Here is a 114281-nt window from a genome sequence, read left to right on the forward strand (position 1 = left end):
GAGGTCGTTGCCGCCGGCGGTGATGGTGACGAGCTCGGCGTCGGCGGGCAGGCCGTCGATCTGGGGCGGGATGCTCACGCCGTTCCAGGTGGTCTGGGGCGTGTCGAGGATCGCCCCGGTGGTGGCGCCGGAGACGGTGAGGTCGGTGAGGCGGGCGCCGAGTCGCTCGGCGAGCAGGTGCGCGTAGTTCGCGCCCGAGCGCATGGCGGCGACGTCCTCGACGGGCGGGACGCCGGGGCCGGCGGCGTAGGAGGAGCCGAGGACTGCGACGGAGGACGGTGCGCTCATGCCGGTCATCCTGGCACTGTCCGGAGCCGCCCTGCCGCGAGCGCGTCGGTGCCCCCGGCCGGACTCGAACCGGCAACCTGCGGATTAGAAGGCCGATGCTCTATCCATTGAGCTACGGAGGCGCGCCCCAGCCGCCTCGGGCGTCGGGAGCGCGCCAAGACTACGGCACGTGGGAGTTGTCCCCATCCTGTGACCGGGGCGCGCGGGGTGGTGGCCGGTCGGGCGCCGGTAGGGTGACATGAAGCACCCCACGAGATCGACTCGGCCTCGGCCGTGTCCCCTCCCGGAAGGACCCCCGTGCCCCGACCTCCCTCGTCGTCCGGTCACTGTCCGCCCACTCCCCTGCTGAGCCGCGCACCTTCACTGCGCCGTTCACGGTGGGGCGCACGCCCGACTGCGACGTGCAGGTGGTCCACCCGCTCGTCTCGCGCCGGCACCTGCTCGTGACGCCGGGGCCGCAGGGCTGGCTGGTCAAGTGCCAGGGGCGCAACGGGATGCTCGTCAACGGCCGGGCGACGCGCTCGGCGCTCATCACGGAGGGCACCCGGGTCCAGCTCGGCGACGCCTCAGGTCCGGGGCTCGCACTCATGCCGGTTATGACGACGACGGCGCCCGACCCCCAGCCAGGCGGCACGCAGCCGGGCGGCGAGCAGCGCCAGGCGGCCGGTCCGCAGGCGCCCCAGGCTCATCGCCCGGCGGCCTACGGCACCACGCCCGGTGCCCCGAGCGCGCCAGCCGCCGGGTACGGAGGCGCCCCGTCCTCGGCCACCGCATCCGAAGCACCGTCGAGCGCGTCCGCAGCAGCGCCGTCGGTCCCCTCCGCGGCCCAGCCGCACGCCTCCGCCGTGGCCCGTGCGACGCCGTCGGCTCCTGCTTCCTACGGCAGCGGCCCCACCTCGGCACCGTCGAGCGCGTCCGCAGCAGCGCCGTCGGCCCCCTCCGCACCCGTCCCGGCTCAGTCCGCATCCGTCCCGGCCACCCAGCAGGTCCCGCTGGCGGCCGCGAGCGCGGAGTCCGCGCGCCCCCTGCTCGCGGAGTCGGCGCCGTCGGCCTCCACCGGCGGCTTCCCAGCCGGCGCCCGCCGCACCGTCCGCTCCGTGCGCATCACCGCCTCGGGCACGATCGGCCGCCATCCGGACAACGCCCTCGTCCTCGCCGACCCGCTCGTGTCGGGCCGCCACGCCCGCGTCGACCTCACCGCGCAGGGCATCCGCGTCACCGACCTGCGCTCCACGAACGGCATGTACGTCGCCGGCCGGAAGGTTCAGGACGTCCTCGTCACCGAGCCGACCGTCATCGGCATGGGGTCCACCTTCGTCTCGATCCGCCCGGACGGCCTGTGCGAGGTCCAGGTGGCCGACGCCGGCGGAGAGCTCGTGGGCCGCGACCTCACCTTCTCCGTGAACAACGGCCGGCTGCGCCTGCTCGACGGCATCTCCTTCTCGTTGCCCGGGCACGAGCTGCTCGCCGTCGTCGGCCCCTCGGGCGCCGGCAAGTCCACCCTTCTCAAGGCGCTCACGGGCGAGCAGAAGGCGCAGGAGGGGCAGGTTCTCTTCAACGGCCTCGACGTCTACGAGAACTACCCGGTCATGCGCAACAAGATCGGCGTGGTCCCCCAGAACGACGTCGTCCACTCCGCCCTCACGGTCCGCCAGACCCTCGAGTACGCCGCCGAGCTGCGCTTCGCCAAGGACGTCACCGCCGCAGAGCGCCGCGAGCGCATCGACCAGGTCCTCGAGGACCTCGACCTCGCCGACCACGTCGACAAGCGCGTCAAGAAGCTCTCCGGCGGTCAGCGCAAGCGCGTCTCCACCGCGATCGAGCTGCTGACCAGCCCGTCCCTGCTGTTCCTCGACGAGCCGACGTCGGGCCTGGACCCCCAGCTCGACCGCGACGTCATGGACCTGCTCGCCACCCTCGCCCACGGCACCCGCCCCGGCGACACCGGCCGCACCGTCATGGTGGTCACCCACAACGAGAACCACATCGACCGGGCGGACAAGGTCCTCATCCTCGCCGCCGGCGGCAAGCCCGTGTACTACGGGGCGCCGTCGCAGGTCCTCCCCTCCTTCAAGGAGCGCCTCAGCGAGCTCGCGGCCGCGGGGCGCGTCAAGCACGTCGCCGAGCGCGGCGGCTTCGCGGACCCGCCGGCCATCGAGGGCTTCGCGGACGTGTACGCCCTCATCCGCAACCACACCGAGGAGCTGCGCGCCCACCTCGAGGCCACGGTCCCGTCCACGCGCCGCGGCAACGGGCAGAAGGTGCGCACGAGCCGGCCGGTGACGGAGAAGCAGGAGCCGAAGCAGTCGGCGCTGCGGCAGGTCTCCACGCTCGTGCGCCGTCACCTGCGGATCGCGGCGGCCGACCCGTCCTACCTGGCCTTCATGCTCGTGCTGCCGCTCATCATGGGCGTGCTCACGAAGGCGATCGAGGGGCCCGACGGCTTCTCCGCGCCACCCGTCCAGGTCATCCAGCCGGGCGAGGTGCCGAGGCTGCCCTAGATGCAGGCCCTCGAGCTGCTCGTCATCCTCATCACCGGCGCCGCGTTCTCCGGCATGGCGGCGACGATCCGCGAGCTCGTCGGCGAGCGCGACGTCTTCCTGCGCGAGAAGGCGGTGGGGTTGCGAGACGGCGCCTACCTCGTCGCCAAGACCGTGGTGCTGGCGCTCATCGTGACGGTGCAGACGGCGCTCATGGTGGGCGTGGCGCTGCTCCTCAACCCGGGGCCGGACGACGCCCTGTGGGCCGGGTTTGGCGGGCTCGAGCTGGCGCTGTGCTGCTGGGCGGTGGCCTTCGTGTCCGGGCTGCTGGGCCTGGCGGTGAGCGCCTTCGTGTCGAGCTCCGAGCAGGTGATGCCGGTGCTCGTCGTCATCATCATGGCGCAGCTGGTGCTGGCCGGCGGCGTCATCCCGATCGAGGGGCGGCCGGGCTTCGAGCAGCTCTCCTGGCTGCTGCCGGCGCGCTGGGGCTACGCGATGGCGAGCGCGACGGTCGACATGAACACGATCCTCCCGGACCGCGCCGACGGCCTGTGGGACCACACGACCAGCCAGTGGTGGTTCGACGCCACGATGCTCGCCGCCATCGGCGTCGTGTGCTTCGGAGCGTGCTGGGTGGGTCTCGCCCGCCGCGGCCACCGCTGAGCGGGCCCCGCCGGACCGGGAGCTCCGCTCCGCGTCCCGCGCGCACCCGCCCCTTCCGCGTCCAGCACCCCCATCGCGCACCCATCACGCACCCATCCCACAAAGGCAGACATCCTCGGCGAACTGTGACGGCGACGGCGTCACAGTTTGCCGAGGATGTCTGCCTCTGAGCCGTGTACGCCACGCACGCACCGGCCGCTCCCGGCGCTGCGCACCGTGACCAGGGTCAGCGCCGCACGCACCTACCTGCCAGGCTCCACAGGGCCCGCCGTGAGCCCTCCGCCCTCAGTCGGCCCGTGCCAGCGCTCGTCCCCCGCCGCCTCCCGGCAGGCTCAGCGCATGGAGACCTCATCCGTTCCCCTCCTCGCGCAGTCCGGACGCGCACCCTACCTCGACGACGTTCCCACCCGCCCGGACCGCGAGCCCGGCTGGCAGCGAGTCGCTCATGGCGTCCACGCGCGAGCGGACGAGTGGACGGCTGCGAACGGACGGAGTCGCCACCGAGCACTCATTGCGGAGGCGGCAGCGCAGTACGGCGATGACCTCGTCCTCGTGGGTGCCTCCGCGGCGGTCCACCTGGGGCTGCCCGTTCTCGGCCCGATCCCGAGGCTCGTGCAGTGCCTGGGCACTCATGGTCAGCGACGACGGACCACGCTCGTCGAGAGGCGCCGCACGACTGCGACCCCGCCGATAGTCGAGGTGAACGGCGTGCTCACGACGGCGCCGTCGACGACGGGGCTCGACCTCGCTCGCTGGAGCACGCTCGTGGCCGGTGTCGCCGCGCTCGACAAGGTCCTCCACGAGAACACCGCGACCACTGACGACGTCACCGCGGCTCTCGCGGCGCTGCCAACCGGAGCGGTCGGCGCGCGGCGGGCGAGGGAGGCCGCGCACCTCGCGGACGCCCGCGCGGAGTCACCCGGAGAGTCCCTCTCGCGGGTGCGCATGTGGCAGGCGGGACTGCCGGAGCCGGACCTGCAGCGCACCGTCATCGTGGAGGGGCGGCGGTACCGCCTGGACTTCCTGTGGCACGGCGTCCGCGTCTGCGGGGAGTTCGACGGCCGCGTCAAGTACACGCGTGACGCCTTCGGGGTGGATCCGCAGGACGCGGTGTGGAGCGAGCGCCTGCGCGAGCAGGCCCTGCGCCGGGGCGGGCTCGCCGTCGCCCGGTGGACCTGGGACGAGGCGTGGTACCGCGACGGCGCTGCGATGCTGGCCGAGCTCGCCCGCCACGGCATCCGCCCGAACGGCCGCCGGTGGTAGCACGCCGCGCCGGCCCACCGCCACCAGCCGGCCCACTGATGCCGCTGGGAACGTACGTCACCGCCAAAGACAGACATCCTCGGCAAACTGCGACGCCGTCGCCGCCACAGTTTGCCGAGGATGTCTGCCTTTGTGCTGGGGGGCCGGACCAGCGCGTCCGCTCCCTCGCCCACCGCCCCCTCGCCCACCGCCCCCTCGCCCACCGCCCCCTCGCTCACCGGGCCCTCGCCCGCCCCGGCGCTAGACTCCCCACCGTGAGTCGACAGATGAGTACCTCAGATCCCCTGGTGTGGATCGACTGCGAGATGACCGGCCTGGACCTGAGCGCGGACGCGCTCATCGAGGTCGCCGTGGTCGTGACCGACTACGAGCTCAAGCCGCTGGGCGAGGGCATCGACGTCCTCATCAAGCCGCCGGCCGCCGCCCTGGACCAGATGAACGACTTCGTGCGCAAGATGCACACCACCTCCGGCCTGCTCGACGAGCTCGAGGAGGGCCTCACGATGGAGGAGGCGCAGCGCCAGGTCCTGGACTACGTGAAGTCGCTCGTCCCGGAGGCCCGCACGGCGCAGCTCGCCGGCAACTCGGTGGGCACGGACAAGACCTTCCTCGCGCGCGACATGCCGGAGCTCATCGAGTACCTACACTACCGGATCGTCGACGTCTCCTCGATCAAGGAGCTGGCGAAGCGCTGGTACCCGCGCACCTACTTCCAGTCGCCGGAGAAGCACGGCGGCCACCGCGCGCTGGCGGACATCCTCGAGTCGATCGACGAGCTGCGCTACTACCGCGGCGTCCTCTTCCCGCAGGGCGAGGGCCCGACGAGCGAGGACTGCAAGGCCGTGGCGGAGGACGTCGTCGCTCACCCGACCGCGGACCTCATCTGAGCTGCGCCCGGGGTCCCGGGCACCATCCGACGACGCCGGCCGCCGCCTTCTCGCGGTGGCCGGCGTTGTCGCGTCCGACGGCGCTCAGCGGTTGCCGCCCACTCTCGACGGCGGCCGCCGGTTCTCACTCATTGGCGGCGACGCCCCAGGCCCCGCCCACGCCCCCGAGCCGTGGCCGCATCCTTCGCCCGCCGCCTCCCCTCCCCGTACCTCCCCTGGCACAGGGCCCGCACCCCACGTGACGCAGTGCACGGGCGCCGGTTTGGCCCAGCCGGGCGCGACCCGATAAAGTACCGACTCGTTGCGGCACGTCCGCAGCGATGGTGGCTGTAGCTCAGTTGGCAGAGCGCTTGGTTGTGGTCCAGGAGGTCGCGGGTTCAAGCCCCGTTAGCCACCCCATCCGATTCCGGCTCCGGCACTTCGCCGGGGCCGGTTCTCGTTTCGCGGCACCGACGCCGTTCCATCCCCACAGCTCAGAGGTGATCCATGGATCGTCGAGACTTCATGCTCGTGCTCGCCGCCGGCACGGTGGCGGCAACCGCCTCCTGCTCGTCCTCGTCCCGGGCGCCCGAGGCCTCGTCCGGAGGCTCCGGCGCCGCCTCGTCGACGCCGTCCGCCTCGGCGAGTCCGACGCCGACGCCGACGCCGAGCCCCACCCCGTCGCGCAGCGCCCTGTGGTTGCAGGACGGCCCTCCCCCGCTGCCCGGCCCGCAGGAGCTGTCGGGCGTGATCACGGGTCTGCCGGAGGCGGTCGGGAACACGGTGGCGCTGACGATCGACGACGGGGCCGACTCCTCGGTGGTCGACGCGTACCTGGACTTCGCGAAGGAGTCGGGGGTGCGCCTCACCTTCTTCGTGACCTCCTCGTACCCGGGGTGGACGGACTGCAAGGCGAAGATGATGCCGCTGGTGGAGTCCGGGCAGGTGCAGCTGGGGAACCACACGGTGACGCACGCGGGGCTGACGCAGATCAGCGAGTCGGAGATCATCTCGGAGGTGTCCGGCTGCGAGACCTTCCTGCGGGACACCTGCGGCGTGACGGGAGCGCCCTTCGTGCGTCCGCCGTACGGGTACCGGAGCTCGTGGACGGACTCGGTGTGCGCGAAGCTCGGGTACACGTCGCCGACGCTGTGGTACGGCTCGTTCGGTGACTCGGGGCTGCTGACGGAGGACGTGCTGCTGGACCAGGCCCGTCAGTGGCTCCTGGCGCAGCACGTCGTCATCGGGCACGCGAACTTCCCGACGGTGACGCACCTGTACGGCCAGATCATCGACATCCTGCGCGAGCGCTCGTTGCTCACCGCGACGCTCGACGACGTCTTCTTCGGCCCGGGTCACGACCGGCACGTCTGAGCAGGGACTGCGGGCTCGGGTCTCGCGGCGCCCGGTGCGAGCGCTGGGGCGGGCCGCCTCCGAGTCGTCCGTGCAGGCGCTCCGTGCGGCTGCGCCGACGCCCCGACGACGCCGTCAGCACGAGGAGCACGCATGAGCCGGCGGGGCACGCCTCCCGTCGTGCGGCTGCGCTGCTCGCCGGCCCGCGCCGCCGCCGAGCGCAGCGCCTCCGTCGAGCCGCCCCGGCCGACCCCGCCGAGGACGTCTCCGGCATGTGGTGGTCGGCGCCGTCACGATTCCTGCCGACGACGACGCGCCGTCTCACCGGAGGCTATCCCGTCGGCGTGTGGTGGTGCGAGGAGGACGGGTACGGCCCGCTGCGCGCCACCACCACCGCTACCGCCAGGGCCGCGCGCCCCGTCAGCCCACCCAGCCGCGCTGCGCGATGACCTCGAGCACGAGGTCGACCGCGGGCCCGTAGGGCGGCGCGCCGGCGGTGCACACGGAGACGACGCGCTTCTGCGCGCGCACGGGTCGCGTCCGCACGCCCGGGTGCGTGAAGGCCTCGAGCGCCATCCTGGGCAGGAGCCCCACCCCGCCGCGGGCGGCGACGAGCGCCTGGACGGCGACGTAGTCGTCGCTGGCGTAGCCGACGACGGGCTCGAAGCCGGCGTCCGCGCAGGCGCTCGTGAGGTGGGCGCGGCAGCGCTCGCAGCCCGTCACCCAGGTCGCGTCCCGCCAGGGTCCGAGGTCGGCGACCTCGTCGGCACCGTCGGCGACCTCGTCGGCACCGCCGCCGACGGCGCCCGCCCCAGCCTGGGCGTCCCCGCCCCCGGTGCCGGCGCGTGCCGCTGCGGGCTCGATGAGGTGGAGGAGGTCGTCGCCGAGGTCCAGGCGCCGGACCGCGTCGTCGTCGGAGCCCTCGGGGTAGGAGAAGGTGAGGGCGAGGTCGACGTCGCCGCGTCGCAGCATCTGCAGCGCCTCGGGCGGCTCGGCGTCGACGACCTGGAGCTCGAGGCCGGGCGCCCGCTCGGCGAGGGCGGCGAGGACGGCGGGCACGACGACGGCGACGGCGGAGGGGAAGGCGGCGAGGCGGACGACGCCGGAGGCGAGGTCGGTCATCGACTGGAGCTCGCGCTCGACGCGGTCGAGGGAGGCGAGGAGCGCCCGTCCCTGGTCGGCGAGGTAGCGGCCCTCGTGGGTGAGGCGGAGGCGGCGGCCGACGTGCGTGACGAGGACGGCGCCGGTCTCGGACTGGAGCCGTTGGAGGTGGTGGGTGGCGGTGGCCTGGGCGTATCCGAGTCCGTCGGCGGCGCCGGCGAGCGTTCCCTCCTCGTCGAGCGCCACGAGGACGCGGAGGCGGTTGACGTCGATCACGCACCCACACTACGACATCATCGATTGGTTTGCTCGAATCTTTCGTCTGGACCGATCGATCCGGGCTCGTCACGATGGAGCCATGACAGCCATCGCCGCCCCCGCACGCAGCACGTCCGCCGCCCCCTCCGACGCCGCCGCCACTCCGCGCCACGTCGAGCGCGGCATCGAGCACGACCTGCCGGTCTCCTTCGACGGCGTCCTGCGTGCCGCGACGGCGCTCTCCGGCGTCCTGCCGGCGACGCCGAGCTGGCGCTACCCGCTCCTCGACGAGATGGCCGGCTGCGAGGTGGTCGTCAAGCAGGAGAACGTCCAGCCGACCGGCGCGTTCAAGGTGCGCGGCGGCATGGCGCTCGTCGCCGGGATGGTCGAGCGCCTGGGCAGCGGGCTCCCCGAGGGTCTCGTGACGGCGTCGACGGGTAACCACGCCCAGTCGATCGCCTACGCGGCGCGGGCGCACGGGCTGGGCGCCGTCATCGTCATGCCGTCGTGCGCTCCGGAGGTCAAGCGACGGGCGGTCGAGGCGCTGGGCGCACGGGTGGTCATCGAGGACGGGACCGTGACGGACGCCGTGCGGGCGGCCCGCGAGCGCGCGGCCGGCGCCGGCTGGTACTTCGTGAGCCCCTGCGAGGAGCCGGACATCATCCACGGGCACGCCACGGTGTACCTGGAGCTGCTGCGCGAGCACCCGGACCTCGAGGCGGTGTACGTGCCGGTCGGCTCGGGCTCGGGCGCGGCGGGCGCGTGCCTCGTGCGCGACGCGATCGCGCCGTCCTGCCGGATCATCGGGGTCCAGTCGGCTCAGGCGCCGGCGGCCTGGCGGGCCTGGCGGGAGGGGCGTCCGGTGGAGGACGTGTGCACGACGCGCGCCTCGGGCCTGGCGGTGGCGGCGTCCTCCGGTCTCCCCCAGCGCGTCATGCGCGGCGCCCTGGACGACTTCATCCTCGTCGATGACGACGCGATCGACGACGCGCGCCGCCTCCTGGCGTCTTGCGCGCACACGCTCGCGGAGGGTGCGGGCGCCGCCTCGCTGGCGGGTCTGCTCGCGGACGGGGATCGTCCGCGCCGGTGCGCCGTCGTGGTGTCGGGCGGTGTCGCCGACGCCGCGGAGCTGGCGGACCTGGGTGCGCCGTCCCGTCGCTGAGCCGGACGACGCGCAGCCGGCGCGTCCCGCTTACCGCGGCTCCACGCCCGCCCGGATGAGCCCCACCACGTGCCCGTCGGTCAGCGCCTCCCAGGAGGCCTCGATGATGTCGGTGCCCACGCCCACGGTGGACCAGGTGCGCTCGCCGTCGGTGATGTCGACGAGGACGCGCACGATGGCCTGGGTGCCGCGCTCGGAGTCGAGGATGCGCACCTTGAAGTCGGTGAGCTCGAAGCCGCGGATCTCGGGGTAGGTCTCGGCGAGCGCGTCGCACAGGGCGTGGTCGAGGGCGTTGACGGGGCCGTTGCCCTCGCCGAGGACGGCGTGGCGCCGCCCGCCGACCCACATGCGCACGGTGGCCTCGGACTCGGACTCGGTGGCGCCGTCGATGGGGAGGAGCTCCTCCCCCGGCGCGGGCCGCGCCGCCACGGAGGCGCGCCAGGACTCGACGCGGAAGTACTCGGGCAGGTCGCCGCGGGCCTGGCGCAGCAGCAGCTCGAAGCTCCCGTCGGCGGCGTCGTAGGCGTAGCCGCGGGCCTCGTGCTCCTTGACGGCGGTGGTGACGCGGCCGAGGAGCTCGGAGTCACCGTCGGTGTCAATGCCGAGCTCGCGTGCCTTGAGCTCGATGGAGGCGCGCCCGGCCATCTCGGAGACGAGCATGCTCATGGTGTTGCCGACGCGCGCGGGGTCGATGTGCTGGTAGAGGTCGGGGTCGACCTTGATGGCGCTGGCGTGGAGGCCGGCCTTGTGGGCGAAGGCCTTGGCGCCGACGTAGGGCTCGCGGCCCGACGGTGCTCGGTTGGCGATCTCGCCGACGCGGCGGGAGACGCGGCTGAGCTCGGCCAGCCTCCGGGCCCGCCCGTCGTCGTCGCCGGGCAGGGCGGTCCAGCCGGTCTTGGTCTCGAGGTTGGCGACGAGGGTGAGGAGGTTGGCGTTGCCGGTGCGCTCGCCGAAGCCGTTGACGCAGCCCTGGACCTGGCGGGCGCCGGCGTCGACGGCGGCGAGGGCGCCGGCGACGGCGAGCCCGGAGTCGTCGTGGGTGTGGATGCCGATCGCGCACGCCTCGCAGCCGGCCTCGTCGAGGGCGGCTCGCAGGGACCGGACGGCGTCGGCGATGCCGCCGGGGAGGGTGCCGCCGTTGGTGTCGCAGGGGATGACGGCGGTGGCGCCGGCGCGGGCGGCCTCGAGGGCGACGTCGACGCCGTAGCCCGGGTCGTGCGCGAGGCCGCCGAAGTAGTGCTCGAGGTCGACCATGACCTCGCGTCCGGCCGCGGTGAGCACCTCGACGGTGTCGCGCACCATACGGAGGTTCTCCTCGCGGGTGGTGCGCAGGGCGCGCTCGACGTGGACGGGGTCGGACTTGGCGACGACCGTGACGACGGGGGCGCCGGAGTCGATGAGGCCGCGGACCTGGGCGTCCTCGGCGGCGGGGGCTCCGGCGCGGCAGGTGGAGCCGAAGGCGACGAGCCTGGCGACCTGAAGGTCGAGCTCGGTGCGGGCGCGCTCGAAGAGCTCGGTGTCCTTGGGGATGGCGCCCGGCCAGCCGGCCTCGATGTAGGCGACGCCGAGCTCGTCGAGGAGGCGGGCGACGGCGAGCTTGTCGTCGACGGTGAAGGAGACGGACTGCTGCTGGGCGCCGTCGCGCAGGGTGGTGTCGTAGACGGCGACGGCGGGCCGCGTGCTGCCCGCCGGGCTGCTCGTCGGCTCGTTCGGCCGACTGCTGGTGTGTGCCATCTCCGGGGCCTCCTCGTGCTCCCGCGCGGGCGGGGTCCCGGCGGCCGCGTCAGTGTGCCACGGGGCGCGCGGGTGGCGCGGTGGCGCCCGGTGCGTGATCGGCCGCACCGGTGAGGACCTCGTGTGCGGGCGCCCCGACGCTCCGCGCAGGCCCGTCTGCGTGGGTCAGACCAGGCGGTACATCCAGTCGTACGGGTCCTCGTAGCGGCCGTACTGGATGCCGGTGAGGCGGTCGTGGATCTGGTGGGTGACCTCCTGGCCGGAGATCGTCACGTCGAAGCCCTCGCCCTTGAGGTGGCCGAGGGGGACGACCACGGCGGCGGTGCCGCAGGCGAAGACCTCGGTCACCTTGCCGGACTCGATGTCCGCGAGCAGGCCCTCGAGGCTGATGGTGTCCTCGACGACCTTGCGGCCCTCGTCCTGGAGGAGGCGGATGATCGCGGAGCGGGTGTTGCCCTCGAGGATCGTGCCGGTCAGGTGCGGGGTGCGCACGGTGCCGTCGGCGTCGACGACCATGATGTTCATGCCGCCGAGCTCCTCGAGGTTCTTCTCGGTGACGTCGTCGAGGAAGCAGACCTGGTCGCAGCCCTGCTCGGCCGCCTGCTGCTGGGGCAGGAGGCTGGAGGCGTAGTTGCCGCCCGTCTTGGCGAAGCCGGTGCCGCCGCGGCCGGCGCGGTGGAAGTCCTGGGCCACCCAGATGCTGATGGGCTGGAGGCCGTGGGTGAAGTAGGCGCCGGACGGGGAGGCGATGACGTAGTAGTCGACGACGCCGCCGGCGTGCACGCCGAGGAAGGCCTCGGAGGCGAACATGTAGGGGCGCAGGTAGAGGGACTCGCCGTCGCCGGAGGGGACCCACTCCTGGTCGGCGCGCACGAGGTCGACGAGGGAGGCGATGAAGTCCTCCTCGGGGAGCTCGGGCAGCGCCAGGCGCCGGGCGGAGACGTTGAGGCGCGCGGCGTTGTAGCGAGGACGGAAGGTCCAGATGGAGCCGTCGGCGTGACGGTAGGCCTTGATGCCCTCGAAGACCTCCTGGCCGTAGTGGAGGACGGCGGCCGCCGGGGACAGGGAGATGTCGCCGAAGGCGACGGTCTCCTGGCTCCCCCAGCCCTCGCCGCGGGTCCAGCGGGCGTGGGTCATGTGGTCCGAGAAGACCTTGCCGAAGTGGAGGTCGGTGAGCGCCTGGGCGCGCTCGGCCTCAGTGGCGGGGTGCGCGTTGGGCACGAGCGGGAAGCGACCGGCGAGCTCGTCCGCGGCGGGGACGGGGACGGCGGCGGCCTTGGCCAGCGGGGTGACGAGCGAGTCGGGGGTGGAGGCGGCGTCAGACATGACCTCAGGCTACTGCGAGGCCCACCGACCGGACGGACAAGGCTCACATAGCGACCCAGACTCGACACGCTAGTGTGTTACTTGTGCCCCGCACACCCCATGCACGCCAGACGTCTAGCGCTGCCACACGCGCTCACAAGCGCGCCGCCCCCGCCGTCGCGGCGACACTGATCGTTCTGAGCGCCGCCGCATGCGGCATCGTCGGGAGCGGAACCAGCAAGGCCACGAAGGCGGCCCCCACCACGTCCGGCACCCCAGTCACGGTGTCGCTGGAGCTCCCCACTGCCGCCTCCGGCACGACACAGCCCTCGCCCAGCACGATCACGTTCGGGGCCCCGGTCATCGCCGGCTACGGCCGCCCGTCGTCCACGGCGACGGAGGCAACGGACGGAACCACCGCTGAGGCGACGTCCGCCGACGAGGAGACTACTGACGCGACGTGGAGCTCCCGGACGACGCGCTGCCCCTCACCGCCTAGGTGTCCTCGAGCTCGGCTCTGCTCGTGTCGGGAGCGGATGACCGCCAGCTGTCACGCGCTGCAGCCGAAGCTGCGCTCGACAGCTACGACGATGACGCCAGCACCGGCTCGAGCGAGGCGACGATCGGGACGTCCACGCCCTACGCGGGTATCAGCACCGCCTTCACCGCGAGCCTCGACGGGCAGGACGCTGACGGACGCTCCTTCACCCGCGTCTGGGGAGCGGACGGAGCGTCGCTCAAGGCCACGGAGATCTGTCCGGCCGGCGCCTTCGACGAGGCCGCCTGGAGCCTCGCGCTTGAGGGGACCGAGGTCAGCGGAGTCTCCACGACCTCCACGTGGCCTGGCGGAGAGCCCACCCCCTCGCCGGAGGCCTCTGAGGGCTCGACCGCGTCCTGAGGAGTCGGTCCCGCCCTGGCTCCCTCAGTACTGGGACAGGGGGGTCGCCGTCGGCGTAGGCGTCGCCGAGGGTCCGGCGACCGCAGCCTCATAGGTGGCCACGAGCGCCTCATAGCTGCTCAGCGCGACCTCGATGGCGTCCACGTACTCGCCCTCCAGCGCGGTCTCCACGACGTCGTGGTCGATCGTCAGCTGGTCCCCGGCCCAGGCGGCCAGGAAGGGCCGGATCTCGTCGGCACGGCGATCGAGGCCGTCGAGCGTCGAGGCCCTCTCGACGCGCACCTCGTTGAGGAGCTGCGCCGGCGCTGCCGAGGCGATGGCGGGCGCCTGTTCCGCGATGTTCTCCACAGCACCCGCGACACCCGCACTAGCGGAGTCGCTCGCCGCCGTCGCCGCTGCCGCGATGAAGTCCTCCGGAGCCGCCGTCGTCGTCGACTCCGCAGCCCCGTTTTCGCACGCTGCGAGGGACGCGAGGACGAGCAGTCCGGTCCCAGACAAGGTGAGTGATCTGAGCATCATACGCATGCCAGCAATTTAGTGGCACTGCCCCGGCATGGGAACGCGGGCCGGGTGCGAGATCCCTCTCGCCCCGGCCCGCGCCGTGAGTCGTGCGGGGACGCCGCGGCGTCCGCCCGTCTCAGTCGCGACGGAAGAGGTCGCGCGTGTAGACCTTGTCAGAGACGTCGGTGAGCTCGTCGTTCCAGCGGTTGGCGACGATGAGGTCGCAGCGCGCCTTGAACTCGGAGAGCTCGTGGATGACGGGCCAGCCGTAGAACTCGTCGACCTCGAGGGTCGGCTCGTAGATGACGACCGGGATGCCCTTGGCCTTGAGGCGCTCCATGACGCCCTGGATCGAGGACTCGCGGAAGTTGTCGGAGCCCGTCTTCATGGTGAGACGGTGGATGCCGACCACGGGGTGGGCGGTGCCGCCGTAGACGAGCTCGACGACGCGGTGGAGGATCTCCTCGGCGATGAAGTCCTTGCGGACGTCGTTGGCCTCGACGATGGCGCCGATGAGGCTCTGGGGGACGTCCTGGTAGTTCGCGAGGAGCTGCTTGGTGTCCTTGGGCAGGCAGTAGCCGCCGTAGCCGAAGGACGGGTTGTTGTAGTGAGAGGAGATGCGGGGGTCGAGGCCGACGCCCTTGATGATCGAGGTGGCGTCCAGCCCGCGGGTGCCGGCGTAGGTGTCGAGCTCGTTGAAGAAGGAGACGCGCAGGGCCAGGTAGGTGTTGGCGAAGAGCTTGACGGCCTCGGCCTCGGTGGAGCGCATGATGAGAACGGGGACGTCCTCGGCGCGGGCGCCCTCGACGAGGAGCTCGGCGAAGGTCCGGGCGGAGGCGGCCAGGGACTCCTGGTCCGCGGCGTTGGCGGGCACGCCCACGATGATGCGGCTCGGGTAGAAGTTGTCGTGGAGGGCGCTGCCCTCGCGGAGGAACTCCGGGGAGAAGAGGATGCGGGCGCCCGGGAAGCGCTCGGTGACCTCGGACGCGTAGCCGACCGGGACGGTCGACTTGATGATGATGGTCGCCTCGGGACGGGCCGCGAAGGCCGCCTCGACGACGCTCTCGACGAGCGAGGTGTCGAAGTAGTTCGTCGCCGGGTCGTAGTTCGTGGGCGTCGCGACGAGGACGAACTCGGCGCCGTCGTAGGCCTGCGCCGGGTCGGTCGTGGCCGTGAGGTCGAGCGAGCCGGAGGCGAGCTGCTCGGAGATGTCCGCGTCGACGATCGGCGAGGTGCCGCCGTTGATGAGCTCCACCTTGCGGGCGTTGACGTCCAGCGCGTGGACCTCGTTGTGCTGAGCCAGCAGCACGGCCAGCGACAGGCCGACGTAACCGGTGCCGGCGACGGCGATCTTCATCCGGGTTCCTCTCAGTGCTCTCACACGGACCGTTGCACCCTACAGCAGGACGCCGCCGCCGAACCCGCCTCAGGACAGCAGTGCGGAGACGATCGCGTCACCGATCTCGCGCGTGGAGCGCACGAGCGGGCTGCCGGCCCGGTTGGCCTCGGCGCGCGCGGCCATGTCGGCGTCGACGGCGGCCTCGACGCGGGCGGCGGCCTCGGGCTGCCCGATGTGATCCAGGAGCATGGCGACGGCGGAGATGGTGGCCGTCGGGTCGGCCTTGCCCTGGCCCGCGATGTCGGGGGCGGAGCCGTGGACGGGCTCGAACATGGAGGGGAACTCGCCGACGGGGTTGAGGTTGCCGGAGGCGGCCAGGCCGATGCCGCCGGTGACGGCGCCGGCCTCGTCGGTGAGGATGTCGCCGAAGAGGTTGTCGGTGACGATGACGTCGAAGCGGGCCGGGTCGGTCACCATGTAGATGGTGGCGGCGTCGACGTGGCTGTAGTGGACGGCGACCTCGGGGAACTCCTCCCCCACGGCCTCAACGGTGCGGCGCCACAGGTGGCCGGCGTTGACGAGGACGTTGTGCTTGTGGACGAGGGTGAGGTGCTTCTTGCGGGCCTGGGCCTTCTCGAAGGCGTAGCGGACGACGCGCTCGACGCCGAAGGCGGTGTTGACGCTGACCTCGGTGGCGATCTCGTGCGGGGTGCCGACGCGCACCGCGCCGCCGTTGCCGCAGTAGAGGCCCTCGGTGCCCTCGCGGACGACGACGAAGTCGATGTCGCCGGGGCTCGCGAGCGGCGTGGGGACGCCCGGGTAGTACTTCGAGGGCCGCAGGTTGACGTAGTGGTCCAGGGCGAAGCGCAGGCGCAGGAGGAGGCCGCGCTCGAGGGTGCCGGAGGGGACGGAGGGGTCGCCGACGGCGCCGAGGAGGATGACGTCCTGCGCCTTGATGGCCTCGAGGTCCTCGTCGGTGAGGGTCTCGCCGGTGCGGTGCCAGCGGTCGGCGCCGAGGTCGAAGGTCGTGGGCTCGATGGTGACGTCGGTGCCGGCGAGGGCGGCGTCGAGGACCTTGAGACCCTCGGGCACGACCTCCTTGCCGATGCCGTCGCCGGGGATCACTGCGAGCTTGATGGTCTTCTGGGAGGACTCAGTCATGGGACCAGGCTACGCAGAGCGGCCACCATCCGAGACCCGGGGTCCGGATGGTGGCCGCTTGCGAGGGCGCGCCGTGGGGCGCCGCGATCGGTGACGGTGCGTCAGCGATCAGCGGGCGACGGAGCCCTCCTCGTAGTCCTTGTCGACGTCGGAGCGCCAGGCGAACATGGAGCGGACCTCGTGGCCGACCTTCTCGATCGGGTGGGCCTCGCCCTCGGCGCGGAGCTTCTTGAACTCCGGGGCGCCGGCGGCCTGGTCGTCCATGAAGCGCTTGGCGAAGGTGCCGTCCTGGATGTCCTTGAGGACGGCCTTCATGTTCTCCTTGACGTCGGGCGTGATGACGCGCGGGCCGGAGACGTAGTCGCCGTACTCGGCGGTGTCGGAGCAGGACCAGCGCTGCTTGGAGATGCCGCCCTCGTTGATGAGGTCGACGATGAGCTTCATCTCGTGGCAGACCTCGAAGTAGGCCATCTCAGGCTGGTAGCCGGCCTCGGTGAGGACCTCGAAGCCGTACTGGATGAGCTTGGACAGGCCACCGCAGAGGACGTCCTGCTCACCGAAGAGGTCGGTCTCGGTCTCCTCGCGGAAGGAGGTCTTGAAGGCGCAGGCGCGGGTGCCGCCGATGCCCTTGGCGTAGGACAGGACGAGCGGCCAGGCGTTGCCGGTCGCGTCCTGCTCGACGCACACGAGGACCGGGACGCCGCGGCCGGCCTCGAACTCGCGGCGCACGGTGTGGCCGGGGCCCTTGGGGGCGACCATGATGACGTCGATGTCCTTGGACGGCTTGATGTAGCCGTAGTGGATGTTGAAGCCGTGGGCGAAGAGGAGGGCCGAGCCGGGCTTGATGTTGGGCTCGATCTCCTCGGCGTACAGCGTGGCCTGGACCTGGTCGGGGGCGAGGACGGTGATGACGTCCGCCCAGGCGACGGCCTCGGCGATGGGCTTGACGGTGAGCCCGGCCTCCTCGGCCTTGGCGACGGACTTGGAGCCCTCGCGCAGGCCGACGACGACCTCGACGCCCGAGTCGCGCAGGTTGAGCGCGTGGGCGTGGCCCTGCGAGCCGTAGCCGATGACGGCGACCTTCTTGCCCTGGATGACGGACAGGTCGGCGTCGTCGTCGTAGAACTTCTCAGCTGCCATGGTGAACTTCACTTCTCCTTGAGTTGGTCGGTGATGGATCGGGGGCCGCGCGTGATGGCGACGGCGCCGGACTGGACGATCTCCTTGACCCCGTAGGGCTCGAGGGCCTCGAGCAGCGCCTTGACCTTGTTCTCCGAGCCGACGGTCTCGATGACCACCGACGTCGGGGCGACGTCGACCACGTGCGCGCGGAAGAGGTCGACGATCTGGAGGACGGCCGTGCGGTTGGTGTCGTCGGCACGGACCTTGATGAGGTAGAGCTCGCGACCGACGGAGGTCTCCGGGTCGAGCTCGACGATCTTGAGCACGTTGACCAGCTTGTTGAGCTGCTTGGTCACCTGCTCCATCGCCTGACCCTCGGCGTCCGCGATGACCGTGATGCGCGAGACGTCCTCGTGCTCCGTCGGGCCGACGGCCAGCGAGTGGATGTTGAAGCCGCGGCGCGTGAAGAGCGCCGACACGCGCGTGAGGACGCCGGGCTTGTTCTCGACCAGGACGGACAGCGTGTGCTTCTCGCTCACGGTCTCACTCCTCTTCCCACTGGGGGCTCATGCCCCGCGCGTACTGGATCTCGTCGTTGGACACGCCGGCGGCCACCATGGGCCAGACCTGGGAGTCCGCGGAGCAGATGAAGTCGATGACGACCGGGCGGTCGTTGATGGCGTTGGCCTGCGCGATGACGTCGTCGACGTCCTCGAGGCGCTCGCAGCGCAGCCCGACGGCCCCGTAGGCCTCGGCCAGCTGGACGAAGTCGGGCACCCGCTGCGTCCCCGCACCGGTGTGGAGGTCCGTGTTGGAGTAGCGCTGCCCGTAGAAGAGCGTCTGCCACTGGCGGACCATGCCGAGCGAGGAGTTGTTGATGATCGCGACCTTGATCGGGATCTCGTTGAGGGTGCAGGTGGCCAGCTCCTGGTTGGTCATCTGGAAGCAGCCGTCGCCGTCGATGAGCCAGACCGGGCGGTCCGGCGCGCCGACCTTGGCGCCCATGGCGGCGGGCACGCCGTAGCCCATGGTGCCGGCGCCCGCGGAGGTGAGCCAGGTGTGCGGCTCGTGGAAGGACAGGTAGTGGGCGGCCCACATCTGGTGCTGGCCGACGCCGGTGACCCAGATCGTGTCCTCGCTCGCGCCCTTGTCGAGGTGCGTGAGCACCTCCTGGGGCTGGAGGAGGCCGTCGTCGGTGTCGGTCCACGACGTCGGGTAGGTGATGCGGATGTGCTCGACCTCGGTGAGCCACTGGTCGATGTCGGCGCGCTCCTCCTCGGCGAACTGGCGCTCGCAGGCCTTGGTGAGGGCGGGGACGACGTCCTTGAGGTCGCCGACGATCGGGACGTCCGCGGTGCGGATCTTGGAGATCTCGGCGGGGTCGACGTCGACGTGGATGACCGTGGCGCGGCGGGCGAAGGTGTCCGGCTTGCCGGTGACGCGGTCGTCGAAGCGGGCGCCGAGGCAGACGATGACGTCCGCGCGCTGGAGGGCGCCGACGGCGGCGACGGTCCCGTGCATCCCGGGCATGCCGAGGTTGAGCGGGTGGCCGCTCGGCAGGACGTCGAGCGCGGTGAGCGTCGTCGTGAAGGGGGCGCCGATGAGCTCGACGAGGGCGAGGAGGTCCTCCTGGGGGACGTCGGCGCGGTCGAGGCCACCGCCCAGGTAGAGGACGGGGCGCTCGGCGGAGGCGATGACCTCGGCGGCCTGGGCGAGCTTGCGCTGGTTGGGGCGGCCGGGCAGGGCGTAGCCGGGGAGCTCGAGGGCGCCGGCGGGCACGTACTCGATCTCCGTGGTCTGGGCGTCCTTGGTGACGTCGATGAGGACGGGGCCCGGGCGGCCGGTGGCGGCGATGCGGAAGGCCTCGGCGACGCGGGTCGGGATCTCCTCCGCCTTGGTCACGAGGAAGGAGTGCTTGACGAAGGGCATCGTCGCGCCGACGATGTCCGCCTCCTGGAAGGCGTCGGTGCCGATGGCGGCGGAGCCGACCTGACCGGTGATGGCGACCATGGGCACGGAGTCCATGTGGGCGTCGCCGATGGCGGTGATGAGGTTCGTGGCGCCGGGGCCCGAGGTGGCGACGCAGACGCCGACGCGCCCCGTGGCCATGGCGTAGCCCTCGGCCGCGTGACCGGCGCCCTGCTCGTGGCGGACGAGGACGTGGCGGATCCGGGAGCTCGAGAGCAGCGGGTCGTAGAACGGCAGGATGGCGCCTCCGGGCATGCCGAAGATGTCGGTGACGCCGATGTCCTCGAGCGCTCGCACGAGGGCCTGGGCGCCTGTCATCACCTGCCGGTCCTGGGTCGTGGAGGCGTCGGAGCGTTCCATCGATGCCCTCCTGTCCGTGTGGGTGGACCGACTCCGTGTCGGTGATGGGAACGTTACGCACATGTGTCACTAGGAGGGCCGTTGTCTCGCATCGTGGAATCACGGCTCAGTCCCCGAGATGGGAGGGCGTGCTCCACCCCGGACCGAAGTCCGCCCTTCGTGCACCTTACGGACGGCACAATTCTGCGGGAAACCAGCAGACTCACCCGCCCCGCAGCGTCGCGGGGCGCACGAAAGGCCGGGCAACGTCGTCGTGGTCATCGCACTCCTCTCCCACCTCGCGGAGAACGCCGTCCTCACCCTCTTCCTGCTCATCGGCATCGGGATGCTCGTCGGGCACGTCAAGGCGAAGGGGGTGAGCCTGGGCGCCGCCGCGGTCCTCTTCACGGGGATCCTGCTCGCGGCCTTCGCCGCCTCCAAGGGCGTCGTCATCGAGATCCCCGCCCCCATGGGCACGCTGGGCCTGGCGATCTTCACCTTCGCCATCGGCATCCAGTCCGGGCCGAACTTCTTCCACGTCATCAGGACCGCCGTCGGCCCGCTCGCCGTCATGCTCGTCGCCTTCATCGCCGCGGCGGCCACCGGCTACGGCGTCGGCAGCGCCCTGGGTCTGAGCCCCGCGATGATCGCCGGCGCCTACGCCGGTGCGCTGACGAACACGCCGTCGCTGGCAGCCGCGGGCAACGCCGCCACACTCGCCGGGAACGCCGACGGCGCCGCGATCGCCACCGTCGGCTACGCCGTCGCCTACCTCTACGGCGTCATCGGGATGCTCGTCTTCTGCCTCCTGGCGCTGCGCTACCGCCGCTCGGACCGGGACGCCCCCTCGCCGCTCGTCAACCGGACCGTGCGAGTCGAGCGCGCCGACTCCCCCATGCTCGGCGACCTCCTGGAGACGATCCCCGGCGAGCTGCGCTTCTCGCGCCTGCGCCGCGGCGAGACCGGGCCGATCACGAGGCCCAGCCGTGAGGACCGCCTCTACAAGGGCGACCTCGTCACCGTCGTCGGCACGCAGGACGCCGTCGGGCACGTGATCACGGCACTCGGCCACTCCTCGTCGCACTCCCTCATCGAGGACCGCCGCTACCTCGACTTCCGACGCATCACGGTCTCGGACCCCAAGCTCGCGGGCCGCACCATCTCCGACATCGACGTCGACCACAAGTTCGGCGCCACCATCTCCCGCGTGCGCCGCGGCGACGTTGACATGGTCGGCACGCCCGACCTCGTCCTCCAGCAGGGCGACCGCGTGCGCGTCGTCGCCCCGACCGGCCGCATCAGCGAGATCTCAAGGTTCTTCGGCGACTCGGCCCGCGGCCTGGCCTCGATCAACCCGATCGCGCTGGGCCTCGGCATGGCGCTCGGCATCGTCATCGGCGAGTGGAAGTTCCTCACACCGACCGGCTCGACCTTCTCCATCGGCTCGGCGGCCGGCACGCTCCTCATCGGGCTCCTCTTCGGCCGGATCGGGCGCATCCGCGGATTCGTCACGGCGCTGCCCTACACGGCGACGGCCGTGCTCTCCGAGTTCGGACTCCTCATGTTCCTCGCGCAGGCGGGCACGAAGGCCGGCGGCCAGATCGCCCACGCCTTCACGGGCGGCGACTGGTGGAAGATCCTCATCACCGGCTTCGTCATCACGACGATCGTGGGGCTCGCCCTCTACGCCTCGATGCGCTGGGGCTTCCACATGGGCGGCACGCGCCTGGCGGGCCTCATCGGCGGCGCGCAGACCCAGCCGGCGGTCCTGGCCTTCGCCAACGAGCGCACCGGATCGGACCCGCGCGTGGCCCTGGGCTACGCAATGGTCTACCCCGTGGCGATGATCGTGAAGATCTTCATCGCGCAGTTCCTCGGCGGGCTCTGAGGGACGCCCCTCCCCCGGCTGGACACGACATGACGACGGCGCCGCGGCCCTGGTGAGGGCCGCGGCGCCGTCGTGGTCGCGCGGCTGGGCGTCAGTGCTGCGTCACTCGTCGAGCTCGATGCCGTCCTCGACGATGACCTGCGGGGTCGCCGTGTTCCGGGCAGCGTCGGGCGTCGGGCCGCCCACCTCGTCCTCCGGCAGGATGACACGCACGGAGGTGGGGGTGTCGTGCCGCCAGTTGTGATCCGTGAGGATGCGGGCGAGCGCCAGGCCGACGCCGATCGCGGTGATGACGAAGAAGACCTCGGCGAGGTTCGACGCCGCCGAGCCGACGGCCACGTTCGCGTCCACGGTCGTGTTGTTGAGCGCGGAGACCGCCCGGTAGAAGGGCACGCCGGGAATCATGATGACGACGGCGGGCACGGACAGCGCCACTCGCGACAGGCTCGCCCGGTTGACGAAGAGCTGCGCGAGGAGGCCGATGGTGACGGCCGCGATGCCGACCGCCATCTGCCAGGGGACATTGAAGCAGTCGATGAGCAGGAGGCGCCCCGTGTTGGCCAGCGCGCCGACGATGGCGGCGAGCACGCAGGCCCGCGTGCCGGCATTGAAGAGCATGGCGAAGCCGTAGGCGGCGATGAAGGAGCAGAAGCAGCGCAGGAGGTTGAGGACCCAGCCGGTCGGGTAGGCGGTCGTCGTGGCGTCCACCTGCCAGTTGAAGACGTAGGTGACGCTCCACACCGCGACGCCCGCGGCCGCCATGGTCACCACGACGTAGGCGCCCCGGGAGATCGCGGAGGAGAAGTCCTGGCGCGCGAGGTCGAGCATGGACGTCACCATGGGAAACCCGGGGATGAGGAAGAGGATCGCGGAGATGATCCCTCCCTGGTGGTTCCCGGTGACGAGGCCGCCAGCGCTCAGGCCCGCCACGACGGCCATGTACACCGAGGAGGCGACGACGCCGCAGACGAGCCAGGTGAAGAAGTGCTGGTACTTCCGCTCGAGCATCTGGCGCCGCACCCACTGACCGATGAAGGCCGCGAGGAGCACGGTGAGGCACTCGACCCAGCCGCCCTTGTTGAGGAAGCAGAATCCCGCGCACGCGACGCCGGAGGCGGCGGCGTTGAGGAAGTCCCCGTAGAGCGTGCGCATGTGGTCGATCTCGTCGAGCTTCTCGTTGAGGTGCTCGACGGTCTCGTGAGCGTGGAGGTCGTGGACGATGCGGCGGAGCGCCTCGAGCTTGTCGACGTTGACGCCCACTCCCCTCACCTCGCAGGCCTCCGTGCGGAATCGGTCTCCGACGTAGGAGGAGGCGACGATCTCCGTCATCGTCACGGTGGCCTCATGGCGGTCGAGGCCGACGGCGGATGCCGCTCGGGCCATCGAGGACTTGATGCGGTAGGAACCAGCGCCGGCGGCGAGCATCATGCTTCCCAGCCGTAAGACGACGGCCGACTGGAGCATGAGCCGGTCCGCGTCCAGCGCCGGATCCGGGTCGTGCGAATCGAAGGGCTCAACGGAATGACTCACTGCGCCATCGTCCCTGCTCGATACGGCTCCGTACAGGCCTGAGGACCTAGGCCGAGAGGCGTGTCGCGTTCCGAGCACGAAAAGGGCCGCCGGCAGGACCGCCCTTGCGGGGCGGCCCTGCCGGCGGCCTCTTCACGTGTGTGCTCGGCGGTGTCCTACTCTCCCACACCCTAGCGAGTGCAGTACCATCGGCGCTGGGAGTCTTAGCTTCCGGGTTCGGAATGGGACCGGGCGTGAACCCTCCCGCTATGACCACCGAGACGACCAAACAGGCAACACACGGTCGTCGGAAAAACCACTATCCAACATGTCACACAACCCCGCCAGGTGAGGCTCGAGCCGTGACCGGCCGGCCCCCCCCTGTTGTTGTTCGGGGTTGGTGGGTTGGTCGTGAACCGCACAGTGGACGCAAGCGCAAAAGATCATTTCATCCCCCTGCCACGAACGTGGCCGGGGGGCGCGTGTTGTTTGTGTCGGCCAATTAGTACCGGTCAGCTCCAACCCTTGCAGGTCTTCCACACCCGGCCTATCAACCCAGTAGTCTACTGGGGGCCTACCACAACCCCGAAGGGTCGTGTGGAGACCTCATCTTGAAGATGGTTTCCCGCTTAGATGCTTTCAGCGGTTACCCATTCCGAACGTAGCCAACCAGCCATGCCCCGGGCGGGACAACTGGCACACCAGAGGTTCGTCCGTCCCGGTCCTCTCGTACTAGGGACAGGCCTTCTCAAGTCTCCTGCGCGCGCAGAGGATAGGGACCGAACTGTCTCACGACGTTCTAAACCCAGCTCGCGTACCGCTTTAATGGGCGAACAGCCCAACCCTTGGGACCTGCTCCAGCCCCAGGATGCGACGAGCCGACATCGAGGTGCCAAACCATGCCGTCGATATGGACTCTTGGGCAGGATCAGCCTGTTATCCCCGGGGTACCTTTTATCCGTTGAGCGACGACCCACCCACTCGGGATCGCCGGATCACTAGTTCCTACTTTCGTACCTGCTCGACCTGTCGGTCTCGCAGTCAAGCTCCCTTGTGCACTTGCACTCAACACCTGGTTGCCGACCAGGCTGAGGGAACCTTTGAGCGCCTCCGTTACACTTTAGGAGGCAACCGCCCCAGTTAAACTACCCACCAGGCACTGTCCCTGACCCGGATCACGGGCCGAGGTTCAGGCGCACGCCATAACCAGAGTGGTATTTCAACGACGACTCCACAACCACTGGCGTGGCCGCTTCACAGTCTCCCACCTATCCTGCACAAGTCATGGCGGGCGCCAATACCAAGCTATAGTAAAGGTCCCGGGGTCTTTCCGTCCTTCTGCGCGTAACGAGCATCTTTACTCGTAATGCAATTTCGCCGAGTTCATGGTGGAGACAGCGGAGAAGTCGTTACGCCATTCGTGCAGGTCGGAACTTACCCGACAAGGAATTTCGCTACCTTAGGATGGTTATAGTTACCACCGCCGTTTACTGGGGCTTAAATTCACCGCTTCACCCGAAAGGGGTTGACGGTTCCTCTTAACCTTCCAGCACCGGGCAGGCGTCAGTCCGTATACATCGCCTTGCGGCTTCGCACGGACCTGTGTTTTTAGTAAACAGTCGCTTCTCCCTGGTCTCTGCGACCCTCACCCCTAGCCCGCAAGGAGCTTCAAGGCTTGGGCCCCCCTTCTCCCGAAGTTACGGGGGCATTTTGCCGAGTTCCTTCACCATGATTATCTCGTGCGCCTAGGCATACTCTGCCCGACCACCTGTGTCGGTTTAGGGTACGGGCGGCTGGCACCATCGCGTCGAGGCTTTTCTCGGCACCCCAGGATCACCCTACTTCCCCACCCAAATGGGCGGGTCACCATCACGTCTGACCCTCATGCTGCCCGGATTTGCCTAGGCAGCGGGCTGCTCGCTTGAACGGGCCAAGCCATTAGGCCCGCGGAGGCTACCACTGTGCGTCACCCCTGTTAATACGCTTGCCTACCTGCACGGAGGGTCCCCAGACCAACAACCACCACGACACGGACCACCGAAGTGATCACATGACGCGTTCGTGGCCATCGGCGTGGGTTAGCACCCGCGCGTCAGCATGGGCGGTGCTTCGCCGGTACGGGAATATCAACCCGTCGTCCATCGACTACGCCTGTCGGCCTCGCCTTAGGTCCCGACTCACCCAGGGCGGACTAGCCTGGCCCTGGAACCCTTGGTCATTCGGCGCTAGGGTTTCTCACCCTAGTGTCGCTACTCATGCCTGCATTCTCACTCCCGCACCATCCACCCCTGGATCACTCCGAGGCTTCACCCGGTGCAGGACGCTCCCCTACCACCCGCAACCCCTGCCACGTCCATCAAGGGACAGGAGAGTACACGCTGCGGATCCGCGGCTTCGGCGGTGTGCTTGAGCCCCGCTACATTGTCGGCGCACGATCACTTGACCAGTGAGCTATTACGCACTCTTTCAAGGGTGGCTGCTTCTAAGCCAACCTCCTGGTTGTCTGCGCGACCGCACATCCTTTCCCACTTAGCACACGCTTAGGGGCCTTAGCCGGCGATCTGGGCTGTTTCCCTCTTGACCACGGAGCTTATCCCCCGCAGTCTCACTGCCCCGCTGTAACCCGAACGGCATTCGGAGTTTGGTTGACGTCACTAACCCTGTGGGGCCGATCAGCCACCCAGTAGCTCTACCTCCGCCGGGGACCACGGGACGCTGCACCTAAATGCATTTCGGGGAGAACCAGCTATCACGGAGTTTGATTGGCCTTTCACCCCTACCCACAGCTCATCCCCTCCATTTTCAACTGAAGTGGGTTCGGTCCTCCACACGCTCTTACACGTGCTTCAACCTGGCCATGGGTAGATCACCCCGCTTCGGGTCTAGACCGTGCCACTAAAACGCCCTTTAGGACTCGCTTTCGCTACGACTCCCCCCAACGGGTTAACCTCGCGACACAGCACTAACTCGCAGGCTCATTCTTCAATAGGCACGCCATCAGCCCAGCAGGCCTCTGACGGCTTGTAAGCGCCCGGTTTCAGGTACTATTTCACTCCCCTCCCGGGGTACTTTTCACCATTCCCTCACGGTACTATCCGCTATCGGTCATCAGGAAGTATTCAGGCAACCAAGTGGTCTTGGCAGATTCACACAGGATTCCACGAGCCCCGTGCTACTCGGGCAACGCACCCACACAGCCCACACAGTTTCGCCTACGGGGGTCTCACCCACTACGCCTCCCCTTCCCAGAGGATTCAGCTACCATGCGAGTTTCTCACTGCGCCCCACGCCGGCAGACATGAGAAAGATGCGCCCCACAACACCGCAACCGCAACCCCTGCCGGGTCATCACACGGAAACGGTTTAACCATCATCCGCTTTCGCTCGCCACTACTCACGGAATATCTTCTCCTGCGGGTACTGAGATGTTTCACTTCCCCGCGTCACCCCCTACACCCTATGAATTCAGATGCAGGTGACACCACATAACTGGTGCCGGGTCCCCCCATTCGGAAACCCTCGGATCACAGCCCGTTAGCCGGCTCCCCGAGGCATATCGCAGGCCACCACGTCCTTCATCGGCTCCTGATGCCAAGGCATCCACCGAACGCTCAAAAAAACAAACAAAACATGCAACAACCACAAGACCAACAGGCCTCATGATTGACAAAGATCAAAGATGCTCGCGTCCACTATGCAGTTCACAACCAACCCACCCACACCACCACCCACCAACAACCATCAAGGGCTGCGAGCTTCGTGCGGTGAGGCGCCAGGGCCACCAACCCCCCAAACAGAGGGCCGGCACTGTGTTGCCCCAGAACCCCGACAGTGCGCCACCCCCGCAACCACCCCCAGGCGAACCCGGGGAGGGACGGGGGCACCACCAACAAGCAGCCCCCACCAAAGGAGAGGACCACCTGCACGGTGATGTGCTCATTCATGCCGATAGCGTTCCAACCCCGCACCACCAACCGACCAACCACTGTCCGGCTGGCCCGTCACCGGTGGTGACTCATAGAAGGGCTCCTTAGAAAGGAGGTGATCCAGCCGCACCTTCCGGTACGGCTACCTTGTTACGACTTCGTCCCAATCACCAGCCCCACCTTCGACCGCTCCCCGTAGGGCCACGGGCTTCGGGTGTTGCCGACTTTCATGACGTGACGGGCGGTGTGTACAAGGCCCGAGAACGTATTCACCGCAGCGTTGCTGATCTGCGATTACTAGCGACTCCAACTTCACGGTGTCGAGTTGCAGACACCGATCCGAACTGAGACCGGCTTTAAGGGATTCGCTCCACCTCACGGTATCGCAACCCACTGTACCGGCCATTGTAGCATGCGTGAAGCCCAAGACATAAGGGGCATGATGATTTGACGTCATCCCCACCTTCCTCCGAGTTGACCCCGGCAGTCCCCCGCGAGTCCCCACCACGACGTGCTGGCAACACGGGACGAGGGTTGCGCTCGTTGCGGGACTTAACCCAACATCTCACGACACGAGCTGACGACAACCATGCACCACCTGTGAAAGCGCCCCACAAGGGGGAGACCACATCTCTGCGGCGGTCACTCACATGTCAAGCCTTGGTAAGGTTCTTCGCGTTGCATCGAATTAATCCGCATGCTCCGCCGCTTGTGCGGGCCCCCGTCAATTCCTTTGAGTTTTAGCCTTGCGGCCGTACTCCCCAGGCGGGGCACTTAATGCGTTAGCTACGGCGCGGAAACCCCGGAAAGAGCCCCCACACCTAGTGCCCAACGTTTACGGCGTGGACTACCAGGGTATCTAATCCTGTTCGCTCCCCACGCTTTCGCTCCTCAGCGTCAGTAACGGCCCAGAGACCCGCCTTCGCCACCGGTGTTCTTCCTGATATCTGCGCATTCCACCGCTACACCAGGAGTTCCAGTCTCCCCTACCGCACTCAAGCCGGCCCGTACCCACCGCAAGCCCCCAGTTAAGCCAGGGGATTTCACGACAGACGCGACCAGCCGCCTACGAGCTCTTTACGCCCAATAATTCCGGACAACGCTTGCGCCCTACGTATTACCGCGGCTGCTGGCACGTAGTTAGCCGGCGCTTCTTATCCAGCTACCGTCAACCAAGCCAATAAGGCCTGGCCTGCTTCACTGGCGAAAGAGGTTTACAACCCGAAGGCCTTCATCCCTCACGCGGCGTCGCTGCATCAGGCTTGCGCCCATTGTGCAATATTCCCCACTGCTGCCTCCCGTAGGAGTCTGGGCCGTGTCTCAGTCCCAGTGTGACCGTCCACCCTCTCAGGCCGGCTACCCGTCAAAGCCTTGGTAGGCCATCACCCCACCAACAAGCTGATAGGCCGCGAGCCCATCCCCCACCAGAAAAACCTTTCCAAACCCCACCATGCGGCAGGGAATGAGTATCCCGTATTAGCTACCGTTTCCGGCAGTTATCCAGAAGAAGGGGGCAGGTTACTCACGTGTTACTCACCCGTTCGCCACTCATCCACCCCAGCAAGCTGGGGCTTCACCGTTCGACTTGCATGTGTTAAGCACGCCGCCAGCGTTCGTCCTGAGCCAGGATCAAACTCTCCAAAAAAACTTGTCAAGAACAACCCACAATAGCCAAGGCCCCAGCAGGGCAGCCACGCAGGAAGCCAAACAATAAACAACTCAGAGAAAAAACATCTCCAGGCTCAACCCACCCCGCAACCGACGAGGAAGCCGGGGTGAGCAAACCAAAACAAAACAAACAAACCAAACAACCAAACCACCCCACAACAGGGCAGCACCAGCCATCCAGAATGCTCACTATGGCATAAAAAACATGACACACTATCGAGTTCTCAAACAACACACCCACCCGGCTCTCATTGCTACGTTTCCGTAACAACTCGCTCCGGCGAGCGACCTACACAACTTTAAGGATCCGTTCGCCTGATGTCAACTTCGAGGAATTGCTCTCGGTCACATCGGAGGAGGCCTCCATGTTGTGCGTTGCGTTGCCGTGCCAGGCTTTCGCGGGCCTGCCGTGCGGCGCAACGGGCTGTACTTTAGGCAGCCGCCCCCCTACCGGGTCAAACCGAGAACGCATGATCCGAGCCACAGCTCGTCACGCCGCCGTCGCCGCCCGTTCACCCTCCCGGGGCGAGCCCCGCAAGGCGCTGGGACGACGGTCCCGACTCCGCCACTGTCGTCGGACAACCGCCCGCAACACACCCATGCAAGATCTGCACAGTCCTTGCATGCTCAACTTGCACGTGCTGCACTACGGCTCCGGTTCAATTCAACCCTCAACATTCCCAGCGGGCCCACCCCAGGTCCGCGCGATATCCAAGGAGACACAGTGGCCTCCACTGACACCATGGCCAAGGACGTCGTCCGCGGCGAGGACCGAGTCACCTCCGCCGCCGGCCGCAAGGTCCTCGCGGTCCTGCGCATCATCATCGGCTTCTACTTCCTGTGGGCCTTCATCGACAAGACCTTCGGCTTCGGCTTCGCCACCGCTCACGAGAAGGCCTGGATCCGCGGGGGCACCCCCGCCCAAGGCTTCATCAAGTTCGTCGCCGCCAAGAGCCCCTTCAGCGGCTTCTTCAACCTCTTCGCCAACTCCTTCGGCGACATCCTCTTCATGCTCGGGCTCCTGGCCATCGGCACCGCCCTCATCCTCGGCATCGGCCTCAAGGTCACCTCCGTGGCCGCCCCGCTGCTCCTCCTCTTCATGTACCTCGCCGAGTGGCCCATCGCCACGGGCGGCACCGAGGACGCCGCGACCAACCCGATCGTCGACGACCACTGGGTCATGGCCTTCGCCATCATCTTCTTCATGCTCGTGCGCGCCGGCGACACCTGGGGCCTCGGCAAGTGGTGGCGCGGCCTCGTCGACGAGTCCTGGCTCCGCTGACCCCTCCCCCACCCGCCGCGGCGATCCCGTGGCACCACGCAGAACCCCGGTCGAGCAGCTCGCTCGACCGGGGTTCTCCCGTACCCGTGCCGCGGGCTCCGCAGAGACCGCGCCGGTCCGTCGTCAGGACTCAGAGGCCAGACGACGGACCGCCGAGGCGACGGCGTCGGCGACCCTCGTGTCGAAGGCGCCCGGGATGATGTAGACGGGGCTCAGATCCTCGTCCGGGATGACCGAGGCGATGCCCTCGGCCGCCGCGCGCAGCAGCTCCACCGAGATGTCCGTGATGCCCGTGTCGAGCAGGCCGCGGAACAGGCCCGGGAAGGCCAGGACGTTGTTGATCTGGTTCGGGAAGTCCGAACGGCCCGTCGCCACCACCGCGGCGCGGTCGGCGGCACCGATCGGGTCCACCTCCGGTGTCGGGTTCGCCATCGCGAAGACGATCGCGTCCTCCGCCATGACGGAGAGGTCCGCCGGCTCGAGGATGTTGCCCGAGGAGACGCCGATGAGGACGTCCGCGCCGGCCAGCCCCTCCTTGAGCGAGCCCGTCACGCCGCGCCGGTTCGTGTGCTCCGCCAGCCAGCGCCGGTGCTCGTTCATCCCCTCCGTGTGGGCGGCGTCGAGCGCCCCGGAGCGGCCGTAGCCGACGATGTCGGTGGCTCCGGACGCCATGAGCAGCCTGGCGATCGCCGATCCGGCGGCGCCGACGCCGGACAGGACGATCCGCACGTCCTCGATCCGCTTGCCCACCACCTTGAGCGCGTTGATGAGCGCCGCCAGCGTCACGATCGCGGTGCCGTGCTGGTCGTCGTGGAAGACGGGGATGTCGAGCTCCTCGCGCAGGCGCGCCTCGATGTCGAAGCACTTCGGGGCCGCGATGTCCTCGAGGTTGATGCCGCCGTAGGCCGGGGCGATCGCCTTGACGATCGCGATGATCTCCTCGGGGTCCTTCGTGTCCAGCGCGACCGGCCAGGCGTCGACCCCGCCGAACTGCTTGAACAGGACCGCCTTGCCCTCCATGACGGGCATCGCCGCCGCCGGGCCGATGTCGCCCAGTCCGAGCACGGCGGTTCCGTCGGTGACGACGGCGACCGTGTTCTTCTTGATGGTGAGCTGGCGGGCGCGCTCGGGGTGGTCGTGGATCGCCTTGCAGACGCGGGCCACGCCGGGCGTGTAGACGCGAGCGAGGTCGCGCCGGTTGTTGATCGGGTAGCGGGGGCTGATCTCGATCTTGCCGCCGACGTGGGCGAGGAAGGTCGAGTCACCGACGTTGTGCACCTCGACGCCGTCGATCGCCTTGAGGGCCTCGACGAGCTCGGTGCGGTGGCGGGAGTCGCGCGTGTCCGCGGTGAGGTCGACGGTGAGGCGGTCGCCGTCGGTGTCCGCGACGTCGACGCCGTTGACGATGGCGCCGACGCTCGAGGCCGTGTCGACGAGGGTGGTCACCGCCTTCTGCGAGGCGGGCACCGAGAGGTGCAGGGCGACGGTGTAGCTGGGGCTGGGCTGCGCCATGGGGCTCCTTCGTGGGCGGGCGGCACGACGTCGTGCGGTCCTGGTGGGGTCCTTCGGCACGAGCCTACCGGCGTTCGGGCGGCGGCGACCGGGACAGCGGTCCGGGAACCGGCGTCCGCCGCGTACGACGGACGGGCCGGGCACGACGGACGGGCCGGGCCCCGTGAGGAGCCCGACCCGTCCGGGTGGTGCTGGTGCTGAGAACTGCGGTACGACCGAGCTCAGCGCATGGTGCGACCGAACTCGCGAGCAGGATGTCCCGATCTCGAGGTCAGGATGTCCCGATCTCGCGAGAAGGGGCGGGGTGGTTACTGGGCGACACGCTCCATGACGAGCTCGCGCACGCGCCTGGCGTCCGCCTGCCCCTTCGTCGCCTTCATGACCGCGCCGACGATCGCGCCGGCCGCCTGCACCTTGCCGCCGCGGATCTTGTCCGCGACGTCCGGGTTGGCGGCGAGGGCCTCGTCCACCGCGGCCAGCAGCGCCGAGTCGTCCGAGACGACCTCGAGGCCGCGGGCCTCGACGACCGCCTCCGGGTCGCCCTCGCCGGCGAGCACGCCCTCGAGGACCTGGCGGGCCAGCTTGTCCGTGAGGCGACCGTCGTCGACGAGCTTCTGCAGCTGCGCGACCTGCTCCGGCGTCACCGGGAGCTCCTCGAGGGAGGTCTCCTGCTCCTTGGCCTTGCGGGCGAGCTCGCCCATCCACCACTTGCGGGCCGCCTGGCCGGAGGGGCCGGCCAGCGTCGTGGCCTCGATGAGCTCGAGCGCGCCGGCGTTGACGACGTCGCGCATCTCCTCGTCCGCGAGGCCCCACTCCTCCTTGAGGCGACGGCGCTTGGCGGCCGGCATCTCCGGGAGGGACTGGCGGATCTCCTCGACCCACTCGCGGCTCGGGGCCACGGGGACGAGGTCCGGCTCCGGGAAGTAGCGGTAGTCGTCGGCGTCGGACTTGACGCGACCGGGCTTGGTCGTGCCGTCGGCCTGGCCGTGACGCGTCTCCTGGAGGACCGTGCCGCCTGCGGCGAGGATCGCCGCCTGGCGCTGGATCTCGTAGCGGATGACGCCGTCGATCCCGCGGAAGGTGTTGACGTTCTTCGTCTCCGTGCGGGTGCCGAGCGGCGCGTCCGGGGACTCGCGCAGAGACACGTTGACGTCCGCGCGGACGTTGCCGCGCTCCATGCGGGCCTCGGAGACTCCGAGGGCCCGGAAGATGTCGCGCAGGGTGCGCACGTAGGCGCTGGCGACCTCGGGGGCCTTCGCGCCCGCCCCGATGATGGGATGGGAGACGATCTCGACCAGCGGCACGCCGGCGCGGTTGTAGTCGACCAGCGAGTGGTCGGCGCCCTCGATGCGGCCGTCGGCGCCGCCGATGTGCGTGTTCTTGCCGGCGTCCTCCTCCATGTGGGCGCGCTCGATCGGCACCGTGAAGAAGGAACCGTCCTCGAGCTCGACCTCGAGGGCGCCCTCGTAGGCGATCGGCTCGTCGCTCTGGGAGGTCTGGAAGTCCTTGGCGAGGTCCGGGTAGAAGTAGTTCTTCCGGGCGAAGCGGCAGGACTCGGCGATGGAGCAGCCCAGCGCAAGACCGATGCGGATCGCGTACTCGACGCCCTTCTTGTTGACCACGGGCAGGGCGCCGGGCAGGCCGACGCTCGTGGGGGTCACGCGGGAGTTGGGCTCGCCGCCGAAGGTGTTGGGGGCAGCGTCGAACATCTTGGTCGCGGTGCCGAGCTCGACGTGCACCTCGAGCCCGATGACGGGGTCGAAGCGCTCAACGGCCTCGTCGTAGTCCATGAGCTCATCAGCCATGGCTCAGGCCTCCTTCTCGTTCAGCTCGGGGGCGCGGTCCAGCAGGTGGCCGCCCCAGGACTCCTCCAGCGCGGCCTCCAGGACGGCGCCGACGCGGTAGAGGCGGTCGTCGGCCCGCTGCGGGGCGAGCACCTGGAAGCCGACGGGCAGGCCGTCGTCAGAGAGCCCCGAGGGCAGGGACATGCCGGGGACGCCGGCGAGGTTCGCCGGGATGGTCGTGACGTCCATGGCGTACATGGCCATGGGGTCGTCCTTCTCGCCGAACCTGTAGGCGGTGGTCGGCGCAGTCGGTGAGACGAGGACGTCGTACGTCGACCAGGCGGCGGCGAAGTCGCGCTGGACGAGGGTGCGGACCTTCTGGGCGGAGCCGTAGTAGGCGTCGTAGTAGCCGGCCGAGAGCACGTGCGTGCCCAGGATGATGCGGCGCTTGACCTCGTCGCCGAAGCCGGCGCCGCGGGTAGCGGCCATGACCGTCTCCGCGGTGACCGGGCCCTCGCCGGGCTCGACGCGCAGGCCGTAGCGCATGCCGTCGTAGCGGGCGAGGTTCGAGGAGACCTCCGCGGGCATGATGAGGTAGTAGGCGTCCAGCGCGTACTCGAGGTTCGGCAGCGAGACCGTCTCGATGGTCACGCCGGCGGACTCGAGCAGCGTCAGGGCCGCGTGGAAGGAGTCCACGACGCCCGGCTGGTAGGCCTCACCGCCGTCGAGCTCGGCGATGACGCCGACCCGCAGGCCCGTGAGGTCGCGCCCGGCCTGGGCGGCGCGCACGACGTCGGCCATGCCGCGCGGGGCGTCGGACAGCGACGTCGAGTCCAGCTCGTCGTAGGAGGCGATGACGTCGTGGAGGAGGGCCGTGTCCAGGACGGTGCGGCCCATGGGGCCGGGGGTGTCCAGGGACGAGGCCATGGCGATGACGCCGAAGCGGGAGACGGTGCCGTAGGTCGGCTTGACACCGACGGTGCCGGTGACGGCCGCGGGCTGGCGGATCGAGCCGCCCGTGTCCGTGCCCAGCGCGATCGGGGCCTCAAAGGCGCCGACGGCGGCCGCGGAGCCGCCCGAGGAGCCGCCGGGGATGCGGCCGAGGTCCCAGGGGTTGGCGGTGCGTCCGAAGGCGGAGTGCTCGGTGGAGCCGCCCATGGCGAACTCGTCGAGGTTCGTCTTGCCGAGGATCGGCAGGTGGGCGGCGCGCAGGTTCGCGACGGCGGTCGCGTCGTACGGCGGGACCCATCCCTCGAGGATCCTCGAGGCGGCGGTCGTGACCTGGCCGCGGGTGACGAAGAGGTCCTTGACGGCGACCGGCACGCCGGTGAGCTCGCCGACTCCCTCGCCGGAGCGGCGGGCCTCGTCGGCGGCGTCCGCGTCAGCCAGGGCCTTCCCGGCGGAGACGTCGAGGAAGGCGCCCACGGCGCCGTCGACGGCGGTGATGCGGTCGAGGTGCGCCTGGGTCAGCTCGCGGGAGGAGACCTCCCCGGCGGCCAGGGCGGCGGCCTGCTCGGCCGCGGTGCACTTGATAAGGGTCGAGGCGTCGGTCATGAGGCGGAGTCCTCTCCCAGGATCTGCGGCACGAGGAACATGGACTCCTCGCTGGCCGGGGCGCCGGCGAGCAGCTCGTCGACGTCGAGGGTCGGCCCCGCGACGTCCTCGCGCAGCACGTTGGTCAGCGGAACGGGGTGCGAGGTGGCCGGCAGGTCCAGCGTGACCACGCTCGTGACCCGGGCGAAGGAGGACGCGACGGCGTCCAGCTCACCAGCCAGGCGCGTCACCTCCTCGTCCGTCAGGGCCACGCGCGCGAGCGCCGCGACGCGGGCGACCTCGTCCTTGGAGATGGCAGACATGGGGCGAGTGTATCCACCCGGCCGGGCGGCGCCGTCATCCGCGTGACACCTCGGACGGCGGGCTCCTCGCATCGCGGGGACCACCTCCTCCCCATGCACCACCTCACACGGCCTCACCCGCGAGGATGATTGACATCGCAGCGACCTGCCGGTGTCATGGTCCGGTGCCCCGCATCTCGCGGGCGCTACGGACAGGACGGCCCGCTACCCGGCGGGCCCGTCCGGGACAAGGACACCATGCGCAGCGAGGACCTCCCCCAGAGCAGCACGCGCCCCTCCGACGACGAGACCGCCGTCCTGAGCTCGCCCTACGGCGACGCCGCAGGATCGCGCCCGGCCGCGTCCTCCGAGGCGCCCGCCGACCGCGTCTCCCGCACGTCGATCATCCCCACGAGCGGCGCGACGGCCGCCAGCGCCCCCGAGGCGGCCGAGACGACCGTCGTCCCCGTCGTCGCCCCGGCCGCCGAGACGACGACGCTCGCCGCCGTCACCCCCGACGAGGCGAGGGACGCCGAGGACGGCGGCTCGCACGCCGGCACCTGGGACGACGAGGCCGAGGAGACGCCGCGACGTCGTCGCCGCTGGCCCTGGATCGCCGCCGCCGCGCTCATCCTCGTCGGCGTCGTCGGAGGCGGGGCCTACGCCTACTCCGAGCACTACACCGACGCCGCGACGCCCGGCACGACCGTCGCCGGGACGGACGTCTCCGGCATGACCCGCGCCGAGATCGTCTCCCTCGTCGAGGACGAGGCCGCCAAGAGCGAGGTCACCATCACCGGTGACGCCACCGCCACCGCCTCCCTCGCGGACCTGGGCACCACGGTCGACGCGGAGAAGACCGCCGACGCCGCCATGGCCGCCTCCGGGAGCGTGACCGGCCGCTTCAAGGCCCTCGTCGACCACACGAGCGTCGACGTCGTCACGAAGACCGACGTCGCCACCGCCCAGGAGTACGCGCAGTCCCTCGTCCCCGCGGACAAGACCGCCGCCAGGAACGCCTCCGTCGTCCTCTCGGACGACGGCACCAGCTTCGTCATCACGAACGCCGTCAACGGCACGAGCCTCGACGCCTCCGCCATGGAGGAGGCCGCGAAGGCCGCCGCGCAGGACCTCACCTCCAAGTCGATCTCGGTGAAGTACTCGACCACCCCGCCCGCCGTCTCCGACGAGGACGCCCAGAAGGTCGCCGACGCCGCGAACGCGCTCGTCGCCCAGGACGTCACCGTCAGCAACGAGGACGGCTCGAAGACCTTCACCCCCGACGAGGCCACCAAGGCCTCCTGGGTGACCGTCACCGCCCAGGACGGCGCCGCCCCGACGCTCGGCGCCAACGGCTCCAAGATCGGCGAGTGGGTCGCCACTGAGGGCGCCACCCTCAACGTCGACGCCGTCACCGGCGTCCGCAACGTCAACTCCAAGGGCGACGTCGTCGAGACCGTCACCGAGGCAGTCGACGGCACGAAGGTCGCCAACATGGACGAGATCGCCACCGCGCTCACCGAGGCCTTCCCCAAGGGCCAGGGCTGGACCGGCACCTTCAAGACCGAGACGACGAAGGCCGAGTGGAAGGAGCGCACCATCGCCGACGGCGCCGAGAACCTCGCGTACCAGGCCGCCGAGGGCGAGAAGTGGATCGACATCGACCTCAGCAGCAAGACCGTCACCGCCTACGCGGGCTCGACGGTCGTCCGCGGCCCGGTCAGCGTCGTCGACGGCGCCTCGGCCACCCCGACCGTCACCGGCACCTTCCACGTCTACCTCAAGTACGCGTCGCAGACGATGCAGGGCCAGAACGCCGACGGCTCGGACTACAAGACCGAGGGCGTCCCGTGGATCAGCTACTTCTACGAGGGCTACGCGCTCCACGGCGCCCCGTGGCGCTCGAGCTTCGGCTACTCCGGCTCCCACGGCTGCCTCAACATGCCCGTCTCCGACGCCAAGTGGTTCTACGACTGGGACGAGGTCGGCACGACCGTCGTCAGCCACTACTGAGCCGCGACCGGCGCTCAGCACGGGGCCCCGGTGACCTGATGGTCACCGGGGCCCCGTCGTCGCTCTCGCGGGTCGCGCTCGCTCAGGCCTCCGGGTCGCTCGGCTCGGGAGCCGCGCCGGGGGCCCCGGCGGCAACGGCGGGTGCGGCGTCGGTGGTACTGGTCGTCGGCTCCTCGGGCTCGACGAAGGCCCCGGGCCCCTCGGCGAGGAGCCGCTCGAAGCCGGCCTCGTCGAGGATCGGCAGGCCGAGCTCGCGAGCCTTGGTCTCCTTGGACCCGGCGTTCTCCCCGACGACGACGAAGCTCGTCCGCTTCGAGACGCTGCCGGCGGACTTGCCCCCGCGGGAGACGATCGCCTCCTTCGCGCCGTCGCGGGTGAAGCCCGTCAGCGAGCCGGTGACGACGACGGTGAGCCCGGCAAGGGTCTGAGGGGTCTCCTCCCCCGACGTCTCGTCGGCCGTGCGCACGCCCGCTGCGGCCCAGCGGTCGAGGATCTCGATGTGCCAGTCCACCTCGAGCCAGTCCCTCCAGGCGGCGGCGATGGTCGGGCCGACGCCGTCGACCTCGGAGAGCTCGGCGAGGCTCGCCTCGCGCAGGGCCTCGATGGAGCCGAAGCGGCCGGCGAGCGCCCGGGCGGCCGTCGGCCCGACGTGCCGGACGGAGAGCGCCACGAGGACCCGCCACAGCGGCTGCTCCTTGGCGCCCTCGAGCTCGGCGAGCATCGCAGTCGCGTTCTTGCCTGGGACGGTCGCCTTCTTGACGGAGCCGTCCTTCTCGTAGGTCTGCTTGGACCAGAAGAAGCGGGTGAGGCGCCAGTCCCCCGTCGGCTCGCCGCGGCGCCGCACCAGCTGGTAGACGAGGACGTCGCGCAGGTCCTCCGCGGTGAGCTCGAAGAGGCCCGCCTCGTTCGTGAGGACCGGCTCCTGCTCCGCGACGCCCGCCTGCGCGACGGTGCTCTCGACGAGGTCGAGGCGCTCGGCCGCCGGCACCGCCTTAAGCTCGGCCGCGGGCACGCGGACGCGCCCGCGCTCGGTCTCGAGGTAGTGGCCGGTGGCGAGGGCCGCGAGGGCCTCCTCGCGGCCGGCGTCGGGCTGGGTGAGGGCGGCGGCGGCCTCATCCCCGAGGCCCTCGACGTCCAGCGCCCCGCGCGAGCCGACGTGGGCGACGCGCTCGGTGAGCTGGGCCGGGCAGGAGCGGGTGTTCGGGCAGCGCAGATCGACATCGCCCTCCTTGGCCGGCGCCAGCTCCGTCCCGCAGGACGGGCAGGTCGCGGGCATGACGAAGGGGCGCTCGGTGCCGTCGCGCAGCTCGAGGACGGGGCCGACGATCTCGGGGATGACGTCGCCCGCCTTGCGCAGGATGACCATGTCACCGATCCGCACGCCCTTGCGGGCGACCTCGGTGGCGTTGTGGAGGGTGGCGCGGGCGACCGTCGAGCCGGCCACGAGGACCGGCTCCATGATCCCGAAGGGCGTGACGCGGCCCGTGCGGCCGACCTGGACGTCGACGTCGAGGAGGCGGGTGCGGACCTCCTCCGGCGGGTACTTGTAGGCGGTGGCCCATCGGGGCACGCGGGAGGTGTAGCCGAGCTCGTCCTGGCGGGGGCGGGCATCGACCTTGAAGACGATGCCGTCGATCTCGTGGATGAGGTCGTGGCGGTGCTCGGCGTAGCGGGCGATGTAGGCCTCGCGGGCGGCCCGGCCGGAGACGAGCTCGTTGTAGGGCGACACGGGCAGGCCCCAGCGCGCGAGGAGCTCGTACCACTCGTGCTGCGTGTCCGGGAGGGACTCCCCTGGGGCCGGGGTGAAGGCGCCGATGCCGTGGGCGATCATCGCGAGCGGGCGCGAGGCGGTGACGGCGGGGTCCTTCTGGCGCAGGGAGCCGGCGGCGGCGTTGCGGGGGTTGGCGAAGACCTGGAGCATCGGCTCGCGCCTGACCCGCTTGCCGGGCTCGGAGGCGGCCTCGGCCTCTCCGTTGCGGGCCTCGCGGGCGGCGTTCTCCTCCTGGCGGGCCCGGTTGAACTCGGCGAAGGCCTCGACCGGGAAGTAGACCTCGCCGCGGACCTCGATGAGGGAGGGGACGTCGTCGCCGGTGAGTCGCTGCGGGATGGACGAGATGGTGGCGACGTTCGCGGTGACGTCCTCGCCGGTGGTGCCGTCGCCGCGGGTGGCGGCGCGGGTGAGGACGCCGTCCTCGTAGGTGAGCGCGATGGCGAGGCCGTCGATCTTGACCTCGGCGGTCATGGGGAGCTCGCCGTCCGGGACGCCGAGCTCACCGGCGACGCGCTGGGCCCACTCCTCGACCTCCTCGAGGCTGAAGACGTCCTGGAGGGAGTACATGCGCACGAGGTGCTCGACCGGAGCGAAGGCCTGCGTGCGCGAGCCGCCGACCTCCGCGGTGGGCGTGCCGGCGGACGCGAGCTCGGGGTAGGCGGCCTCGAGGTCCTCGAGCTCGCGGTAGAGGGCGTCGTAGTCCGCGTCGGAGAGCGGGGACTCGGCGTCGACGGCGTCGTAGTAGGCGGCGCGGGCGCGCCCGACGGCGGCGGCGAGCTCGCTCCAGCGGGCGCGGGCGGTCTCGGGGACGCCGGGCGCGGCAGGGGCGGTGGGCCGCTCGCGCGGCTGCTCGTTCGGATCGGACGGGGAGTTCTGGTCGCTCACCGGGCCATCCTCGCTCATGCCTGCGACACGATCGCGGAGGGGTCCAGCGGGGTGACGAGCCGGACGCCGTCGGAGCGGGTGGATCCGACGGCGGATCCCACCTCCCACCAGCGCAGCGGGGGGCGCGGGCCGGACAGCATCGCGGCGGCGGCCTCCCCGTCGCGCAGGGCCGGGTCGAGCCAGGCGTCGACGTCCTCGTCGCGCAGGACGACGGGCTCCCGGTCGTGGAGCCAGTCGAGGTCCTCGCGGGCGTCGCGGGTGAGGATCGAGCAGGTGAGGAGCCAGGGGCCGTGGAGGGAGGGTCCGGGCCGGACGCCCTCGGGGAGCGTGAGGAGCGCGGCGGCCTCGTCGGGGTCCTCGGGCAGGTCCTCCGGGGCGCCGGGCAGGCGCCACCAGGAGCACAGGCCCGCGAGCGCGAGGGGCGCCTCGTCCGCCCGGGTGACGGCGTAGGGGCGCTTGAGGCGATTCGCCTCCGCACGGGTGAGGGGCTCGCCGTCGGGCCCCGTGGCGGGGCGCTGCCACTCGTACCAGCAGTCGGCGGGGACGACGGCGCGGAAGGAGCGCATCGAGGCGCGGAAGGTGGGTTTGGAGGCCGCCGTCTCCGAGCGGGCGTTGAAGGCGCGGAAGGCGGCCCTGGCCTCCTTGGCCCACACGGGCAGGAGGCCCCAGCGGGCGGCGCGGAGCTGGCGGACGGGGGCCCCAGGGTCGTCCGGCAGGGTCGGGGAGCCGTGATCGGCGGCGGGGTCGTCGCGCTGGTCGGGGCTGAGCGGCCGCTCGACGAGGACCCGGACGTCGGCGCCCGGGGCGCGGTTCCACGAGGGGCGCAGCTCCTGGGTCTCGGGCCAGGTGGTGGCGCCGAAGCGCTCGGCGAGGACCGTGTCACCGGTCCAGGATCCGTATCGTCCGCACATGCGCCCAGCCTGGCACGGGGCTCGGGCGCGGCTCCACAGGCGTCGCCGTGCGAGGTGGGCCCGGGGGCGTTCACAGGGGCTCGGCGGCGGGGTGCGGCGCCGGGCGAGGCTGCGCGGGTGCCCTCCCTCGCAGCCCTCTCCCCCGCCGTCGCCCGCCCGCACCCGGATGAACCGCACCGGACGTCACCGGGCGGGACGCGGGCGGCGCTCGAGGCCCTCACCGCGGACCACCACCTCGCGGTCCTCGAGGGCCCCGACGCGGGCCTCGTCGTCCCCCTCGTCGACGGACGCGACGTGGGCCGGGGCGCTGTCCTCACGGACCCGGCGCTATCCCGGACGCAGCTGCGAGTGCGCCTGCGCGGGGGCCGGGTCCTGGTCTCCGACCCGGGGTCCCGCAACGGGACCGTGATCCTGCGCCGCGGTCGGGGACGGCGCCGCCTCGGCTCCGCGCCGACTCGGCTCGTGCCGGGCGACCGCGTCCGGGCCGGAGGGACCGTCCTCGAGCTGCGCACCCGGCCCACCGCGCTCGCCGTGCCCGTCCCACCGGGCGACCGCACGGCGCGGTGGGCGGTGCTCGTACCCGTCGTCGCGGTGCTCGCGATGGCGGGCGTCGCCGTCGTCGGCACCCTCACCGGCTCCCGCGGGCTGCTGGGGTCGCTCATGGTCGTCCCGATGCTGCTCATGGCGGCGTCGCGCCTCGTGCCGGCGCTCGGCGGCCGCGGGCGAGGCGCCCGCGCGACGGCGGGGTGGCGGGGACGGCGCGGCCGCGAGCCGGACCCCGCGGGGATGCTGCTGGCGGTCGCCTCGGGGAGAGGACGCGCCCCGGTCGGCGACGGTCCCGCTGCCGGCGCGGGCTCGGCGGGACGTGACGGCGAGACGATCCGAGCGTGGGCGGGGCGTCGGCGCCGCCGGTCCGTCATCGCCATCGGTCCCGGCGACGCCGTGGCCCTGCGCGGCCCCGGCGCCTCGCGGGCGCTGGCGTGGTGGGTGGCGCAGGCGGCCGCTCGCGGCGACGTGGTGCTCGGCGCGGCGCAGGACGGGCTGCGGCTGCGCTGGCCCCGTGACGGCGGCTGCGCGACGGTCGTCGCCGTCGAGGCCCCGCCGCCGGGGGCCGCCGACGCCCTCCGGGACACGGTCGTCACGGCCGGTCCGCTCGACGGGACGCCTGCCGCCGCGGGCCCGGGTTCCGCGGTCGACCCGGTCCGCGCCCGGGGTGCCGAACAGGGCACGAGGTCCGAGCCGCGTCAGCCCGCAGCACTCGGTGCGCACCTGGTGCGGCGCGACCTGCCCGCCTCCGTCAGCCGCGTCCTCGACGGGAACGACCCCGGGATCCCGCTGACGGAGCGCTGGATGCGGGCCGTGCTCGACCTCGCGCTCACGGAGGACCGGTCCGAGGCCCCCGACTCGGGCCTGCCCGGCACCGTCCGCCTGAGCGGGGTCACCGGCGAGATCGACCGCGAGCGCGTCGCCCGCTCGTGGTCCCGCCACGACGAGGACCTCCTGCCGGCCGTCCTCGGCGTGCGGGAGGGCGGTGCCCTCCGCGCGGACCTCGTCGCCGACGGGCCTCACGCGCTCCTGGCCGGGACGACGGGCTCGGGCAAGAGCGAGCTGCTCACCTCCTGGGTCCTCCAGCTGTGCCTGGCGCAGCCGCCCGAGCGCCTCGCGCTCGTCCTCGTCGACTACAAGGGCGGTGCGGCCTTCGACCCGCTGCGCGGCCTGCCGCACGTGGCGGGGGTCCTCACCGACCTCGACCCCGCCGGGACGTGGCGCGCCCTGTCCTCGCTGAGGGCCGAGGGCCGGCGCCGTGAGCGGGTCCTGGCGAGGGCCGGGGCGAAGGACGTCGGGGCCCTCCCCCGACCCGACCGGCTGCCCCGCCTCGTGGTGGTCGTCGACGAGTTCGCGACGCTCGCCGCCGAGCACCCCGACGTCCTGGACGCCCTGGTGCGCGTGGCGGCGCAGGGGCGCAGCCTCGGCATCCACCTCGTCCTGGCCACGCAGCGCCCCCAGGGCGCCGTGACGCCGTCGATCCGCGCGAACACGACGCTGCGCGTGTGCCTGCGCGTCCTCGACCCCGCCGACTCCCGCGACGTCCTCGGGCACGACGGCGCCGCACGGCTCGAGCGGGTCCCAGGCCGGGTCCTGGTCGCAGGCGCCGCCGAGGACGCCGGCCCACGACCGGCGCAGGCGCCGTGGGCCGGCCGGGAGCGCGACGTCGCCGCGGCGGTCCGCGAGATCGCGGCGGCGGCCCGAGGGCGGGGCCGGCCCTTCCGCCCGTGGGCGGCGCCGCTCCCCTGCCTCGCGCGGCGAGCGGCGCCGTCGGACCGGCGCCGTCGCGGTCCGGTGCTCCTCGCCCTCACGGACCTGCCCGAGGAGCAGCGGCTGGGACGGTGGTCGTGGGAGCCGACCGATCCCCTCCTCGTCCTGGGCTCGTCGAGGTCGGGGCGGACCTCGGCGCTGGGGTCCGCGGCCCGCGGTGCCGCCCTGCGCGGTCTGGTCCCCCAGCTGTGCGGGGCGGCGTGGGAGCGGCTCGGGGCGACGGCGTGGACGCCGGGGACGGTGGTGGGGCCGCGCGACCCGCGGCGCCTCGCTCGCCTCTGGCGCCTGGCCCTCGACGGCGACCTCGCCGGCGACCTCCTCGTCCTGGACGACGCGGAGTCCCTCGTCGTGGCGGTCGACGAGCAGCTCGGCCCCGGTGAGGGGCAGGCGATGCTCGACGCACTCGTGCGCACCCTCCCGTCGCTGGGGACCGGGCTCGTCGTCTCGGCCTCGCTGGGAGCGGCGACGACGCGCTGGGCGGGCCGGCTGCCGACGCGGCTCGTGCTGGGCGCGCCCGAGCCGGCGCAGGCCTCGGTCGCCGGGCTCCCGCGCGGCGTCACCACCGGTCGGCGCCCGGGCGCGGGCGTCCTACTCGAGGTCTGCGGGACGACGGCCTGCCAGGTGGTGCTGCCGGGCAGGGGCGAGGGGTACCGCGGACCGGACGGCGGGTCGCACCGCCGTCTGAAGCCCCTGCCCCTTGCCGCCGCCCCGGTCCACGGCTCGTGGGCCGTGGGAGGGGACGGGGCCGCGGCCCTCGCCGTGCCCGCCGGGAGCGTCCTCGTCGTCGGCCCGCGCGGCTCGGGGCGGAGCACCGCCCTCGCGGCGCTGGCTCGGGCGCGGCGGGAGACCGGGCTCCCGGAGGCGCTTCTCCTCGACGACCTCGACCTCGCCTCCCCACAGGAGCAGTCTCGGGTCGAGGAGGCGCTGGCGGCGGGGCGGACGGTCCTCGCCGCGGCGACGACCGAGCGCTGCGCCGGGACCTACCGAGGCCCGCTGGCGGTGCTGCGCGAGCGCGCGGACCTCCTCGTCCTGCGTCCCGGGAGCGGGCCCTCGGCGCAGGTGGCGGGGACCCCGCTGCGCGCCGTCGTGGACGTCCGGGCGCCGGCGGCGCCGGGGCGGGGTGCGCTCGTCGCCCGGGGCACCGCGGTGCCCGTCCAGGTGGTCCACAGGTAGTTGACGACGGGACCATCGCCGCCACCGGCGCCGTCGTGTCACGATGTCATCACGGGACGTCCAGAAGTGTTGAGAAATCAAGGATTCGCGGCTGTGAGCATCACGACAGGTGCTGGGCGCAGGTCTCACCGCTGACCCCTTGTCCGGGAAAACGACGCGTGTGAAAGTTGGGCCAGGACGCGGTCACTCACCGTTCAGATCCCGGCTCCCCCGGGTTGGTCGACGGCAGGTGGCACCGCAGCAGAACCACACGAAGGAGCCCTCATGGACTGGCGCAGTCAGGCCGCATGTCTCACCGTCGACCCCGAGCTCTTCTTCCCCGTGGGCAACACCGGTCCGGCCATCGCCCAGATCGCCGAGGCCAAGGAGGTGTGCGCCCGCTGCGACGTGGTCGACACCTGCCTCAAGTGGGCCCTCGAGAACGGTCAGGACGCCGGCGTCTGGGGCGGCATGAGCGAGGACGAGCGCCGCTCCCTCAAGCGCCGCGCCGCCCGCGCCCGCCGCTCCTCCTGAGCGCCGCTCCCTCAAGCGCCGCGCCGCCCGCGCCCGCCGCTCCTCCTGAGCGCCGAGCCCTCCAGCGCCGAAAGGAGCCCCCGCGGACCACGGTCCGCGGGGGCTCCCTCACGTCCGGGGCAGGTCGTCCGGCTCAGGCGCTCAGCAGCCTCGCGTGGATGACGACGTCCGTGCCGCCGCCCTCGGCGGGCAGCCAGTCGATCGTGCCGCGCAGCTCACCGCGCACGAGGGTCGTCACGATGCGGGTGCCGAGGCCCCCCATGATCGTGCCCTCCTCCACGCCGGCACCGTCGTCGATGACGTGGATCGTCAGGTCGGTCCCGCGGCGCTCGGCCCGCACGGTGACGACGCCGTCGCGGTCCTCGAGACCGTGCTCGACGGCGTTCGTCACGAGCTCGGCGAGGACCGTGGCGAGGGCCTGGGCGGCGTCGGCGTCGATGATCCCGAAGCCGCCCTCCAGGTGCGTGGTCACCGACCCCGACGACGTCGCCACCGTCGCGGCAAGGCGCAGGATCGAGGAGAAGACCTCGTCGAAGTCGACGTGCTCGTCCACGTTCTGGCTCAGCGCCTCGTGCACGGTCGCGATCGTGTCCACGCGCCGCTCGGCCTCGGCCAGCGCCTCCCGGGTCTCGTCGTTGGTCGCGCGGCGCCCCTGGAGGCGCAGGAGCGCGGAGACCGTCTGGAGGTTGTTCTTGACGCGGTGGTGGATCTCACGGATCGTCGCGTCCTTGTTGAGGAGGACCTGCTCGCGGCGGCGGATCTCGGTCACGTCCCGCACCAGGAGGCACGCGCCGGCGCGCTCGCCGTGGCAAGCGAGCGGGATGGAGCGCAGGGAGAGGAAGACCCCGCCGACCTCGATCTCGGTCAACCACGCCTGGCGCCCCATGAGGACGACCGCCATCGTCTCATCGACCGGGGTGCGCTCGGGGATGATCGTCGTGACGGCCTCGGCGAGCTGGGTGCCGGTGAGCTCGCCCGTGACGCCCAGGCGGTGGAAGCAGGAGCGGGCGTTCGGGGAGGCGTAGACGATGACGCCGTCCGTGTCGAGACGCACGACGCCGTCGGCGACGCGGGGCGTGCCGTGGCGCAGGCCCGTGGCCGCGCCCTTCACGGGGAAGGACCCCTCGGCGATCATGGCGCACAGGGCGTCGGCGATCGACTCCATCGGCTGCTCGACCAGACGGCCGGCGCGCAGGACGCCGACGCTCGTCTCACGGGTGATGACGGCGAAGGCCCGCCCGTCGCGGACGACGGGGACGTACTGCTCGCGCACCGCCGTCGTGCCCGTCCACTCCGGATCCGGGGCGACCTGCGTCTCGGCGCTCTCCAGGGTCCGGAGGGCGAGCTCCTCGCGGGCGCTCGGCATGCGCAGGCCCAGGACGTCCTCGAGGTGGACGGTCGTGCCCGTCGAGGGACGGCAGTGGGCGATGGCGACGAAGCGCCCCGACTCGGTGCGGGCCCACAGCACGAGGTCGGACACCGACAGGTCGGCGATGACCTGCCAGTCCCCCACCAGCTGGTGGAGCCAGTCGAGGTCGGCGGGGTCGAGCTCGACGACGCCGCGGAGCGAGGAGGGCAGCAGGGTAGGCACGGGGGCAGCGTACCGGGGCGCTCGAGGACCCGCCGGGCCGGTCCGTGGCAGGATCCTCCCCCATGAGGAAGTCCGTCACGTTCACCTACCCGGCCGACCCCGCCCGCGTGGCCTCCATGCTCGCGGACCCGGCCTACCAGCGCCGCCGCGCGGCCAGGCTCGGGCTCGACGACGCCGACGTCGACGTGACGCCGAGCGGCGAGGGCTTCACCGCCACCCTCTCGGGCACCGTCCCTCCCACCCGCCTGCCCTCCGCCGCACGGCGCTTCGTGCGCTCGGCGCTCTCGTTCACCGTGACCGAGTCCTGGGGCGGGCCCGGCGCCGACGGCACGCGGACCGGTGCCCTCGACGTCGCCGCCACGGGCGCCCCCGTGCGCGCCTCCGCGACCGGACGCCTCACCCCCGTCGCGGCGGGCACCGCCGTCACCTACGACGTCGACCTGTCCGTCTCCGTGCCGCTCGTCGGCCGCTCCATCGAGGACAAGGCGCTGTCGATGAGCGGGCGCGTCGTCACCGACGAGGAGAAGCGCGGCGCCGACTGGCTCGCCGCCCACTGAGCGCACCGGGTATCACCGCAGTCGGCCCGACCGACCGCCGGGCCGCCGTCGGGACGCGCTCCCCGCTGAGTCCGCGGGATATTCCCGCGGCGGCGCCATTCAGCCGCTCGCGCATGACGGCGCGTAGCGGTGGTCGGTTCAGCGGCGCCGTGCCACCATTCGGGTCATGAGTGAGCAGACCAGCACCCCGCGCCCCGACGACATCATCGAGCCCACGGAGAAGAACTCCGTGTGGGCCGAGCGCACCGGCACCCGCCAGTACCTCGCCCACAACGGCAACGGCGCCGAGGTGCGCGTCGGCATGGGCCCGGGCGAGTTCTCCCCCGGCGAGCTCCTCAAGATCGCCCTGGCCACGTGCAACACGCTCTCCGCCGACCACCGCCTCGCCAAGGCCCTCGGCGAGGACTTCGAGGCGAACGTCATCTGCGCCTCCATCAAGAACGAGGAGGAGGAGCGCTACTCCGACCTCGACGTCCAGATCATCACCGACCTGTCCGGCCTCGACGCCGGCAAGCTCGCCACGCTCACCGAGCGCGTCGAGGGCGCCATCGAGCGCGGATGCACCGTCGGCCACACCCTCGAGCACGGCGCGGGCGTCCGCCTGCACCTGCTCAACGACGAGGACTGAGCCCCGTCACCGTCGCCCCCCCGAACGGGCCCGGCGACGACGGCTGCCCCGCCGCGGCGACCACCCCACGACCAGCACGACCAGGGAGGCACCATGACCATGAAGCCCACCGCCCTCGAGCGAGCCCTCGACAAGGCCATCGCCGTCCCGGCGCGCAAGATCGAGGAGAACGTCGCCCACCTGCGGCGCGAGAACCCCAAGGCGGAGGTCGCCGAGCTCGTCGACCTCGCCGCCGCGCGATTCCGCAACGAGGCCGGACTGACCTCCGGCGCCGTCGGGGCCTCCGCCGCTCTGCCCGCGATCGGCACGGGCTCCGCCGCCGCCCTCACCGTCGGCCAGACCGCCGTGTTCCTCGGCTCCGCGGTCAAGTACGTGCTCACCGTGGCCGAGCTCCAGGGCCTGCGCGTCGTCGACGTCGACAAGCGCCGCGCGCTCGTCCTGTCCGCCCTGCTGGGCGAGGAGGGCGCCGAGACGATCCAGGGCTCGCTCGGCCTGACCTCGCTGTTCTGGGCCGCCCAGCACCTCGCCGGCATGCCGATGCCGACCGTCAAGGGCATCAACAAGCAGCTCACCAAGCGGATGGCCAAGCGCGCCGCCGTGCGCGGCGGTGCCCTCGCCGTCGGCCGCCTCGTGCCCTTCGGCATCGGCGCCGCCATCGGCTGGTCCGGCGGTCGGGCGCTGGCCAACCAGGTCATCGACGGCGCCCGCGCGGCCCTCGGCCCGGCACCGATCGACGTCGACGACGTCGAGGTCATCGAGGCCTGAGCCCCACCCGGCAGCACCACGGCGCGGACGGTCCGGCGACCGCGAGCCAACCCCGCTCGCAGGCTCCGGGCCGCCCGCGCTACGTTGGCGCCGTGAGCACCCCGAGCAGCCCCAGCACGACCAGCGCCCAGACGCCCGCGGTCGGCCGTTACCCGACCCTCGCCGAGATGGGCCTGACCCCGCCCGACGGCGTCGACGTTGCCTACGAGGAGCTCCTCGCCGAGGTCCTCGCCCACGGCACCCCCAAGGGCGACCGCACGGGCACGGGCACCCGCTCGCTCTTCGCCCGGCAGCTGCGCTACGACCTCTCCGCCGGCTTCCCGCGGATCACGACGAAGTTCGTCGCCATGAAGGCCGTCAAGGGCGAGCTGCTCTGGTTCCTCCAGGGCGCGAGCAACGTCCGATGGCTCCAGGAGCGCGGCATCACCATCTGGGACGAGTGGGCCGACGCCGACGGCGAGCTCGGCCCCGTCTACGGCGTCCAGTGGCGGTCCTGGCCCTCGCGCGACGGCGGCACGATCGACCAGATCACCGGCGTCATCGAGACGTTGCGGAAGGATCCCGACTCGCGCCGCATGCTCGTCTCCGCCTGGAACGTCTCCGAGCTCGACCGCATGGCGCTCGCGCCGTGCCACGCCTTCTTCCAGCTCTACGTGGCCGACGGCCGTCTCTCGCTGCAGGTCTACCAGCGCAGCGCGGACATGTTCCTCGGCGTGCCCTTCAACATCGCCTCCTACGCGCTGCTCACCCACATGCTGGCCCAGCAGGCGGGCCTCGAGGTCGGCGAGCTCGTGTGGACGGGCGGGGACTGCCACGTCTACGACAACCACGTCGAGCAGGTCCGCGAGCAGCTCTCCCGAGTCCCGCAGGCGCACCCCTTCCCGACGCTGCGGCTCGAGCGGGCGGAGTCGATCGACGCCTACACGATGGACGGCATTGACGCCTCGGCCGGCTACGAGCACCACCCCGTGATCAAGGCCCCGGTGGCGGTGTGAGCGGGGCCGAGCAGCTCGGAGCCGGGTCGGCGTCCGGTCCCGGCGCCACGATGTCCCGATCTCGCGGTCAGGATGTCCCGATCTCGGGGACTGCAGCGCCCGGGGGGACCCGGGTGGGGGCGATCTGGGCCCAGGACCCCAGCGGGATCATCGGCGCCGACGGCACCATGCTGTGGCGGGTGCCCGGCGACTTCGCGCACTTCAGGGCGACGACCCTCGGCGGCGTCATCGTCATGGGCCGCACCACCTGGGACTCGATCGGGGCCGCCCTGCCCGGGCGGACGAGCGTCGTCCTCACCCGGCGGCCCGGGTGGAGCGCCGACGGCGTCGCCGCCGTCGCGGGCGGCCTGCCCGAGGCGCTCGGGCGCGCCCGTGAGCTCGCCGCCGCCCTGCCCGAGGACCCTCGCGACGAGGCCCACCGTCCGCTCCCCCGCACCTGGGTCATCGGCGGCGGCACCGTCTACCGTCAGGCGCTCGAGGAGCGTCTCCTCGACGAGGTCCTCGTCTCCACCATCGACGTCGACGCCGCCTGCGTCGCCCGCGAGCGCGGCCTGCCCGGCTCCGCGCTCGTCCGCGTGCCCACGCTCGAGGCGCCCGAGTGGGTCCGTGACGCGGCGACCTCGGACCCCGACGGCGCCTGGCGCGAGTCGCGCGGCACCCGGTGGCGGCTCGACCGCCTCACCCGCTCGTGAGCGCCGGCCCGGAGACCGGGGTCGCAGGGGCCGCGCCGGAGCCGGAGCGCCGCGCCCCGCGCGCCTCCCTGCTCGCGAACCCGACGCTGCGCGCTCTGCTGGCGATCTGCCTGTTCACCTACGTCGCGCAGAACATGCTCAACGTGTCGATCGCCCCGCTCGCCCGTGCGCTCGGCCTGCGGGAGTGGATCGTGGGCCTGGCCGTCTCCTCGGCCGCCCTCTTCGTCACCCTGCTCTCCCAGTTCTGGGGGCGGCGCTCCATCGCCTGGGGACGCCGCCGCGTCCTGCTCACCTCGTTGACCCTCGCGGTCATCGCGGGCTCGCTGTTCTCCGGGGCCGTCGCGCTGCGCGCCGCCGGCGCCCTCGGGGCCACGGCCGCGGCCCTCGGGATCGTCGTCGCCCGCGGCCCCTTCTTCGGCTCCGCCGTCTCCGCGATCCCGCCGACGGGTCAGGCCCTCGTCGCCGAGATCACCCCCGCCGAGGAGGACCGCGTACGCGGGATGGCGGCCTTCTCGGGCTCCATCCAGCTCTCCATCGTCATCGGCTCGGTGGTCTCGAGCGCGCTGGGGGCCTGGTCGATCTACGCGCCCGTCCACGCGACGCCGGTCTTCGTCGTCATCGCCCTCGTCATCGGGCTCGTCGGGATCCCGCGCGACGGCACCGAGCCGCACCGGCGCCGTCGCCGGATGAGGCGGGCCCTGCGCCGCCCGGTGACGGCGGACCCCGTCACGACAGCCAGGGACGCCCCGAGCGCCGCGGCGCTCGCCGCGCCCGCGGGCCCCGGTGCGACCGTGCTCCCCGAGCCGGCGACTCTCGAGTCCGCCCTCAGCGAGGCGGGCCCCAGCGGGGCCGGCACCGTCACGGCGGGCGGTCCCGTCTCCCCCGCCGCGCGCCCCGCGGCCCGTGCTCTCCCGCCGCGCGTGTCCTGGACGGACCCGCGGCTGCTGCCCTGGATCGGGGCGGCCTTCGGCATGTTCTTCACCTCCGGCGTCGTCCAGATCATCGCGGGCTTCATCGTCCAGGACCGCCTGGGGCTCAGCCCTCAGCGGGCCGTCTCGGTCACCGCGGTCATGCTGCTCGCCAACGCCGCGGGCGCCATGCTCACCCAGCTCGTCGCGGTGCCCCGCCTGGGCTGGCGCCCGCAGCGGCTCGTGCGCACGGGCGTCACCCTCGCGCTCGTCGCGCTCGTCGTCCTCGCCCTCGCGCCGAGCCTCCCGCTCATGGCCGGCGCGACCTTCTGCGTGGGGCTCGCCGCCGGGCTCACCAGCCCGGGCTTCACCGCCGGGGGCTCGCTGGCGGTGAGCGGGCCCGAGCAGGGCGGCGTCGCCGGGATCCTCAACGCGACGGGCTCCCTCACCTGGATCTTCGCGCCGGTGACGGCGACCACCCTGTACGGCTGGCACCCGATCGCACCCTTCGTCCTCGCCGGCGCCGTGCTCGCGGTCTCCGTGACGACCGCCTGGACGGCAGGGTCGCTCAGGCCCTGAGCGCGCCGCCCCGGGCCGACGGCGGCGTCGGCGCGGGGCGGCGCCCGGACGCGACGCGGCCCCGGGGACGACGGCGTGAAGCCGGTGCCCGGGGCCGTGTCCGCGGTGGGACGACGGACGACTACTTGAGCAGGCCCTGCTTCGTGAGCCAGGCCGTGGCGATGGTCGCCGAGTCCTTCTCGTCGACCGTGGACTCCGAGTTGAGCGAGCGGAGCTCGTCCGTCGTCAGCTTGGCCTGGACCGCGTTGATCGCGTCGACGGCCTTCGAGTCGAGGCCCGCCGCAACGAGCGGGGTCACCTGCTCGGGCAGGACGAGGTTCTTCGGGTCCTCGAGGACGACGAGGTCGTTCTTCTCGATGGCAGGGTCGGCCGTGTAGATGTCGGCCACCTGCACGGTGCCGTCGGTGAGGGCCTTGACGGTGAGCGGGCCGCCGGAGTCCTCGACGGGGGTGACGGAGGCGTCGACGCCGTAGACCTCCTTGAGGCCGTCGGGGCCGTAGGGGCGGGTGGCGAACTCGGAGTTCGCGGCGATGGTGACGGTGCCGCCGAGCTTGGCGAGGTCCGCGATGGAGGACAGGCCCTTCGAGCTCGCCTCGTCCTTGGTCACCGTGTAGGAGTCCTGGTCGGTGGCCTCGGCGGGGTCGAGGACGGTGAGGCCGTCCGGGAGGGCCTCCTTGAGAGCCGTCTGGATCTCGTCGCCGCTCGTGGCGTCGGAGTCCTTGACGTAGTACTGGAGGAGGTTGCCGCCGTACTCGGGCATGACGTGGATCTTGCCGGACTCGAGCTCGGGCAGGTACACCTCGCGCTGGCCGATCTGGTACTGGCGGGTCACCGTGAGTCCCGCGTTCTCGATGACCTGGGCGTAGAGCTCGGCGATGATCTCGTTGGAGTAGTACTGCTGCGAGCCGACGACGATGCTGCCGGGGGCGGCGGAGCCGGACGCGCCCGAGGTGACGGCGTCGGAGGAGCTGGACAGCGGGTCGGAGTCTCCCCCGCCGCAGGCGGCCAGGGTCGCGGCGGCGGCGAGGGCGCCGGCGCCTCCGAGGACGGCGCGGCGCGTGAGCGCGCGAGGCTGCCGGTGGTTGCTGGGAGCGGTCATGGGCGTTCCTTCCGGTTGCGCGCGCCGGCCGGGGTGACGGCGCGCTGGATGAGGATGAAGACGATCTCGGAGACGAGGGCGAGGGCGATGACGAGGACCGCGGAGGCCAGCATCATCGCGTAGTCCTGAGTCTTGAGCCCGAGGAACATGAGGCGGCCGAGGCCTCCGGCGCCCGTGTAGGCGGCCAGGGTCGCGGTGGCGATGACCTGGAGGCTCGCCGAGCGCAGGCCCCCGACCAGCAGGGGTGCTCCCAGCGGGACCTCGACCCGGGTGAGGACCTGGGCCTCGCTCATGCCGGAGGAGCGGGCGCCGTCGACGGCGACGCGCGAGGCGGACTCGATGCCGGTGTAGGCGCCGGTGAGGACGCTCGGCAGGGCGAGGATGACGAAGGCGAGCATCGGGGCGGTCAGCCCGATGCCGAGCGCGATCCCGAAGAGGGTGACCAGGCCGAGGGTGGGCAGGGCGCGGGCCGAGCCGGACAGCGCCGCGGCGGCGTCGCGACCGCGGCCGGTGTGCCCGACGAGCCATCCGAGCGGGACGCCGATGACGGCGGCGATCGCGACGCCCAGGAGGGAGTAGCCGACGTGCTGGGCGAGGAGGGTGCCGATGCCGAGCGCCCCGGACCAGTGGGAGCCGTCGGCGACGTAGGCGAGGGCGGCGAGGAGGTAGCTCATGCGCGGGCCCCCTTCGCACCGGCCGTCCACGGCAGGACGAGGCGTCCGGCGAGCAGCACCACGAGGTCGAGGAGGAGGGCGAGCGCGGCGGTGACGAGGATGCCGGTGACGATCTCCGCGGTGAGGCCGCGCTGGAAGCCGTCGGTGAAGAGGAATCCGAGGCTGCGCACGCCCAGGACCGCGCCCACCGTGGTGAGCGAGATCGTCGAGACCGTGACGACGCGCAGGCCCGCGAGGATCGTCGGGCCGGCCAGCGGCAGCTCGACGGCGAGGAAGCGGCGGGTGCGACCCATGCCCATGGCGGCGGCGGCGTCGACGACGGCGCGGTCGACGGACTCGAGGGCGTCGACCGTGGCCGGCACCAGAAGTGCGAGGCCGTAGAGGGTGAGGGCGACGACGACGTTGACCGTGTCCCGGATCCCCGTGCCGAGGATGACGGGGAGGATGACGAAGAGTGCGAGCGAGGGGATCGCGTAGAGGAGGGAGGAGCCCGACACGAGGACCCCGCGTAGCCACGGGACGCGCTGGGCGAGCCGGGCGATGGGGATCGCCAGGACCAGGCTCGCGGCGATCGCCGGCAGCGCCTGGGCGAGGTGGGCGCCCAGGTAGGAGGCGATGAGCGGCAGGTTCGCGGCGACCCAGCTCATGCGGACTCCGCGCCCGCCGGGTGACCGTCGGCCGGGCCGGCGGCGTTCGTGGTGCCGCCGCCCCGGCTGGCGACGGCGTCGGTGGCGTCGGCGACCTCGCGCAGGCGGCGGGCGCGGGCGGCGTCGTCGAGGCCGAGGAAGCGGATGACGAAGTCGTCGGCGGGGTGCTCGAGGAGCTCGGGGCCGGTGCCGCGCTGGGCGATCTCGGCTCCCTCGCGCAGCAGGATGATGTCGTCGCCCAGCGCCAGGGCCTCGTCGACGTCGTGGGTGACGAAGAGGACGGTCTTGGCGAGCTCCCCCTGGAGGCGCCAGAGCTCGTGCTGGAGCTCGCGGCGCACGAGCGGGTCGACGGCCCCGAAGGGCTCGTCCATGAGGAGGACGCCGGGGTCGGCGGCGAGGGCCCTGGCGACGCCGACGCGCTGCGCCTGGCCGCCAGAGAGCTGGTGCGGGTAGCGGCGGGCGAGGGAGGCGTCGAGGCCGACGAGCTCCATGAGCTCGCGGGCGCGATCGTGGGCGTCGGCCCGGGAGGCCCCGGACAGGCGCGGGACGAGGGCGATGTTGTCGATGACGCGGCGGTGCGGGAGCAGGCCGCCGTTCTGCATGACGTAGCCGATGGAGCGGCGCAGGGCGACGGCGTCGCCCCGGGTGACGTCCTCGCCGTCGATGAGGACGCGCCCTGAGGTCGGCTCGACCATGCGGTTGACCATGCGCAGGAGCGTGGTCTTGCCGCAGCCGGAGGAGCCGAGGAGGACGGTGATGGCGCCGGGGCGGAGCTCGGCGCTGAACGCCTCGACGGCGGGGCGGGCGCCGGGCGCGCCGCCCGGGTACCGCTTGGTGACGGCGTCGAAGACGATGGTGCTCGCGGACGGGCCCGTGGGCGCGGCGTCCTGAGCGCTGGTGGTGGTGCCGTCGGTCGGTCCGACTCGGGTCGAGGTCACTCGTCCCCCTTCCGCGCTCGCCCTGGCAGCGAGGCGCTTCCACCGTAGCAGCGTTTCCGAGTTAGTGCGACTCGATGTATTGTGCTGGCGTGCTCGACCTCAAGATCCTCGGATTCCTCGACGACGGCCCCCTCCACGGCTACGAGCTGCGCCGCCGCATCAACGAGCTCGGCGGCCCCGGCTCCCACCTCTCCGAGGGCGCCCTCTACCCCGCCCTCGCGCGTCTCGAGAAGGCCGGGATGCTCACCCGCACCGAGGCGCCCGGCGCGCGGGGACGCGCCCGGAAGGTCCTCACCATCACCACCGCCGGCCGCGAGCGCCTCCACGAGCTCCTCCGCGAACCGAGCGAGTCGGCGATCGCCTCCATGCCGAGCTTCCTCGAGCACCTCGCCTTCCTCTCCCACCTGCCCGACGCCGCCGCGAGGCGCGCGGTCCTCGAACGCCGCCTGGACGTCCTCACCGGCGAACCGCCCGCCTTCTTCTACGACGACGGGCGCCCCCGCCGCGCCTCCCAGGAGGAGGATCCCTACCGGCTCGGCATGATCCGCGTGGCAGGGGCCTCGCGACGGGCCGAGATCATCTGGCTGCGCGAGATGCTCGCCGCCCCCGCCGAGGCGGTCCGCCCGGCCGCGCCCGGCGGCGCGACCACCACCCCCGAGGAGAGCTGAGATGAGCACGAGCACCACCCCGAGCACCATGCGCGCCGCCGTCCTCACGGCGCCCGGCATCGAGAACCTCACGGTCACCGACGTCCCCGTCCCCGCCCCGCGGCCGGGCTGGGTGCGGATCAAGGTCATGGCCTTCGGCCTCGACCGCTCCGAGTACCACTCGGTCACCGGCCAGGCCGGCGGCATGTCCTACGCGCGCGTCCTCGGCATCGAGGCCAGCGGAGTCGTCGACCTCAACCCCGACGGCGTCCTCGCCCCGGGCACGCAGGTCGCCACGATGATGGGCGGGATGGGGCGCGCCTTCGACGGCGGCTACGCGCAGTACGTCGTCGTGCCCCGCGCGCAGGTCCTCCCCTTCTCCTCCGACCTGGACTGGGCGACGATCGGCTCGGTCCCCGAGACCCTCCAGACCGCCCACGGCTCCCTCACGACGGGCCTGGACCTGCCCGCCGGCGGGACGCTCCTCGTGCGCGGCGGGACGTCCGCGCTCGGTCTGGCGGCCGGCGCGCTGGCGCGCGACCGCGGATGCCGGGTGCTGGCCACCTCTCGTCACGAGGCGGGCCTGGCGGCCCTCGCCGAACGGGGCCTCGAGCCGGTCCTCGACGACGGCGACGTGGCCGGGCGGGTGCGCGAGCTCGTGCCGGGCGGCGTCGACGGCGTCCTCGAGCTCGTCGGCGTGCCGACCCTGCGCGACTCCCTGCTCGCCACCAGGGTGCACGGGACCGTGTGCTTCGCCGGGATGCTCTCCGACTCGTGGACGATCCCGACGTTCTACCCGATGGACTGGCTGCCCAACGGCGTGCGCCTCACCGCCTGCTCGGGTGAGTCGAGCGACCTGCCGGCCGCGGAGCTCCAGCGGGTGCTGGACCGAATCGCCTCCGGTGCGCTCAACCTCCTGCCGGTGCGCTCCTACCCGCTGGAGGAGATCGTGGCCGCTCAGACGCTATGGGGGTGCGCGAGGCCGTCGTGGTCTTGTGGGCCAGGGCCTCGCGTATGCAACCTTCGTGGATCACCACCGAGGCGGTCGTTAGGGGACCGCTGCGGGGTGCCGACATGCATAGGAGACCCTGGTGATTACTGAGCGTACAAGCCTGGGGCTGGACGTTCACGCCCGCAGCGTGAGTGCCGCCGCCATCGATACCCTCACCGGCGAGGTGATCCAACGCCGCCTGGACGGCGAGTACAGCCACACCATCGACCTGGCCTCACGCCTGGCCGCCGAGCACGGACCACTGCTGATCACCTACGAGGCAGGCCCCACCGGCTTCGGACTGGCCCGCGAGCTGACCGCCGCGGGCCACCGGGTGCAGGTCGCCGCACCCTCGAAGCTGGCCCGCCCCGCCGGACAGCGGGTCAAGACCGACCGCACCGACGCGATGTTCCTGGCCGAGTGCGCCCTGAACGGCACGATCACGCCCGTGCGCATCCCTACCCTGGCCCAGGAGGGCGCCCGCGACCTGGTGCGATCCCGCGACGACGCCCGCACCGACCTCATGGCCGCCCGCCACCGCCTGTCCAAGATGCTGCTGCGCCGCGGATGGGTCTACCCCGGCAAGACCACCTGGGGACCCGCCCACGACGCTTGGCTGCGCGCACTGCGCCGCGAGGACGTCCCCGCCCTGGGCGCCGGCGCCACCGCGGCCTTCGACGACGCCTACGACACCGTCACCCACACCCTGGCACGACGCGACCGCCTCGATACCGCCATCGCCGCCCTGGCCGCCGACAGTGAGTTCACCCCCGTCACCGCCCGCCTGTCCTGCCTGAGAGGCATCTCCACACTGACCGGCTTCGCCCTCGCCGTCGAGATCGGCGACTGGCACCGCTTCACCGGCGCGACCATCGCCTCCTACCTCGGACTGGTCCCCTGCGAGCACTCCTCGGGCCAGACCCGCACCCAGGGCGGCATCACCAAGACCGGCAACACCCACGCCCGACGTCTCCTGACCGAAGCCGCCTGGCAGCACAAGAGCCCCTACCGCCCCGGCCCCGCCCTGCGAGCCGCATGGGCCAAGGTCCCCGGGGACGTCGCCACCCGGGCCGACACCGGCAACAGGCGCCTGAACAGGCGCTGGCAGACCCTGGCCAGCCACCACAAACGTCACACGATCGCCAACACCGCCATCGCCCGGGAGCTCGCAGGCTGGTGCTGGTCCCTGGCCGTCATGGACCACTAGAACGCCCACAGACCGCGCTGACCGGCACCACCAGGGCCCAGAGGGGAAGCAGCGTGAGGAGGACACCGGCGATTCGACTGTGAGCACCCCCAAGGGCACGCTCGACCTCAGACAAGCCAGCTCCTCCCACCGAAACCAGCGTCATGCGGCACACAGACCCGCGCATATCAGACTGACCACGCGTCGACACCAGACACGCCACCCCCACCCCACCGGCCAACGCCGAAGAGGGGGCACCCACCGGCCAGTGGATGCCCCCTCTTCACCCTGCCACTTGACAGGAAACCCCTACATATCAGTCGGACATGGCCCGCGGCGGCCCGCCCGCCAAGCTCGTCGGCCTGCCCTGGGCCTGAGGCGCCCGGTTCATCGGACCCACGGCGCGCGGTGAGGCGCCCCGGCTCCGTCGTCAGGTCTTGACGCGGCAGTAGCCCTCGATGAGGCGGTCGTTCTCGAGGATCATGGCCGGGGCGTCCGTGCTGGCCGGGTCGGCGTCGTACTTGCGCATGAGGTAGTCGCTCACCTGCTGGCGGCGGGAGAAGACGGTGGCCTGGTAGGGCTCCTGGAAGGCGAGCTTCTCGACGAGGAGGAGCGTGCCGTCGGTGCGCTCGATGAGGACGCCGGTGTGCCCGATGAAGAGCTCGGGCTTCTCCAGCTCGGTGTACATGACGACCGAGATGAGGCTGAGCGGGCCGGCGGTGAAGGAGACACCGCGGGAGCGCCAGGCCTTCTGGAGGGTGGCGAGCTGGGTCGCGACCTTCTTCGTGCGGGTGGTGAGGACGGCGGTCCACACGGAGTCGAAGCGGACGCGGTCGCGGGCGCTGGGGACGGCCGCCTTGTCGACCTTGATGGCGTCGTGATCCATGAAGAGGTCGTCGTACAGGGGCGCCTTGGGCGAGGCGGTCCCGGCGACCTTGATGATGGAGCTCGCGAGCGTGTAGGCGGTGAGGCGGCAGTTGTAGCCGGGGAAGTCGGGGTGCTTCGCGGTCCAGTCGTCCTGCATGGCGTAGGCGTCGTACCGGGCGGGCTGCTTGGCGAGCGAGCGGAAGCCGGTGGCGAGGCCCGTGGTGCCGACGGCGGCGTAGACCTGCTCGGCGTGGTTCATGGTGACGGTGACGCGCTCGGCCGGGACGCCGGCGGCGACGAGCTGGCGGCGCACGGCGTCGCGGGAGGCGGCCGAGGCGAGGTTGGTGAAGGTCCCGACGGTGAGGCCGTCGGTCGGCACCGTGCGGTGGGCGGCCTGTGGCAGCGACGAGCCCTTGGTCGAGGTGCGGGCCGCGGCGAGGTCGGCGCGGGCCTGGGCGGCGGAGGTGCCGAGGGCGGCGGCACCGCCGGCGACGGCGGTGAGGGAGAGCAGGGCGCGGCGGGAGATGTCCACAGTGGTTCCGTTCGAGGTCGGTGAAGAGCTGCGAGCAACGTACGGTCGCGCCCGGCCGTCGGCGTCGGCCCGCGGGGCGAACCTCGCCGCCCCCGCCCTCCTCCCCCGGACGGAGGGAGCGCCCGTCCCCGAGAGGAGGGCGCCGGCCCACAGGCGGTTGCCGTTCGTCGCCATGTCCCGCATGGAGACGTGGACGGTCGCCCCGGCCCACAAGGTCGAGGAAGAGCATCGAGGTGTTCACGCGGGACGATCGTCGATGTCCTCCCCGAGCGCGGCGGCGCTCATGGGATTGCGCGCTGTGGCCTTTCCCTCGCTGCGGCCCGACGTCGTCGGCCGTGCTCACCGGCTCAGCCGACCAGGTAGGAGGCGAGCAGGCAGATGAGAGCGAGCGCGGGCAGGGCGCCCTGCTTGGCGGCCGCGGCCCGGTGCTCGGCGGACTTGGCCGCGAGCGCGATCGCGGCGCCGAGCATGGACGCGCAGCCGAAGACGACGAGGGCGAAGCCGGCCCAGACGAGGCCACCGCCGGCGGTCCAGGCCAGGACGGTGCCGAGGACGACCTCGACGGCGAGGAAGAGGTTGTAGAAGCCCTGGTTGTAAGCGTAGAAGGCGTGCGGCCGGGCCTCCTCCGCCGTCCCGCCGAAGGTCTTGCGGGCGAGCGGCCCTTCCCAGGCGAAGGACTCCATCCAGAAGATGATGACGTGGAGGGCGCCGGCGAGGAGCGCGGCTGCCAGGCCGCAGGCGGCGAGGACGACGGCGGGGGTGACGGTGAGCACGGGTCAGGAGGCCTTCCGGGTCGGGGCGGGGTCCTCGGCCGCGGCGGGGTCGGCGTCATCGAGGGCGAGGGAGGTCGTGACGGCGTCGGCGACGGTGCCGGAGGCGAGCTCGTAGCCGACGCCGGAGGGGTGGAAGCCGTCCTCGGCCCAGAAGCCCTCGTTCGGCACCATCTCGGAGAAGTCGATGTAGGGCACGCCGCGCTCGGCGCACAGACGGGCCGAGACCTCGGTCTGGGCGGCGGTGCGCTCGAGGAGGACGGAGCGCAGGACGGGCATGAGCGACGGGCTGCGGTAGAGCTGGCCTGCGGAGCAGGCGACGACGTGGCGGGCTCGCGCGGCGGCGGCGTCGAGGACGGCCGTGAAGTCCTCGGTCCACTCCTCCGTGGAGCGGCGGGCGAGGAGGTCGTTGGAGCCGGCACACACGAAGAGGACGTCGGCGGAGTCGACCTCGGGCATGAACGTGTAGCGGACGCGGCGCATGGTGGAGCCGAGACGGGCGTGGGTGGCCCAGGTGACGTCACGGCCGGAGGCGGCGGCGACCTTCTCGGCGATGCGCGGGATGAACGAGTCGGCCTGGTCGGCGACGCCGGAGCCCGCGACCAGCGAGTCGCCGACGGCGACGAGGCGCAGCGGCGGCTCGGCGCGCTCGGGGCGGGCGGCGTCGGTGGGGAGGCGCCGGCCGTCGGGGGTGATGAGGCCGGTGCGCTCGCCGGGGGGCTCGGGGGCGAGGCGGACGCAGCGCTGGGCGATGGCGGCCTCGGCCGCGGCGACGGGGGTCCTCAGGTGCCGGATACGGGCGACGTGCGGCGGGAAGGACTGCGCGATTTCCTCGGTGTTCACGTGTCACAAGTCTAGGTCGGAGGTCCCGTGACGATCGATGGCGCACGGCGAGACGCGGGACACCCCGACGCGGGAGAATGGGCGCGCCTGCACCGCAACGACACCACCACCCGGTTCCACCGCACCACCATCACCATCCCCGAGCCCGGCCCGCACGACGTCTACTTCGACGTCAGGTACGCCGGCATCTGTCACTCCGACATCCACACCGCCCGCGAGGAGTGGGGGCCGGCGAGGTTCCCCCTCACGCCCGGGCACGAGATCGCCGGCGTCGTCTCCCGCGTCGGCGAGGCCGTCACCCGCTTCAAGGTCGGTGACAAGGTCGGCGTCGGCTGCATGGTGAACTCGTACGGCGAGTGCGAGATGTGCCGCGCCGACCAGGAGCAGTTCTGCACGGGCACCCCGGGCGGCCTTCCCAGCACCCTGTGGACCTACGGCGACGACGCCGACGGCAACCCGACGGCAGGCGGCTACGCCCAGGGATTCACGGTGAGCGAGGACTTCGCCTGCCGGATCCCCGACGAGATCCCCTTCGAGGCCGCCGCCCCGCTGCTGCGCGCCGGGATCACGACCTACTCGCCGCCCAGGCGCTTCGGCGCGGGCCCGGGCAAGCGCGTCGCCGTCGTCGGCATGGGAGGGCTCGGGCACATGGCGGTCCAGCTCTCCGCCGCCATGGGCGCGGAGAGCGTCGTCATCTCCCACGGCCGTTCCAAGGAGGCCGACGCCCGGCGCTTCGGCGCCACGGAGTTCCACGCGACGAGCGAGGAGGGGACGCTCGAGTCCCTGCGGGCCTCCTTCGACCTCATCATCTGCACCGTGAGCGCGGACGACCTCGACTACGGCGGTCTCATCGGCACGCTCAAGCCGCTCGGCACCTTCGTCGACGTCGGCCTGCCGGAGGCCCCGACGACGCTGCACCTGTCGTCTCTCGTCATCGGCTCGAAGGCCCTGGCCGGCTCGAACATCGGCGGCATCGCGGAGACCCAGGAGATGCTCGACTTCTGCGCCGAGCACGGCGTGCACCCGCAGGTCGAGGTCATCTCCGGCGAGGAGATCACGGCCGCCTACGACGCCGTCGTGGACTCCAGGGTCCGCTACCGCTACGTCATCGACACCTCGACCTTCTGAGCGTCTCCGCCCCGAGGAGCACGACCTCCGTGACGGCCGTCGGGCCCGGACCGTCCCCACGACGGCCCGGGCCCGACGGCGTCTGCGCGCCGGCGGCGCCCCGTGCGAGGGGAGGCGCTCCTCAGAAGGCCTCGATCTCGATCGAGCCGGTGAGGACGTCGCGGAGGTAGGCGGCGCGGTCGCCGTGGCGGGCTCGGAGCACCTCGGCGGAGGTCGCGGTGAACCAGCCGTCGAAGACTTCGGCGACGGCGGCGGTGGTCTGAGTGAGGGCGGCGGCGAGGCGGTTGAGCATCGTGATCATCTCCTGGTTACCCGGGATCGCGTTGGGATCTCGACGTCTATCCCTGCGATGACTCAACGGTAGGTGAGCATATGATCGTCCGGAATCTTCATTTCGCAGAGAAGTGATCACACGGTCGACCCGAGGAGACGACGATGACGAGCACCAGCCCCGGCGCACACACCGAGCGCAAGCGGCAGATCCTGCGGGCCCTCTCCCCCACGACGGCGCTCTCCGTGAACGCGCTCGCCCGGCTCACCGGAGTCTCGGGCGTGACGATCCGCCGAGACCTGGCCTCACTCGCCGCCGAGGGACTCGTCACCCGCGTCCACGGCGGAGCCCTGCGCGCGCCCCTGCGCGGCGCCCCTCAGCCGATCAGTCTGCGCCGCACGGAGGACGTCGAGGCTAAGCGGGTGCTGGCCCGGGCGACGGCGGCGATGATCGAGGACGGGGAGAGCGTCATCATCGACAACGGCACGACCTGCGAGCTCGTGGCCGCCGAGCTCGTCGGGCGCGACATCCGGGTGCTGTGCCTGTCCCTGTCAGCTGCCGTCACCCTGGCCTCCACGCCCGGCCCGATCGTCTCCGTCCCCGGCGGCGCGGTCGAGACGGACACCCTCGCCATGCTGACCACGCCGGCCGTCGACGCCGTGCGCCGCTTCCGGGCCGACGTCGGCGTGCTCGGCGCCTGCGCGACCTCGCTCGCGAGCGGACTGACCTGTACCGAGGACTACGACGCGACGCTCAAGGCGGCGATCATCGCCTCGAGCGCACGACGCCTCATGCCGGCGACGCCCCGAAAGCTGACGCGATCCTCGACCTACCGCTTCGGCGACCTCGCGGACCTCGACGCCCTCCTCACGACCAGCGAGGTCGACGGGGAGACGGTCGCCGACCTGCGCGAGGCGGGCGTCGCCGTGGAGCTCCTCGAGGTCTGAGCGAACGGACGGCCTCACGGGCACGACGGCGCCCCGCACCGGTGGTGCGGGGCGCCGCTCAGGGAACCGGGGCGGCGGAGCACTCCCATACCCGCCTCCCGGGAGCTCGGGGTCAGCAGGTGGGACGCAGGGCGACCTCGTCGCTGTAGTCGCCGGCGAGGATCTCGACGGTGTTGCCCTCGGGGTCGAGGACGGAGGCCTCGTAGTAGCCGTCGCCGGTCTCGCAAGGGCCGTCGACGACGCGGACGCCGGCCTCGGTCATGTTGGCGGCGAGGCGGTCGACCTGCTCGCGGTCGTCGAGCTTGAAGGAGACGTGGGCCCAGCCCAGGCCCTTGTCCTTGCCGAGGGCGGCGACATCGGGGCGGGTCATGAGCTCGAGGCGGGTCCCGCGGCGGTCCTCAAGGGCGTCGGCGAAGTGGAGGATGTGGGTGCGCAGTCCGGTCTCGGGGTTCTCGTAGAGGCCGTTGGAGTGGCCGTTGAACCAGTGCGAGTAGAAGTCGCGGGCGTCGTCGAGGTCGGCGACCCAGATGGCGGCGTGGTCGATGTGCGGCATGATGACTCTCCTTCGCCCAGCCCGTCCGATCGTTCGATCACTCGGACTGGATCCTGATCTCTCAACGGTTCTGCGGCGACTTGCTGCCTCCGTCCGCGTTGACATCAAAGGTATGCGATCATTCGATCACCGTCACCGATCGGTCGACGGCAAAACGATCAGTTCGTCATCACCGGGAGGTTCCGTGCCCACCGCCCCCGAGGAGCGTCGCCGCAGCCTCGTCTCAGCCCTCTCCCCCACCGAGGTGCGAAGCGTCAACGCGCTGTCCCGGCTCACCGGGGTCTCCGTCATCACGATCCGCCGCGACCTCGCCCAGCTCGCCCACGAGGGGCGGGTCATCCGCGTCCACGGAGGCGCGCTGCGCGCCCCTCACCGCGGCTCCCTGCGCCCCGTCGCGCAGCGCCGCACCGAGGACGTCGAGGCCAAGCGCGTCCTGGCGCGCGCCACGGCGGCCCTCATCGAGGACGGCGAGAGCGTCATCATCGACTCGGGCACCACCTGCGAGATGGTGGCGGAGGAGCTCGCCGGCCGCGACATCCGGGCCCTGTGCCTCTCGCTCGGCGCCGCCGGGGCCGTTTCCTCGCAGCGCGGCGCGGCCGTCACGGTCGCGGGCGGCCTCGTCGACCCCGAGTCCGGCTCCCTGTTCTCCACGGAGGCCGTCGACGCCGTGCGCCGATTCCGCGCCGACGTCGCCGTGCTGTCCACCTGCGCCGTCTCCCTCGCGGACGGCCTCACCGTCATCGAGTCCGACGACGCCACGATCAAGCGGGCGATCCTCGCCTCCGCGTCCCGAGCCGTCCTGCCGATCGCGCCGCGCAAGATCGCGCGGACCCACACCTACCGCTTCGGCGACGCCTCCGACCTCGACCTGCTCCTCACGACGAGCGACATCGACCCCGACGAGCTGGAGGCCCTGAGAGAGGCCGGCGTCGAGGTGCAGGTCCTCGACGTCGGCCTCTGAGGGGGCTCGGCGGATCAGCCGCGCCGGGCGCCGCAGCCGCCCAGCGCGATCGCGCGGGGCGGTCGCTCAGCCCTCGGCGGCCGAGGGGTGCGTCATGTCGGCCGGCACCACCCAGGCGTCGAACTCCTCCTCGGTGACGAAGCCGAGCTCGAGGGCGGACTCGCGCAGGGACAGGCCCTTGTGGTGCGCGTTCTTGGCGATCCTGGAAGCCTTGTCGTAGCCGATGTGGCGGTTGAGGGCCGTGACCTGCATGAGGTTCTTGTCCAGGTTCTCCTGGATCTTCTCGCGGTTGGGCTCGATGCCGTAGGCGCAGTTCTCGTCGAAGGAGACGCAGGTGTCGCCGAGCAGCTGGATGGACTCCAGGACGGCCCAGGCCATGACGGGCTTGAAGACGTTGAGCTGGAAGTTGCCCTGCGAGCCGGCGAAGCCGACGGTCGCGTCGTTGCCGAAGACCTTGGCGGCGACCATGGTCATGGCCTCGCACTGGGTCGGGTTGACCTTGCCGGGCATGATCGAGGAGCCGGGCTCGTTCTCCGGGATGATGAGCTCGCCGAGGCCGTTGCGGGGGCCGGAGGCGTACCAGCGCACGTCGTTGGCGATCTTCATGAGGGCGTCGCCGAGGACGCGCAGGGCGCCGGAGACGAGGACCAGGGCGTCGTGGGCGGACAGCGCGGCGAAGAGGTTGTCGGCCTGCTTGAACTCGATGCCGGTCTCCTCGCTGATCTTGTGCGCGGTGAGCGCGCCGAAGCGGGGGTGGGCGTTGAGACCGGTGCCGACGGCGGTGCCGCCGATGGCGAGCTCGCGGGCGCGGGAGTCGGCGTAGCGGATGCCGTCGAGGGCGAAGTCGATCTGGGCGACCCAGCCGGAGATGACCTGGCCGAGGCGGATCGGGGTGGCGTCCTGGAGGTGGGTGCGGCCGACCATGACGACGTCGTCGTACTCCTTGGCCTTGGCGTCCAGGGTGTTCCGCAGCTGCTCGACCTTCGGGTACATGCGGGCGAGCTCGCAGACGACGGCGATGTGCATGGCCGTCGGGAAGGTGTCGTTCGAGGACTGGCCGCGGTTGACGTGGTCGTTGGGGTGGACGGGCTTCTTCGAGCCGCGCTCGCCGCCGGCCAGCTCGATGGCGCGGTTGGAGACGACCTCGTTGACGTTCATGTTCGACTGGGTGCCGGACCCGGTCTGGAAGACGACGAGCGGGAACTCCTCGTCGAGGGTGCCGGAGATGACGTCGTCGGCGGCGCGGACGACGAGGTCGGCGATGTCCTGCGGGAGCTCGCCGAGCTCGCCGTTGGCCTGGGCAGCGGCCTTCTTGAGGGTGCCCAGGGCCTTGATCATCGGGCGGCCCCAGACGAAGGTCTCGCGGCCGATGTTGAAGTTGTGGAGGGAGCGCTCGGTCTGGGCGCCCCAGTAGCGGTCGGCGGGGACCTCGACGGTCCCCATGGAGTCGGACTCGGTGCGCGTCGCTGCGCCGGACTTCTCGGATGCCTGCTCAGTAGCCATGGGACCAGGCTAGTTCCGACGGCGCCGCCCGGGGCGGGGACGGGTGTCCTAGTCGCGGGGCCGGGCGCGAGTGGGCACCCGGCCCCGCGGCGCGGTCAGGCCTGCGCGACGGCGGAGACGACCGCCTCGATCCCGGCGCGCAGGGTGCCGTGGGCCCGTGCCGCCAGGCGCACGACCTCGTCGGGGTCGGTCGGCTCGGTGGCGAGGGACAGGTCGGACACGACGCTCATGCCGGCCACGCGCACGCCCAGCTGGTGCAGCGCGATGGACTCGAGCACCGTGGACATGCCGACGCAGTCGGCGCCCGCGGCGGCGAGCAGCCGCGTCTCGGCCATCGTCTGGTACTCCGGGCCGCGCACGGCGGCGTAGACGCCGCTGCGCTGCGTGAGGCCGCCGAGGACCGCCGCGAGCCCCGGGTCCCAGACGTCGCGCACGTCGACGAAGACGGTCCCGTCGAAGGGCGAGGCGCCCGTGAGGTTGAGGTGGTCGGTCACCGTCATGACGTCGCCGAGCCGCCAGTCCCGCAGGCAGCCGTTGGCGTTGACGAGGACGGCCGCGCGCACGCCGGTGGCGGCCGCGGCCCTCGCGAGGGCGACGACAGGGGCGCTCCCCCGCCCCTCGTACACGTGGGTGCGGCCGTAGGCGACGAGAACGCGCACGGTCCGCTCGCCGTCGTCGGTCCGCACCCGACGCTCGTGGCTCGTCAGGCGGTCGACGTGCCCGGGGGCGACGGGCGCGCTGACGCCGGGCAGGTCCGACAGGGGCAGGGAGGCGACGGGCTCGCCCCAGCCATCCAGGGCGCCGTCGGCCCCGGATCCGAGGACGACGAGGAGGTCGTGGCGCTCGGCGCCGGTGCGGCGGGCGATCTGGTGGGCGGCCTCGAGGGCGGGCCGGGGTCCGGTCTCGCCCCCGGACTCGGCGAGGGCGGCGAGCAGATCAGGGTCGACGACGCCGTCGGGAGCGGGCACCGGCGCCGAGGAGGACGCGGCGCTCATCGGACGGCCCCGGTGGCGGCCTCCTGGCGGCGGACGCGGCCCGCGCCGAGGAGGAGGTGGCCGACGAGCCCGATGAGCAGGGAGGCGAGGACGCCGAGGTTGGCGTAGGCCCAGTCCCCCTCGCGGCCGCCGATCGGGCCGAGGAGGTAGCCCTGCCAGGAGAGCCAGGAGGCGGAGGAGTTGACGACGAGGCCCCAGCCGATGACCGAGCCGAGGACGACGAGGCCGATGGCCTCCCAGTTGACGGAGCCGTACACGCCGTCGGGCGTGAACAGGGCCGCCTCGTCGTAGTCCTTCCGGCGCAGGGCTGCCTCGGCGAGCATGACGCCCGCCCAGGCCGCGATGACGACGCCGAGGGTCGTGAGGAAGCCCTGGAAGGGGCCGAGGAAGTCGGAGGCGCCGAGGATGACGGCGATCGTGCCGACCGTCATGATCGTGGCGTCGATGGAGGTGGCGACGTGGCGCTTGACGGGAAGGCCGGTGGCGAGCAGCGACAGGCCCGAGGAGTACAGGTCCATGATGATGCCGCCGGCCAGGCCGAGGATGGCGACGACGGCGAAGGGCACGAGGAACCACGTCGGCAGGATCGTCGTGAGGGCGCCGATGGGGTCGGAGTCGATGGCGGTGCCGAGGTCGGCGTCGGAGCCGACGAGGAGCGTTCCGGCGACGAGCAGGACGACCACGGGCAGGGACGAGCCGATCGTCGTCCAGGCGATGACGCCGCCGGTGGAGGCGGTGCGCGGGAGGTAGCGGGAGTAGTCGGCGGCCGCGTTGACCCAGCCGAGTCCGAAGCCGGTGGCGACCATGACGAGGGCGCCCACGACTGCCGCGGTCGAGCCAGGCGGGAGCGAGCTGATGACGCCCCAGTGGACGTGCCCGGCGACGAGGACGAGGTAGACGACGGTGAGGACGCCGGTGGCCCAGGTGATCCAGGTCTGGACCTTCATGATCGTGTCGAAGCCGAGGATGCCGGCGGAGGCCGCCAGACCGACGGTGAGGAGGAAACCGACGACCTGGGCGCCGTGCTCGTTGTGCCAGCCGAGCGCCTGGAGGACGGTGGCGGAGGCGAGCGTGGCGGTGACGCACAGGACCGTCTCCCAGCCGACGGTGAGGATCCAGGAGATCCCGGCGGACAGCCGGTTGCCGTTGTAGCCGAAGGCGGCGCGGGACAGGGCGAGGGTGGGGGCGCTCCCCCTCTTGCCGAGCACGGCGATGAAACCGCACAGGAGGAAGGAGACGACGACGCCGAGGACGCCGGCGAGCACCGCCTGCCAGAAGGACAGGCCGAAGCCGAGGACCCAGGCGCCCCAGGACAGGCCGAGGACGGAGACGTTCGCGGCGAACCACGGCATGAAGAGGTCGCTGGGGCGGCCCTTCCGGTCGGACTCGGCGATGACGTCGAGGCCCGCGTTCTCGATGCGGGAGGAAGCGGGCGCCTCCCCCGTCGGCTCGGGCTGGGGCACGGACGCTGAGGACATGGGAGCGCTCCTGGGGACTCGGTCGGCGTGCTTCCGTCCGGTCGGGACGGCCCGCCCGGAGGGTCTCGTGCGCGACGGGGTGGTCGCGCACGTCAGTGCGCACAGGCTAGCGTTCCACGAGCCGCCCGGGGCGGGGAGGGCGCCCGGGGCGCCGTCACGGGCGGGCTGGGCACGCGCGTGCGGCGACGGGCGGGCGCCGCGGACGTCCGTGCGGACCGCGACCGGGACGGCGACGGCGCCGGCGCCCGATTGCCAGCCCCGTGCAGGCATAGGGTCATTGATAAGCGGCCTGCTACCGTCCTCGCCGTTCTGACCCTGACAGTTCTTGCGGCTACGTCGCCGGAGGCCGCCCCTGATCGATTCACCCGTCGCGTCGTGCGGCTCCCTGACCGCACGATCCGTCCGGGTTCCTGTGACGATGGGGGCGTCTGCGCGCGCCGCCCACTCCGAAGGAGACCATTCGTGCCCACCCGTGACGACGTCCTCCGCATCGCCGGCCTCGCCGAGGGCACGGGCCCCGGGAGCCGGCAGATCGAGCTCGCCGAGTCCCTCCTCGCCAGCTCGACCGCCCTGGGAGACGCCGACCTCGTCGTGCGCGCCCACATGCTCCTCACGGAGGCCTACCGCAAGGGCGGCGACGAGTGGAGCGCGATCGAGCCCTTCGTGTGGACCGTCGCCCGCGCCACTGAGAGACCGGACCTCTTCAGCCGCGAGGACCTGCTCGTCCTCTCGCACGTCTACACCCACGTCGTCGTCATCGCCGCGTCCAACCCGGCGGCGTCGTCCCATCAGGTGGCCTCGCTCCTCGCGGCCTTCGCACGCTACACGGAGAGGCTCGACCTGCCCCGGCGTCCCCTCGACGAGGCCACCTACACGGCCTCCGTCCTCCTGGGCCGGCACGGCGACGCCGACGACCAGCTCCGCGCCCTCGCGGAGGGCGAGGACCTGTCCGCGCGCGACGAGAGCGCGCGGATCACGCGGGTCGTCGACGACCTCCTGCGCCGTGGCCGGACGGAGGAGGCGCTGCGCGCCGCCCGGCACGTCCTCGACGGCACGCTGCGCTCCGCGACCCAGCCGCGCAACACCCTCGCCCAGGTGCTCCTCCCCCTCGTCGAGTCGGGGCGGCCCGAGCGCGCCTGGGACGCGCACCTGGGCTCCTACGCCCTGCACCGCCAGTCCCCGTCCAAGGCCGCCTGGCTCAAGGAGCACCTGTCCTACCTGGCCCTGACGGGTCAGCTCGAGCGCGGCATGAGGCTGCTGCGCCGCCACGGGAGCTGGACGGCGAGCACGGACGCCGCCTCGGACCTCCTCGACATGCTCCAGGGGGCCGTCCTCGTCCTGCGCGAGGTCGAGATGGCCGCGCGCGAGGCGCCCGAGGGCGGACTGTGGATGCCGACGCGCCTCGAGATGCCCGCGAGCCCCAAGTGGCGCCCCTCGGCCTACGTCAGCCTCTCGATGGACCTGCCGACGGCGCTCGCCGCCACGTGCGAGTGGGTCGGGATGCTCGCGGCCGCCTTCGACGAGCGCAACGGGAACGACGCCGTCTCCACGGAGGTCGGCGAGTGGCTCGAGCGGCCGAGGCTGCTCGAGGGGCCGGGCACGGAGCACGTCGTCCGGCTCGTGCACGGGCTCGAGCCGCTGCCCGGCGACGTCCCGGCCGTCCCCGCCGTACCGCTCGACGCGGCGCTCACCCGAGCGGTGGAGAAGGCCGGCGAGGCGCTCGCCTCCCACCGCCCGTCGCTCGCGATCACGCCGATGGTGGCGCTCGCGCGCGCCCTGGAGGACCGCGGGCGCCTCATCGAGGCCTCCGACGCCCTCGAGGTCGCCCACGAGATCGCCGCCGCCTCCGGGAGCCGTCGCGCCCCGGCGCTGGCCCGCGGGGTGCGGCGGATGCTGGGCGCGGCGGCGGCGAGCCTTGAGGAGCCCGAGCGGGCCGTGACCCCGAGCGGGCCGAGCTGCTGACGAGGCTGCCGGAGCCACCGTCCTGCGGCGGGTCGGTTACTTGAGCAGGCCCATGGAGCGCGCGACCTGGACCGCGCTCGCGCGGTCGTGCACGCCGAGGCGCTTGTAGAGGGCCTTCGCGGTGGAGCGCACGGTCTCGACGCCGAGGAAGAGGTCGTCGGCGATCTGCCCGAGGGTGCCGCCGCCGACGAGCCCGTGCAGGACGTCCTGCTGACGGGGTGTGAGGACGACGTCTCGCGCGGGGCCGGGCTCGGCCGGCCCCTCAATGGTGAGGCCGGGCAGCGAGGCCAGGGTCGGGTCCAGGGAGGACAGGACCGTCTCGCGGCACACGGCCGGGAGCAGGGCGAGGGTGGCCAGGGAGTCCTGCCACTCGCGCAGGTGCAGGAGCGTGTCCGGGGTGCGGGTCGGGTCGGCGCGGTTGAGGGCGCCGGCGCGGATGCCGTGGGCGAGGAGGCGCCAGCGGTCCAGGGACGTCGGCATCTCGGTCATGCGCGCGACGAGGTTCTGGGCGGACTCGAGGTGGTCGAGGTTGAGCTCGATGCCTGCCTGGATGACGAGGGAGAGCTCGGTGGGGATCGTCCCGCCGTCGAGCCACCGCTGGGCGGCCTGGTTGCGGCCCTCGCGCACGTCGAGGAGCGCGAGCATGGCGTGCAGGGGCCACCACTCGAAGTCGTGGGAGTCGGTCCACCGCGAGCGCCCGAGGAAGGCCTGGACCCACTGGGCGGCGGTGATGGGGCCGTGCTGGAGGAGGAGGACGAGCGCCTCGGCCTCCAGCTCGTAGGGGGTGAAGCCCGTGTTGATGTCGATCTCGGTGGTGGCCAGGGAGAAGCGGGGCGTCGAGTCCGCGCAGTACCGCCGGGCGATGTGGACGATGTGCTCGGGCTCGCCGTCGCGGGACCCGACGTGGCGCACCTGGTTCTCGTAGAGGCCGATCTGGCTGCGGGCGCGGTCGTTGACGCCGGCGATGGTCGCCAGGAGCGCGGAGCGCGCGGTGAGGCCGATGCGCAGGGCGGGCGCTCGGTCGAGGTCGACGTCGGCCATCTCGCACAGCGACTGGGCGCGGTTGACGCAGGCCTGGGCGTCCGCGATGGAGGCCATGGACAGGCAGCCGTCCGCGGCGCCCATGAGGGCGAAGGCGAGCAGGGCGAGCTCGTCGGAGAAGTGCGGCGAGAGGTCGAAGGCGCGGGTGGCCTCGTCGTGGGCGGAGGCGGCGCGGGTGGCGAGCCAGCGGGCGCCGTCGGCGAGGGCCTCGCGGATGCCGTCGGTGGTCGCGCCGTGGACCGTGGAGACGCCGCCGACGAGGCGGTCGCGCAGGTCGACGAACTCGGGGCTGATGAGGTCGGCGTCGGCCTGGGAGAGGAGGTGGAGGAGGTCGACCCAGGGCACGGGCAGGTCCGGGGGCAGCTCACGGCCCGCGAGCCAGTCGCGGGCGGCGGCGAGGTGGGGCCACTCGTCGGCGGGGACCTGCGTGGGCCACAGCGAGGCCAGCACGTGGCGCTGGCGCTCGGTGAGGAGGACGAGGGAGGGCATCTCGGCGGCGAGCACCTGGTCCAGGACGCTCCAGGCGCCCAGCGAGGTGGTGATGGAGATGCGGTCGAGGGCCGAGACGGGGACCTCGGGGCTCGCGGCGACCTGGGCGATGGTGCGGCGCAGGCGGCTGGCCTTGCGGGCGTCGGCGGCGACGGCGAGGCGGATGAGCTCGGCCGCCAGCGCGGGCGGGAAGGCGGGGTCCCCGGAGCCGACGGAGAAGATCGCGGAATCCTCGCGGGCCTCGCGCACCTGGGCGACGGTGACCTCGCGGGCGAGGACCTCGGAGGTGACGGCGGCCATCGTGCGCTCGGGCAGCGGCGCGATCCAGGCGTGCATGAGCCGCAGCGGCTCGTTGCGCACGGACTGGAAGGCGCGGGTGGCCCACTGGTGTGCGGCGACGACGAGGCGGGACTCCCCGCTCTCTGTCCCGCGGCGCGCCATGGCGCGGCGGGCGGCGACGGCGTTGAGGGAGCCCTCGCGCGGCGGGTGGACGGGGCGGGCGACGTCGTCGACGACGCCGAGGTCCTCGAGGGCGGCGGCCAGGAGGACGGGGACGCCGCCGGTGGCGCCCAGGACCTCGCGGCGCCAGACGACGTCGGAGGCGACGGCGGGCGCGATGGCCTCGAGGTCGGCCTCGGTGACGAGGAGCCCCGTCGGTCCGATCTTGAGCTCGAAGCCGCCCAGGCGGCCGTCGAGGGGGTCGGCGTCGACCTCGGCGACGGCGATGACGGGGGTGGCCAGGGCGCCGGGGGCCATGGCCTCGACCATGAGGCGCTCGAGGGCGGCCCCGGTCTCGGGGTCCTCCCCGAGCCACTCGACCAGGACGGGACGGCGGCCGGGGAGGGAGCGGCGCAGGACGGCGACGTCGTCGACGCTCGTGACCCGGTGGCGGCGGTAGGCGCCGCCGATGGAGTCGAGGGCGGTCTCGACGATCTCGACGGGCCGGAACTCGTGGGGGCCGTGGATGAGCGCCGCGTCGGACTCGGCGAGCATGGCGGCGAGCCGCGGGGCGATCCGCGCGACGATGCGGTCCAGGACGTCGCTCACGTCTTCCGAGCCTCCTCCGGTCGCCGGTGCCTGCGTCCCGCCGACCGGGTGAGTCCGGGGCGGTCGGGTCGCCGACGGCGTGCGGCGACCCGCGGAAGCCTAGCCCTCGGGGTTCACCCACTCAAATCACCCTCGGGTGAAGTGACTGCAATGACGCCGTTCTGTGACCGTCATGGCATGTCGCTAGCGAGGAGCGAGGCCTTGCGGGATTCGCTCTCAGGGCAATTCGGCGCCCCCGCCGAGCGCAGGACGCCGCCGTCTGGGAGGCTCGCGTCACATCTGATGGAAGGAGCCGACATGGCTGACAGCGATTCGAAGTTCGACCAGGTGGCCGGCAAGCTCAAGGAGACCGCCGGGAAGGTCACCGGGGACAAGGAGACTGAGACGGAGGGCCGCCTCCAGAACGCCGACGGCCAGGTCGCCGAGAAGGTCGACGACGCCAAGGCCACGCTCAAGGGCGTCGCCGACCACCTCAGCGGCAAGGACGAGTGAGCCGGGGCCCGCAGGCTCTCGACGAGCTCCTCGCTCGACGCTCTCAGGAGCGCTCTCGGCGCCCCCGGTCCCCCGCGGACCGGGGGCGCCGCCGTACCCGCCGCGGGTGAGACGCCGCCTGACAGCCCCGGTGCGGTCGTGCCACGATCCAGGACGTGACCACGCCCGCCTCCCCACCCTCGGCCGCGTCGCTGCGCGCCGGGGTGCTCACCGTCGTCACCACCTCGGTCCTGTGGGGGACGACGGGCACGGCGGCGGCCTTCGCCCCGGACGCGGGACCGCTCGCGATCGGCTCGGCTGCCCTCGGGATCGGCGGGCTGCTCCAGGCCCTCATCGCGCTGCCGGCGCTGCACCGCGCCCGCGGGCCCCTGCGCTCACAGGCGCGGACCGTGGCGGTCGGGGCCGTCGCCGTCGCCGTCTACCCGCTGCCCTTCTACTCCTCGATGCGCCTGGCCGGGGTCGCCATCGGCAGCATCGTTTCCCTGGCCCTCGCCCCGCTGGCGACCGGCGTCATCGAGCGCGTCGTCGGCGGGCGCAGGCTCGGGGCGCGGTGGCTGGCCTGCGCGCTCGTCGGGGCGCTCGGCGCCGGGCTGCTCGTCGTCTCGCGGGACGATGGCGGTGCGGGCTCACCGCTGCGGACCGCCGTCGGCGCCGCCTTCGGCGTCCTAGCCGCGGCCACCTACGCGGCCTACTCGTGGGTTTCGCACCGCCTCATGTCCGCGGGCACGCCCCGCGGCGCCGCGATGGGCGCCGTCTTCGGCGCGGGCGGCCTGCTCCTCATGCCCGTGCTGGCCGTGACGGGCGCGCCCCTGGTGGCGACGCGGGAGGCGACGGCGGTCGCCGTCTACATGGTGATGTCCCGATGTTCCTCGGCTACGTCGTCTTCGGCTTGGGCCTGGCCCGTGTGCCGGCGTCGACGGCGACGACCATCACGCTGCTCGAGCCCGCGGTGGCGGCGCTGCTCGCCGTCGCCGTACTCGGCGAGCGGTTGACCGTCCTCAGCTGGGCCGGGCTGGCGCTGCTCGCCGTCGTGCTGGTCGTGCTCGTGACGGGTCCGGCGAACGGGGACGGGCCGACGCCCTGAGGCGGTTCAGCGGATGCGGTCGCGCAGCTGCTCGGGGTCCGAGGGCGGGTCGGCGAGCACGGCGCGGGCCTCGTCCACGGCGTCCTCGACACCCCACGCCAGGACGCCGACCGCCCTGCCGGACTCGTCGAGGTAGTAGACGACGAGGCGGTCGTCGTCGAGCGGGACCTCGAGCACGTCGAGCTCGGACAGGGTGCGGCCGACCGCCTCCCACCGGTGGCCGAAGACCATCGAGTAGAAGAACGGCGTGTGCGTGTAGGGCTCCTCCGAGCCGGCCATCGCGGCCCCGGCGGCGCGGCCCGAGGCGCGCGCCTGGTCGATGTGCTCGGACTGCGTGCGCCCGAGGACGGCGTCGGGGTAGCGGGCGATGTCGCCGGCGGCCCAGATCGCGGCGTCGTCGGTGCGCAGGTGCTCGTCGACGACGACGCCCCCGTCCTCGACCGTGAGCCCGGCGGCCTCGGCGAGCTCGGTCCTCGGCTTCGCGCCGATGCCGACGACGACGACGTCCGCGGTGAGTCGGGTCCCGTCGTCGAGAACGGCGACGAGGTCGTCGCCCTCGGCCTCGACGCGCTCGGCCCTGCGGTGGGCGACGAGCTCGACGCCGTGCTCGGTGAACATGCGCGTGTATCGCCGGGCGAGGTCGGTCGGGAAGCGCTTCTCGGCGAGGAGCCCGCCGGAGTGGACGAGGGTCACCTTCGCCACGCCGACGCCCGCGAGCGCGGCCGCGAGCTCCTGACCGATGTAGCCGCCGCCGAGGACGATGACGCGGGCCTCTGGCGTGGCGAGGCGGCGCAGCGTGCGGTAGTCCTCCAGGGTGCGGAAGAAGACGACGCGCTCGTCGTCGGGGGCCCCGATACGCACGGGGTCGGCGCCGGTGGCGAGGAGGAGCCTGCCGTAGGCGACGCGGGCGCCGCCGGCGAGCTCGACCTCGGAGGCCTTCGGGTCGATCGAGATGACCCGCGCGCCCGTCGTGATCTCTGCGCCGGTGTCCTGCGCGGTGTCCATCATGTCGTCCTCGATGGTGAAGTCGGGGTCGATCCAGAGCTTCTTGGACAGGGCGGGGCGCGAGTAGGGCTGGTCGGTGTCGGCCGAGAGGACGCCGATGGTGCCGGTGGCGTCGAGCTCGCGGATGGCGCGGGACGCGTCGTCGCTCACCTGCCCGCCGCCGATGATGAGGTAGTCGTACTGCTGCATGTGAGCTTCTCCTGTGCTGGCGGGACGCGGTTCCCCGCTCCCGGGTGACCGGCCCGCGCCGGGCGACCGGTGCGACCGCGCTGCTCACGAGGGTAGTGCGCCGCGGGCGGGGCTGCACGGCGGACGCGGCCGCCCGCGCGCCCGGTCAGTCGCCGCCCAGCGTGCGCAGCACGCGCGGGAGCTCGGGAGGGAGCTCGCCGGCGAGGAACCCGATGCGGCCGTGGAGCGCTGCCAGGGAGTTGCCAGCCGCGGCGTGCACGTGCTTGCCCCAGACGAGCGCCTGCGCCGGGTGCGCCTCCCTGCTGAGCAGACCGGTGACCGCGCCAGCCATGACGTCACCGCTGCCCGACGTGCCCGACCCAGCGTACCCGTCGGTGACCCGCCACACGGAGCCGTTGTGGACGACGGTCTCGTTGCAGGCCACGGCTGCGCCGTAGCGGTCGGCGGCGTCGAGGCAGGCACCGGCGACGTCCTCGTCCGCGAGGCCATCGCGCTGGACGAGCCGCGCCGGCTCGCCCGTGTTCGGGGTGAGGAGGAGCCGTCCGGCGAGTGCGTCGCGGACCTCGTCATCGGCGTCGGGCAGCACGGTGGCGGCGTAGGAGTCCAGGAGGACGGGCACGTCCGGCGGGAGCGCCCCGACGACCGCGACGAGGAGCCGCGCCGCGCCCTCAGCGTCGTCGAGACCGGGACCGAGCAGGAGCGCGCCCGAGCGACCGAGGTCGCCCTCGAGCACCTCCCGGGCGCCGACGCCGGTGACCGAACCGAGTCGGTCCTCCGGGAGGCCGAGGACGGCGCTCTCAGGGATGGCGACCGCGACGTGCGGCGCGACCGAGGCGGCGGTCGCCGGGGTGAGGCGTCCCGCGCCGACGCGCAGCGCGGCGAGCCCGGCGAGCATGACGGCGCCGGGTGTGGCACGGGCGCCGCCGACGACGAGGGCCACGCCGCGGGTGTACTTCGAGCCCCCCCCGGCTGAGGGAGCGGCCAGGCCCGGAGGAGGGCGGGGGTGACGAGGACGGGGTCGTCGGGCGTCCCGCCGAGGGCCTCGTCCGGGACGCGCGGACCGCGGGCGTCAGCCATCGGAGGGCTCCGGCCCGACCTCGTCGGAGGCGCCCGGCTGGTCGGTGACGCGCACGCCCTGCTCCGTGAGGTGCGAGCTGATGTTGTAGTCGTCGAGGACCCAGCCGGTAAGTGCCTCGGTGTCGCGGTGGAGCCGGCAGATCGCGGCGTTGCACAGACCGTTGGTACGGCTCGTCTCAAGGACCGTGCCCTCATCCATCCCGTCCGCGACGTAGCAGAATAGGAGGTTGACCACGTCGTGGGCGGTGACGAGCACGGTGGTGCCCTCGGGGACCGCGGCGAGGTCGGCCAGGACGCCTCGGACGCGCTGGACGACGTCGGCCCAGGACTCGCCGCCCGGCGGCCGGTAGTAGAACTTGCCGAGCCACTCGCGGCGCTCGGTCTCCTCGGGGTACCTCGCCTGGATGCCGGCGGCGGTGAGCATGTCGGTGATGCCCATGTCGCGGTCGCGCAGGCGCTCATCGACGCGGACGGGCAGCTCGAGCCCGGCGACGTCCATCGCCTCCTCGGCGGTCTGGCGCGCGCGTCGGTAGGGGCTGGTCCACAGGACCTCGGGGCGATCTGCCCCGGGCAGGGCGGCGAGCCAGGTGCCGACGGCTCGGGCCTGCTCGACGCCGAGACCGGACAGCTCGACGTCGGGGTCGCGGGCCGGGACCTCGATCCGCTCGAGGTGCTCCTTCGAGGCGAGCTCGGCGGCGACGTTGCCCTGCGACTGGCCGTGCCGCACCAGGATGATGCGCGTGGGGGTCATGGGACGAGGCTATCGGGCGTCCGGCAGCCTCGCAGCGCCGGCGTGACGGGCCGATGGGCTGCTCGGTCCGGGGACGGGCCCGATCCGGTACAGGCGCGCAGCGTTGCCGTAGAAGACGTCGTCGACGTGCTCGGAGGGGACGAGTGAGGCCAGCAGGTCGAGGTCCTCCGCCGCGAAGGGCCGTCGGGCGCGGGTCGACGGCAGGTCCGTGGCGGCCATGAGCGCCCCCGGGTCGACCTCCATGAAGCGAGGCACGACGTCGGAGGGGTCGAGGTCGACGCGGCCGAAGCCGTCGGCCTTGACGCGCACGCTCTTCTCCACGAGGCGCAGGAGGTGCGGCACGCCCTCGGCGGTCATGCCGAGGTGGTCGATGCTGACGGACGGCAGGGAGGCCAGGAGCCCGGCGAGCTCGGGCAGGTCGGCGGCGTCGAGGTAGAGCTCGGTGTGCCAGCCGGCGAGGTCGTGGACGCGCCGGGCGAGGGCCTCGAGGTCCTCGAGCCCCGCGGAGCCCCCGCGATAGAGGTTGAAGCGGACGGCGCGCACTCCCGCGGCGTCGAGCTCGAGGACGCGGCGGTCGGGGACGTCCGGGGAGAGCTGGATGACGCCGGCGAAGCCGGGGCCGAGCTCGGCGAGCGCGTCGACCATGTACTCCTGCTCGAGGCCCTGGAAGGAGCCGGCGACGACGGCTCCGCCCTCGACGCCGAGGCCGCTGGTGCGAGCGCGGTAGTCGCCGATCGTGAGGGGCTCGGGGACGTAGCCGTTGTTGGCCATGAGCGGGTAGGCGGGGTCGATGACGTGGACGTGGGCGTCGAAGAGGCGCGTCCAGGGACGCGCCCCTACGCGGTGCTCCGCTCCTACGGTGTCGGGCATGGTCACCTCCTCTCCACCGTCAGGGTACGGGCGCCACCGCGGTCGCGCCCGCCGGGTGGCGGGTGAGGAGACGCGGCGGGCCGGCGACCACTCGTGCGGTCGCCGGCCCGGGCAGCGCGTCAGGCGGCTGGGCTCAGCGGCTGAGCGGGACGCTCGCCTCCGCCGTGTAGGGCAGGAAGGTGAGGGACTCCTGGAGGTAGAGCTCGACGGACTCGGCGTCGTGCGAGATGTACCCGATGGACAGGTCCTGCCCGAGGTGGAGCTCGAAGTCGCCGCCACGGGTGGACAACAGGACGGCTCCGTCGATGGCGGGGGCCCAGATGACCTCGCCGTCGAGGATGCGGTCCAGGTGCTTGCGGACCGGGTAGCCGTCGTCGGTCTCCTCGGTGACGGCGGTCCACAGCTCGGCGGAGAGCAGGAGCGAGTACGGGCCCTCGACACCGGCGAGGCGCAGCTCCTTGAGGGCCGCGGCGACGGCGTCGGGCAGCTCCTCGATGGCCTCGGGAAGGGTGACGGTCTCGTTGTCGCTCGACGGGATAAGCCCCTCGATGCCGGAGCTCTCGAGGCCGGTGAAGACGAGGGCGTCCTCGGCGCGGGCGATCGTCTCGGCGGCGTCCTTGACGGGCTGCCAGTCGGAGTCCTTGGCCCCTCGGTCGACGTCGTCGATGGCCTCGCGGGTGACGCGGAAGGGGACTCGCAGCTCGACGACCGTGCGGACCTCGCGCTCGTGGGCCTCGACGCCCCCGAAGGGGACGTCGACGCTCTTGCGGTGGCCGGTGCGGACGGCGGCGAGGTCCTCGCCGTCGGGGCCCTCGACGTCGACGACGCGGCGCCCGGCGATCCAGCGGGTGAAGGTGCGGCGCGCCTCCTCTTCGATCTCCGCCCAGGCGGCGGTGGAGACGGGGGCGAGCTCGCGGTGCAGGTTGTTCATGCTTCCTCAGCCTTTCAGGCTTCCGATCCCGAGGGATCCGTCAGCCGGTGCGGTCGTGGTGGGTGTGCTGGTCGGTGCGGTGGTGGTCGGGGCGCTCGGCACGGGGGCGGTGGGCTGAGCGTCCTCAGCCGCCTCAGCGGGGTCGGAGCCACGTGGGAGCAAGGGCTCGGCCGTCTCCTCGCCGGCGTCGGAGGCGGTGGGGTCGCGGAGTCCGAGGGCGGCGGCCTGCGGCAGCCCGAGGGCGGGCTGGGTCGGGTCCTCGGGCTCGTCGTCCTCGCCCAGCAGGCCGGGGCGGGCGTGCTCCTCGGCGTCGTCGAGGAAGTCGGCCGGGGGCGCGAAGAACAGCGCGCCCGTCTCGGCGGTCGAGAAGTCGAGGATGCGGTCGTAGTTGCCCTCGGGCTCGCCGATGAACATGCGTCGGAGCATGAGCTCGGTGATGCGCGGGTCCGCGGCGTAGGACATGAAGAAGGTGCCCTGCACTCCCGAGGCGTCGCCGAAGGCGAGGTTGTCCCGCACGATCTTGTGCTCGTTGCCCTCGGCGTCCTCGATGGTGTTGAGGGCGACGTGGGAGTTGCGGGGCTTGACGTCGTCGTCGAGCTCGACGTCGTCCATCTTCGTGCGGCCGATGACGAGCTCCTGCTCGCGGGTGCTCAGGGCGTCCCAGGCGGTGAGGTCGTGGGTGTAGCGCTGCTCGATGATGTAGGAGCCGCCGGCCCACTCGCCGTCCGCGACGAGGGCGGACTCGACGGCCTCGCGGCCCTCGGGGCTCTCGGTGCCGTCGACGAAGCCGAGGGGGTCGCGGGACTCGCGGTAGCGGAAGCCGTGGACCTCGTCCTCGGGGGCGACGGCGTCCCCGAGCGCGCGGGTCACCTCGCGGACGACCTCGAAGCAGGTGTCGAAGGTCTGGGAGCGCACGTGGAGGAAGAGGTCCCCCGGGGTGGACGGCATGCCGTGCCGGGCTCCGGCGAGGGGCTCGAGGACGTGGAGGTGCTCGGGACGGGGCGTGGCGAAGAGCCGGTCCCAGGCGCGCGCGCCGATGCCGACGACGCAGCTGACGCCGGCCTCCGGCGAGCGGAAGGCGACCGAGTGTGCGAGGGACTCGATCTCGGGCAGGGTCTCCACGACGCGCGCCTCGCCGCCCTCGCGGATCGTGAGGGTGAGGAAGATGGAGGCTCTCGCGGGGGCGCCGAGGACGGCCTGCGAGAGCTCGATCGGGTTGGCGTCGGTCATGTCCCCGATGGTAGCCGGGGGCCACGACGCGGTCGCGGGGGCCTTGCTCGGGGCGAAAGCGGGACGGGACCCCGCGCGGCAGCGCGTCCGCTGACGGCGTCGCACCGGGAACGGCGTCGGGCCCGGTCCCGCAGGCGGACTGCGGCACCGGGCCCGACGCCCGCGCGCGAGCGGCTCAGCTCGAGGAGGAGGACGTGAGGTCGTAGACCGTGACGCCGTCGACCGTCTGGGCGGTGAAGTTCTCCTCCACCCAGCTCTGGATCGCCGAGGCCGTGGACTGGTCCCCGCCCATGCCTCCCTGACCGGCGTCGGAGACGATGTAGTAGTGGATCTCACCCTCCTCGACCCAGGTCTTGAACTGGGCGAGGGTCGGTGAGGAGCCGGATCCGGTGAAGCCTCCGATCGGCATGACCGAGGTCTCGGAGGCGAGCTCGTAGGAGGCGGCCGACTGGGAGGCCGTGATGGCGGCGGTCCAGCGGTACTGGCTCGAGTCCTCCTGGAGCATCTTGACCAGGGTCGACGACGTCGAGTTGCCCATGCCGAGCATGGCGCCCACGTTGTTGTTGCCGTCGGAGGACTGGCCGTCGGACCCGGTCGAGCCGGAGCCGGTCGAGCCGGCCTCCGTGCCCGACTCTGCGCCGGACTCAGTGCTGCTCGAGCCGGACGAGTCCCCGGACCCGCTCGTCGAGCCGGTGCCGGAGGGCGCCTGGCCCTCGGCTCCCTCGAGGGCCTCGCCGCTCGGGGGCTTCGCCGCCCTCGGGCGCCTCGCCGTCGGAGCCCGACGGCGGCTGGCCCATCTCGCCGTCGCCCGCCTCGGTGGAGCCGGACTCGCTGGAGGAGGTGCTGCCCGCGGACGGGGTCGCGGCCCCGCTCAGGGTGCCGGAACCGGCCGAGCTCGAGCCGTCCGAGTCGTCGGACTGCCCGCCGGGGCCGCCCTGGCCGCCCGCCTGGCCACCGCCACCGGGACCGCCGCCCATGCCGTCGCCGTTCGACGTCGTCGGGCCGGCGATCGGGATGGAGCCCGTGTGGGCGGACTCGATGGTGTTCGCGGACCATGCCACGGGGCCCAGGAGCGCGGCGACGATCGCGAGGGTCGCGGCCGCGCGGGTGATGAGGCGGCCGCGCCTCGTGCCCGGATCGGCCTCGTCCTTGCCGTAGCGCAAGGAGCCGGCGACCGTGAGGCCGATGGCGCAGAGCGCGCCCACGGCGAGGACGACCCACGTGAGCCAGGAGAACCAGTTCGTCGCCGTCGACAGCAGGAAGGCGCCCCAGGCGGTCGTGACGACCGTCGTGCCCGCGAGGGTGAACAGGACCCAGGCCTTGCGGGCGTGCTCCTTGGCGAGGCCGACGCCGATGCCGACGAGGGCGGCGATCGCCGGGGTGAGGGCCACCGTGTAGTACTGGTGGAAGGTGCCGGACATGAAGGAGAAGACGAGCCAGGTGACGGCGAGCCAGCAGAACCAGATGACGACGTGGGCGCGGCGGCCGTCGGTGCGGCGGGCGCGGCCGATGAGGATGAGCGCCAGGACCGTGAGGACGATCGCGGCGGGCGCGAGCCAGGAGACCTGGTTGGCGTAGGTCCCCTTCCACAGGCGCAGGAGGCCCGTGGCGCCGCCGATCTTGTTGTTGCCGGAGCCGCCGCCGGTGATGCGGTCGAGGCCGTTGTAGGCGAAGGTGAGGTTGAGGAAGGAGTTGTCCGTCGAGCCGCCCAACTAGGGGCGCGAGTCCTCGGGCCACAGCTCGACGAGCGCGACCCACCAGCCGCCGGAGACGATCATGGCGACGATGGCGAGGACGCCGTCGCGGATGCGGCGCTTCCAGGACACGGGCGCCATCCAGAACCACACGAGCGCGAAGCCGGGCAGGACCAGGAAGGCCTGCATCTGCTTGGTGAGGAAGGCAAAGCCGATCGCGACTCCCGCCCAGACCATCCAGCGGGTCCAGCCCTCCTCGATCGCCCGCAGCACCGCACCGGTGGCGAGGGTGAGCAGGAGGATGAGGAGCGCGTCGGGGTTGTTGAAGCGGAACATCATGACCGCGACGGGCACGGTCAGCAGCACGATGGCGCTGGACCAGGCGGCGAAGGCCGAGAAGCGGCGGCGGACGACGCAGTACAGGGAGGCGATGGTGCCGACTCCCATGGCCGCCTGCGGTGCGAGGACCGTGAAGGAGGACAGGCCGAAGGCCCGGATCATGAGGGCCGAGGCCCACAGGGAGGCCGGCGGCTTGTCCACCGTGATCGAGTTCCCGGAGTCCGAGGAGCCGAAGAGCATGGCCTTCCAGGACTGGGAGCCGGCCCACTCGGCAGCGGCGTAGAACTCGTTGCCGTACTTGGAGACGGTGAGGTCGTAGAAGTAGACGAAGGTGGCCAGGACGAGGAGGCCGACGAAGCCCAGCTTCTCCTTGCGGGACCAGTCGCGGGGCCGGGTCACGCGCGGGCGCTCGGCGAGCGCCGTCGGGCGGCCCGGGGCGGCGGGTGCGGCTGCGGCGGTGGGCGCGGCAGCGGCGGTACTGGCTCCTGAGCGCTTCGCGTCAGGCGTTGGCGAGGTCACGGTCGGACTCCTTGGGGCCGGCGAAGACCCAGTGCTTGAGAAGGGTGAACATGCCCTGATGCAAGGACCGGCCGCTGTGCCGGCTGGAGGTCGGTGCTGTGGTGGACCTGTGAGGCGGCCCGTGCGCGCGGTCCCAGCGCGATGAGCCTGCTCAGCCCGCTCAGCCGTCGGCGGGTGCCGCGAGCCAGGCGAGGGCGGTGGCCGCGAGCGCGGTCGTCCCGGTGACGAGGGTGGGCTCGATCGCGGGGGCGAACTGCGGGGAGTGGTTGGGGCGGACCGCCTCGGGGTCCGTGAACCCGCCGAGGCCCCAGTAGACGTAGGGGGCGCCGAGGGCCGTCGGGATGAGGGAGAAGTCCTCGGAGGCGGTCTGGGGCTCGAGGGTGCCGACCTTGTCCGCCCCGAGGGCGTCGATGAGGGCGGCGGCCGCGCGGTCGGTGGCGGCGGCGTCGTTCGTGGTGAGCGGGAAGGAGGTGGTGAGCTCGAGGTCCGGCGGGACGGGGCAGCCGGCCGCCTCGCGCTCGGCGGTGACGACGCGGCGGATGCCGGCGAGGAGCCGCTCGCGGACCCGCCCGGAGTAGGCGCGCACGCTCACGAGGAGCTCGACGCTCTCGGGAACCGTGTTGGCGGTGGTGCCGGTGTGGATCGCGCCCACGGTGACGACGGCGAACTCGCCGGGCGCGGTCTCGCGGGAGACGAGGCCCTGGAGGCGCAGGACGATGGCGGCGGCGGTGACGACGGGGTCGACGCCGAGGTGGGGCATGGAGCCGTGGGTGCCGACGCCGTGGACGGTGACGCGCAGGGCCGCCGCGGTGGAGAGCACGGGTCCGGGGCGCAGGACGACGGTGCCGGCGGGGGTGACGCCGAGGACGTGCTGTGCGAGGGCGACGTCGGGGGCGGGCAGGTGCCCGGCGAGGCCGTCATCGAGCATGGCTCGGGCGCCGGCGCCGAGCTCCTCGGCGGGCTGGAGGACGAGCTCGAGGGTGCCGTGCCAGGTGGGGACCTCGGCGAGGAGCCGCGCGGCGCCGAGGAGGGCGGTGACGTGGACGTCGTGGCCGCAGGCGTGCATGACGGGGACGGTCTCGCCGTCGGCGGTCGTGGCCGTGGCGGTGGAGGCGTAGGGCAGGCCGGTGTCCTCGCGCACGGGCAGGGCGTCCATGTCGGCGCGCAGGAGGACGGTGGGCCCGTCGCCGCGGCGCAGGAGGCCGACCACTCCCCCGCCGACGCGGTGCGTCTCGTAGCCGAGGGCGGCCAGGTGCTCCTCGGCGAGGGCGGCGGTGCGCTCCTCCTGGAAGGAGAGCTCGGGGTGGGCGTGCAGGTCGCGGTAGAGGTCCTCGAGGTCGGGGCGCAGGGCCTCGGCGCGCTCGCGCGGGCCGGGCGCGCTGGTGGGGGCTCCGGTGCCGGTGGTGGTCACGGTGCGCTCCTCGGGTGGTGGTGCCGGGCGGGCTGGTGGTCGGGATCGTAGGGCGGCCGGCGCCGTCGCCTCCCCTGCTGGGCGCGGCCGGGCCGGGTCCCCGTGAGGGCGAGGACCCCGGCGCCGAGGACGGCGAGGGCGGCGAGGACCGCCCAGCCGGGTGCGCGTGTCCCGGCCGGGGCGAGGGCGAGCAGCGCCCAGGTGAGGGCGGTGATCGCGGCGATGACGAGTGCGCGGGCTGCTGCTCGGCGGATGACGCGTCCGGGGACGACGGCGCGGGCCGGTCCGGCGGAGGCGATGACGAGGCTCGTGTGCTCCGTGAGGAGCGCGAGGGCGAGCGCGAGGGCTCCGGGCGAGGCCGGGTCGTGCCCGCCGAGGGCCCAGGCGAGGACGACGACCGCGGCGGTGGCGGGCCAGGCGGCGGACTCGGGGGCGATGGCCGCGCAGGCGGCGCCGAGGACGGTGATGAGCAGGAGGACGGTGGGCGTGCCGAGGGCTGCCGCGGTCGCGACGAGGACGAGGGCGCCGACGGCGCGCACGAGCACCTGCGTGCGGGACAGGTGCCGCGGCAGGCGGCGGACGAGGGCCCGGCGCGCCCGAGCGGCACGGCCGGCGCGGCCCAGCGGCGCGGAGGCGGAGGCGGAGGCGGAGGCGGTGTCACGCGCGGTCATCGGCGGCTCCTCCTCGCGCTCAGGGCCTCGAGGGTCGCGTCGAGGGTGCCGGGGCCGCGCCAGGCGGCGACGGCGACGCCGCGACGGCGCAGGGCGTCGGCGGTGCGCTCCCGCTCGAGGCGGACGAGGCCCCAGGCGGCCAGGGCGACGGAGTCCTCCCCGGCGGGCTCGGTGGGGGCGGTGTCGATGACGAGGACGTCGAGCCCGGCGCTCGCCCGCTCGACGGCGGCGTCGACGAGGCGCCTCTCGGTGAGCGGGGAGAGGACGACGACGAGGGTGCCGGGGGCGAGGTCGAGACGCATGCGCTGCCCCTCGCCGGAGCGGTCGGAGTCGGGGACGGTGCGGGCGAGGGTGCCGAGGACGCGGGTGAGCTGGCGGCGCCCGGCTCTGGCGGGGACGGGTGCGACGTCGGCACCGAGGACGCGCAGGGCGACGCGGTCGCCGGTGCGGGCGCACCAGGCGGCGACGGAGGCGGCGGCGTGCACGGTGCGGTCGAGGCTGCCGCCGTCGGCGCCGGGGAGGTCACCGTAGGCGTCGACGAGGAGGAGGACCTCGGCGTCGTTCTCGGCGAGGGTGGTGCGCACGTGGAGGCGGCCCGTGCGCGCGGAGGTGGGCCAGTGGACGTGGCGGGGGCGGTCCCCGGGGCGGAACTCGCGGATGGCGTCGAACTCGACGCCGTCGCCGCGGCGGCGCCCGCCGTGGACGCCGAGGAGGGTGGAGGGGTGCGGGACGGGGGCGTCGGCGTCGAAGGCGCCCGGGGCCGGGGCGGCGGTGAGGCGGACGGGGTTGCGCCGCTTCCAGCGGGCGTCCCAGGCGCCCCAGGCGCTGCGCAGGTGGAGCTCGCCGGTGGCGAGCTCGGTGGGGCCCCAGGAGCGTGGCTGGACGGTGAAGGCGGTCGTGACGGAGCCGACGGGACCGTCGGGTACGGCGAGGTCGAGGACGCCCTCGGGTGCGAGCCGGAGCCCCGGTCCGGCGCCGAGCTCGTGGCCGACGGTCTCGGCGCCCTCGGTGCCGGTCGTCACGGCGCGGACGCGGACGGCCTGGGCCTCCAGGAGGTCCCCGGAGGCGCCGAGGACGGCGGTGGCGGGGCGGCCGCTCGGTCGGGCGAGGGCGCCCCGGGCGGCGACGAGGAGCATGGGGGCGGCGAGCACGACGAGGTCGGGCCGGTGGAGGAGGACTGCGGCCAGGGCGGTGAGGACGCCGACGCCGACGGCGGTGAGGTGCAGGACCGTGGGTCGCCACTCCCCCGCCGGCTCAGCGCGCTCGACCGTGCCGGGCACGGAGGTGCCGGGCACGGCGGAGCGCGCCCGGGCGCCGCCGCCCGGTCCGGGCTCGAGCCGCTCGCTCACTCGCGCGCCCCGGGCACGGGCACGGTCTCGAGGGCCTGCCGGACGACGTCGGCGCCGGTGACGGCGGTCATCCACAGCTCGGGCTTGATGGAGATCCGGTGGGCGAGGACCGGGACGGCGACGTGCTTGACGTCCTCGGGGGTGAGGTAGTCGCGGCCGCCGATGACGGCGAGGGCGCGGGCGACGGTGACGAGGGCGAGGGAGCCGCGCGGCGAGGCGCCCATCTCTACGGCCGCGTTCTCGCGGGTGGCGGCGGCCAGGGCGACGGCGTAGCGGCCCACGGAGGCGTCGACGTCGACGGCCTCGACGGCTGCCTGGGCGGCGAGGAGGCCGGTGGCGTCGGTGACGGCGGGGACGGTCTGCTCCTCGGTGCGTCGGGCGACGCGGCGGGCGACGACGTCCCACTCGTCCTCGAGCGCGGGGTAGCCGAAGGACAGGCGCATGAGGAAGCGGTCGAGCTGGGCCTCGGGGAGCTGGTAGGTGCCCTCGTGCTCGACGGGGTTGGCGGTGGCGATGACGTGGAAGGGGCGCGGCAGCGGGAAGGTGGTGCCCTCGAGGGTGACCTGGTGCTCCTGCATGGCCTCGAGGAGGGCGGCCTGGGTCTTGGGCGGGGTGCGGTTGATCTCGTCGGCGAGGAGCAGCCCGGTGAAGACGGGGCCGCGGCGGAAGGTGAACTCGGCGCGCCGCTGGTCGTAGAGGAAGGAGCCGGTGAGGTCGCTCGGCAGGAGGTCCGGGGTGAACTGGGCGCGGGCGAAGTCGAGGCCGAGGGCCTGGGCGAAGGAGCGGGCGGCGAGCGTCTTGCCGAGTCCCGGGTAGTCCTCGAGGAGGACGTGCCCGCCGGAGAGGATCCCGGCGAGGACGAGCTCGAGCTCGGCGGTGTTGCCGACGACGGCGCGGGAGACGGAGGCGAGGACCCGCTGGGCGAGGTCGGCGGCCTGCGCGGTGGTCATCGCTTGGGCTGCCACGGCGGCGGGCTCGGGCGTGGTGGGCGTCTGGTGCTGCTCGGTCACAGTGCGTGGATCCTCTCGATGAGGGTGGTGAGCGCCCGGGTGGTGCGGGGCGGGGCGGCGCTGCCGTCGACGAGGGCCCAGAGCTCTTCGCCGAGGGCGGCGCGCGCGGCGTCGGGGTCGGTGGCGGCGTCGACGCCGTGGTGCTCGCGGAGCCGGTCGGTGGCGAGCGCGGCGAGGCGGGGGCGCACGCCGGTGGTCCAGGTGCGCTGGTCGGAGGCGGAGCGGAGCATCCAGTCGACGTCGGCGAGGTGCCGGTCCCGCGGCGGGGCCGGTGCCGTGCGCGGCGGCTCGACGGGGAAGGCCGGGGAGGCGGGGCGCAGACGGCTCAGGCCGGCCCAGGTGAGGACGGCGACGAGGACGGCGAGGTAGGCGGCCGGGTGGACCCGGGTGCCGACGACGCCGAGGAAGGCGAGGGCGCCGCAGCCCGCGGCGGCGAGGAGGACGGCGTGCGTCCAGGCGAGGGGCTTCACGAGGGTCTCACCTGCCCGGCCGAAGCGCCGTCGGTGAGGGAGACCGGTGCTGCGCCGGTTCCGACCCCGAGGGCGGCGTGGACGCGGTCGAGGTCGGCGACGGCGCGACGGCGGTGGCCCTCGGTGAGCTCGTGCCGGGAGAAGCGGGCCTCGCGGAAGAGTCCGGCGAGGTCGGCCAGGGCGTCGGCGGGGGCGCTCGCCGTCGACAGGACCCGGACGACGAGCTCGGATGAGGTCTCGGTCGGGCGGCGCACGACCCCGGCGTCGGCGACGGTGCGCTCGAGCTCGAGCCAGGTCGCGACGACGGCGTTGCGCGGCGTGCCGTCGGTGAGGAGCCGGGCCTGGCGGGCGGCGCGCTCCGCGGTGAGGACGGAGAGGTCGAGGACGCCGTCGTCGCCGAGGGCGTCGTCCTCGGGGGACGACGCGCTCCGGAGACGTCGCAGGAGCGCGCGGAGGACGAGGACGGCGACGGCGAGGGCCGCTGCGACGGCGACGACCACGACGAGGGTGGCGATGACGCGCCAGGCCGTGTCCGAGTAGCCGGCGCTCGTGACGTCCGGGGGCAGTGGCGGCTGGGTCGCCTCGGCGGTGGCGGCGGGCGCGGGGACCGCCTCGGAGCCCGTCGTGCCCACGGAGGTCGGCAGGGCGAGGATGGGCGCGTCGGCGAGGCTCGCCCAGGCGACGAGGGCGAGGCCGAGGACCGCGGCGAGGGCCCCGAGGAGCCGCCCGGGGCCCAGGGCCGCGCTTCGAGGGCGGGAGGGTGCGGCGGAGCGCGTCATGCTCGTACGGCCTCCTCCCTCGGGTGCCCGAATCCTATCGGCGCGGCGCGGCCAGGGAGCTGCGTCGGTGGGCTCAGTACCCGAGGACGGTGAGGAGGCAGCCGACGACGGCGAGGATGACGAAGATCCAGTCGAGGAGGCGCAGGCGCCACACGGCCCAGCGGGCGTGGCGCTCGGCGCGCTGGAGCGCGGTCTCGGAGTCGTCCTCGACGGGCGTCGGCGGCGGGTAGCTGGCCGGCAGCTCGGGGGCGGGCTCAGCCTGCTCGACCGCATCGTCCGCGGTGCCCGGATCCGTCCCGGGCTCCGACGGAGGGGCGCCGTCCGCCGCGACCTCGGCCCCGTCGTCGTCGGGGGCGGCGGGCTCGGCGGCCGGGGCCTGCCCGGCCCCGCGCAGACGGCGCATCCCGATGACGGACCAGATGAGCAGGAGGACGTCGACGCCTCCGCCGACGACCGGCGGGACCCGGAAGGCGACGGTGTGCAGCGAGACCGCGAGGCCCACCATGACGAGCATGCCGAGGATGAAGCAGGTGACGAAGGCGCCGCGGTGGCGCAGGATCCGGCCGAAGAGGACGACGGTCGTGATGATCATGACGGCCAGGACGCCGAGCGCAGCGAGCTGGCCCCAGAAGAAGAGGAGGCTGCGTCCCTCGCGGAAGGCCTCGAGGGCGGAGACGGAGCCGGGGACGGCGACGATGCCTGCGGCGATCGGGGCCAGCATGGCGACCCAGTCGCGGGCGCGCGGGGCCGGCGTCTGCGGGGCCTCGGCGGCCGGGGCGGACTCGGACCTCGGGTCGGCGGTGGGAGCTGTCATGGGGGCGTGCGTTCTCGGTCTGGCTGGGCTGGCGGGACAGGGCAGACGTTAGGTCGACGCCCGGGGATCGGCGGCACGACGCGCCGCGTCCGGGGCGCGCCCGGCGGAGGTCACGGCGAGGGGCGCCGACCGCGTCTGTCACGAGCGGCACGTCCGAGGGCGCGCCGCGATGCCGTCGGGTCCTGGCGGGTGCGATGGTGCGAGGCTTCGGGCATGACGAGCACGCACGCCCTCACCCGCGAGGTGCTCGGCCCCTGGTCGCTGGCGACGAGCAAGGTCTTCTGGGCCGGCTTCACCCCCAACCGCCTCGGCGCGGGCCCCGGTCCGGACGCCCTGGCCACCGCCTTCGTCTGCGAGACGGACTGGAGGGCGGCGACGGCTCTCGTCACCCAGGAGCGGACGACGGCGCGGATCGAGGTGACCGGCGACGGCGACCTCGATCCGCCGCCGAGCAGGCGGCGCGCTTCCTCGCGCTCGACGTCGACGCGACCGCCTGGCCGGAGGTGGGCGAGCGGGACGCCGTCGTCGGTGAGGCGCAGCGGACCCTGCCGGGGTTCCGGCCCTGCGGCTTCCACTCCCCCTACGAGGCCACCTGCAGGGCCGTCCTCTCCCAGCGGGTGCGCGTGCCCGTCGCGGCGGCGCTGCGCCGCGGGATCGTCACGAGCCACGGCGAGGACGGGTGTTCCCCTCCCCCGGGGCACTCCTCGGCGCGCTCGAGTCGGGGCGGCTCACGCTGCCGGGCCGAAAGGCGGAGTACCTCGCGGCGGTGGCCGAGGCGGCCTTCGAGGGTGTCCTCGACGGGCCCCGGCTGCGCGCGCTCACGGAGGAGACGGCGCGTGAGGAGGTGCAGGCGATCCTGGGGATCGGTCCCCTTCGCCGCCGACCTCATCCTCGTCCGCGGCTGCAACGCGACCGACTGGCTGCCGCGCGCGGAGCCGCGACTCGAGCAGGAGATCACGGAGCGCTACGGGGCGAGCGCGAGCCTGACGGCGGTGGCGCAGGCCTGGCGGCCCTTCCGGTCCTGGGCGAGCGTGTACCTGCGCGCCGCCCGCGAGGGCCGACTCCACGAGATGGGCTGAGCCTCGTCTCCGGGGCTCCCTCGATAAGAGGGTCGGATTCGTGTCCGACCGCCCTCGTACGCTCTCCCGGTCCCGCCCGCTCTCCCCTGAGGTGCCCCGTGCCGGCCGAGCTCCCCTCCCCTGACGACGTCGAGGTACCGGAACCGCGCCTTCATGGCCCTGTGGACGGGGCAGCTCGCCTCCGCGCTCGGCTCGTCCATGTCGACGCTCGCCTTCAAGCTCGTCACCCTCGCCGTCACCGGCTCGGCGCGCACGGCGGGCCTCGTCGGAGGGGCGGGCGCGCTCGGCGCCTTCCTCGTGGGCCCGTTCACGGGCGTCCTCGCGGACCGGGTCTCGCGGCGCCGCATGATCGTCGCCGGGAACCTCGTCGGGGCGATGCTCTTCGGCGCCCTCGCCGTCGCGGGTCTCGCCCACGCGCTCACCGGCCCGCTCCTGCTCGTCATCGCCCTCCTCTCCGGGATGAGCAGCACCGTCGTCTCGCCCGCGCTGTCGGCCGCGGTCCGCACCGTGGTGCCCGGCTCGCAGCGCGCCCAGGCCTCCGCCTACGCCAGCGGGCGCGCCGACGCCGTCTCGCTCGTCGCCCCGCCCGCGGGAGGCGGCCTCATCCCGCTCGGCTACGGGATCCCGTTCCTCGCCGACGCCGTGAGCTAGGTCGTGGCCGCCGCGTCGGTCCTCCTCGTGAGGCACCCGCTCACGGCGCCGGAGCGGGAGCGACGGCCCTTCTGGCACGAGATGGGTGAGGGCTTCGCCTTCCTGGGCCGGCACACGACGCTCATGGCCTTCCTCGTCCGGTCCGCCACCTTCAACCTGGGCGTGTCCACGGTGACGACGGCGACCGCCCTGCGACTCGCCGACCGCGGCCTCCCGACGGCCCAGATCGGCATGGTGGACACGATCGCCGCCGTCGGAGGGCTGCTCGGGGCGACGATCGCCGTGCGCGTCGTCAACCGGGTCCGCACCGGCGTGTTCTCCGTGGTGACGTCGACAGTCCTCGGAGCGCTCTTCGCGCTCACAGCGCTGTCGGGCTCACCGTAGGTCGTCGGGGCGCTCTTCGCCGCCGGGATGGTCCTCATGCCGACGAACAACTCCGGCGTCATCGGCTACTTCTCGCACGTGGCCCCCAACGGGTTCCAGGGGCGCTTCTTCGGCGCGAGCGGCCTCGTCTACGGCGTGCTGCGCCCGCTCGGGCCGTTCTTGGCGGGCATGGTCCTCGCCGACTGGGGCGGGGACGCCGCGGTCTGGCTGGGCAGCGCGCTCATCGCGCTGAGCTGCCTGCCGATCCTCCTCGTGCGCGAGCTGCGGACGCTGCCCACCCCCGACGAGTGGTCGACCTGGGCGGAGATCGGGGACGCGGGCTGAGGGCGTCGGCCCGAGGCCTCGTCGGCGGGAGGCGCCGATGAGCTCGTCAGCGATCGTGCTGCGGGAGTAGAGGACGTAGCGGCCGAAGCGCGCGGCGTCGAGGAGACCGGCGGCCGCGAGCGCGCGCAGGTGCTGGTTGGCTGCGCTCGTCGTCACGCCCATGAACAGGGCGATGGCGGTCGAGGAGGCGGGCTCGTCGAGGCTCAGCAGGAGCCTGGTCCGGGTGGCGCCGAGCACCCCAGTCAGGCCCGGGGCGGCGTCGGGCTCAGAGAAGGACAGGCGTCCTCGTCCGCGCGCCCGGTAGGAGATGACGAGGTCGGCGACGTCGCGGTTGGGGACGTTGTGGTTCCACTTCACGAGCGTCGGCAGGAAGGTCAGCGGCGTGCGCGAGACGTCCCACGCGTGCTCGTACTCCCCGCGGAACGGGAGGACGACGTCCCGTCCCTCGATGACGGTCTTCTCCTCGACGCCCTTGATCGCGGCCGCCGGGCCGAGCGTGGCGAGTTCGTGGGCGCGGAAGGTGACATCGGCGTCGAGGACCGTCTTGAAGCCCTTCCACCACCGAGCCATGCAGGCGTCCCAGTACTCGTCGAGGATCTCGAGCGCGCGCCGCCGAACGTCGTCGTCGCTGCGCCCCAGCTCCGTGGGAAGACCATCGGGCCAGCCGTACTCGAGGTCCTCGCGCCAGCGTGCGGCGGGGACCTCGCCGACACGACGCAGCTCCTCGGCGAAGGTCGTGGCGCGTACGCCGGCCGGTCGCAGGAGGACGTCGGGGACGTCCTTGCGCTCGTTGATGAGGGAGAGGACGCGGTCCTCACCGACGCTCGCCCGTCCCTCAGCCGTGTCGCGGTACCAGGCCTCGTGGAAGGGGTGCCGCTCCGGGTAGCGGACGATCATCGTCGAGAGCGCGAGCTCGGAGAGCGGGTTCGGTGCGAAGCGCACGTTGGTCAGCCCGTTGACCGCCCGGAGCTCCCCCATGGAGCAGAACGCTACATCAGTACCCTCGCGCCGCCGGCTCACAGAGGCTGCCGCCATGACTCCCGACCTCCCGGCGATCGAGCTCGACGCCGTCTCCCGGACCTTCACGACCCGCGAGAACCACCATCGCGGAACCGTCAGCGCCCTCGACGGCGTGAGCGCCACGATCCCCCAGGGGCAGACGGTCGCCCTCCTCGGGCGCAACGGCGCCGGCAAGACAACGCTCACGAAGATCCTCTCGACCCTTCTGCACCCGACGGGAGGGCGAGCCCGGATCCTCGGCCACGACGTCGTCACCGACGCCCGGGCTGCTCGCGCCGCGTCGACGTCTGTCTTCGGCGGCGACCGCGGGCTGTACGGGATGCTCGACGCGGTCGAGAACCTGCGCTACTTCGGGGCCCTCAACGGAGTCGGCTCCCGCGAGCTGCGGCGGCGCGTCCCCGGGCTGCTCGAGCACGTCGGTCTCGGCGAGGCGGCGCACCGGCGCGTGGAGACCTACTCCAAGGGGATGCGCCAGCGCCTCCACGTCGCCGTCGGCCTTCTCGTGCGTCCCGCGGTCCTCATGCTCGACGAGCCGACGGTCGGTCTCGACCCGATCGAGTCGGAGCACGTGCGCACCACGGTCGCCGAGATGGCGGGCGAGGGCACGACCGTCCTGCTCACGAGCCACAACCTCCTCGACGTCGAGCGCCTCGCGCAGCGCGTCATCATGATCGCGAACGGCCGCTTCACCCACGACCTCCCGCTCGCGGAGTTCCGGCGCCTCACCGGCGTCGAGGCAGTCGTCACCGCGCGGACCGCCGGTGCCGAGCCCATCGAGATCCCGGTGGAGTCGTGGTCCCTCGCGGCGCTCGACGGTATCCGCGACCGCCTCGCCGGGACCGAGCTCGTCAGCCTTGACGTGCGGCCGACCTCCTTGGAGGACGCCTTCGAGGCAGCGGCGAGGAGCAGCCGATGAGCGCCTTCACCGCGGCGATGCGCAACCAGACGCGCATCGTCATGACCCGTCCGATGAACCTCGCCTCCGGGCTCGTCACCCCTGTCCTCTACATGACGCTCCTGACGGCGCCGAGGCTGGAGTCGATGACGCCGGAGGCTGCGACGAGCGCCTTCACCGGCTCACTGCTGGCGTCGCTCTGGGCGGCCTCCCTGTGGAGCGGCGCCGGGATCCTTCGCCGGGAGCGCTGGGGCGGCACGCTCGCACCATCCTTCACGGGCCGCCCCTCCCCCGTCGCCGTCCTCGTGGGCAAGACCCTCGGCGGCGTCCTCTACGACACGGGCCTCATCCTCATCGCGCAGACCGTGTTCTGCCTGGTCGTGCACCTGCCGCTGGTCGTGCCGGACCCCGTCGCGTTCGGCGTCGGGATCGTGGCCGTCATCGTGTGCGGCGTCGCCTCCAGCCTCATGATCGGGGCGGTCCTCATGCTGAGCCGGTACGCCTTCCAGCTGACGACCGCGCTCGGCACGCCGGTCATGCTGCTCGGCGGCACGCTCATCCCGCTGTCGCTGCTTCCGCGCTGGGTCTCGTGGCTCGGCTGGTTCATCAACCTCTCCTGGCTGCAGCGCTTCCTCGTCTCCACCCTCAGCGCGACGACCTGGGCGCACCTCGCCGTCGGCGTCGGGATCTCCGCGGTCTACGCGCTCATCGGCGCGCGCGCCGTCCACATCATGATCGACCGGGCCCGCAAGGAGGGCACCCTTGACCTCGTCTGACCTCTCTCCCGCCATCGGCTCGCCGTCGACGCGCGTTCAACGGAGCCGGCCTCGTCCCACCTCACGGCCTGCGTCCTCGAGGGCTGAGCGCGCCGCGCTGTGGCGGGCCAACGCCCGCGTGGGCGTCCTCGAGCACCGAGTGATGTGGCCGCTGCCGGTCTACCTGCTCGGGCACCTCGTTCCGACGGTCCTCGGCCTGGTCGTGTACGTCCTCATCGGGCTGCTCGGCGGCGGCGATCGCGGCATGGTCTTCGCGTACGTCGGCTGCGTCGTCCTGGCCGTGCGCGGAGACTGCCTCTCGGCGGTCTCCGATATCCCGGTCGAGGACGCCGCCCTCCACCGCTACCACCAGGTGCGGCGCGGGGCCCTGCCCGCGTTCATCCAGTACACCGGCCGGGCGGTGGCCGACGGCGCGAGCGCGGCCCTTGCGGTGCTCGTGACGGCGGTGGTCCTGGGCGGCGTCGTCGGAGCGGCGACGGGCGACTGGGCGGTCATCGGCCGGGTGCTGCTCGCCCTCCCTCTGCTGACCGTCACGATCCCGAGCGCGATCGTCGTCGGGCTGACGGCGACGGCGCCGGCGATCGGGAACGACTACCAGAACCTCGTGCACAACACGGTGGCTGCGGTGGTCACCATCTGCAGCGGAGCAGTCTTCCCGACGACCATCAATCCGGTGCTCGACGACGTCGCCCAGGTGATGCCGCTGCACCACAGCGTGCTCGCGATACGGGACGTCGTGGCGGGCGCACCGGCGGGCACGTGGCTCGCTCAGCTCGGCCTGGAGCTCGCGGTCGGGGTCGGCTGGGGCGTCACCGGGCTGGTCGTGTACCGATGGTTCGACCACCGCGGGCGGGTCACCGGACGGGGCGCCTTCACCGCGTGAGCGGTGGAGCTCAGATGCTCATGAGCGGCAGGTCGAGGTCGTAGGCGAGCACGATTGCTCGCGCGAGCGCCCGCTCCTGCTCAGTGGTGAGCACGCCGAGGCTCCTCCCGAGCGCAGACGCCGGGATCGTGAGGACGTTGTCGAGACTGATGACGGAGTCATGGTCGAGACCGTTGAGCGGGCCGACCGGGACCTCGCTCGAGAGCCCCTTGATGGTCGAGGTGATCGGCGCGACGGTCACCTTCGTCATGGCCGGTCGCGCCGGCTCGCGAGTGAGGACGACGACGGGCCGCGTCTTGTCGAGGCGGGCGAGGCAGACCTCCCTCACTGGTCAGTCCTCGATCATCGGCTGGGCTCCGGTCCAGGCTACGAGCCCGTCGAGGTCATCGCCGGTGCCCTTCTCACGAAGGAGCTCGGCGTCGCGCTCAGCAGCCCGACGGCGCATCTCGCGCTCGAGCGCCTCGGTCACGATTGAGGCGCGGCTGGGGGCGTCACCGGCGGCCACGGCCTCGTCGAGGAAGCCGACGACGTCATCGGGCAGGCGGACGGCGATCTGAACGGTCATGGGTGCAGCATATCCCAGCGAATCCCGTTTCGGGATGCGACGGGTCGTACCGCCGGCAGCGGACACGGCGAGGCACGCAGGAGCCCCGGTGCGACGATGCTCCCAGCCGTCCCCTGACCAAGGAGCACATCATGACCCGTCGCATCGTCCAGAAGTCCTTCGGCGGGCCGGAGGTCCTCGAGCTCATGGAGTCCGAGCCGCTCACCGCCGTCGACCTCATCGTCGGGCCCGAGCGGTTCACGGACGAGCAGGCGGGTGCCTTCCCGATGGCGGCGACGACCGCCTGGCAGGCCCTCGCGGACACGACGCACGTCTCGGCCGGGGACCGCGTCCTCGTCACTGGCGCCGGCGGCGGTGTCGGGCACATGGCCGTCCAGATCGCCCGCGCCCTCGGCGCGCACGTGACCGCCCTGGCGAGCACCGGCAAGCACGAGTGGCTCCGCTCCATCGGCGCCGACGAGACCCTCGACTACCACGACGACGCGGCCGTCGCCGCCCTGGCCGGCACCGTCGACATGGCCTTCAGCCTGGCCGCACCGTCGCGCGAGACCGCCCTGCGCGCGGTGCGCCGCGGCGGCGAGCTCGTCGGCCTCGGCCTCGGCGCCACGGACCTGCAGCCGGAGGCGGAGGAGGCGGGCGTACGCCTGTCCTCCACCCACGTCCGCACCCAGCGCGAGTGGCTCGAGGCGGTCACCGAGCTGGCCGAGCGCGGTGAGATCACGCCGCTCATCTCCCAGGCCTTCGACCTCACGGCGGCCGCCGAGGCGCACCGCACCGTCGAGGGTGGGCACACGACCGGCAAGATCGTGCTCACGACCGCGCGCTGATCTCGCGCAGCGCACGACGGAGGGCGGGTCCGGTGACGGGCCAACCCTCCGTGCGCTCAGGACCGGGCGTCAGCCCTCGAGGAACTCGTCCGGATCGATGTCGTCCTCGTCGTCGGCTTCGTCCCCGGTCTCCCCGTCCTCGTCCTCGTCGGCTGGGAAGACGTCGATGACCTCGAAGGGGCCGGTGATCCCGACGTCGTCGAGGGCGTCGGCCACGTCGTCGATGAGGTGCGACATCGTCAGCTCCTCGACGGGGCTCGCCGTGGCGCCGAGCGCGTCGACCGCCTCGTCCTCGGCCTCCTCGTCGAGGACGACGGTGGTGAGGTGGAGGGCGTCGAGGCCGGCGGTGGACTCGGCGCGGTCGACCTCGAAGCGCTCGGCGAGGCGGGCCTCGAGCCGCAGCAGGTCCTCGGGGGCGCCGAGGAACCAGCCGTCGACGTCACGGTGGCGGCTCTCCGAGCGCGGTCCCATGAGGAGCCGCCCGAGCACGACGCCGTCGGCGACGTCGTTGACCCGCGAGTCGATGCGCCGGAAGACGTCGACGTGCTCGCCGAGCACCTCGCCGTGGGCGAGGACGTGGGCGAGGCCCCGGACGCCGCGGGCGCTGAGCACGTCGGCGAGGTCCGCGAGCCGCTCGTCGGGGAAGTCCTCGGGCTCGAAGTAGATGGCGTAGGAGGGATCATTGCCGCTGCCGGTGACGCCGAAGCCGGCGTCCTGGGCGATGCGGGCGATCGCGGAGGTCGCCTCCTCCGGCCAGCAGCGGACGACGGCGGCGTTGGCGCCGATGCGACTGATGAAGGCGTGGCGGCGGCCGTCGGCCTCGAAGCGCGCCCAGAGCTCGTCCTCGTGCTCGTTCGCGACGTCGCTCATGGCGGTCCTTCCTGCGGGGGTACCCGCCCACCCTAGCCGCGGGCCGGGACATGGGCGCCCCCGAACAACGAGGAAGCCCGGTCCCTTCCGGGACCGGGCTTCGTGTACCTCTGCGGTGCTAGTAGCGGGGGCAGGATTCGAACCTGCGACCTCCGGGTTATGAGCCCGGCGAGCTACCGAACTGCTCCACCCCGCGTCGGTGATGTGAACACTAGTCGCCCGCCCGCCCGGACTTCAAACCGAGGGAGCGTGCCCTTGCTCACCCGCGCGGAGCGACAGTGCCATCGTCGCGCGAACCATGACCTCCTCGGCAGACCACGACGCCGACGGCGCCGCAGTCTGCCGAGGAGGTCACCTTCTGTCGTGGTCGGCAACGAGGCGGCGGGCGCCGGAGGAGCACCCGCTCCCCCGACGCCCGCCGGTCACCGCTCACTCACTTCTTGAGCTGGTTCTGCGCGTCCACGGCCCGCTGGACGGCGTCGTCGAGGCGCTTCTGCGCCTCGCCGTAGGCAGCCCAGTCGCCCTTCTCGCGGGCCGTGTTCGAGTCGTCCATCGCGGTCTGCGCGTCGGACAGGGCCTGGTCGAGCTGGGCCTGCGCGTCACCGGACGGTGCCGCCGTGGCCGCAGCGCTCGGGGCCGCGGTGGCGCTGGACTGCGCCGTCGCCGCGTCCGTGGGCGCCGCCGTCCCGGAGGTGTCGCCCACCGCGCCGGCCGCCGCGGCCTCCGCGTCCGAGGTGCCGTTGGCCGCCGCGGCGTCGCCGTTGACGACCTCCTCACCGGTGGTCGCACCGGAGTCACCGCCGAAGACCTGGTTGAGGGCCCCGGAGAGCGTGTCGTCGAAGCCGACCTTGTCGCCGAAGGAGACGAGCACCTTGCGCAGCAGGGGGTACTGCGTGCCCGAGGAGGACTGGACGTACACGGGCTGCACGTAGAGCAGGCCGCCGCCGACCGGCAGGGTCAGGAGGTTGCCCTTGATGACCTGGGAGCCCTGCTGGCTCAGCAGGTTGAGGGTCTGGGACGCCGTCGGGTCGGAGTCGAAGGTGTTCTGCACCTGTCCGGGTCCGGAGACGTTCGAGGAGCGCGGCAGCTCGAGGAGCCGCAGCTTGCCGTAGTCCGGGTTCCGCACGCCGGCCTTGCCCGAGGAGGTCTCGGAGTCGACCGCGAGGAAGCCCGTGAGGACGTTCCTGTCGGTGTTGCCGCCGATGATGTAGACGCTGGACAGGGAGAAGCTCGCCTGGTCCTGGTCCGGCATCTTGAGCGTGAGGTAGTACGGCGCCTGCGGCTCGTTGCCGGACTTCGTCGGGTCGTCCGGGACCTTCCAGAAGTCACCGCCCGAGTAGAAGTCTGCGGCGTTGGTGACGTGGTACTTCGCGAGGATCGTGCGCTGGGCCTTGAAGAGGTCCTCCGGGTAGCGCATGTGCGCCATGAGGTCGGCGCTCATCTCGCTCATCGGGGTGATGGTGCCGGGGAAGACCGCGGACCAGGCCTTGAGGACCGGGTCCTCGTCGTCCCACTGGTAGAGCGTGACGGAGCCGTCGTAGGCGTCGACGACGGCCTTGACGGAGTTGCGCACGTAGTTCGACTCGTCCGGGGCGCCCAGCAGCGTGGACTCCTGGTTGGTGCCGTCGGCCGTGACGTCGGAGAGGGACTCGTGCTGCGAGTACGGGTAGTTGTTCGTCGTCGTGTAGCCGTCGAGGATCCAGACGACCCGCTTCGGGGTCTTGGAGTTGCCGTCCGTGTCGACGACGGCCGGGTACGGGTTGCCGTCCAGGGTCAGCCACGGGGCGACCTTGGCGACGCGCTCGGCGGGGTCGCGGTCGTAGAGGATCTGCGAGCCGGAGCGGACCTCGTTGGAGAACAGGATGTTCATCTCCTGGAACTTGGCCGCGTAGAGGAGGCGGTTCCAGGGGTTGGAGATCGACGGGCCGCCGTCACCGGTGAAGGTCGTGTTGACCTGACCGGACTTGGAGGAGTCGTCGGGGTAGTCGAGCTCGCGGGGGCTGCCGCCGTCGTCGCCGCCGACGATCGAGTAGGACGGCGAGTCCTGGCCGAAGTAGATGCGCGGCTCGTAGGTGCCGAGGTCGCCCTGCGAGGGGATGCCGCCCTCCCAGAAGGAGGGGTAGCCGCCGGACGCCACGGTGTTGCCGTAGGCGGTGACGACGCCGTAGCCGTGCGTGTAGACGGTGTGCTCGTTGACCCAGGTGCGCTGCCCGGAGTCGAGGCCGTCGAGGCTGAGCTCGCGCACCGCGATGACGGTGTCGCGCGAGGAGTCCTCGACGTCGTAGCGGTCGACGTTGAGGTTGTTCGCGAAGGAGTAGTACTGCTTGTTCTGCTGCAGCTGGCGGAAGGTCGAGGAGACGAGGTTGGGGTCGAGGAGGCGGATCGACGTCGTCGACTCGGCGTCCTCCTTGAGCTGGCCCGCCTCGGCCGTGGTTTTGGCGTTGTAGCTCGTCGTGTCGACGTCGTCGAGGCCGTAGGCGGCCAGCGTCGCCTTGATGTTGCGCGAGATGTACGGCGACTCGGCGGACTGGGCGTTGGGGTCGACGACGAACTTCTGGATGACCGCCGGGTAGACCGAGCCGATGACGATCGCGGAGACGATCGAGACGACGACGCCGGTCACCGGCAGCTTCCAGGAGCGCGCCCGGATGGAGACGACGAAGAGGACGGCGATGGCCAGGCCGATGGCGGCGAGGATCGCGTTGGCGGGGATGACGGCCTTGACGTCCGCGTAGCCGGCGCCGTCGAACTTCGAGTTCGAGGAGTACAGGGCCGAGTAGCGGCTCAGCCAGTAGCCGCCCGCCTGGAGGACGGAGAAGGTGGCGAGGAAGACCGCCAGGTGCCGCCGCGCCGGGCGAGTGAAGTGCGGGCGCCGGGACACGGAGACCCCGCCGTAGAGGTAGTGGGTCACGAGGCTGGCCACGCCGGCGAAGACGATGACGCGCGAGAGGTAGCCGACGAGCGTCCGGAGCACCGGGAGGATGAAGACGTAGAAGGAGACGTCGATGCCGAACTGCGGGTCCTTCACGCCGAAGGACTGCGAGTGCATCGCCAGGAGGATCTCGCGCCAGCTCGGGACGAGCTCCCAGGCGGCGCCGAGCAGCGCGAGCAGCGCCGGCAGGCCCCAGAGCAGGACGCGGCGCATCGGCTCGATGGCGGTGCGGTAGGACTCGAGGTTGCGGCCGGCCTCGTCGTCGGGCAGGTGGATCTCGCGGTCCTTGTAGGCGCGGGACATCGCGAGGAAGACGGCGGCGAACATGAGGGCGAAGCCGACGACGAAGAGCACCGTCTTCGAGATCCACTCGGTCCAGATGATGCGCGAGAAGCCGAGCTGGTTGAACCAGAGGACCTCGGTCCACGTGTTCGACAGGAAGCCGATGACGAGGGCGAGGGCGACGAGGATCCCGATGGTGAGGGCGAGGGGCCCGGGGCGTCCGCGCTCGGCTCGGGCACCGGCCCCGCCGCGATCGCCTCCGCCGCCGTGGCCGCCGCGCCCGCCGGCGCCGTTGCCGCCCCGGCCGGAGGCGGCCCGCACGGCGCGGGCGGCGTCGGCGCGCTCGCGCACGCCCTCGAAGGGGTTGGATCGGCCTGCGCCGCGCCCCATGCCGAAGACCGCGGCGGGGTCGAAGGCGAAGGGGTTGTCCTCGCCGGCGTCGTCGGCGCCGCGGCGGGCGGAGCGCCCGTCGCGTCCGGTGCGGCCGGAGTCCTCGCTCCGGTCCGCGCGCTCAGCGCGCTCAGCGCGGTCTGCGCGCTCCGCGCTGCCGTGCTCACCCGAGTCGCTGGCGGGCCGCTCGGGCGACCGGCCGGCGTCGGACTGGAAGAAGCCTCCGCGCACACGGTCCTCACGGCTCGTGGCGTCGTCGGAGGAGTGCTCCCCCGCGGCGTCGTCGGGCTGGTCGATGGGCTCGTCGTCGGGCCTGTTCATCACGATCTCGCTCCGTGCTAGGGCCGGTGCGCGGGGCACGCACCGTGTCATCACCGGCACCGGGGCGCCGGTCGCGCTATCGTCCCACAGGTCACGACAGCCACCCAAAAGCCATCCGCTTCCCGGCGCGGGGCCGCGCGGGCGGTTCACGGCGGGCGCAACGCGAGCACCCGCACGGGGCGCGTGGCGGGACCCGCCGCACCCCGGCACGGGTGAGGATGACGGCATGAGCCCCCAGAGCCCCGACTCCTCCGCCGCCCAGCCCGCGCCCCGCTCCAAGCCGCGAGGCGCGCGAGAGAGCGCCCTCGCGCGCGCCGTCGTCGAGCTCGAGGAGCACGTCTCGGGGCTCGGCTGGGACGCCCCCGTCGGCGTCTTCGCCCTCGTGCGCACGGCCGCGGCCCTCGAGACCGACCCCGCCATCGCGGAGATCCTCGACGACGAGGCCCTCGCCGCGGCGCGGAAGGACCCCGAGTCCCTCACCGTCATCGAGCAGGAGGACCTGCCCGGCGCGGCCGACCTCGAGGACCTCCTCGCCCAGCTCGCCTGGCCGGAGTCCGTCGACGGCGTCGCCCTGTCCGTCGAACGGGTCACCCTCCCCGCCCAGGCCGAGGCGGAGGCCGCCGCCATCGAGGCCCCCGAGGAGCGCGTCGCCTACCTCCAGAGCCGCGCCGACCGCGACGACGTCCGGATCGTCGTCGGCGTCCTTCGCTCGGGCGAGTCCTGGTGCGCGATCCGCGCCCGCTCCAAGGACCACGAGCGCTCCGTCGCCCAGGGCGACACGCTCGTCCCGGGGCTCATCAACGCCCTGCGCGCCACCCTGCTCTGAGTCCCGGCGGGGTGCGTCCCCCGCGCCCCGGCACGACGAACGGCCGCCCGACGCTCCTCCTCGAGGAGCGCCGGGCGGCCGTTCGCGTCAGGCGGGCTCGGCCCGTGCGATCAGACGGTGGGCGCCGGGCTCCCGCCCTCGTCGTCCGCGTCGCCGTCCTCATCCGAGGAGGCACCGTCGGCGGCGGCGTCCCCGAGGCCCTCGGGGCTGTTCTCGTCGGCCTCCTGGGCGCCGTCGGCGTAGCCAAGGGTGCCGTCCAGGAGCGAGGCGAGGTCGTCGTCGATCTCGGAGTCGAGGTCCTGCGCGGCGCGCCGCATCGCGAGGAAGTCTTCCGGGTTGGCGAGCTCGGACGGCGTCGGCATGACGTCGGGGTGCTGCCAGAAGGCGTCGCGCTCGGCGTCCCCGACCTCCGCACCGATCGTCTCCCAGAGCTGAGCCGCCTCGCGCACGAGGCGCGGGCGGAACTCGAGGCCGATGAGGCGGGCGAAGACCTGCTCGGCGGCGCCGCCCTGGAGACGGCGACGGCGCACCATCTCGCGCAGGGCGACGGCCCGGGGCAGGTGCGGGATCGTGGCGCGGGCGGTGACGACCTCGACCCAGCCCTCGACGAGCGCGAGCAGCGTCTCGAGCCGCTCGAGGGCCTCGGCCTGGGCCTCGGTCTCCTGCGGGGCGAACATGCCGCCCTCGAGGGCCGCGCGCAGGGCCTCGGGGTCGTTGGGGTCGACCTGGGCGACGGCCTCCTCGACGGCGTCGGTGTCGATGGTGATCTCGCGGGCGTAGGTCTCCACGGCCGCCATGAGCTGGCTGCGCAGCCACGGCACGTGGGCGTAGAGGCGGGCGGCGGCGGCCTCGCGCACGGCGAGGAACATGCGGACCTGGTCCTCGTCGGCCTCAAGCCCCTCCGCGAAGGCCGTGACGTTGGCGGGAACGAGCGCCGTGCCCGGCTCACGGGTGAGGGGCAGGCCGACGTCGGTGGCGGAGACGGACTCGCCGCCGAGCTGTCCGATGGCCTGACCGAGCTGGAGCCCGAAGGCCGTGCCCGCCATGGACCGCATGATCTTCGACAGGGCGCCCATCTGCTGGGTGGCCTGCGCCATCTCCGGCGGGAGCTGCTTCATCTGGCGCTCGAGCGCGCCGGCCAGGGCTGTCGTCGCCGCCTCGGCGACCGGGGCGACGACCTCCTTCCACACGGGCAGGGTGCGCTCGACCCACGTGGAGCGGCTCCAGGCCTCGCGCCCGCCCGGGGCCGGCATGAGGTCGGTGGCAGTGTCGAGCCAGAGGTCCGCCACGGACAGGGCCTGGCGGACCTGGTCGGCGGACCCGGAGGTGATGGTCGGGTCGCCGGTGGCGCGGGCGGTCTGGAGGACGAGGTCCTGCCCCATCTGCCAGTTGACGGGCTCGTCGGAGGAGGCTGCGAACAGCTGCTGGAGCTGGGCGCGCATCGCCATGAGCTGGCCGGGGCTCAGCTCGGACAGGTCGCCCATCCCACTCATGCGGGCGAGCTGGCTGGGGTCGACGCCGGAGGAGCGCAGGGCGTCGACGGCGTCACCCGCCATCTGGGGGCCGAACATCGAGGAGAGCAGCTCCTCGATCTCGTCGAAGGGGTCCTCGCTCATGGGTCCTCCCGGGCCTCGGGGTCTGGTGGGGCGCCCGGTCGTCCGGGTCCCTCAGGGAACAGGAGGATCGTGCCACGCATTCCTGAGCGGGAGCCGTGCGACGCCCGGGAGCGGGTGCGGCGCGCGGACCGGCTGCGGGCTCAGGACGGAGGGTGCCCCACAATGTCCCCCGTGACGCAGCACAGCCCCAGCCCCGACCAGCAGCCCGGTGACGCCACGGGGAGCGGTGACCCGGCCGAGGGCGCCGCGGCCGACTCCGCGTCCGCCGACTCCGCGTCCGCCGACGGCGCGGTGACCGGGCGCGGATCGCTGCGCCGGCACCGCCGTCGGCAGCTGACCGCCCTCGGCGCAGGGGTCGCGGTCGCGTCCCTGGCCGTGGCCGGCGCGACGGTGCCGATCAACAAGGTCATCGAGGCGCCCGGCCCGACGTGGAACGTCCTGGAGGGCTCGACGAGCTCGGGAGGCACGAGCGCGTCCTCGACGGGGACGGCCTCGAGCAGCGCCTCGGGCACCGCCTCGTCGGGCTCCTCCGCGAGCGCCTCGGCCTCCGATTCCTCCGCGATCCTCTCGGTGACGGGCACGCGCACCTACGCCGCCGACGGCGCCCTGCGGATGACGACCGTCTCCGTCATGGGCTGCCCCGGGTACAAGGTCACGGCCTTCGACCTCATCGGCGCGTGGCTGCACTCCGACCGCAGGGTCCTGGACCGCGACGCCGTCTGCCCCTCCTCGATGACCGCCGAGCAGGTCGACGCCGTCAACCAGGCCGAGATGACGAGCTCGCAGGACTCCGCCGTCGTCGCGGCCCTCATGGAGACCGGGCTCGCCAAGTCGATGGTCCTCACCATCGCGCAGGTCGCGGACGGGCAGAAGGACTCCGGCCTCAAGACCGGCGACGTCATCACCTCCGTCACCCCCGACGGCGGGGCGACGACGACGATCACCACCTACGCGCAGCTGCACGACCTCATGCAGACGATTTCCGAGGGCACGAAGGTCACCGTCGGGGTCACCCGCGACGGGAAGGCGACCTCGGCGGCGCTCACCACCCTCGCCCCGTCGAGCGGCGAGCAGACGAGCGGCTCGATGCTGGGCGTGGCCCTGTCCGTGCGGGCTGACTCCGACGTCGACGCGACCTTCGGCCTCTCCGACGTCGGCGGACCGAGCGCCGGCACCATGTTCGCCCTCGGGATCATCGACGAGGTGACCCCGGGCGACCTCACCGGCGGCAAGGACATCGCGGGCACCGGCACGATCAGCGTGTCCGGCGAGGTCGGCGCGATCGGCGGCATCCAGCAGAAGATGGCCGGCGCGAGGGCCTCGGGCTCGGACTACTTCCTGTCCCCGGCCTCCAACTGCGACGAGGTCGTCGGCCACGAGCCGGACGGCATGAGCGTCTACGCCGTCTCCACGCTCCACGAGGCCGTCGAGACGGTCGAGGCGATCGCCGACGGCAAGACCTCGGGTCTTCAGACCTGCGAGGCGGTCCAGGCGGAGGCGAGCGGGACGGCGTCGCCAAGCGCCGGCGCGTCCGCGACGCGCTGAGTTCTCCACAGGCGCTGGTCGGCCCCTCGCGCACGGCGCCACCCGGGTGCGAGGCTCACAGCGGCCGCCTCCCCGCTCCCCCGACCCGGCGGCCGGGAGGTTCCCGTGCGTCTGAGAGGCCAGTCCCCCGTCCTGTGGCGCTCCGAGGGCTCGAGCCAGGTCGGCTCGGAGCCCGGCCTCGCGCTCGTCGTCGACGGTCTCGACGGTCCTGCGCAGCGCTTCCTCGACCGGCTGCCCGTGGAGGAGGCCGACGCCGGTCCCGGCTGGGTGCGGCTCGCCGCCCGCTGGGCGGGGCTCGCCCTCGAGGACGCCGAGCACCTCGTCGCCGACCTCGAGAGCTCCGGAGCCCTCACGCGCTCGGAGACCCCGCGGACCGCCGACGAGCGCTACTGGGACCTCCTGTGCGAGGAGCCGAGGGCGCGGAGCCGGTCACTCACGGAAGCCGTCGTCGGTCTCATCGGCTCCGGGGACCTCGCGCTCGAGGTGGCCTGCCTGCTGGAGGAGGCCGGGGTCGGCTCGGTCCTCGCGCACGACCCGCCGCTGGCGGCGTGGCTCGAGGAGCACCGGCCGGGGCTCGCGGTCCGCGCGCCGGCGGCGACGGTCCCCGACCTGGTCGTCACTCTGGAGGCGCACGTCATCGATCCGGTGCGGGCGCGGGCTCTCGCGCAGGCGGGCGCGCCCCAGCTCCCGGTGACGATCCGGGCGGCGAGCGTGCGCGTGGGCCCGGTCCTGGGCCCGGGCGCTCCGGTGTGCCACGTCTGCCTCGACCTGGCGGAGCGGGACGCGGACCCGGCCTGGCCGGCGGTGGCGACGCAGCTGCGGATGACGCCCGCGCCGCCGACCGAGCGGCTGCTCCTCCACCAGTCGGCGGCCCTGGCCTCGAGGGCGGTGCTGGACGCCCTGCTGGGCGAGCCGTGGTGGGGTCGGAGCATCGAGATCAGCGGACGCGACGCCGTCGGCCTCGAGCGGGAGTGGGATCCGCACCCCGAGTGCCTCTGCTCCTCGGGGCTCGAGGTCGCCGACTCCTGACGGCCCCCTACTGCGCGTCGGCGTCGAGACCGCCGTGCTCGCGCACGATGCGCAGGACGTCGGTCCCGTACTCCTGGAGCTTGACGGCACCGATGCCGCGGATGAGGGAGAGCTGCGGCAGCGCCGTCGGCTTGACGACGGCCACCGAGCGCAGGGTCGCGTCCGCCAGCACCGTGTAGGCGGGCTTGGAGCGCTCCTTGGCGACCCCGGCTCGCCAGGCCCGCAGCTCCTCGAAGAGCGCGACGGTGGAGGGGTCGTTCTCCTCCTCGAACTCGGCGGCGAGCTGCTTGGAACGGGCGCGCTGGCTCGTGCCCGTCGAGCGGGTGCGCGACGCGACGACGCCTGGGTCGTCGGCGGGCCAGATGCCGTCGAGGAAGCGAGAGGGCTTGCGCGAGGCGCGGCCGCCCACGTTGCGGGCGCGCGCGTAGGAGATGACGAGGTGCTCTCGGGCGCGCGTGACGCCCACGTAGAGCAGGCGGCGCTCCTCCTCGATGGCGTCGGGGCCCTCTGCCAGTGAGATGGGCAGAAGCCCCTCGGAGGCGCCGATGAGCAGGACCGCGTCCCACTCCAGGCCCTTGGCAGCGTGGAGGGAGGACAGGGTGACGCCCTCGACCGTGGGGGCGTTCTGGGAGTCGGCGCGCTCCTGGAGCTCGGTGACGAGGCCGTCGAGGTCCGCGCCGCGCTGCTTGGCGAGGTCGTCGGCGAGCTCGACGATCGCGTTGAGGGAGTCCCAGCGCTCGCGCACGGCGCCGCGGGCGCTCGGCGGCTCCTCGTTCCAGCCCTCGCGGGACAGGACCATCCGGGCGTCCTGGCCGAGGTCCCCGGTGAGGCTGGCTCGCTCGGTGCGGGCGGCGGCGCGCAGGACCACCATGGCGCGCTTGACCTCAGGGCGCTCGAAGAAGCGCTCGCCGCCGCGCACGAGGTAGCCGATGCCGGCCTCGGACAGGGCGGACTCGACCGCCTCCGACTGGGAGTTGGTGCGGTAGAGGACGGCGATCTCGGACAGGGGGACGCCGGCGGCCTGCAGGCGCTGGACCTGGGTGACGACCCCGGCGGCCTCGGCGACGTCGTCGTCGTAGGACTCGTAGCGCACGGCGGGGCCGGAGGGCCGCTGGGCGACGAGCTCGACGGCGCCGGCGGGCAGGGCGAGCCGGCCCCCGCCGCGGCGCGAGCGGGAGAGGACGCGGTTCGCCAGGGAGACGACCTGCGGGGTGGAGCGGTAGTCGCGCGAGAGGCGGACGGTGCGGGCGCCGTCGTACCGCTGGGCGAAGTCCGTGAGGAAGCGCGGCGTGGCGCCGGTGAAGGAGTAGATGGTCTGGGAGACGTCGCCGACGACGCAGAGCTGGCGCCGGTTGCCGAGCCAGAGGTCGAGGAGGCGCTGCTGGAGCGGGGAGACGTCCTGGTACTCGTCGACGACGAAGTGCTTGTACTGGCCGCGCACCTGGGAGGCGATGTCCTCGCGGTCGAGGAGGATCCCGACGAGCAGGAGGAGGACGTCCTCGAAGTCGATGACGCCGCGCTCGGTCTTGGCCTCCTCGTAGGCCTCGAGGACGCGGGCGACGGCGGCCGGCTCGAGCCCGCCGACGTCGGTGCGGCCGGCGGCCTGCGCGGCCTGGGCGTAGTCCTCCGGCAGGATCATGGAGACCTTGGCCCACTCGACCTCGGCGGCGAGGTCGCGGACGACCGCCTTGTCCGAGGGCATGCCGAGGCGCCGTGCGGCGGTGGCGACGAGGCCGGCCTTCCAGGGCTGGATCTCGGGAAGGCCGCCGCCGATCGCCGTGGGCCAGAAGTAGCGGAGCTGACGCAGGGCGGCGGAGTGGAAGGTGCGGGCCTGGGCGCCGTGGACGCCCAGGTCCTTGAGGCGCGAGCGCATCTCCCCGGCGGCGCGGGAGGTGAAGGTGACGGCGAGGACCTGGGTGGGCTGGTAGGCGCCGACGGCGACGCCGTGGGCGATGCGGTAGGTGATGGCGCGGGTCTTACCGGTGCCGGCGCCGGCGAGGACGCACAGCTCGCCCTCGAGGTGCTCGGCGACCTCCCGCTGGTCCGGGTCGAGCGCGTCGAGGAGCTCCGCGGGGCTCGGCGGTGCGAGACGCGGGGCGGACGGCTGCTGGTTCGGGGAGGTCTGGCTCATCGTGGTCCCAGCCTGCCACGGCCCGCTGACACGAACCGACGCGCCGAGCGGGCTGGGGAGGCGCGGCTCCGGGGCCCGTCAGCCGCGGATCTCCTCGCCGTACCAGTCCTCGATGAGCATGCGGGCGATCGAGGTTGGGCCGGGCAGGACCACGTCCCCGGCCTCGATGGCGGCGGCGAGCTCGGCGCGCGACAGCACGAGCGCGCCGGTGACCTCCTCCTCGTCGGGGCGGGCGGCGTGCTCGCCGGGCGCGAGGCGGGCGCGGTAGCCGAGCATGAGGGAGCGCGGGAAGGGCCAGGGCTGGGTGGCGACGTGCTCGACGCTCGCGACGCGCAGCCCGGTCTCCTCCTGGACCTCGCGGACGACGGCGGCCTCGGCGGCCTCCCCGGCCTCGACGAAGCCGGCGACGGTCGAGTAGCGGCCCGGGTCCCAGGCGGCGCCGTGGACGAGGACGATCCGGTCGGCGTCGTCGGTGACGGCCATGATGACGGCGGGGTCGGTGCGCGGGAACTGGAGGGCGCCGCAGCCGGTGCAGCGGCGCGCCCAGCCGGCCTCGACGGACTCGGTGCGCGAGCCGCAGAAGGGGCAGTAGCGGTTGCGGGCGTGCCAGGCGGCCAGGGCCGCGGCGGGGGTGGCGAGGCCGGCGTCGTGCGCGGTGAGCTCGTCGCCGACGGCGCGCAGGGCGGACAGCGGGTAGCGGTCGAGGGCGCGGGCGAGGTCGGGGTGCGGGTGGGAGGCGCCCTCGGCGTCGTCGGGCTCGGTGCTCTCGGCCGGGACGACGACGGCGAGCCAGGAGGCGCGGGCGGCGCCGGCGGCCGGCGCCTCGGCGGACTCGCTGCCGAGGTAGAAGGAGTCGAGGCCGGTGGCGTCGACGTCGTCTGCGGTGAGCGGGGCGAGGTGGGGGCGCGGGCGGTCTGGGCGCTCCTGGAAGCCGGTGCGCAGGTGCGCTCGCTCCTGCTCCTCCTCGCCGGTGTCCGCGCCCTCGACGACGTCGTGGGCGGGCTCGTCAGGGCGCGCGTCCACGGGCCAGGAGGGCGGGGTGAGGCCGTTCTCGGGGAGGTCGGGGTGGGAGGCGGGCACGTCGAGGGCGACTCGGCCGCGGGCGTCGACGAGGACGATGCGGGTGGCGGGGTCGGCGGCGAGGCGAGCGAGGAGGTCGGGCTCGCGGCGGCGGGCGGCGTCGCGGTCGACGGTGAGGCGAGACAGGGAGCGGCGGCCGAAGGCGTCCTCGTCCCAGCGGACCGGGTCGTCGACGCGCCACGGGGAGCGGCGGGCGGAGCCCGTGGCGCTACCCGGAGAGGTGCTCGTGGTGGCGGCGTCGGTGAGGTCGTCCCGTGAGGTGCTCATGACCTCACCCTAGGCTTCGGGCATGACCTCCTCCCCCGTCTCCCGGCCCTCGTCGGCGGCCCCGGCGCGCGCCTACCTCGACCACGCGGCGACGGCGCCCCTGCGACCGGAGGTCGTCGGGCAGGTGACGCGGGACCTCGTCGACGGGCTCGCGTCGGGCGGGCGCCCGCGCGCGAACCCGTCCGCGCAGCACGCCTCCGGGCGGCGCGACGGCGCGGCGCTGGCCGAGGCGCGGGCGAGGCTCGCCGGCGCGCTCGGGGTCGACCCGCACGAGGTGCTGCTCACCTCCGGCGGCACGGAGGCGGACGCCCTGGCGGTCACCGGGCGGGTGCTCGCGGCGCGGGCGGCCGGCGTCGAGCGGCCCGGGGTCGTCATCTCACCGCTGGAGCACCCGGCGGTGCGGGACACGGCGCGCGTGTGCGAGGCGCTGCACGGCGCGCGGGTGACCGAGCTCGACGTGGACGCGGCCGGGCGCGTGGACCTGACCTCGGTGGAGCACGCCGTCGGGGCCGGGGGCGTCGCCGTCGTCTCGGTCATGACGGCGAACAACGAGACGGGGCTCGTGCAGGACGTCGCGGGCGTCGTCGAGGCGGTGAGGCGGGCGACGGGAGTGACACGCCCTGGGGAGCCCGGGTACGTCCCTGTCCACTCCGACGCCGTCGCCGCGGTGGGACGCGTCCCGGTGGACGTGCACGGCTGGGGCCTGGACGCGCTGACCCTCACGGGCCACAAGCTCGGGGCGCCGATCGGTGTCGGCGCGCTCATCGCGAGGCGGGACCTCGCTCTCGTCTCCCCGACCGGCGGCGGGAGGCAGGAGCGGGGCCTGCGCTCGGGGACCGCGGACGTCGTCGGGGCGCGGGCGCTGGCGCTCGCTGTCGAGCTCGCCGTGGCGGAGCGGGAGGCGGAGGCTGAGCGGCTCGAGGCCCTGCGCGCGGAGGTGCTGGCTGGGACGACGGCGCTGGAGGGCGTGCACGCGACGCTGCCCGAGGACGCGCCCCACCTGCCGGGGACGGCGCACCTGTGGTTCGAAGACGGTGACACCGAGGCCCTGCTCATGGGTCTGGACATGGCTGGCGTCGACGTCTCGGCGGGGTCCGCCTGCCACGCGGGGGTGACGCAGCCGAGCCACGTCCTCATCGCGATGGGCTTCGACGATGAGTCGGCGCGCTCGACGTTGCGCGTGACCATGGGGCCGACGACGACGGGCGCCGACGTCGAGCGTCTGCTGGCGGCGCTGCCGCGGGCGCTGGAGATGGCGAGGAGGACCCAGGCGGCGAAGCGGCGCTGAGGTAAGCCTTTCGTGAGGATCGGCGGATCGTGTCCTGTGGAGCCCTGCGCACCGCAAGAGCCGCAGGTTCTCCACAGGGAGCCGCCGGACGGTGGCTGCGGGCCGAGAGGTCTCGATATGGTCACGGGGCGCGACCGGCCGCCGGCTCTCCTGGCTCGGGCGGCGGGTCGCGCCCCACACTGCCCGAGATCCCCAACGGTGGAGGTCCCCCGTGCTCCCCTCGTCCCGATCGACCGCCCGCGTCCCGATGTCGACGCCGATGACGACCTCGCCCCGGCGGCGGATGAGCGCCCTGGCCGCGGCGGCGGCGGTGCTGGCCGTGAGCGCGGCGGGGTGCTCGTCGGGCGGGGCGAGCGCGGGAGCCTCGGCGAGCGGGTCCGTGGACCCGTACGACGTGGCCGCGTCCGTGCAGGCCAGCCAGAGCGCGACCGCCTCGGTGTCGCTGTCGCCCGAGGACGCCGCCCTGCGGGAGGCGGCGCTCGCGATGCAGGCTCCGGAGAAGCCGGCGAGGATGGGCGAGAACTCCCCCGAGGGCGCAGTCGCCGCGGCCGAGTACTTCGTCAGCCTGTACCCCTACGTCTACGCGACCGGCGACCTCACCGAGTGGGACGCGATGAGCGAGGACGGGTGCGTCTTCTGCGGGTCGGTGCACGACAACGTCACGGAGCTCCACGAATCCGGTGGGTGGACAGATCCTTGGGTTCTAGATGTGAACAGTCGTGAATATGCGCCGCCGACCGCCGGACATGAATACACAGCAGTGCGGCTCAGCATCACGCAACCGACGACTACTACGCATTCAGGCAAGTCGTCTCCCAAGGTGGGGCAATCCGAGGAAACAGTGCTCACCCTCGCAATGAGGTACGACGGCAACACCTGGTTCGTTGGCGAAGGCGAAACCGAGTGACCTTGCACCTGCTCCTAGCCGTCGGCCTGGCAGCGACCATGATCACCTCCAACCCGTTCGTGCCCGCCGATCCCACTCCTCCACCAAGCCCAGCATCGGAGATTTCCGCTGAGGCTGGAGGCAGCGCGCTCACCATGACCGGCAACTCAGAGTCCGTCCAATGGAGCATCGTCGGCCCAGCAGGCGGGACACCCACAGGCCCCTACTCGAGCCCGAACACTGCGACCGCCCACTTCTCCGGCGCCAGAACCCACTACGTCGGCCCTCGCTCCGAGCTCGAGTCCACCATGTCCGACGCGGGACTCCCCTGCATGACGGCTGCTCAGATCACCGCCTCCGGCGGCGCAGGCAGCGCCGGGTGCGCCCGCGTCGTGCCGACGGGAGCACCGGCCGAGCCCGCGGCAGCGGCTCAACCGGCGGCCGCCGCCGCACCGGCGCCCGAGCCCATCGTCATCACCAGCACCGACGTCTCCCACCTCCTCGTCGACGGCTCCGGCATCACCCGCCAACCACCCGGCAGCCAGGTCCTGGTCAACCTCGACGCCATCGTCTACACCACGGACGACGCGCGCACCCTGACCACCCAAGTCAACGCAACCCCGGTCACCGTCCAGGCGACACCCACGAGCTACACCTGGACCTGGGGCGACGGCACCACCACGACAACCACGGACCCCGGCGCCGCCTACCCCAACCAGACCGTCACCCACCGCTACGCCTCCACCGCCCAGGACGTCACGATCACCCTGACCACCACCTGGACGGCCACCTTCACCCCAGACGGCCAGCACACCCAACCCGTCACCGGCACCATCACCACCACCGACACCACCGCACCCTTCGACGTCGTCCGCACCATCTCCTACCTCACCGACGACGCCGAGGAAGCACAGGGCCACTGAGCCCTGGGCGCTGGGCCGGCCCACCTCGGCGCAGCCCTGTGCCCGAGTCCTCGCCACCCGCACCTCGCCCGTCCGACTAACCCGGCGTTAGGCTGCCCGGGCCCGTGAGCCGACCGAGCCCGGGCAGAAGGGAACCCCGTGCGCGTCCTCGCGGCCCTGTCCGGCGGCGTCGACTCGGCCGTCGCCGCCGCGCGCGCCGTCGACGCCGGCCACGACGTCGTCGGCGTCCACATGGCCCTCACCCGCAACCGCGCCCAGACCCGCTCGGGCTCGCGCGGCTGCTGCTCCATCGAGGACGCGGGCGACGCCCGCTGGGCCGCGGAGATCCTCGGCATCCCCTTCTACGTGTGGGACCTGTCCGAGGAGTTCGAGGCGCGCGTCGTCGACGACTTCCTCGCCGAGTACCGCGCCGGCCGCACCCCCAACCCCTGCGTGCGTTGCAACGAGCGCGTCAAGTTCGACGCCCTCCTCGAGCGCGGCCTCGCCATGGGCTTCGACGCCGTCGCCACCGGCCACTACGCCCGACTCACCGGCGGCGCCGCCTCCGGCCGCCCCGGCGACGAGTCCGGTCTCGCCCTCTCCCGCGCCGCCGACCACGCCAAGGACCAGTCCTACGTCCTCGCCGTCTCCGGACGCCGCGGCCTCTCCCGCGCGCTCTTCCCGCTCGGTGACGCCCCCTCCAAGGCGGAGGTCCGCGCCGAGGCCGAGCGCCGCGGCCTGCCCGTCGCCTCCAAG

Annotated in this window: 94 protein-coding genes, 3 tRNA genes, 3 rRNA genes and 2 pseudogenes (2 of these 102 cut by a window edge); 42 read left to right on the top strand and 60 right to left on the bottom strand. The window is 72.7% G+C overall.

Features of this window, described 5'->3' with window-relative positions; all coding sequences use genetic code 11:
- Positions 1 to 288, bottom strand: the 5' end (the start) of a protein-coding gene (locus tag AXF14_RS00275; protein WP_067938952.1) for an SGNH/GDSL hydrolase family protein. The gene continues 618 nt to the left of window position 1, outside the view; only the first 288 of its 906 coding nucleotides appear in the window; its start codon is at positions 286 to 288; its stop codon lies off the left edge, out of view.
- A 49-nt stretch (positions 289 to 337) separates the two neighbouring features.
- A tRNA-Arg gene (locus AXF14_RS00280) sits at positions 338 to 410 on the bottom strand.
- A gap of 204 nt (positions 411 to 614) precedes the next feature.
- Here AXF14_RS00280 and AXF14_RS00285 point away from each other — a divergent pair.
- The 5 genes and pseudogenes from AXF14_RS00285 to AXF14_RS00305 all read left to right on the top strand — a co-directional run bounded on the left by AXF14_RS00285 (position 615) and on the right by AXF14_RS00305 (position 6934).
- A pseudogene (locus AXF14_RS00285) lies at positions 615 to 3431 on the top strand (ATP-binding cassette domain-containing protein).
- Between the two features lie 339 nt (positions 3432 to 3770).
- Positions 3771 to 4694 carry a hypothetical protein gene (locus AXF14_RS00290; protein WP_236755694.1) on the top strand — a complete coding sequence of 308 codons (924 nt, stop codon included), beginning with the start codon at positions 3771 to 3773 and terminating at the stop codon, positions 4692 to 4694.
- Between the two features lie 266 nt (positions 4695 to 4960).
- Positions 4961 to 5581, top strand: a complete 621-nt coding sequence (gene orn, locus AXF14_RS00295) for an oligoribonuclease (RefSeq protein WP_067938954.1) — start codon at positions 4961 to 4963, stop codon at positions 5579 to 5581.
- Between the two features lie 323 nt (positions 5582 to 5904).
- Positions 5905 to 5980: transfer RNA gene (locus tag AXF14_RS00300), tRNA-His, on the top strand.
- Between the two features lie 87 nt (positions 5981 to 6067).
- The gene (locus AXF14_RS00305) at positions 6068 to 6934 is read left to right on the top strand and encodes a polysaccharide deacetylase family protein (protein WP_067938956.1); all 867 of its coding nucleotides are present in this window, start codon (positions 6068 to 6070) and stop codon (positions 6932 to 6934) included.
- 399 nt (positions 6935 to 7333) lie between these two features.
- On the opposite strand, the gene AXF14_RS00310 is transcribed toward AXF14_RS00305, so the two are convergent.
- Complete coding sequence (locus AXF14_RS00310; RefSeq protein ID WP_067938958.1) at positions 7334 to 8290, bottom strand: LysR family transcriptional regulator; 957 nt, start codon at positions 8288 to 8290, stop codon at positions 7334 to 7336.
- A gap of 82 nt (positions 8291 to 8372) precedes the next feature.
- Between AXF14_RS00310 and AXF14_RS00315 the strand changes: the two genes are divergently transcribed.
- Positions 8373 to 9434, top strand: coding sequence for a threonine ammonia-lyase (locus tag AXF14_RS00315; protein WP_084355230.1), 1062 nt, complete (start codon positions 8373 to 8375; stop codon positions 9432 to 9434).
- Between the two features lie 30 nt (positions 9435 to 9464).
- Here the strand turns inward: AXF14_RS00315 and cimA are convergent, their stop codons facing one another.
- The gene (gene cimA / locus AXF14_RS00320) at positions 9465 to 11168 is read right to left on the bottom strand and encodes a citramalate synthase (protein ID WP_067938959.1); all 1704 of its coding nucleotides are present in this window, start codon (positions 11166 to 11168) and stop codon (positions 9465 to 9467) included.
- Positions 11169 to 11333: 165 nt separating this feature from the next.
- Complete coding sequence (locus AXF14_RS00325; RefSeq protein WP_067938963.1) at positions 11334 to 12494, bottom strand: branched-chain amino acid aminotransferase; 1161 nt, start codon at positions 12492 to 12494, stop codon at positions 11334 to 11336.
- A gap of 502 nt (positions 12495 to 12996) precedes the next feature.
- Between AXF14_RS00325 and AXF14_RS00335 the strand changes: the two genes are divergently transcribed.
- Positions 12997 to 13371 (top strand): hypothetical protein, encoded by a 375-nt coding sequence (locus AXF14_RS00335; protein ID WP_150118368.1) that lies wholly within the window; start codon positions 12997 to 12999, stop codon positions 13369 to 13371.
- Between the two features lie 24 nt (positions 13372 to 13395).
- On the opposite strand, the gene AXF14_RS00340 is transcribed toward AXF14_RS00335, so the two are convergent.
- The 6 genes from AXF14_RS00340 to AXF14_RS00365 all read right to left on the bottom strand — a co-directional run bounded on the left by AXF14_RS00340 (position 13396) and on the right by AXF14_RS00365 (position 19885).
- Complete coding sequence (locus AXF14_RS00340; protein ID WP_150118369.1) at positions 13396 to 13896, bottom strand: hypothetical protein; 501 nt, start codon at positions 13894 to 13896, stop codon at positions 13396 to 13398.
- A 112-nt stretch (positions 13897 to 14008) separates the two neighbouring features.
- Positions 14009 to 15229 (bottom strand): nucleotide sugar dehydrogenase, encoded by a 1221-nt coding sequence (locus AXF14_RS00345; RefSeq protein WP_067938974.1) that lies wholly within the window; start codon positions 15227 to 15229, stop codon positions 14009 to 14011.
- A gap of 69 nt (positions 15230 to 15298) precedes the next feature.
- Entirely contained in the window at positions 15299 to 16372 is a 1074-nt protein-coding gene (locus AXF14_RS00350) for a 3-isopropylmalate dehydrogenase (RefSeq protein WP_067938978.1), read from the bottom strand.
- Positions 16373 to 16480: 108 nt separating this feature from the next.
- Positions 16481 to 17512 carry a ketol-acid reductoisomerase gene (ilvC, locus tag AXF14_RS00355; RefSeq protein ID WP_067943806.1) on the bottom strand — a complete coding sequence of 344 codons (1032 nt, stop codon included), beginning with the start codon at positions 17510 to 17512 and terminating at the stop codon, positions 16481 to 16483.
- A gap of 8 nt (positions 17513 to 17520) precedes the next feature.
- Positions 17521 to 18033 carry an acetolactate synthase small subunit gene (gene ilvN / locus AXF14_RS00360; RefSeq protein WP_067938980.1) on the bottom strand — a complete coding sequence of 171 codons (513 nt, stop codon included), beginning with the start codon at positions 18031 to 18033 and terminating at the stop codon, positions 17521 to 17523.
- 4 nt (positions 18034 to 18037) lie between these two features.
- Entirely contained in the window at positions 18038 to 19885 is a 1848-nt protein-coding gene (locus tag AXF14_RS00365) for an acetolactate synthase large subunit (RefSeq protein ID WP_084355231.1), read from the bottom strand.
- Between the two features lie 190 nt (positions 19886 to 20075).
- Here AXF14_RS00365 and AXF14_RS00370 point away from each other — a divergent pair, with 190 nt between their 5' ends.
- Entirely contained in the window at positions 20076 to 21689 is a 1614-nt protein-coding gene (locus AXF14_RS00370; RefSeq protein ID WP_067938985.1) for an aspartate:alanine exchanger family transporter, read from the top strand.
- Between the two features lie 102 nt (positions 21690 to 21791).
- Here the strand turns inward: AXF14_RS00370 and AXF14_RS00375 are convergent, their stop codons facing one another.
- The 4 genes from AXF14_RS00375 to AXF14_RS00395 form a co-directional block, all read right to left on the bottom strand.
- Positions 21792 to 23153, bottom strand: coding sequence for a threonine/serine exporter family protein (locus AXF14_RS00375; RefSeq protein ID WP_150118496.1), 1362 nt, complete (start codon positions 23151 to 23153; stop codon positions 21792 to 21794).
- Between the two features lie 208 nt (positions 23154 to 23361).
- Positions 23362 to 23479: ribosomal RNA gene (gene rrf / locus AXF14_RS00380) — 5S ribosomal RNA — on the bottom strand.
- A gap of 202 nt (positions 23480 to 23681) precedes the next feature.
- Positions 23682 to 26825: ribosomal RNA gene (locus AXF14_RS00385) — 23S ribosomal RNA — on the bottom strand.
- A 407-nt stretch (positions 26826 to 27232) separates the two neighbouring features.
- Positions 27233 to 28769: ribosomal RNA gene (locus tag AXF14_RS00395) — 16S ribosomal RNA — on the bottom strand.
- The 16S, 23S and 5S rRNA genes sit together here, the layout of an rRNA operon.
- Positions 28770 to 29516: 747 nt before the next feature.
- On the opposite strand from AXF14_RS00395, the gene AXF14_RS00400 reads away from it, so the two are divergent.
- Positions 29517 to 30074, top strand: coding sequence for a DoxX family protein (locus tag AXF14_RS00400; protein ID WP_236755696.1), 558 nt, complete (start codon positions 29517 to 29519; stop codon positions 30072 to 30074).
- A gap of 123 nt (positions 30075 to 30197) precedes the next feature.
- Here AXF14_RS00400 and AXF14_RS00405 read toward each other — a convergent pair whose 3' ends face one another.
- The 4 genes from AXF14_RS00405 to gatC all read right to left on the bottom strand — a co-directional run bounded on the left by AXF14_RS00405 (position 30198) and on the right by gatC (position 35226).
- Complete coding sequence (locus AXF14_RS00405; protein ID WP_067938991.1) at positions 30198 to 31586, bottom strand: NAD-dependent malic enzyme; 1389 nt, start codon at positions 31584 to 31586, stop codon at positions 30198 to 30200.
- 308 nt (positions 31587 to 31894) lie between these two features.
- A complete protein-coding gene (gatB, locus tag AXF14_RS00410; protein WP_067938993.1) occupies positions 31895 to 33391 on the bottom strand; it encodes an Asp-tRNA(Asn)/Glu-tRNA(Gln) amidotransferase subunit GatB in 1497 nt (498 codons plus the stop codon).
- 3 nt (positions 33392 to 33394) lie between these two features.
- Positions 33395 to 34924: an Asp-tRNA(Asn)/Glu-tRNA(Gln) amidotransferase subunit GatA gene (gene gatA, locus AXF14_RS00415; RefSeq protein WP_067938995.1), complete on the bottom strand. Its 1530-nt coding sequence runs from the start codon at positions 34922 to 34924 to the stop codon at positions 33395 to 33397.
- Positions 34921 to 35226, bottom strand: a complete 306-nt coding sequence (gene gatC / locus AXF14_RS00420) for an Asp-tRNA(Asn)/Glu-tRNA(Gln) amidotransferase subunit GatC (protein ID WP_067938997.1) — start codon at positions 35224 to 35226, stop codon at positions 34921 to 34923. Before gatC ends, gatA begins: the two co-directional genes overlap by 4 nt.
- Positions 35227 to 35463: 237 nt before the next feature.
- Between gatC and AXF14_RS00425 the strand changes: the two genes are divergently transcribed.
- A complete protein-coding gene (locus tag AXF14_RS00425) occupies positions 35464 to 37218 on the top strand; it encodes a L,D-transpeptidase (protein WP_084355233.1) in 1755 nt (584 codons plus the stop codon).
- An 82-nt stretch (positions 37219 to 37300) separates the two neighbouring features.
- On the opposite strand, the gene AXF14_RS00430 is transcribed toward AXF14_RS00425, so the two are convergent.
- Positions 37301 to 39892 (bottom strand): NAD-dependent DNA ligase LigA, encoded by a 2592-nt coding sequence (locus AXF14_RS00430; RefSeq protein WP_084355234.1) that lies wholly within the window; start codon positions 39890 to 39892, stop codon positions 37301 to 37303.
- Positions 39889 to 40785, bottom strand: a complete 897-nt coding sequence (locus tag AXF14_RS00435; RefSeq protein WP_067938999.1) for an SOS response-associated peptidase — start codon at positions 40783 to 40785, stop codon at positions 39889 to 39891. Before AXF14_RS00435 ends, AXF14_RS00430 begins: the two co-directional genes overlap by 4 nt.
- A gap of 117 nt (positions 40786 to 40902) precedes the next feature.
- Here AXF14_RS00435 and AXF14_RS00440 point away from each other — a divergent pair, with 117 nt between their 5' ends.
- Both AXF14_RS00440 and AXF14_RS00445 read left to right on the top strand, forming a co-directional pair.
- Entirely contained in the window at positions 40903 to 44274 is a 3372-nt protein-coding gene (locus AXF14_RS00440; RefSeq protein WP_067939001.1) for an FHA domain-containing protein, read from the top strand.
- A 264-nt stretch (positions 44275 to 44538) separates the two neighbouring features.
- The gene (locus AXF14_RS00445) at positions 44539 to 44787 is read left to right on the top strand and encodes a WhiB family transcriptional regulator (protein ID WP_067939003.1); all 249 of its coding nucleotides are present in this window, start codon (positions 44539 to 44541) and stop codon (positions 44785 to 44787) included.
- A 133-nt stretch (positions 44788 to 44920) separates the two neighbouring features.
- Here AXF14_RS00445 and AXF14_RS00450 read toward each other — a convergent pair whose 3' ends face one another.
- Complete coding sequence (locus tag AXF14_RS00450; protein ID WP_067939006.1) at positions 44921 to 46378, bottom strand: sensor histidine kinase; 1458 nt, start codon at positions 46376 to 46378, stop codon at positions 44921 to 44923.
- Between the two features lie 62 nt (positions 46379 to 46440).
- Here AXF14_RS00450 and AXF14_RS00455 point away from each other — a divergent pair, with 62 nt between their 5' ends.
- The 6 genes from AXF14_RS00455 (at position 46441) to AXF14_RS00480 (ending at position 51502) form a co-directional block, all read left to right on the top strand.
- A complete protein-coding gene (locus AXF14_RS00455; protein ID WP_067939009.1) occupies positions 46441 to 46935 on the top strand; it encodes a DUF2505 domain-containing protein in 495 nt (164 codons plus the stop codon).
- A 166-nt stretch (positions 46936 to 47101) separates the two neighbouring features.
- Positions 47102 to 47563 (top strand): OsmC family protein, encoded by a 462-nt coding sequence (locus tag AXF14_RS00460; protein ID WP_067939011.1) that lies wholly within the window; start codon positions 47102 to 47104, stop codon positions 47561 to 47563.
- A 93-nt stretch (positions 47564 to 47656) separates the two neighbouring features.
- Positions 47657 to 48328: a hypothetical protein gene (locus AXF14_RS00465; protein WP_067939012.1), complete on the top strand. Its 672-nt coding sequence runs from the start codon at positions 47657 to 47659 to the stop codon at positions 48326 to 48328.
- 167 nt (positions 48329 to 48495) lie between these two features.
- A complete protein-coding gene (locus AXF14_RS00470; RefSeq protein ID WP_067943812.1) occupies positions 48496 to 49323 on the top strand; it encodes a thymidylate synthase in 828 nt (275 codons plus the stop codon).
- Between the two features lie 113 nt (positions 49324 to 49436).
- Positions 49437 to 50015 carry a dihydrofolate reductase gene (locus AXF14_RS00475; protein WP_257721770.1) on the top strand — a complete coding sequence of 193 codons (579 nt, stop codon included), beginning with the start codon at positions 49437 to 49439 and terminating at the stop codon, positions 50013 to 50015.
- 68 nt (positions 50016 to 50083) lie between these two features.
- Positions 50084 to 51502, top strand: coding sequence for an MFS transporter (locus tag AXF14_RS00480; protein ID WP_067943816.1), 1419 nt, complete (start codon positions 50084 to 50086; stop codon positions 51500 to 51502).
- A 121-nt stretch (positions 51503 to 51623) separates the two neighbouring features.
- Here AXF14_RS00480 and AXF14_RS00485 read toward each other — a convergent pair whose 3' ends face one another.
- Genes AXF14_RS00485 through AXF14_RS00500 form a run of 4 tightly spaced genes read right to left on the bottom strand, consistent with a single transcriptional unit; the run spans position 51624 to position 54776 of the window.
- The gene (locus tag AXF14_RS00485) at positions 51624 to 52601 is read right to left on the bottom strand and encodes an ABC transporter substrate-binding protein (RefSeq protein ID WP_067939014.1); all 978 of its coding nucleotides are present in this window, start codon (positions 52599 to 52601) and stop codon (positions 51624 to 51626) included.
- Entirely contained in the window at positions 52598 to 53275 is a 678-nt protein-coding gene (locus AXF14_RS00490; protein WP_067939018.1) for an ABC transporter permease, read from the bottom strand. The genes AXF14_RS00485 and AXF14_RS00490 overlap by 4 nt, the downstream gene beginning before the upstream one ends.
- Positions 53272 to 53922 (bottom strand): ABC transporter permease, encoded by a 651-nt coding sequence (locus AXF14_RS00495; RefSeq protein ID WP_067939020.1) that lies wholly within the window; start codon positions 53920 to 53922, stop codon positions 53272 to 53274. Before AXF14_RS00495 ends, AXF14_RS00490 begins: the two co-directional genes overlap by 4 nt.
- Positions 53919 to 54776, bottom strand: a complete 858-nt coding sequence (locus AXF14_RS00500; RefSeq protein ID WP_067943818.1) for an ABC transporter ATP-binding protein — start codon at positions 54774 to 54776, stop codon at positions 53919 to 53921. The genes AXF14_RS00495 and AXF14_RS00500 overlap by 4 nt, the downstream gene beginning before the upstream one ends.
- Positions 54777 to 54949: 173 nt before the next feature.
- Between AXF14_RS00500 and AXF14_RS00505 the strand changes: the two genes are divergently transcribed.
- From AXF14_RS00505 to AXF14_RS00515, 3 genes are read left to right on the top strand one after another with little or no spacing between them, the layout of a single operon-like run.
- Positions 54950 to 55528 carry a PadR family transcriptional regulator gene (locus tag AXF14_RS00505; protein WP_067939022.1) on the top strand — a complete coding sequence of 193 codons (579 nt, stop codon included), beginning with the start codon at positions 54950 to 54952 and terminating at the stop codon, positions 55526 to 55528.
- A gap of 1 nt (position 55529) precedes the next feature.
- On the top strand, positions 55530 to 56609 hold the full coding sequence (locus AXF14_RS00510) for a zinc-binding dehydrogenase (protein WP_211260106.1): 1080 nt from the start codon (positions 55530 to 55532) through the stop codon (positions 56607 to 56609).
- A complete protein-coding gene (locus tag AXF14_RS00515; protein WP_067939027.1) occupies positions 56599 to 57705 on the top strand; it encodes an IS110 family RNA-guided transposase in 1107 nt (368 codons plus the stop codon). Before AXF14_RS00510 ends, AXF14_RS00515 begins: the two co-directional genes overlap by 11 nt.
- A 409-nt stretch (positions 57706 to 58114) precedes the next feature.
- Here the strand turns inward: AXF14_RS00515 and AXF14_RS00520 are convergent, their stop codons facing one another.
- The 3 genes from AXF14_RS00520 to AXF14_RS00530 form a co-directional block, all read right to left on the bottom strand.
- The gene (locus AXF14_RS00520) at positions 58115 to 59083 is read right to left on the bottom strand and encodes a DUF4300 family protein (protein ID WP_067939029.1); all 969 of its coding nucleotides are present in this window, start codon (positions 59081 to 59083) and stop codon (positions 58115 to 58117) included.
- Positions 59084 to 59430: 347 nt separating this feature from the next.
- On the bottom strand, positions 59431 to 59856 hold the full coding sequence (locus AXF14_RS00525; RefSeq protein ID WP_236755703.1) for a DUF1304 domain-containing protein: 426 nt from the start codon (positions 59854 to 59856) through the stop codon (positions 59431 to 59433).
- Positions 59857 to 59859: 3 nt separating this feature from the next.
- Positions 59860 to 60696: a GDSL-type esterase/lipase family protein gene (locus AXF14_RS00530; RefSeq protein WP_236755718.1), complete on the bottom strand. Its 837-nt coding sequence runs from the start codon at positions 60694 to 60696 to the stop codon at positions 59860 to 59862.
- Between the two features lie 87 nt (positions 60697 to 60783).
- Here AXF14_RS00530 and AXF14_RS00535 point away from each other — a divergent pair, with 87 nt between their 5' ends.
- The gene (locus AXF14_RS00535) at positions 60784 to 61824 is read left to right on the top strand and encodes an NAD(P)-dependent alcohol dehydrogenase (RefSeq protein WP_067943824.1); all 1041 of its coding nucleotides are present in this window, start codon (positions 60784 to 60786) and stop codon (positions 61822 to 61824) included.
- Positions 61825 to 61945: 121 nt separating this feature from the next.
- On the opposite strand, the gene AXF14_RS00540 is transcribed toward AXF14_RS00535, so the two are convergent.
- Positions 61946 to 62125 carry a hypothetical protein gene (locus tag AXF14_RS00540; RefSeq protein WP_067939031.1) on the bottom strand — a complete coding sequence of 60 codons (180 nt, stop codon included), beginning with the start codon at positions 62123 to 62125 and terminating at the stop codon, positions 61946 to 61948.
- A gap of 134 nt (positions 62126 to 62259) precedes the next feature.
- Here AXF14_RS00540 and AXF14_RS00545 point away from each other — a divergent pair, with 134 nt between their 5' ends.
- On the top strand, positions 62260 to 63042 hold the full coding sequence (locus AXF14_RS00545; protein WP_067939032.1) for a DeoR/GlpR family DNA-binding transcription regulator: 783 nt from the start codon (positions 62260 to 62262) through the stop codon (positions 63040 to 63042).
- Positions 63043 to 63154: 112 nt separating this feature from the next.
- On the opposite strand, the gene AXF14_RS00550 is transcribed toward AXF14_RS00545, so the two are convergent.
- Positions 63155 to 63595 carry a VOC family protein gene (locus AXF14_RS00550; protein ID WP_067939034.1) on the bottom strand — a complete coding sequence of 147 codons (441 nt, stop codon included), beginning with the start codon at positions 63593 to 63595 and terminating at the stop codon, positions 63155 to 63157.
- Positions 63596 to 63779: 184 nt separating this feature from the next.
- Between AXF14_RS00550 and AXF14_RS00555 the strand changes: the two genes are divergently transcribed.
- Positions 63780 to 64556 (top strand): DeoR/GlpR family DNA-binding transcription regulator, encoded by a 777-nt coding sequence (locus AXF14_RS00555; RefSeq protein ID WP_067939036.1) that lies wholly within the window; start codon positions 63780 to 63782, stop codon positions 64554 to 64556.
- A 66-nt stretch (positions 64557 to 64622) separates the two neighbouring features.
- Here AXF14_RS00555 and fumC read toward each other — a convergent pair whose 3' ends face one another.
- The 3 genes from fumC to AXF14_RS00570 all read right to left on the bottom strand — a co-directional run bounded on the left by fumC (position 64623) and on the right by AXF14_RS00570 (position 68532).
- Positions 64623 to 66059: a class II fumarate hydratase gene (fumC, locus tag AXF14_RS00560; RefSeq protein WP_067939039.1), complete on the bottom strand. Its 1437-nt coding sequence runs from the start codon at positions 66057 to 66059 to the stop codon at positions 64623 to 64625.
- Positions 66060 to 66154: 95 nt separating this feature from the next.
- Positions 66155 to 67054 carry a purine-nucleoside phosphorylase gene (locus AXF14_RS00565; protein ID WP_067939044.1) on the bottom strand — a complete coding sequence of 300 codons (900 nt, stop codon included), beginning with the start codon at positions 67052 to 67054 and terminating at the stop codon, positions 66155 to 66157.
- The gene (locus tag AXF14_RS00570) at positions 67051 to 68532 is read right to left on the bottom strand and encodes a purine-cytosine permease family protein (protein ID WP_067939049.1); all 1482 of its coding nucleotides are present in this window, start codon (positions 68530 to 68532) and stop codon (positions 67051 to 67053) included. Before AXF14_RS00570 ends, AXF14_RS00565 begins: the two co-directional genes overlap by 4 nt.
- A gap of 462 nt (positions 68533 to 68994) precedes the next feature.
- On the opposite strand from AXF14_RS00570, the gene AXF14_RS00575 reads away from it, so the two are divergent.
- The gene (locus AXF14_RS00575; protein ID WP_067939051.1) at positions 68995 to 70494 is read left to right on the top strand and encodes a hypothetical protein; all 1500 of its coding nucleotides are present in this window, start codon (positions 68995 to 68997) and stop codon (positions 70492 to 70494) included.
- A 36-nt stretch (positions 70495 to 70530) separates the two neighbouring features.
- Here AXF14_RS00575 and AXF14_RS00580 read toward each other — a convergent pair whose 3' ends face one another.
- A complete protein-coding gene (locus AXF14_RS00580; RefSeq protein ID WP_067939053.1) occupies positions 70531 to 73071 on the bottom strand; it encodes a LuxR C-terminal-related transcriptional regulator in 2541 nt (846 codons plus the stop codon).
- A gap of 297 nt (positions 73072 to 73368) precedes the next feature.
- Between AXF14_RS00580 and AXF14_RS13810 the strand changes: the two genes are divergently transcribed.
- The 3 genes and pseudogenes from AXF14_RS13810 to AXF14_RS14820 all read left to right on the top strand — a co-directional run bounded on the left by AXF14_RS13810 (position 73369) and on the right by AXF14_RS14820 (position 74647).
- On the top strand, positions 73369 to 73563 hold the full coding sequence (locus AXF14_RS13810) for a CsbD family protein (protein ID WP_067939055.1): 195 nt from the start codon (positions 73369 to 73371) through the stop codon (positions 73561 to 73563).
- Positions 73564 to 73766: 203 nt separating this feature from the next.
- Positions 73767 to 74150: pseudogene (locus AXF14_RS14815) on the top strand (EamA family transporter); the annotation flags it as partial.
- A gap of 275 nt (positions 74151 to 74425) precedes the next feature.
- On the top strand, positions 74426 to 74647 hold the full coding sequence (locus AXF14_RS14820) for an EamA family transporter (RefSeq protein ID WP_417862215.1): 222 nt from the start codon (positions 74426 to 74428) through the stop codon (positions 74645 to 74647).
- A gap of 6 nt (positions 74648 to 74653) precedes the next feature.
- On the opposite strand, the gene AXF14_RS00595 is transcribed toward AXF14_RS14820, so the two are convergent.
- The 16 genes from AXF14_RS00595 to AXF14_RS00670 all read right to left on the bottom strand — a co-directional run bounded on the left by AXF14_RS00595 (position 74654) and on the right by AXF14_RS00670 (position 89756).
- Entirely contained in the window at positions 74654 to 75841 is a 1188-nt protein-coding gene (locus AXF14_RS00595) for an NAD(P)/FAD-dependent oxidoreductase (protein WP_067939057.1), read from the bottom strand.
- Positions 75842 to 75986: 145 nt separating this feature from the next.
- Complete coding sequence (locus tag AXF14_RS00600; RefSeq protein WP_211260108.1) at positions 75987 to 76781, bottom strand: ADP-dependent NAD(P)H-hydrate dehydratase; 795 nt, start codon at positions 76779 to 76781, stop codon at positions 75987 to 75989.
- A 129-nt stretch (positions 76782 to 76910) separates the two neighbouring features.
- Positions 76911 to 77669: a histidine phosphatase family protein gene (locus tag AXF14_RS00605; protein WP_067939064.1), complete on the bottom strand. Its 759-nt coding sequence runs from the start codon at positions 77667 to 77669 to the stop codon at positions 76911 to 76913.
- Between the two features lie 9 nt (positions 77670 to 77678).
- The gene (locus tag AXF14_RS00610; RefSeq protein WP_084355238.1) at positions 77679 to 78539 is read right to left on the bottom strand and encodes an amidohydrolase family protein; all 861 of its coding nucleotides are present in this window, start codon (positions 78537 to 78539) and stop codon (positions 77679 to 77681) included.
- A gap of 133 nt (positions 78540 to 78672) precedes the next feature.
- Complete coding sequence (locus tag AXF14_RS00615) at positions 78673 to 79470, bottom strand: family 1 encapsulin nanocompartment shell protein (RefSeq protein ID WP_067939068.1); 798 nt, start codon at positions 79468 to 79470, stop codon at positions 78673 to 78675.
- Between the two features lie 6 nt (positions 79471 to 79476).
- Positions 79477 to 80700, bottom strand: a complete 1224-nt coding sequence (locus tag AXF14_RS00620) for a Dyp-type peroxidase (RefSeq protein WP_084355239.1) — start codon at positions 80698 to 80700, stop codon at positions 79477 to 79479.
- Between the two features lie 175 nt (positions 80701 to 80875).
- Positions 80876 to 81247, bottom strand: coding sequence for a mannosyltransferase YkcB-related protein (locus AXF14_RS00625; protein ID WP_150118372.1), 372 nt, complete (start codon positions 81245 to 81247; stop codon positions 80876 to 80878).
- 97 nt (positions 81248 to 81344) lie between these two features.
- The gene (locus tag AXF14_RS00630; RefSeq protein WP_067939072.1) at positions 81345 to 82412 is read right to left on the bottom strand and encodes a hypothetical protein; all 1068 of its coding nucleotides are present in this window, start codon (positions 82410 to 82412) and stop codon (positions 81345 to 81347) included.
- Positions 82413 to 83252 carry an ArnT family glycosyltransferase gene (locus AXF14_RS00635; protein WP_067939075.1) on the bottom strand — a complete coding sequence of 280 codons (840 nt, stop codon included), beginning with the start codon at positions 83250 to 83252 and terminating at the stop codon, positions 82413 to 82415.
- A gap of 160 nt (positions 83253 to 83412) precedes the next feature.
- A complete protein-coding gene (locus tag AXF14_RS00640; RefSeq protein ID WP_084355240.1) occupies positions 83413 to 84663 on the bottom strand; it encodes an amidohydrolase in 1251 nt (416 codons plus the stop codon).
- Complete coding sequence (locus AXF14_RS00645) at positions 84660 to 85334, bottom strand: hypothetical protein (RefSeq protein WP_067939077.1); 675 nt, start codon at positions 85332 to 85334, stop codon at positions 84660 to 84662. Before AXF14_RS00645 ends, AXF14_RS00640 begins: the two co-directional genes overlap by 4 nt.
- A complete protein-coding gene (locus AXF14_RS00650) occupies positions 85331 to 86683 on the bottom strand; it encodes a DUF58 domain-containing protein (RefSeq protein ID WP_067939080.1) in 1353 nt (450 codons plus the stop codon). Before AXF14_RS00650 ends, AXF14_RS00645 begins: the two co-directional genes overlap by 4 nt.
- On the bottom strand, positions 86680 to 87693 hold the full coding sequence (locus AXF14_RS00655; protein ID WP_236755720.1) for an AAA family ATPase: 1014 nt from the start codon (positions 87691 to 87693) through the stop codon (positions 86680 to 86682). The genes AXF14_RS00650 and AXF14_RS00655 overlap by 4 nt, the downstream gene beginning before the upstream one ends.
- Positions 87690 to 88163 (bottom strand): hypothetical protein, encoded by a 474-nt coding sequence (locus tag AXF14_RS00660; RefSeq protein ID WP_067939082.1) that lies wholly within the window; start codon positions 88161 to 88163, stop codon positions 87690 to 87692. Before AXF14_RS00660 ends, AXF14_RS00655 begins: the two co-directional genes overlap by 4 nt.
- Positions 88160 to 88942: a DUF4129 domain-containing protein gene (locus AXF14_RS00665; protein WP_067939084.1), complete on the bottom strand. Its 783-nt coding sequence runs from the start codon at positions 88940 to 88942 to the stop codon at positions 88160 to 88162. Before AXF14_RS00665 ends, AXF14_RS00660 begins: the two co-directional genes overlap by 4 nt.
- Positions 88943 to 89015: 73 nt before the next feature.
- Entirely contained in the window at positions 89016 to 89756 is a 741-nt protein-coding gene (locus tag AXF14_RS00670) for a hypothetical protein (protein WP_067939087.1), read from the bottom strand.
- Between the two features lie 836 nt (positions 89757 to 90592).
- Here AXF14_RS00670 and AXF14_RS14055 point away from each other — a divergent pair.
- The 3 genes from AXF14_RS14055 (at position 90593) to AXF14_RS00685 (ending at position 91870) form a co-directional block, all read left to right on the top strand.
- A complete protein-coding gene (locus AXF14_RS14055) occupies positions 90593 to 90835 on the top strand; it encodes a hypothetical protein (RefSeq protein WP_211260109.1) in 243 nt (80 codons plus the stop codon).
- A 120-nt stretch (positions 90836 to 90955) separates the two neighbouring features.
- Entirely contained in the window at positions 90956 to 91486 is a 531-nt protein-coding gene (locus AXF14_RS00680) for an MFS transporter (protein WP_257721782.1), read from the top strand.
- 3 nt (positions 91487 to 91489) lie between these two features.
- Complete coding sequence (locus AXF14_RS00685; RefSeq protein WP_067939093.1) at positions 91490 to 91870, top strand: MFS transporter; 381 nt, start codon at positions 91490 to 91492, stop codon at positions 91868 to 91870.
- Here AXF14_RS00685 and AXF14_RS00690 read toward each other — a convergent pair.
- The gene (locus AXF14_RS00690; protein ID WP_067939096.1) at positions 91862 to 93172 is read right to left on the bottom strand and encodes a hypothetical protein; all 1311 of its coding nucleotides are present in this window, start codon (positions 93170 to 93172) and stop codon (positions 91862 to 91864) included. The genes AXF14_RS00685 and AXF14_RS00690 overlap by 9 nt on opposite strands.
- 55 nt (positions 93173 to 93227) lie before the next feature.
- Here AXF14_RS00690 and AXF14_RS00695 point away from each other — a divergent pair, with 55 nt between their 5' ends.
- The 3 genes from AXF14_RS00695 to AXF14_RS00705 are packed head-to-tail and all read left to right on the top strand — an operon-like array spanning position 93228 to position 95768.
- Positions 93228 to 94130 (top strand): ABC transporter ATP-binding protein, encoded by a 903-nt coding sequence (locus AXF14_RS00695; protein ID WP_067939099.1) that lies wholly within the window; start codon positions 93228 to 93230, stop codon positions 94128 to 94130.
- Positions 94127 to 94885, top strand: coding sequence for an ABC transporter permease (locus tag AXF14_RS00700; protein ID WP_067939102.1), 759 nt, complete (start codon positions 94127 to 94129; stop codon positions 94883 to 94885). Before AXF14_RS00695 ends, AXF14_RS00700 begins: the two co-directional genes overlap by 4 nt.
- Positions 94872 to 95768 (top strand): hypothetical protein, encoded by an 897-nt coding sequence (locus tag AXF14_RS00705; protein ID WP_150118373.1) that lies wholly within the window; start codon positions 94872 to 94874, stop codon positions 95766 to 95768. The genes AXF14_RS00700 and AXF14_RS00705 overlap by 14 nt, the downstream gene beginning before the upstream one ends.
- 10 nt (positions 95769 to 95778) lie before the next feature.
- On the opposite strand, the gene AXF14_RS00710 is transcribed toward AXF14_RS00705, so the two are convergent.
- Positions 95779 to 96096, bottom strand: coding sequence for a type II toxin-antitoxin system PemK/MazF family toxin (locus tag AXF14_RS00710; protein WP_067939109.1), 318 nt, complete (start codon positions 96094 to 96096; stop codon positions 95779 to 95781).
- Positions 96097 to 96099: 3 nt separating this feature from the next.
- Complete coding sequence (locus tag AXF14_RS00715; RefSeq protein ID WP_067939113.1) at positions 96100 to 96333, bottom strand: ribbon-helix-helix domain-containing protein; 234 nt, start codon at positions 96331 to 96333, stop codon at positions 96100 to 96102.
- Positions 96334 to 96464: 131 nt separating this feature from the next.
- Between AXF14_RS00715 and AXF14_RS00720 the strand changes: the two genes are divergently transcribed.
- Positions 96465 to 97160 (top strand): NADP-dependent oxidoreductase, encoded by a 696-nt coding sequence (locus AXF14_RS00720; protein ID WP_067939117.1) that lies wholly within the window; start codon positions 96465 to 96467, stop codon positions 97158 to 97160.
- Positions 97161 to 97229: 69 nt separating this feature from the next.
- Here the strand turns inward: AXF14_RS00720 and AXF14_RS00725 are convergent, their stop codons facing one another.
- The 3 genes from AXF14_RS00725 to AXF14_RS00735 form a co-directional block, all read right to left on the bottom strand.
- Positions 97230 to 98030 (bottom strand): hypothetical protein, encoded by an 801-nt coding sequence (locus AXF14_RS00725; protein ID WP_067939120.1) that lies wholly within the window; start codon positions 98028 to 98030, stop codon positions 97230 to 97232.
- 122 nt (positions 98031 to 98152) lie between these two features.
- A tRNA-Met gene (locus AXF14_RS00730) sits at positions 98153 to 98226 on the bottom strand.
- Between the two features lie 237 nt (positions 98227 to 98463).
- On the bottom strand, positions 98464 to 101955 hold the full coding sequence (locus tag AXF14_RS00735) for a UPF0182 family membrane protein (protein ID WP_084355242.1): 3492 nt from the start codon (positions 101953 to 101955) through the stop codon (positions 98464 to 98466).
- Positions 101956 to 102181: 226 nt separating this feature from the next.
- On the opposite strand from AXF14_RS00735, the gene AXF14_RS00740 reads away from it, so the two are divergent.
- A complete protein-coding gene (locus AXF14_RS00740; protein WP_067939123.1) occupies positions 102182 to 102781 on the top strand; it encodes a PPA1309 family protein in 600 nt (199 codons plus the stop codon).
- 110 nt (positions 102782 to 102891) lie between these two features.
- Here AXF14_RS00740 and AXF14_RS00745 read toward each other — a convergent pair whose 3' ends face one another.
- Positions 102892 to 104397, bottom strand: coding sequence for a zinc-dependent metalloprotease (locus AXF14_RS00745; protein WP_067939126.1), 1506 nt, complete (start codon positions 104395 to 104397; stop codon positions 102892 to 102894).
- 162 nt (positions 104398 to 104559) lie between these two features.
- Here AXF14_RS00745 and AXF14_RS00750 point away from each other — a divergent pair, with 162 nt between their 5' ends.
- Both AXF14_RS00750 and AXF14_RS00755 read left to right on the top strand, forming a co-directional pair.
- On the top strand, positions 104560 to 105942 hold the full coding sequence (locus tag AXF14_RS00750; RefSeq protein ID WP_067939129.1) for a YlbL family protein: 1383 nt from the start codon (positions 104560 to 104562) through the stop codon (positions 105940 to 105942).
- 105 nt (positions 105943 to 106047) lie between these two features.
- The gene (locus AXF14_RS00755; protein ID WP_067939134.1) at positions 106048 to 106971 is read left to right on the top strand and encodes a thiamine biosynthesis protein ThiF; all 924 of its coding nucleotides are present in this window, start codon (positions 106048 to 106050) and stop codon (positions 106969 to 106971) included.
- Between the two features lie 7 nt (positions 106972 to 106978).
- Here the strand turns inward: AXF14_RS00755 and AXF14_RS00760 are convergent, their stop codons facing one another.
- Positions 106979 to 109102: an ATP-dependent DNA helicase UvrD2 gene (locus AXF14_RS00760; RefSeq protein ID WP_067939137.1), complete on the bottom strand. Its 2124-nt coding sequence runs from the start codon at positions 109100 to 109102 to the stop codon at positions 106979 to 106981.
- A gap of 78 nt (positions 109103 to 109180) precedes the next feature.
- Entirely contained in the window at positions 109181 to 110449 is a 1269-nt protein-coding gene (nudC, locus tag AXF14_RS00765; RefSeq protein ID WP_084355243.1) for an NAD(+) diphosphatase, read from the bottom strand.
- 22 nt (positions 110450 to 110471) lie between these two features.
- Here nudC and AXF14_RS00770 point away from each other — a divergent pair, with 22 nt between their 5' ends.
- From AXF14_RS00770 to mnmA, 4 genes are all read left to right on the top strand, one after another.
- Complete coding sequence (locus AXF14_RS00770) at positions 110472 to 111737, top strand: cysteine desulfurase family protein (protein WP_067939140.1); 1266 nt, start codon at positions 110472 to 110474, stop codon at positions 111735 to 111737.
- A gap of 379 nt (positions 111738 to 112116) precedes the next feature.
- A complete protein-coding gene (locus AXF14_RS00775; protein ID WP_236755734.1) occupies positions 112117 to 112644 on the top strand; it encodes a DUF6318 family protein in 528 nt (175 codons plus the stop codon).
- 134 nt (positions 112645 to 112778) lie between these two features.
- Positions 112779 to 113546 (top strand): zinc transporter, encoded by a 768-nt coding sequence (locus AXF14_RS14240; protein WP_236755736.1) that lies wholly within the window; start codon positions 112779 to 112781, stop codon positions 113544 to 113546.
- A gap of 138 nt (positions 113547 to 113684) precedes the next feature.
- On the top strand, positions 113685 to 114281 hold the 5' portion of the coding sequence (gene mnmA / locus AXF14_RS00785; RefSeq protein ID WP_067939147.1) for a tRNA 2-thiouridine(34) synthase MnmA. 522 nt of this gene lie beyond the right edge of the window; 597 of the gene's 1119 nt are visible here — the first part of the coding sequence; the start codon lies at positions 113685 to 113687; its stop codon lies off the right edge, out of view.

The organism is Actinomyces radicidentis (assembly GCF_001553565.1).
Classification (GTDB): Bacteria; Actinomycetota; Actinomycetes; order Actinomycetales; family Actinomycetaceae; genus Actinomyces; species Actinomyces radicidentis.

Bases quoted from the DNA above. Each gene is read 5' to 3' on its own strand.
- AXF14_RS00290 (WP_236755694.1), top strand. From the start codon at position 3,771: ATGGAGACCTCATCCGTTCCCCTCCTCGCGCAGTCCGGACGCGCACCC.
- orn (WP_067938954.1), top strand. From the start codon at position 4,961: ATGAGTACCTCAGATCCCCTGGTGTGGATCGACTGCGAGATGACCGGC.
- AXF14_RS00305 (WP_067938956.1), top strand. From the start codon at position 6,068: ATGGATCGTCGAGACTTCATGCTCGTGCTCGCCGCCGGCACGGTGGCG.
- AXF14_RS00315 (WP_084355230.1), top strand. From the start codon at position 8,373: ATGACAGCCATCGCCGCCCCCGCACGCAGCACGTCCGCCGCCCCCTCC.
- cimA (WP_067938959.1), bottom strand. From the start codon at position 11,168: ATGGCACACACCAGCAGTCGGCCGAACGAGCCGACGAGCAGCCCGGCG.
- AXF14_RS00325 (WP_067938963.1), bottom strand. From the start codon at position 12,494: ATGTCTGACGCCGCCTCCACCCCCGACTCGCTCGTCACCCCGCTGGCC.
- AXF14_RS00340 (WP_150118369.1), bottom strand. From the start codon at position 13,896: ATGCGTATGATGCTCAGATCACTCACCTTGTCTGGGACCGGACTGCTC.
- AXF14_RS00345 (WP_067938974.1), bottom strand. From the start codon at position 15,229: ATGAAGATCGCCGTCGCCGGCACCGGTTACGTCGGCCTGTCGCTGGCC.
- AXF14_RS00350 (WP_067938978.1), bottom strand. From the start codon at position 16,372: ATGACTGAGTCCTCCCAGAAGACCATCAAGCTCGCAGTGATCCCCGGC.
- ilvC (WP_067943806.1), bottom strand. From the start codon at position 17,512: ATGGCAGCTGAGAAGTTCTACGACGACGACGCCGACCTGTCCGTCATC.
- AXF14_RS00365 (WP_084355231.1), bottom strand. From the start codon at position 19,885: ATGTGCGTAACGTTCCCATCACCGACACGGAGTCGGTCCACCCACACG.
- AXF14_RS00375 (WP_150118496.1), bottom strand. From the start codon at position 23,153: ATGCTCCAGTCGGCCGTCGTCTTACGGCTGGGAAGCATGATGCTCGCC.
- AXF14_RS00405 (WP_067938991.1), bottom strand. From the start codon at position 31,586: ATGGCGCAGCCCAGCCCCAGCTACACCGTCGCCCTGCACCTCTCGGTG.
- gatB (WP_067938993.1), bottom strand. From the start codon at position 33,391: ATGGCTGATGAGCTCATGGACTACGACGAGGCCGTTGAGCGCTTCGAC.
- gatA (WP_067938995.1), bottom strand. From the start codon at position 34,924: ATGACCGACGCCTCGACCCTTATCAAGTGCACCGCGGCCGAGCAGGCC.
- gatC (WP_067938997.1), bottom strand. From the start codon at position 35,226: ATGTCTGCCATCTCCAAGGACGAGGTCGCCCGCGTCGCGGCGCTCGCG.
- AXF14_RS00425 (WP_084355233.1), top strand. From the start codon at position 35,464: ATGCGCAGCGAGGACCTCCCCCAGAGCAGCACGCGCCCCTCCGACGAC.
- AXF14_RS00430 (WP_084355234.1), bottom strand. From the start codon at position 39,892: ATGAGCGAGGATGGCCCGGTGAGCGACCAGAACTCCCCGTCCGATCCG.
- AXF14_RS00435 (WP_067938999.1), bottom strand. From the start codon at position 40,785: ATGTGCGGACGATACGGATCCTGGACCGGTGACACGGTCCTCGCCGAG.
- AXF14_RS00445 (WP_067939003.1), top strand. From the start codon at position 44,539: ATGGACTGGCGCAGTCAGGCCGCATGTCTCACCGTCGACCCCGAGCTC.
- AXF14_RS00455 (WP_067939009.1), top strand. From the start codon at position 46,441: ATGAGGAAGTCCGTCACGTTCACCTACCCGGCCGACCCCGCCCGCGTG.
- AXF14_RS00460 (WP_067939011.1), top strand. From the start codon at position 47,102: ATGAGTGAGCAGACCAGCACCCCGCGCCCCGACGACATCATCGAGCCC.
- AXF14_RS00465 (WP_067939012.1), top strand. From the start codon at position 47,657: ATGACCATGAAGCCCACCGCCCTCGAGCGAGCCCTCGACAAGGCCATC.
- AXF14_RS00470 (WP_067943812.1), top strand. From the start codon at position 48,496: ATGGGCCTGACCCCGCCCGACGGCGTCGACGTTGCCTACGAGGAGCTC.
- AXF14_RS00485 (WP_067939014.1), bottom strand. From the start codon at position 52,601: ATGACCGCTCCCAGCAACCACCGGCAGCCTCGCGCGCTCACGCGCCGC.
- AXF14_RS00490 (WP_067939018.1), bottom strand. From the start codon at position 53,275: ATGAGCTACCTCCTCGCCGCCCTCGCCTACGTCGCCGACGGCTCCCAC.
- AXF14_RS00495 (WP_067939020.1), bottom strand. From the start codon at position 53,922: ATGAGCTGGGTCGCCGCGAACCTGCCGCTCATCGCCTCCTACCTGGGC.
- AXF14_RS00510 (WP_211260106.1), top strand. From the start codon at position 55,530: ATGAGCACGAGCACCACCCCGAGCACCATGCGCGCCGCCGTCCTCACG.
- AXF14_RS00540 (WP_067939031.1), bottom strand. From the start codon at position 62,125: ATGATCACGATGCTCAACCGCCTCGCCGCCGCCCTCACTCAGACCACC.
- AXF14_RS00545 (WP_067939032.1), top strand. From the start codon at position 62,260: ATGACGAGCACCAGCCCCGGCGCACACACCGAGCGCAAGCGGCAGATC.
- AXF14_RS00550 (WP_067939034.1), bottom strand. From the start codon at position 63,595: ATGCCGCACATCGACCACGCCGCCATCTGGGTCGCCGACCTCGACGAC.
- fumC (WP_067939039.1), bottom strand. From the start codon at position 66,059: ATGGCTACTGAGCAGGCATCCGAGAAGTCCGGCGCAGCGACGCGCACC.
- AXF14_RS00565 (WP_067939044.1), bottom strand. From the start codon at position 67,054: ATGAGCGCCGCGTCCTCCTCGGCGCCGGTGCCCGCTCCCGACGGCGTC.
- AXF14_RS00570 (WP_067939049.1), bottom strand. From the start codon at position 68,532: ATGTCCTCAGCGTCCGTGCCCCAGCCCGAGCCGACGGGGGAGGCGCCC.
- AXF14_RS13810 (WP_067939055.1), top strand. From the start codon at position 73,369: ATGGCTGACAGCGATTCGAAGTTCGACCAGGTGGCCGGCAAGCTCAAG.
- AXF14_RS14820 (WP_417862215.1), top strand. From the start codon at position 74,426: ATGTTCCTCGGCTACGTCGTCTTCGGCTTGGGCCTGGCCCGTGTGCCG.
- AXF14_RS00595 (WP_067939057.1), bottom strand. From the start codon at position 75,841: ATGCAGCAGTACGACTACCTCATCATCGGCGGCGGGCAGGTGAGCGAC.
- AXF14_RS00605 (WP_067939064.1), bottom strand. From the start codon at position 77,669: ATGACCCCCACGCGCATCATCCTGGTGCGGCACGGCCAGTCGCAGGGC.
- AXF14_RS00610 (WP_084355238.1), bottom strand. From the start codon at position 78,539: ATGCCCGACACCGTAGGAGCGGAGCACCGCGTAGGGGCGCGTCCCTGG.
- AXF14_RS00615 (WP_067939068.1), bottom strand. From the start codon at position 79,470: ATGAACAACCTGCACCGCGAGCTCGCCCCCGTCTCCACCGCCGCCTGG.
- AXF14_RS00620 (WP_084355239.1), bottom strand. From the start codon at position 80,700: ATGACCGACGCCAACCCGATCGAGCTCTCGCAGGCCGTCCTCGGCGCC.
- AXF14_RS00625 (WP_150118372.1), bottom strand. From the start codon at position 81,247: ATGCTCGGCATGGGCAACTCGACGTCGTCGACCCTGGTCAAGATGCTC.
- AXF14_RS00645 (WP_067939077.1), bottom strand. From the start codon at position 85,334: ATGACCGCGCGTGACACCGCCTCCGCCTCCGCCTCCGCCTCCGCGCCG.
- AXF14_RS00665 (WP_067939084.1), bottom strand. From the start codon at position 88,942: ATGACGCGCTCCGCCGCACCCTCCCGCCCTCGAAGCGCGGCCCTGGGC.
- AXF14_RS00670 (WP_067939087.1), bottom strand. From the start codon at position 89,756: ATGACAGCTCCCACCGCCGACCCGAGGTCCGAGTCCGCCCCGGCCGCC.
- AXF14_RS00690 (WP_067939096.1), bottom strand. From the start codon at position 93,172: ATGGGGGAGCTCCGGGCGGTCAACGGGCTGACCAACGTGCGCTTCGCA.
- AXF14_RS00695 (WP_067939099.1), top strand. From the start codon at position 93,228: ATGACTCCCGACCTCCCGGCGATCGAGCTCGACGCCGTCTCCCGGACC.
- AXF14_RS00700 (WP_067939102.1), top strand. From the start codon at position 94,127: ATGAGCGCCTTCACCGCGGCGATGCGCAACCAGACGCGCATCGTCATG.
- AXF14_RS00715 (WP_067939113.1), bottom strand. From the start codon at position 96,333: ATGACCGTTCAGATCGCCGTCCGCCTGCCCGATGACGTCGTCGGCTTC.
- AXF14_RS00720 (WP_067939117.1), top strand. From the start codon at position 96,465: ATGACCCGTCGCATCGTCCAGAAGTCCTTCGGCGGGCCGGAGGTCCTC.
- AXF14_RS00725 (WP_067939120.1), bottom strand. From the start codon at position 98,030: ATGAGCGACGTCGCGAACGAGCACGAGGACGAGCTCTGGGCGCGCTTC.
- AXF14_RS00735 (WP_084355242.1), bottom strand. From the start codon at position 101,955: ATGAACAGGCCCGACGACGAGCCCATCGACCAGCCCGACGACGCCGCG.
- AXF14_RS00740 (WP_067939123.1), top strand. From the start codon at position 102,182: ATGAGCCCCCAGAGCCCCGACTCCTCCGCCGCCCAGCCCGCGCCCCGC.
- AXF14_RS00745 (WP_067939126.1), bottom strand. From the start codon at position 104,397: ATGAGCGAGGACCCCTTCGACGAGATCGAGGAGCTGCTCTCCTCGATG.
- AXF14_RS00750 (WP_067939129.1), top strand. From the start codon at position 104,560: ATGTCCCCCGTGACGCAGCACAGCCCCAGCCCCGACCAGCAGCCCGGT.
- AXF14_RS00760 (WP_067939137.1), bottom strand. From the start codon at position 109,102: ATGAGCCAGACCTCCCCGAACCAGCAGCCGTCCGCCCCGCGTCTCGCA.
- nudC (WP_084355243.1), bottom strand. From the start codon at position 110,449: ATGAGCACCTCACGGGACGACCTCACCGACGCCGCCACCACGAGCACC.
- AXF14_RS00770 (WP_067939140.1), top strand. From the start codon at position 110,472: ATGACCTCCTCCCCCGTCTCCCGGCCCTCGTCGGCGGCCCCGGCGCGC.
- AXF14_RS14240 (WP_236755736.1), top strand. From the start codon at position 112,779: ATGACCGGCAACTCAGAGTCCGTCCAATGGAGCATCGTCGGCCCAGCA.